This window comes from Parendozoicomonas sp. 2304DJ65-17 (genome assembly GCF_058148445.1).
On sequence record NZ_JBYVJV010000004.1, the window covers coordinates 288,357 to 387,218 of the forward strand.

76 protein-coding genes and 1 tRNA gene (1 of these 77 cut by a window edge) are annotated in these 98,862 nt (G+C 48.3%); 29 read left to right on the plus strand and 48 right to left on the minus strand.

Going from position 1 to position 98,862, the window contains the following annotated elements:
* The 6 genes from ACY2RR_RS13280 to ccmA all read right to left on the minus strand — a co-directional run.
* Positions 1–1,027: the 5' portion of a heme lyase CcmF/NrfE family subunit gene (locus ACY2RR_RS13280; protein ID WP_490108635.1), read on the minus strand. The gene continues 962 nt to the left of window position 1, outside the view; 1,027 of the gene's 1,989 nt are visible here — the first part of the coding sequence; it begins with the start codon at positions 1,025–1,027; its stop codon lies off the left edge, out of view.
* 2 nt (positions 1,028–1,029) lie between these two features.
* Complete coding sequence (gene ccmE / locus ACY2RR_RS13285) at positions 1,030–1,497, minus strand: cytochrome c maturation protein CcmE (protein ID WP_490108636.1); 468 nt, start codon at positions 1,495–1,497, stop codon at positions 1,030–1,032.
* The gene (gene ccmD, locus ACY2RR_RS13290; protein ID WP_490108637.1) at positions 1,497–1,700 is read right to left on the minus strand and encodes a heme exporter protein CcmD; all 204 of its coding nucleotides are present in this window, start codon (positions 1,698–1,700) and stop codon (positions 1,497–1,499) included. The genes ccmE and ccmD overlap by 1 nt, the downstream gene beginning before the upstream one ends.
* Entirely contained in the window at positions 1,701–2,444 is a 744-nt protein-coding gene (locus ACY2RR_RS13295) for a heme ABC transporter permease (RefSeq protein WP_490108638.1), read from the minus strand.
* Between the two features lie 139 nt (positions 2,445–2,583).
* Positions 2,584–3,261: a heme exporter protein CcmB gene (gene ccmB, locus ACY2RR_RS13300; RefSeq protein ID WP_490108639.1), complete on the minus strand. Its 678-nt coding sequence runs from the start codon at positions 3,259–3,261 to the stop codon at positions 2,584–2,586.
* A complete protein-coding gene (gene ccmA / locus ACY2RR_RS13305; RefSeq protein WP_490108640.1) occupies positions 3,258–3,893 on the minus strand; it encodes a cytochrome c biogenesis heme-transporting ATPase CcmA in 636 nt (211 codons plus the stop codon). Before ccmA ends, ccmB begins: the two co-directional genes overlap by 4 nt.
* Positions 3,894–4,052: 159 nt before the next feature.
* Between ccmA and ACY2RR_RS13310 the strand changes: the two genes are divergently transcribed.
* The gene (locus ACY2RR_RS13310; RefSeq protein ID WP_490108641.1) at positions 4,053–5,663 is read left to right on the plus strand and encodes a heparin lyase I family protein; all 1,611 of its coding nucleotides are present in this window, start codon (positions 4,053–4,055) and stop codon (positions 5,661–5,663) included.
* A 14-nt stretch (positions 5,664–5,677) separates the two neighbouring features.
* On the opposite strand, the gene ACY2RR_RS13315 is transcribed toward ACY2RR_RS13310, so the two are convergent.
* The 12 genes from ACY2RR_RS13315 to ACY2RR_RS13370 all read right to left on the minus strand — a co-directional run bounded on the left by ACY2RR_RS13315 (position 5,678) and on the right by ACY2RR_RS13370 (position 23,758).
* Positions 5,678–6,151 (minus strand): rhodanese-like domain-containing protein, encoded by a 474-nt coding sequence (locus ACY2RR_RS13315; protein WP_490108642.1) that lies wholly within the window; start codon positions 6,149–6,151, stop codon positions 5,678–5,680.
* Positions 6,152–6,230: 79 nt separating this feature from the next.
* Entirely contained in the window at positions 6,231–6,968 is a 738-nt protein-coding gene (locus ACY2RR_RS13320; RefSeq protein WP_490108643.1) for an RNA polymerase sigma factor FliA, read from the minus strand.
* Between the two features lie 2 nt (positions 6,969–6,970).
* Entirely contained in the window at positions 6,971–7,783 is an 813-nt protein-coding gene (locus ACY2RR_RS13325) for a P-loop NTPase (RefSeq protein ID WP_490108644.1), read from the minus strand.
* A 418-nt stretch (positions 7,784–8,201) separates the two neighbouring features.
* Positions 8,202–8,648 (minus strand): flagellar biosynthetic protein FliO, encoded by a 447-nt coding sequence (fliO, locus tag ACY2RR_RS13330; RefSeq protein ID WP_490108645.1) that lies wholly within the window; start codon positions 8,646–8,648, stop codon positions 8,202–8,204.
* Positions 8,617–10,074 (minus strand): sigma-54 dependent transcriptional regulator, encoded by a 1,458-nt coding sequence (locus ACY2RR_RS13335; RefSeq protein WP_490108646.1) that lies wholly within the window; start codon positions 10,072–10,074, stop codon positions 8,617–8,619. The genes fliO and ACY2RR_RS13335 overlap by 32 nt, the downstream gene beginning before the upstream one ends.
* A 313-nt stretch (positions 10,075–10,387) precedes the next feature.
* Positions 10,388–10,954, minus strand: a complete 567-nt coding sequence (locus tag ACY2RR_RS13340) for a hypothetical protein (RefSeq protein WP_490108647.1) — start codon at positions 10,952–10,954, stop codon at positions 10,388–10,390.
* A 30-nt stretch (positions 10,955–10,984) separates the two neighbouring features.
* Positions 10,985–12,154 carry a hypothetical protein gene (locus ACY2RR_RS13345; RefSeq protein WP_490108648.1) on the minus strand — a complete coding sequence of 390 codons (1,170 nt, stop codon included), beginning with the start codon at positions 12,152–12,154 and terminating at the stop codon, positions 10,985–10,987.
* 77 nt (positions 12,155–12,231) lie between these two features.
* Positions 12,232–14,391, minus strand: a complete 2,160-nt coding sequence (locus ACY2RR_RS13350; protein WP_490108649.1) for an autotransporter family protein — start codon at positions 14,389–14,391, stop codon at positions 12,232–12,234.
* Positions 14,392–14,559: 168 nt separating this feature from the next.
* Positions 14,560–16,710: an autotransporter family protein gene (locus tag ACY2RR_RS13355; RefSeq protein ID WP_490108650.1), complete on the minus strand. Its 2,151-nt coding sequence runs from the start codon at positions 16,708–16,710 to the stop codon at positions 14,560–14,562.
* A 106-nt stretch (positions 16,711–16,816) separates the two neighbouring features.
* Complete coding sequence (locus ACY2RR_RS13360) at positions 16,817–17,935, minus strand: beta-ketoacyl-ACP synthase III (protein ID WP_490108651.1); 1,119 nt, start codon at positions 17,933–17,935, stop codon at positions 16,817–16,819.
* A 174-nt stretch (positions 17,936–18,109) separates the two neighbouring features.
* A complete protein-coding gene (gene hrpA, locus ACY2RR_RS13365; protein ID WP_490108652.1) occupies positions 18,110–22,033 on the minus strand; it encodes an ATP-dependent RNA helicase HrpA in 3,924 nt (1,307 codons plus the stop codon).
* 24 nt (positions 22,034–22,057) lie between these two features.
* Positions 22,058–23,758: an AMP-binding protein gene (locus ACY2RR_RS13370; RefSeq protein WP_490108653.1), complete on the minus strand. Its 1,701-nt coding sequence runs from the start codon at positions 23,756–23,758 to the stop codon at positions 22,058–22,060.
* 469 nt (positions 23,759–24,227) lie between these two features.
* Here ACY2RR_RS13370 and ACY2RR_RS13375 point away from each other — a divergent pair, with 469 nt between their 5' ends.
* From ACY2RR_RS13375 to mutS, 4 genes are all read left to right on the plus strand, one after another.
* On the plus strand, positions 24,228–25,199 hold the full coding sequence (locus tag ACY2RR_RS13375) for an alpha/beta hydrolase (RefSeq protein ID WP_490108654.1): 972 nt from the start codon (positions 24,228–24,230) through the stop codon (positions 25,197–25,199).
* 25 nt (positions 25,200–25,224) lie between these two features.
* Positions 25,225–25,707: a MaoC family dehydratase gene (locus ACY2RR_RS13380; RefSeq protein WP_490108655.1), complete on the plus strand. Its 483-nt coding sequence runs from the start codon at positions 25,225–25,227 to the stop codon at positions 25,705–25,707.
* A 121-nt stretch (positions 25,708–25,828) separates the two neighbouring features.
* Positions 25,829–26,290: a host attachment protein gene (locus ACY2RR_RS13385; protein ID WP_490108656.1), complete on the plus strand. Its 462-nt coding sequence runs from the start codon at positions 25,829–25,831 to the stop codon at positions 26,288–26,290.
* Positions 26,291–26,431: 141 nt separating this feature from the next.
* Positions 26,432–29,026: a DNA mismatch repair protein MutS gene (mutS, locus tag ACY2RR_RS13390; protein WP_490108657.1), complete on the plus strand. Its 2,595-nt coding sequence runs from the start codon at positions 26,432–26,434 to the stop codon at positions 29,024–29,026.
* Between the two features lie 325 nt (positions 29,027–29,351).
* On the opposite strand, the gene ACY2RR_RS13395 is transcribed toward mutS, so the two are convergent.
* A tRNA-Asn gene (locus tag ACY2RR_RS13395) sits at positions 29,352–29,427 on the minus strand.
* A 116-nt stretch (positions 29,428–29,543) separates the two neighbouring features.
* The gene (locus ACY2RR_RS13400) at positions 29,544–30,725 is read right to left on the minus strand and encodes a pyridoxal phosphate-dependent aminotransferase (RefSeq protein ID WP_490108658.1); all 1,182 of its coding nucleotides are present in this window, start codon (positions 30,723–30,725) and stop codon (positions 29,544–29,546) included.
* An 80-nt stretch (positions 30,726–30,805) separates the two neighbouring features.
* Between ACY2RR_RS13400 and uvrB the strand changes: the two genes are divergently transcribed.
* On the plus strand, positions 30,806–32,830 hold the full coding sequence (gene uvrB, locus ACY2RR_RS13405) for an excinuclease ABC subunit UvrB (protein ID WP_490108659.1): 2,025 nt from the start codon (positions 30,806–30,808) through the stop codon (positions 32,828–32,830).
* A gap of 31 nt (positions 32,831–32,861) precedes the next feature.
* Here uvrB and ACY2RR_RS13410 read toward each other — a convergent pair whose 3' ends face one another.
* From ACY2RR_RS13410 to gyrA, 14 genes are all read right to left on the minus strand, one after another.
* Positions 32,862–33,353 carry a transcription termination/antitermination NusG family protein gene (locus ACY2RR_RS13410; RefSeq protein ID WP_490108660.1) on the minus strand — a complete coding sequence of 164 codons (492 nt, stop codon included), beginning with the start codon at positions 33,351–33,353 and terminating at the stop codon, positions 32,862–32,864.
* Positions 33,354–33,371: 18 nt separating this feature from the next.
* Positions 33,372–34,064 carry an orotidine-5'-phosphate decarboxylase gene (gene pyrF, locus ACY2RR_RS13415; protein WP_490108661.1) on the minus strand — a complete coding sequence of 231 codons (693 nt, stop codon included), beginning with the start codon at positions 34,062–34,064 and terminating at the stop codon, positions 33,372–33,374.
* A gap of 118 nt (positions 34,065–34,182) precedes the next feature.
* A complete protein-coding gene (gene lapB / locus ACY2RR_RS13420; RefSeq protein WP_490108662.1) occupies positions 34,183–35,358 on the minus strand; it encodes a lipopolysaccharide assembly protein LapB in 1,176 nt (391 codons plus the stop codon).
* The gene (locus ACY2RR_RS13425; protein WP_490108663.1) at positions 35,359–35,682 is read right to left on the minus strand and encodes a lipopolysaccharide assembly protein LapA domain-containing protein; all 324 of its coding nucleotides are present in this window, start codon (positions 35,680–35,682) and stop codon (positions 35,359–35,361) included. It lies immediately after the preceding gene.
* A gap of 62 nt (positions 35,683–35,744) precedes the next feature.
* Entirely contained in the window at positions 35,745–36,056 is a 312-nt protein-coding gene (gene ihfB, locus ACY2RR_RS13430) for an integration host factor subunit beta (RefSeq protein WP_490108664.1), read from the minus strand.
* A 308-nt stretch (positions 36,057–36,364) separates the two neighbouring features.
* A complete protein-coding gene (gene rpsA, locus ACY2RR_RS13435) occupies positions 36,365–38,047 on the minus strand; it encodes a 30S ribosomal protein S1 (protein ID WP_490108665.1) in 1,683 nt (560 codons plus the stop codon).
* 298 nt (positions 38,048–38,345) lie between these two features.
* Positions 38,346–39,035: a (d)CMP kinase gene (gene cmk, locus ACY2RR_RS13440; protein ID WP_490108713.1), complete on the minus strand. Its 690-nt coding sequence runs from the start codon at positions 39,033–39,035 to the stop codon at positions 38,346–38,348.
* A gap of 10 nt (positions 39,036–39,045) precedes the next feature.
* Positions 39,046–41,283 carry a bifunctional prephenate dehydrogenase/3-phosphoshikimate 1-carboxyvinyltransferase gene (locus ACY2RR_RS13445; protein ID WP_490108666.1) on the minus strand — a complete coding sequence of 746 codons (2,238 nt, stop codon included), beginning with the start codon at positions 41,281–41,283 and terminating at the stop codon, positions 39,046–39,048.
* A 32-nt stretch (positions 41,284–41,315) separates the two neighbouring features.
* Positions 41,316–42,437, minus strand: a complete 1,122-nt coding sequence (gene hisC, locus ACY2RR_RS13450) for a histidinol-phosphate transaminase (protein ID WP_490108667.1) — start codon at positions 42,435–42,437, stop codon at positions 41,316–41,318.
* A 30-nt stretch (positions 42,438–42,467) separates the two neighbouring features.
* Positions 42,468–43,571 carry a prephenate dehydratase gene (gene pheA / locus ACY2RR_RS13455; RefSeq protein WP_490108668.1) on the minus strand — a complete coding sequence of 368 codons (1,104 nt, stop codon included), beginning with the start codon at positions 43,569–43,571 and terminating at the stop codon, positions 42,468–42,470.
* 74 nt (positions 43,572–43,645) lie between these two features.
* Positions 43,646–44,731, minus strand: a complete 1,086-nt coding sequence (gene serC / locus ACY2RR_RS13460; RefSeq protein ID WP_490108669.1) for a 3-phosphoserine/phosphohydroxythreonine transaminase — start codon at positions 44,729–44,731, stop codon at positions 43,646–43,648.
* Between the two features lie 245 nt (positions 44,732–44,976).
* Complete coding sequence (gene bcp, locus ACY2RR_RS13465; RefSeq protein ID WP_490108670.1) at positions 44,977–45,447, minus strand: thioredoxin-dependent thiol peroxidase; 471 nt, start codon at positions 45,445–45,447, stop codon at positions 44,977–44,979.
* A gap of 92 nt (positions 45,448–45,539) precedes the next feature.
* Positions 45,540–46,148: a hypothetical protein gene (locus ACY2RR_RS13470; RefSeq protein ID WP_490108671.1), complete on the minus strand. Its 609-nt coding sequence runs from the start codon at positions 46,146–46,148 to the stop codon at positions 45,540–45,542.
* Between the two features lie 308 nt (positions 46,149–46,456).
* Entirely contained in the window at positions 46,457–49,084 is a 2,628-nt protein-coding gene (gyrA, locus tag ACY2RR_RS13475) for a DNA gyrase subunit A (RefSeq protein ID WP_490108672.1), read from the minus strand.
* A 291-nt stretch (positions 49,085–49,375) separates the two neighbouring features.
* Here gyrA and ACY2RR_RS13480 point away from each other — a divergent pair, with 291 nt between their 5' ends.
* The 10 genes from ACY2RR_RS13480 to ACY2RR_RS13525 all read left to right on the plus strand — a co-directional run bounded on the left by ACY2RR_RS13480 (position 49,376) and on the right by ACY2RR_RS13525 (position 61,974).
* Positions 49,376–50,734 carry a TRZ/ATZ family hydrolase gene (locus ACY2RR_RS13480; RefSeq protein ID WP_490108673.1) on the plus strand — a complete coding sequence of 453 codons (1,359 nt, stop codon included), beginning with the start codon at positions 49,376–49,378 and terminating at the stop codon, positions 50,732–50,734.
* A 10-nt stretch (positions 50,735–50,744) separates the two neighbouring features.
* Positions 50,745–51,497, plus strand: coding sequence for a bifunctional 2-polyprenyl-6-hydroxyphenol methylase/3-demethylubiquinol 3-O-methyltransferase UbiG (ubiG, locus tag ACY2RR_RS13485; RefSeq protein ID WP_490108674.1), 753 nt, complete (start codon positions 50,745–50,747; stop codon positions 51,495–51,497).
* 99 nt (positions 51,498–51,596) lie between these two features.
* Entirely contained in the window at positions 51,597–52,316 is a 720-nt protein-coding gene (locus tag ACY2RR_RS13490) for an HAD family hydrolase (protein ID WP_490108675.1), read from the plus strand.
* A gap of 98 nt (positions 52,317–52,414) precedes the next feature.
* Entirely contained in the window at positions 52,415–53,155 is a 741-nt protein-coding gene (locus ACY2RR_RS13495; protein ID WP_490108676.1) for a YciK family oxidoreductase, read from the plus strand.
* A 189-nt stretch (positions 53,156–53,344) separates the two neighbouring features.
* Entirely contained in the window at positions 53,345–55,264 is a 1,920-nt protein-coding gene (gene speA / locus ACY2RR_RS13500; protein WP_490108677.1) for a biosynthetic arginine decarboxylase, read from the plus strand.
* Between the two features lie 67 nt (positions 55,265–55,331).
* Positions 55,332–56,528: a saccharopine dehydrogenase family protein gene (locus tag ACY2RR_RS13505; protein ID WP_490108678.1), complete on the plus strand. Its 1,197-nt coding sequence runs from the start codon at positions 55,332–55,334 to the stop codon at positions 56,526–56,528.
* A gap of 60 nt (positions 56,529–56,588) precedes the next feature.
* On the plus strand, positions 56,589–57,155 hold the full coding sequence (locus ACY2RR_RS13510; RefSeq protein WP_490108679.1) for a hypothetical protein: 567 nt from the start codon (positions 56,589–56,591) through the stop codon (positions 57,153–57,155).
* Between the two features lie 5 nt (positions 57,156–57,160).
* Positions 57,161–58,330 carry a carboxynorspermidine decarboxylase gene (nspC, locus tag ACY2RR_RS13515; RefSeq protein WP_490108680.1) on the plus strand — a complete coding sequence of 390 codons (1,170 nt, stop codon included), beginning with the start codon at positions 57,161–57,163 and terminating at the stop codon, positions 58,328–58,330.
* A gap of 112 nt (positions 58,331–58,442) precedes the next feature.
* Positions 58,443–60,083 (plus strand): HAD family acid phosphatase, encoded by a 1,641-nt coding sequence (locus ACY2RR_RS13520; RefSeq protein ID WP_490108681.1) that lies wholly within the window; start codon positions 58,443–58,445, stop codon positions 60,081–60,083.
* A gap of 46 nt (positions 60,084–60,129) precedes the next feature.
* Entirely contained in the window at positions 60,130–61,974 is a 1,845-nt protein-coding gene (locus ACY2RR_RS13525) for a diguanylate cyclase domain-containing protein (RefSeq protein ID WP_490108682.1), read from the plus strand.
* A gap of 8 nt (positions 61,975–61,982) precedes the next feature.
* Here ACY2RR_RS13525 and ACY2RR_RS13530 read toward each other — a convergent pair whose 3' ends face one another.
* Positions 61,983–63,200 (minus strand): cytochrome P450, encoded by a 1,218-nt coding sequence (locus tag ACY2RR_RS13530; RefSeq protein WP_490108683.1) that lies wholly within the window; start codon positions 63,198–63,200, stop codon positions 61,983–61,985.
* A 195-nt stretch (positions 63,201–63,395) separates the two neighbouring features.
* Here ACY2RR_RS13530 and ACY2RR_RS13535 point away from each other — a divergent pair, with 195 nt between their 5' ends.
* Complete coding sequence (locus ACY2RR_RS13535; protein ID WP_490108684.1) at positions 63,396–64,349, plus strand: SdiA-regulated domain-containing protein; 954 nt, start codon at positions 63,396–63,398, stop codon at positions 64,347–64,349.
* A 43-nt stretch (positions 64,350–64,392) separates the two neighbouring features.
* On the opposite strand, the gene ACY2RR_RS13540 is transcribed toward ACY2RR_RS13535, so the two are convergent.
* On the minus strand, positions 64,393–64,950 hold the full coding sequence (locus ACY2RR_RS13540; RefSeq protein ID WP_490108685.1) for a hypothetical protein: 558 nt from the start codon (positions 64,948–64,950) through the stop codon (positions 64,393–64,395).
* A gap of 308 nt (positions 64,951–65,258) precedes the next feature.
* On the opposite strand from ACY2RR_RS13540, the gene ACY2RR_RS13545 reads away from it, so the two are divergent.
* The 7 genes from ACY2RR_RS13545 to ACY2RR_RS13575 all read left to right on the plus strand — a co-directional run bounded on the left by ACY2RR_RS13545 (position 65,259) and on the right by ACY2RR_RS13575 (position 73,038).
* Complete coding sequence (locus ACY2RR_RS13545) at positions 65,259–65,858, plus strand: Yip1 family protein (protein WP_490108686.1); 600 nt, start codon at positions 65,259–65,261, stop codon at positions 65,856–65,858.
* A 113-nt stretch (positions 65,859–65,971) separates the two neighbouring features.
* A complete protein-coding gene (locus ACY2RR_RS13550; protein WP_490108687.1) occupies positions 65,972–67,222 on the plus strand; it encodes a hypothetical protein in 1,251 nt (416 codons plus the stop codon).
* Between the two features lie 52 nt (positions 67,223–67,274).
* Entirely contained in the window at positions 67,275–67,982 is a 708-nt protein-coding gene (locus tag ACY2RR_RS13555) for a condensin complex protein MksE (protein WP_490108688.1), read from the plus strand.
* A complete protein-coding gene (locus ACY2RR_RS13560; protein WP_490108689.1) occupies positions 67,979–70,855 on the plus strand; it encodes a hypothetical protein in 2,877 nt (958 codons plus the stop codon). The genes ACY2RR_RS13555 and ACY2RR_RS13560 overlap by 4 nt, the downstream gene beginning before the upstream one ends.
* Positions 70,856–70,919: 64 nt before the next feature.
* Positions 70,920–71,507 carry a hypothetical protein gene (locus ACY2RR_RS13565; protein WP_490108690.1) on the plus strand — a complete coding sequence of 196 codons (588 nt, stop codon included), beginning with the start codon at positions 70,920–70,922 and terminating at the stop codon, positions 71,505–71,507.
* 76 nt (positions 71,508–71,583) lie between these two features.
* Positions 71,584–72,573 carry a 23S rRNA (adenine(1618)-N(6))-methyltransferase RlmF gene (gene rlmF / locus ACY2RR_RS13570; RefSeq protein WP_490108691.1) on the plus strand — a complete coding sequence of 330 codons (990 nt, stop codon included), beginning with the start codon at positions 71,584–71,586 and terminating at the stop codon, positions 72,571–72,573.
* Between the two features lie 90 nt (positions 72,574–72,663).
* A complete protein-coding gene (locus ACY2RR_RS13575; RefSeq protein WP_490108692.1) occupies positions 72,664–73,038 on the plus strand; it encodes a glutathione S-transferase N-terminal domain-containing protein in 375 nt (124 codons plus the stop codon).
* Positions 73,039–73,054: 16 nt separating this feature from the next.
* On the opposite strand, the gene ACY2RR_RS13580 is transcribed toward ACY2RR_RS13575, so the two are convergent.
* The 3 genes from ACY2RR_RS13580 to ACY2RR_RS13590 form a co-directional block, all read right to left on the minus strand.
* On the minus strand, positions 73,055–75,640 hold the full coding sequence (locus ACY2RR_RS13580) for a WH2 domain-containing protein (protein ID WP_490108693.1): 2,586 nt from the start codon (positions 75,638–75,640) through the stop codon (positions 73,055–73,057).
* A gap of 136 nt (positions 75,641–75,776) precedes the next feature.
* Positions 75,777–79,256 carry a hypothetical protein gene (locus tag ACY2RR_RS13585; protein ID WP_490108694.1) on the minus strand — a complete coding sequence of 1,160 codons (3,480 nt, stop codon included), beginning with the start codon at positions 79,254–79,256 and terminating at the stop codon, positions 75,777–75,779.
* A gap of 194 nt (positions 79,257–79,450) precedes the next feature.
* On the minus strand, positions 79,451–80,458 hold the full coding sequence (locus ACY2RR_RS13590; protein ID WP_490108695.1) for a hypothetical protein: 1,008 nt from the start codon (positions 80,456–80,458) through the stop codon (positions 79,451–79,453).
* A gap of 186 nt (positions 80,459–80,644) precedes the next feature.
* On the opposite strand from ACY2RR_RS13590, the gene ACY2RR_RS13595 reads away from it, so the two are divergent.
* Positions 80,645–80,980 (plus strand): hypothetical protein, encoded by a 336-nt coding sequence (locus tag ACY2RR_RS13595; protein ID WP_490108696.1) that lies wholly within the window; start codon positions 80,645–80,647, stop codon positions 80,978–80,980.
* Between the two features lie 7 nt (positions 80,981–80,987).
* Here ACY2RR_RS13595 and ACY2RR_RS13600 read toward each other — a convergent pair whose 3' ends face one another.
* From ACY2RR_RS13600 to ACY2RR_RS13610, 3 genes are read right to left on the minus strand one after another with little or no spacing between them, the layout of a single operon-like run.
* A complete protein-coding gene (locus ACY2RR_RS13600; protein WP_490108697.1) occupies positions 80,988–81,254 on the minus strand; it encodes a FeoC-like transcriptional regulator in 267 nt (88 codons plus the stop codon).
* Entirely contained in the window at positions 81,244–83,568 is a 2,325-nt protein-coding gene (gene feoB, locus ACY2RR_RS13605; RefSeq protein ID WP_490108698.1) for a Fe(2+) transporter permease subunit FeoB, read from the minus strand. The genes ACY2RR_RS13600 and feoB overlap by 11 nt, the downstream gene beginning before the upstream one ends.
* Positions 83,537–83,803 carry a FeoA family protein gene (locus ACY2RR_RS13610; protein ID WP_490108699.1) on the minus strand — a complete coding sequence of 89 codons (267 nt, stop codon included), beginning with the start codon at positions 83,801–83,803 and terminating at the stop codon, positions 83,537–83,539. Before ACY2RR_RS13610 ends, feoB begins: the two co-directional genes overlap by 32 nt.
* A 394-nt stretch (positions 83,804–84,197) precedes the next feature.
* Between ACY2RR_RS13610 and ACY2RR_RS13615 the strand changes: the two genes are divergently transcribed.
* Complete coding sequence (locus ACY2RR_RS13615) at positions 84,198–84,758, plus strand: hypothetical protein (RefSeq protein ID WP_490108700.1); 561 nt, start codon at positions 84,198–84,200, stop codon at positions 84,756–84,758.
* 79 nt (positions 84,759–84,837) lie between these two features.
* Here ACY2RR_RS13615 and yiaY read toward each other — a convergent pair whose 3' ends face one another.
* Positions 84,838–85,989: an L-threonine dehydrogenase gene (yiaY, locus tag ACY2RR_RS13620; protein ID WP_490108701.1), complete on the minus strand. Its 1,152-nt coding sequence runs from the start codon at positions 85,987–85,989 to the stop codon at positions 84,838–84,840.
* A gap of 202 nt (positions 85,990–86,191) precedes the next feature.
* Between yiaY and ACY2RR_RS13625 the strand changes: the two genes are divergently transcribed.
* The gene (locus tag ACY2RR_RS13625) at positions 86,192–86,905 is read left to right on the plus strand and encodes a tRNA1(Val) (adenine(37)-N6)-methyltransferase (RefSeq protein ID WP_490108702.1); all 714 of its coding nucleotides are present in this window, start codon (positions 86,192–86,194) and stop codon (positions 86,903–86,905) included.
* Here the strand turns inward: ACY2RR_RS13625 and ACY2RR_RS13630 are convergent.
* On the minus strand, positions 86,902–94,509 hold the full coding sequence (locus ACY2RR_RS13630; RefSeq protein ID WP_490108703.1) for a hypothetical protein: 7,608 nt from the start codon (positions 94,507–94,509) through the stop codon (positions 86,902–86,904). The genes ACY2RR_RS13625 and ACY2RR_RS13630 overlap by 4 nt on opposite strands.
* 124 nt (positions 94,510–94,633) lie before the next feature.
* Entirely contained in the window at positions 94,634–95,113 is a 480-nt protein-coding gene (locus tag ACY2RR_RS13635; RefSeq protein ID WP_490108704.1) for a ProQ/FINO family protein, read from the minus strand.
* A gap of 127 nt (positions 95,114–95,240) precedes the next feature.
* On the opposite strand from ACY2RR_RS13635, the gene ACY2RR_RS13640 reads away from it, so the two are divergent.
* Both ACY2RR_RS13640 and ACY2RR_RS13645 read left to right on the plus strand, forming a co-directional pair.
* Positions 95,241–96,170, plus strand: a complete 930-nt coding sequence (locus ACY2RR_RS13640) for a bile acid:sodium symporter family protein (RefSeq protein ID WP_490108705.1) — start codon at positions 95,241–95,243, stop codon at positions 96,168–96,170.
* Positions 96,171–96,225: 55 nt separating this feature from the next.
* The gene (locus ACY2RR_RS13645; protein ID WP_490108706.1) at positions 96,226–96,864 is read left to right on the plus strand and encodes an NAD(P)-dependent oxidoreductase; all 639 of its coding nucleotides are present in this window, start codon (positions 96,226–96,228) and stop codon (positions 96,862–96,864) included.
* Positions 96,865–96,923: 59 nt separating this feature from the next.
* On the opposite strand, the gene ACY2RR_RS13650 is transcribed toward ACY2RR_RS13645, so the two are convergent.
* The 3 genes from ACY2RR_RS13650 to ACY2RR_RS13660 form a co-directional block, all read right to left on the minus strand.
* Positions 96,924–97,751: a flagellar motor protein MotB gene (locus ACY2RR_RS13650; protein WP_490108707.1), complete on the minus strand. Its 828-nt coding sequence runs from the start codon at positions 97,749–97,751 to the stop codon at positions 96,924–96,926.
* The gene (locus tag ACY2RR_RS13655) at positions 97,748–98,602 is read right to left on the minus strand and encodes a motility-associated protein (protein ID WP_490108708.1); all 855 of its coding nucleotides are present in this window, start codon (positions 98,600–98,602) and stop codon (positions 97,748–97,750) included. The genes ACY2RR_RS13650 and ACY2RR_RS13655 overlap by 4 nt, the downstream gene beginning before the upstream one ends.
* Before the next feature lie 39 nt (positions 98,603–98,641).
* Positions 98,642–98,862, minus strand: a 221-nt coding sequence (locus ACY2RR_RS13660; RefSeq protein WP_490108709.1) for a hypothetical protein, incomplete at its 5' end; no start/stop codon positions are given.

A 98,862-nucleotide genomic window follows, 5' to 3' on the forward strand; every position in this document is an offset into this window, starting at 1 on the left:
AGCCACTCTTACTCTTCACCACTGGTGCACGAAGCGCAAACAGTAGTAAGGAACTGCCAACAACAACTATCAGGAATGCCAGAATAAATGCGCCACGAGCAGGATCAGAAGCAAAGGCATGCACCGATGTCAGCACCCCGGAGCGAACCAGGAAAGTTCCCAGCAAACTAAGCGAAAACGCACTGATAGCCAACAGAACCGTCCAGCTCTTGAACAGGCCACGTTTTTCAGAAACCGCCAGAGAGTGAATCAGTGCGGTACCTACAAGCCACGGCATAAAGGATGCGTTTTCAACCGGATCCCAGAACCACCAGCCGCCCCAACCAAGTTCGTAGTAAGCCCACCAGCTACCCAGAGCAATACCCAATGTCAGGAACACCCAGGAAACCACAGTCCATGGCCGGCTCCAGCGCGCCCATGCAGCATCGAGTCGCCCGCCCAGCAATGCTGCAATAGCGAAGGCAAAGGCAACAGCAAAACCTACATAACCCATATACAGCATGGGTGGGTGAACAATCAGGCCAAAGTCCTGCAACAAAGGATTGAGGTCACCACCATCGGGTGGCGCATAAGGCAGGATGCGGGTAAATGGATTAGAGGTCAGCAGTGTAAACAGCTGGAAACCAATACTGACCAGCCCCATAACAGACAACACTCGTGCCAGAACAATCAGAGGAAGCCCGCGAGAAAAAATGGCAACAGCCAGAGTCCAGCCGCAGAGAATCAAAGCCCAAAGCAGCAGTGATCCTTCATGGCCACCCCATACCGCGCTGACCTTATAAACAGTCGGTAACTGACTATTCGAGTTGTTAGCCACATAAGCGACTGAAAAGTCGTCTGCGACAAATGCCTGCACCAACACCAGAAACGCCAGCAGCATAAATACAAACTGCCCGGCTGCCAGAGGGCGAGCCAAAGCCTGCCAGCTACGCTGGCCGGTAAAAGTACCGGCCAACGGCAGAATCCCCAGCAATACCGCCAGACAGAGTGACAGTATCAGGGAGAGTTGCCCAAGTTCAGGAATCATGGCTATTTCTCCGCATCCGGAGCGCTGTCATAAGCCTTTTCCGGCTTATGAACCTTGTCGATAGCATCCTGGACTTCAGGAGGCATATAGTTCTCATCATGCTTGGCGAGAACTTCATCGGCATGGAATTCACCTTTCTCGTCCAGCTTACCTGTAGCGACAATGCCCTGCCCTTCACGGAACAGGTCGGGAAGAATGCCATCAAAATGAACAGTAACTATGCCGCCGCCGTCGGTGATCTGGAAGCTGACTTTCAGGCTGTCATCAGCGCGCTTTACCGAGCCAGGCACAACCAGGCCACCGCCGCGAATTCGGCTGCCTGCTGGTGCTTCACCCTGCTGCATCTGAGCAGGTGAGAAGTAGAGATTAATATTCTCCTGTAATGCAGTCAGAGCCAGGCCAATGGCAATCGCAACCCCACAGGCAATAAAAAGAAGCAGCATCAGACGCTGTTTACGTACCGCTTTCATTAGCGTCCCTCACGTTGTAATTGTTCATGGCGCATCTGCTCTCTGCGAGCATTGCGGCGAATAGCATCCGCTGTTTTACGTCCCTGAAAGATAGGCGTGAACAGATTCCACGCCAGAACACTGAGACCAATCCCGTAAGCTGCCCAGACATAGGGGCCATGGCCTCCCATGGTCAGCAGTTCATTAATACTGTCAAAATACATTCAGGACTTTGCCCCCAGCAAACCACGGACCCAGGACGTTCGCTGCTCACGACTGATAATTTCAGCTCTTATCCTGAGCAGGAAAACGAAAAGACAAAACAGATAGAAGCCTGCAATGGAAATAAGCAGAGGCACCAACATCTCCAGAGCCATGGACGGTCTCTCTGTCATCTTGATAGTTGCGCCCTGATGAAGGGTGTTCCACCAGTCCACAGAAAACTTAATGATGGGAATATTCACCAAACCAACCATAGCCAGAATCGCGCAAGCCCGGGAAGCCGTTTCCTTACTGTCAAACGCTTCACGAAGAGCAACAAGCCCCAGATAAAGGAACAGCAGAATCAGCATAGAGGTTAATCGGGCATCCCATACCCACCAGGTTCCCCAGGTTGGTTTCCCCCAGATAGAACCGGTAATCAAAGCCAGCGCACAGAATGATGCACCTATAGGAGCTAGGCAGCTGACGGCCATATCAGCTAGTTTGATCTTCCAGATGTAACCAATACCGGCAGTGATTGCCAGACCAACATAAACAGTCATAGCCAGAGAGGCTGACGGAACATGCAGGAAAATAATCCGGTAGCTGTTCCCCTGAAGATAGTCGGGAGGGGTAAACAGAAGACCCCAGGTCAAGCCAGTGGCAATACATCCCAGAGCCAGAATCCCTACCCAAGGCAGGCACTTACCGCTGAAATCATAAAACCATTTTGGCGATGACATTCGATGGAAAAAGGTCCACTTCATAGCCAGACAGAGCCACCCCTTTAAGTATTTGTCGCTATTCTAAGGCTTTGGCGCTTTGAGTCCATACCGGTATTTCCAGAAGCGCCACAAACTTTTTGTATTAGTTGATACTGATCAATAAATACTCAACCACTAACAATTACCCACTAATACTTACTCTGAGCGAGGCAGATATAGCCAGTGGAGCAAAGGTAATCCCCAATACCAGCAACACTCCTTGCCACATCAAATGCCCACTCCAGGCCATTTCACTCACTGCAGCATCAATCCCGCCAGTGCCAAGAATCAGCACAGGAATATAGAGAGGAAGAGTAAGCAGGGAAAGTAAGATACCCCCTTTACGCAAGCCGACAGTCAAACCTGCACCAATAGCGCCTATAAGACTTAACAAAGGCGTGCCCAATATAAGCGTGGCAACAATGGCAGGCAGAGCATCAACGGGCAAGCCAAACATAATGGCCAGCACTGGTGAAAGCAGCGTTAGAGGTAAGCCGGTGACCAGCCAGTGACTGGTTACCTTCGCCATGGCGATCATCCACAGTGGCTGCGGCCCCAGCATAAGCTGTTCTAGGGAACCATCTTCAAAATCGGAACGGAACAGGCTGTCCATCGCCAGAAGGTTAGCCAGAAGCGCAGATACCCAGATCACACCACCGCCCATAACCAGAAGAGTGTCTGGATCAGGCCCAACTCCCAGAGGAAACAGCGTAGCGACCAGCATAAAGAAAATCAGGGGATTAATAAGATCCCCCCTGTTGCGAAACGCCAGGTTCAGATCCCGCTTTAAGACAACCATTACACCTTGGGAGACACTCATTGTTTTTCTCCCAGAACCAGTTGGCGGAAGCCGGAATATTCCACATTCATTTCATGGTGAGTAGTCATCATCACTAAACCACCAGCACTGGCATGATCCACCAAGGTTTGCTCAAGCTCGGCTACTCCCAGTTTATCTATGGCAGTAAACGGCTCATCGAGAATCCAGAGTTTCTGCTTAGCCAAAAACAGGCGGGCCAACGCTACACGACGATTCTGGCCAGCAGAAAGCTGATAACAGGGAACATCCTCATAACCACGGAGCTTTACCTTCTCCAAAACTTCCCAGATTTCTTCCCGGGTTAATGTACGGTGCAGTCCCATGGCCCATTGAAGGTTTTCTTCCGGAGTCATGGTGGATTTCACGCCGGGCTGATGCCCCATATAAAGGAGAGAGGATTGAAAGCCAGGCCGATCTTGCTCAACCGGTTGATCACACCAGTTAATCTGCCCGCGAAAATCCAGTGACAGCCCTGCAATAACCCGCATAAGGGTTGTTTTGCCCGCCCCGTTTGGGCCAGAAATTTGAAGAATTTCACCCGCCGACAGCGTGAAATCCAAAGATTCAAAGAGGATGCGTTCATCGCGTTCACATGTCAGCCCGGAGACAGACAGGAAGGGAAGCTGAGACAAACCGATATTCCAGACCAGATAAAAACCAGCGCTACTATATTACGGTTCAAACTAATCTACTACGGTTTCTGCAGTTGTTTTAGGGAAACAGCATCTCTAAGAAAACACCTTTAAAAGCCGATACGCCCGGTAACAGATGACCGACACAGGTAAAGGTCTATGATCCGGACGCTATTGATTTCCTTCAGCGCACTGCTTGCAGTAAATACTCAGGCTGCCGCTATTCCAGCAACCTCGCAAAAGCCAAACTCAGTAGTTTGTCGCGCTGACATCGATAATCCCCGAGGAGAGATTGAGCAGCGCTTATTTATTGGTTCGGAATACGCCGACTCAAGCTGCCGGATCAGTAAGCAGATGGTGCCTGTTAGCGATGGTCAGGCTTCCGGAAAAATGACCGTTACAGAAATCGATACAGGCAATGACCAAGTCAATATCCGCATCGATGGCAGTGGCGAAGAAGGTTGGCTGAGCAGTTGTTTCATTGGCTCAGAGGAGCACAATCAGTTCAAAGGATACTATGACCGGAAACTGCAGTTCATAAGAGACCGAGAGCTGATCTACAAACATTGCGCAGGCAGAGCGCAAACTGGAACGCTGAATAACTACCGTTTTAAAATTCGTCTGGATCAGATCCCCTCCGATGATGAACATCTGATACTTGCCCGATGGAAGGGTACTCCTGACAGCGACCGTCATATGCTGGCTGGCAAATATCGAGGAAGCGTCTGGCTGAAAGAAGGCACAGATTACATTTCTCTTATCCAACAGGGTGCAACTTTTGAGACAACCGGTTTCGACCCGCTGACTCTGGAAATTCGTGATGGTTTCCTTGCCCTCATTGCCCGCTCCGACTCTGGACCCCTGACCCTTGAACAGAGCTGTGACTTTAAAGATCTGCGCAAAACATCCATTGGCGATTCGAGAAAGTGTCAAGGGAAAGGCAAAGTCACTCTGGTTCATAAAGTCAAAGCGGACCAGGTTTTAAAGCGGAATGAGTGGACTTCCATGACCGTAAGAGCCGTATGGTCAAAATATGATGGTATTCGCCCGATTCCCGGCAAAGTTTTCTGGTTCATCAACCGAAAGTCCGTCGTTCTTTGGAAAGGCGACGTGGGCAGAAATGACAACATTGGCCCCTACTTCACTCTGGGCGCTGAGTTAACCAAAGGTAATGACCCGATTGAGATTTCCTACAAAGATATTGGCTTCAGGCATAACCTGATCGGATACAATGTAAACCTGATTAAAAACCCGAACAACTATGGTCGCTACGAGAACACTTGGAAAAGCGATAGCCGCCACAACCGCTCAGGCGGCCCTTATCTTCACAACAGAGTGAAATGGGGGTATGGCGGTGCAGCAACAGGCTTCTTTGCTACGCCTTATTACAACGTATCTCGTTATCAAGAGATTGATATCGGTCGTTTCTTTGAAAGCAACCGGGGAAAAAGCAAATCCGTTCCCCGTATTCTTGTCGGACAACAGTTCAATCGCACCTACTGCGGCAATGACAAATACAGCCTGACTGTGACTTTACTGGACGGAAACCGGCAGGTTATCGACCGTTGGACAACCGGCCCAAAGATCGTCAAAGGTCCTTGTCAGTGGGGTGGAGATCAGAAGTGGATCACAGAAACCCATGTATTTAAGAACTATAAGCGACTTCCCAAATACATCCGCTTCAGCGACAGCGGTAAAGACAGCGAATACTGGGCTGGCTATTACGGAAGCCGGATGCGGGAAGCGACTGTTATCATCGAGCAGAAATAACGAAACACGAACTCTTATCTGGGAGCGGACTGCATAATCGCTGCTTCCAGTGCACTGCTTTTTTGGGCTTTGGCTACCGGAAGATCAGTTGCCAGCCAGGAAAAGTAACCATCCCGATAAAAGTAAACGTTCTCATACCCCCAGGATGCTGCCATATAGGTGGCCAACGCGCCACGCATGGTATGAGGGCCATTACTGTAAATCACTACCGGGTGATCTTTCTTGATAAAGCCGGGGTGCCGAAGCAAGCCAAAGGTTGAACGCAAATCAAAGTGATGCGCTCCCTGGATGTGCCCCCACTGCCACTTCTGCCGGTTACGAACATCTATAAAGGTGGCACCACTGCGAAAGAGCTCCTGAGCCTGAGTCGTGGTAATAGTTTCAGCCCCATTGATTGATTCTGGTGCTTCTTTGGCATTAACAACTCCTGCCAAACCAAGCCACGAAACAAGAACCCCAAACACCGCCCAGGTATTTCTATACGACATTGCAACCTCCCTGTTACATGTCACGACTTTCAGAACATCTTTCCCAGCATCTGAGTTGTAACAACCTGAAAACCGGAAATCATTTCCAGTTTTGCAGGCGTCCACGCAACCGTAATGCAGCCTGACTATGAATCTGGCTGACCCGGGATTCACTCACTCCCAGCAGTTTGCCAATTTCTTTCAGGTTCAGTTCTTTATCGTAGTACAGGGTAAGCACAAGCTGCTCTCTTTCTGGTAAAGACTTGATGGCATTCATCAGAGCATTGCGGAATTTCTCATCGTACAAATCAGCATCTGGCGTACAACCATCACCCGGGCGCTGAAAACGGGACTCTTCGCTGTCGAACATATCTTCAAAGCTGAACAATCGGCAGCCTTTCAGGTCTTTAACCATGTTGAAGTAATCATCGAGAGATACATCCAGTTCTGCAGCCACTTCCGCATCACGGGCATCTCTACCCACACGGGCCTCAACAATTTGTGTGGCCTCACTCACCCGACGGGAGTTTCTGTAAACGGATCGGGGGCCCCAGTCACCACGGCGAATTTCATCCAGCATGGCGCCACGAATACGAATACCGGCGAAGGTTTCAAAACTTGCGCCCTTTTCCGCATCATATTTTCCGGCGGCTTCCAGCAAACCAACCATGCCAGCCTGTACAAGGTCATCAACCTGAACACTGGCGGGCATTCTGGCAGACAAATGTCGTGCAATCCGTTTCACCAGATTGGCATGTTTCTCAACGATTTCGACCTGATAAAGATGTTTACGATTGCTTTCATCATTATCACTGGCATTGTGAACAAGCGCTTCCATGCTTACATGCCCCCTGCATTAACAGTCTGTTCAAGGAAAAAGGTCATACCACCAGCAACCGGGCTGCTGATGCGTCGACGATCCAGTGTTTCCGCCAGCATTTGCAGTGCTCTGGCAGTACGGGATTCCGGGCGGGTTTCCAGAATGGTCTGGAAGTTCTGACAACACTTCGCCACATCTTGATCAAACGGCACCTGTCCACAGTGACGAAGAACAAGGTCCTGTTCAAAATCCAGACGTTGCTGAAGAGTTTCAACGAGAGTGTGACCTTCACGCTGACGGCGGGTCATATTTGTGAGAATGCCGAACTGCTGAATTCCACAATGTCCGCGCAATGCTTTTATATAATCAGCGGTATCTGCCTGTGACAGAGGGTCAGGAGTCATAACCACCAGCAGCTCACCGGCAGCCTGAATCAATTGCAAATCATTCGCGGACAAGCCACCGGCTGTATCGATCAGCAGGTAGTCAACATCACCGGCCAGAACATCAATGGCATTAATCAGCCCAGAAAGACGACCATGACAAAGTGCTGCCATATCAGGCTCACTTCGGCTTCCGGGAATAATCCGAACACCACCAGGGCCTTCAATCAGGGTTTCAGTAATGTCGCACCGGCCAGCCAGCACATCAGCGACAGACTTTTCCGGTTGAACGCCAGCCAGCAGTTCAATATTGGCGAGGCCAAAGTCGGCATCCAGAATAACGACCCTACGCCCCATCCGGGACAGCGCCTCGGCAAGGTTCAGGGTTAGAAAGCTCTTCCCTGAGCCTCCCTTCCCACTGGCAATAGCAATTACTCTTGCGGGTTTCACATCCATAGTCCTTTACGGTCCGCTCTATTGTTGGATCTTTGCGCCATCCTTGGCGCGCATACCCTAGGTATTGCAGCGACCGTGCCAACTTGGACCTTTCTGTTAAAAATTCATCACAAAACCATAACCAACTGTTTTATAAGAAAAATAACAAAGATAAATAAATCCGCTGTCGTACAGCATAGGGAGACTATCTTTCGATTTTCTCTGTTTTTTGACATGTCAAACTGGCGTCGCCAGATTCCTGCCGAACAGAACTTTTCCAACAGTAGAAAAACGTCAGATGCCCGTCATAAAGAGACAAGAAAAAGAGAAATGAAAAATGTTTTTTTCAAGAATACGACAGGGTAAATACAAAATATCCAGTATGGCAATTCAGCCACACTGGATATTGTTCAGGAAAGACTTTCAGAGAGGATCAGGAACGTTTCAGAAGATCACGAAATTTTTGCGCGCTGTCAGGTTTAACCTCTGGATCGGGCAACAGCTTGTCGTAATCTCCCAAGAGAGTAATTCGACCGGAAGAAACACCCAACAACAATTCACGCTCTCCAGCCTGAACCACCACTACTCGATCTCTTCCCCCCAGAGAAAGAACAGCTTTGGTTTTTAAACCCACCTGACCAGTAGCTAATTCTGGCCGCCAGCGCTTAACCCACCAAGCCAAGCCAAACATAAGGCAGATAACAAACACAAAGGTAAACAGCATCTTCAACAGTTCCATCATGCCAAGCTCGGCATCAGGTTCTGGTGAAGCCACCTGTTCAGCTATCTGGGAGGTGGCTTCCGGCTCTCCTCCCAAGGCGAGAGAAGAACCGAAAATCAAAAGACTCTTAAGGAGAAGAGGTATTATCTGCCTGCTCATAGCGGTTCAGACCATACTTGCGCATTTTTTCCACCAGAGTGGTCCGGCGAACCTGAAGTTTATCCGCTGCACGGGCAACAACATTACTGCAGTCATCCAGAGCCTGACGGATCAACTTACGTTCAAGATCTGAAAGAAACTCTTTCAGATTCAGCCCGTTCACCGGCAATACCGCCAGTTCATCCAACCCACCCATACCTGAAGGCTGAATTGTGGTTGGAAACATTTCCGCAACACCCGATTCCTGAGCCGCCTCACTGGACGCTTTGCGGAAACGTCCTGGTAACTCTTCCAACCCAATAACCCCCATGGGGTACATAATGGCCAGACGTTCCACTAAGTTTGCCAGCTCCCGAACATTCCCCGGCCACTCATAACGACAGAGAGACAAGATAGCAGCTGAGCTGAAACGTACAGAACCACGCTGTTCACGTTCCATGCGGTTAATCAGATCATTCAGGATCAGCGGTACATCTTCTGAACGCTGGCGGAGAGATGGAGTTTCGATGGGGAAAACATTCAAACGGTAATACAGGTCTTCACGGAACTTCCCTTCAGCCACCATTTTTTCCAGGTCATTATGAGTGGCAGCAATAATGCGAACATCTGCATCAATAGAAGCCGTTCCACCAACCCGCTCATACTTCTTTTCTTGCAGGACTCTCAGCAGCTTCACCTGCATGGATAATGGCATATCACCAATTTCATCCAGAAACAGCGTACCGCCCTCAGCCAGTTCAAAGCGGCCTTTGCGAGTTGCGATAGCTCCAGTGAAAGCGCCCTTTTCGTGACCAAACAGTTCACTTTCCAGCAAATCGGGAGGAATAGCACCGCAATTCACCGGTACAAATGGTTCATCTTTACGGTTCGAATGCTCGTGAAGATTACAAGCCACCACTTCTTTCCCGGTACCAGACTCGCCAGTGATAAGAACATTCACGTCCTTATCCATAACCTGAGCCATCAAAGCTCGCACCTGACGAATTGCTCTGCTATTGCCTACAAGGTTCCGGAACAGTTGAGCATCATGATGTCCGGCCAGAATCTGGCCCTGACGACAGTGAATTCTATAGACCTGAACCAGATGCAGAGCATCAACAATCTGACTGTAGGTGAGAGGATGCTCCAGCTCACCAACAACCTGGCGGCGCAGGCTTCCCTGCAGGCCAACGCGACTGAATGCTCCATTAATCAGAATGGGCAGTGCAGGACAGTGTCGATTCAACTGTTTAAGAATATCGAGGGTACGGGGAGAACGCCCAACAATCACCGCCAGGCAGTCTTCTGGCGCAATTGTTATGCGGGTTTCCCAACCACCGGCTCCGGAGAGCACGATGTCGTGTCCAAGAAATTCGAGTATTGTACGAAGTTGCTGTCTCTGGTGTTGATCATCCTCAATCACCAGAATACGGCTTGAATCACCCATATTGCCAACCATCCGTGTTTAGCAATCACTCTTTCGGGTCAAACAGCTGCACGAGAAGAGATCGGAGAAGACGAAAACGTCTGTAACAGACGTATTACTTACCAGTTAAGGCATAAGCTTTTGGTTCGTCAAACCCTAGCCGGAGCTTCTCGAAAAAGAAGGCAATTTACTGATTTCAGACAAAAAAAACCGCCGGGGGAATGGCGGTTGAATAAGAGCAGAAACTGTCAAAACAGCTTTTGTGTCATAACTGACCACAAGTCTTAATTTACAGGCTTTGTATTACAGAACCATGACAGGGCTTAAAACGTTATCACTGATAATATCCTTCATCAGTTTCGTCATATCCCCCATCATAATCCTCCAAATATTCCTCACCATCATCTTCTTCTAGCTCATACTCCTCAAGATACTCTTCTTCACCATACTCCGGCTCTTCTTCATTTTCTTCGTATTCATCAGTGAATTCGCTGTAGCTGTCCATATCATCGTCATAAAGATCCTGCTGATACTCTTCATCGATTTCTTCACCGACTTCATCAGCATCGTCAGGTTTCTTTTTTTTATCTTTCCTGCGCGAAGGTGCCCCCTCACCACCTTCGTCTGTGGGATCATTATTTAAATCATCAGGAGTTTCGCCGTAGGGGTCGTAATTGATTTCCTCTTCTTCCTCATCGAAACTCTGAACTTCATCCATATCATCCCAGGTTTGATCGAGATCGACTTCTTCATCATCTACATAACCATCATCCCACTCATCTACATATTCCTGCTCATACTCTTCAGGCTCATTAGCATCGTCTTCCCCCAGTGCCAGGATATAGGGCACAACTATCACCGCCCCAATAAGCACGAGCAGGATGGCGAGTACCTTTTTCATCTCTCAACTCCCTTTGAGAACATCAGTACCTTAGATTTCATCATGGATCGGTTGTTTTTTCTGAACGGAGATGACGAGTTCATTCCCTGTAAGCCGGACAATATCCACACTGAATCTTTCATCTGTGTAAAAAGAGATATTCAGGGTTTCGAGATTCATCTTTTTCACAGCAATTAACTGAATTTCTTTTTTTTCGGGTATACGCACATTTTTCAAATCCAGATAAAAATGAGTATGCCCTTTAAACTCTACCCGCCCCGATGACTGAATTACGGGTACAGAAGCATCTGATATATGATTTTCATTTACCTCTACGTTGAGCTTAACATCTTCACCAAATATCAAATCACCGTTCAACATGTTAATACCTGTTGTCACTAACGCAGTTTCCGCAGAAACATTGACAGCAGAGCGAGGCTGAGATGACGAGAGTTCAACACTGCCACTCCAGTGAATTTCATTACCGGTCGTTCTCTCTTCTGGTGTCCCCATACTGTTGATTGACAGATTTTCCACTCCCCGCAGATTGCCAATAAAACTGGCATTCTCTTCTAGAGCAACAAAGTCCCTGTCCTCATCGTCCATTACCAGAATATCGCCATAAACATTACCTGTATTGGTAAATTCAAAACGACCTTCTGAGCCCACATTAAATGCAACGCGCCCCTCGATAAGCCCTGAATTTTTCCAGCGGAACTTCATAGCAAAACTTTCATAAAAGGGGTCTCGCTTATAAACCCGGATGGCCGTTCCATTATTTGGCTTTGCTGAAATCTGTCCCTCATTTTCCAGAATCACCACTCCCACACCAGAAAGCAGCTGCAAAGCGACAGTGCTTTGCTCCGCTTCTGCTGAAGTAGAAATAATGCCATCCTGCTGATTAACAATACTCCAGGATGACTCCGGCTCTACCGCTAAAGCAGCAATAGCTTCACCAGAATAAATTTTTCCGCTGTTTGAAAATTTGCAGGGAATAGGAAACCAACGCATCCAGCAGTTATTTGTGAGAGGTGACCAAATACTGTATGAACTGTTGGTTAAAATAACCGCTCCATTTTGCCCAGCCCTGCCGGTAATAGATTCAAGATACTCCAATCCTTCAGAATCAACTCGCAGAGGATTATTGGCTTTAGCAAACTGCATGCTGAACATGCAGAAACAGAGGGTTACCCAGAAAGACAAGCGCTGAAGTGAACACATAACTCTCATTCCTTTCTGATTCGATCAAAAGTTAAGAGCGACCGAAGCCGCTCTTGATCAAACGAAAGAGGGGGGGATTAGAAGCTATAGTCGACCCGGGCATACACAGAGTCGGAGTGATAACCACTTCTCCAGTTACGCTCATAACCTGTTGAAAACTCGAACCGGTCATCACGATTCCATGTCACCCCAGCTGTGGCATTCCAAGTTGTTTTTTCTGGGGTTACACCTTCGGCAACAAAGCTGTCTCCACCGACAACAAACCTGGAATTCACTTCTACAGGGTCTGCGCTAAAGTCATGCCACGCCATAACTTTAACTTCCGGAGTAAAGTACCCGTACTTAGTATTGAAAACCCGACTTATACCTGCACCAGCACCCAATTCATTAACTTTGTATTTTTGTTTCTCCGTTCTGAGAGCCGCAGCAGAACCCTTCTCATCGTAGGCATCAACGGTAAAGTGGCTGTAGTGATAACCAAGCATGGGAGACAATTCCCAGTCCCCAATATCCATAGAATGGCGAAGAATAGCCTTAATACCTATCTGCTTTGAATCAAACTCTGACTTGGCTGGGTTCAGATCAGAACCAGTGATATCGAACACCCGCTTTCGTTCGTTTTTGTTGATGCCATAGTTCAGAAGCACATCCAGAGAAAGTGCATCTGCTAACTGCCAGCGCCCGTACAGAGTTGCCAAATAGCTATCAATACTGGTTTCGTCTTCAACATCATTCTTATTGATATCGCTCGTGGCATAAGACGCGGCGAAACCAATGGTGCCCAGATCCATAACATCAACATCAAGACCCATAGTGAAGCCATTCAAACGACTGTGATATCCGCGGATCGTGCTGCTGTGATGCCTGCGATCATCTTGATGAGCCTCATTATGTAACGCTTGCATCCAAAATGAATGAGGCTTTATATCATCACCGGTATTAACGCCCACCTTGCTGTCCATCCGGCTCACCATAGCCTTATTGGAAACGGTGACAACATTCAGCCCAGCCTCAACAGAGGAGCGGTTCAAAGCAGGAAGAAGCTCGGCAGCCAAACGTGCAGCAGCTTCGGGAGTGTATTGGCGGAAAAAGTTATCGCGAAGCTTTTCACCTTGTTCTCTGGTCGCTCCAGTACCCTGTGAGGCAGTACCAGCTGCGTCAAAGCCACTTCCGTAAGCCCGCCTCTCACTGCCATTGGCTCCCCCTGTTCCGGCAACATCTTCAGGCTCTCTATCCGGGATCAACTCTACTGTGGCAACAAGCTGATTGCCGGATGTAGAGGTTTTTGTCACGGTGTAAAGATCCATGACTTCGAGTGTTGCATTAGTCCCACCAATGCCAGCGGTATCCTGGAGAAGGGTGTAACTGACCGAACCAGTATGTGATGTGTCTGGGATCACAACAATCGTTCCCCCTACACCAATTTGGCTATCTGATGTCAGAATGGAGCTTCCAGGAGTTGCAGAGTTCAGTTCCAACAATAGCTGTGTACCAGGCTGGAAAGTTGTGTTCGCACCGTTAACAGTTAACCCCGAGGTTTGCAGTGCCGCACTATCGGAGACAATAAAATATTTATCGCTTCCCGAACCTGACAAATTCACCACGCCATTCACTTCCACTGTGGAGCCAAATTCATTTGACACGTCAACCTGCTCAGCACCGTTTACTATCCCTGAAAAACTGCCGTTAGAAAAAGACAGCGTATCAGTATCACTATCAACACTGATGTCGATATTACCAGTGATTGATCCAGATGATTCCAGTGTAAACACTGTATTAGCCTGATGATTAATCACCTTAGCTAAACCAGATGAAGAAAGATCTCCTGAGTTTACAATGGTGAAATTGCCTGCATTGGGATCACTAGTAATAGTGTCACCGGCAGAGTTTCGAATTGAACCTCCATTCACCAATTTGTACCAGGCACCCTCCTGAACTTGCACAGCATAAGTTGCGCCACCGGCCTGAATAATACCCTTGTTAGTATAAACACAGGTCTGTTCAGCCGAGTTACAGGCCCCCGAGCCGAATACGAATCCGGGATCAACCTTATTGAGTTTGACCGTAGCATCGCCATTTTCTGCTGAGAGATTTTCTCGGTTTACAACCCCAGACTTTATAATAATCACAGGCTGAGTAGGGCTTAATTCCACCCCCCCATCACCTTGCACAGTATGAAAAGGTGCTGACGCAATAGCTAATGCCAGTGCCGATTTAAGGAAATTTTTTGTAGCCATATTGCAGAGTCCTTTCTGTCAAATAGTCGTTACATTTAATCTAGTCACACTAAGCCAACACGCCAGTTATCTGTTTTAAAAAGCTGTTCTAACATTCAAAACCCGACAACGGATGAATAGTTATAAAGTATCAAAAACAGCTAACGCTCTTTACCTCAACTCTTACCTTTAAAACTTATAATCTACCCGTGCATACACGGAATCAGAGTGAAAGCCACTTCTCCAGTTGCGCTCATAACCAGCCGACAGTTCGAATCGTTCATCACGATTCCATGTAACTGCGGCGGTGGCGTTCCAGGTTGTTTTTTCGGGAGCTACACCTTTAGCGACAAAGTTATCCCCTCCGATCACAAACCGTGAATCAACCTCTACAGGATCTGCGCTAAAGTCATGCCAGCCCATCACTTTCATTTCAGGGATAAATTGGCCGTAACGGCTATCAAATGTTCGACTAACACCTACACCAGCGCCTAATTCGTTAACTTTGTATTTTTGCTTCTCTGTTTTCAAAGCTGCAGCAGAGCCCTTTTCGGTATAAGCATCAATGGTGAAATGGGTATAGTGATAACCGGCCATAGGAGTCACCTCCCACTTGCCCGCCATCATTCTTCGGCTGAGAATAGCCTTGATACCATACTGGGTTGAATCGAATTCAGAGGTGGCAGGATTTAGGTTACTACCAGCAACATCAAACACCCGCCTGCGGTCATTTTTATTAACGCCGTAGTTCACCATCACATCAAGATCTGTGTATTCATCCAAACCCCAGCGCCCATAAAGTGTGGTCAGATAAGTTTCAACGTCGGTTTCATCTTCAACATCATTTTTATTGATATCGCCCTTACCGTAGGAAAGAGCAATACCTGCCAAGAAGTCAGGGCTTAAATCGGTATCAAGGCCCATAGTGAAACCATTAACCCGGCTCCTATAGCCTCGCACCGTACTTCCAGACTTTTTACGGTCGTCCTGCTTGCTTTCATTATGCAGAGCCTGCATCCAGAAAGAGCTGTCCCGGAGGCCATCTCCCGTATTCACCCCTTTGGTTTTGTTATCCATCTGCTCAGTGACTTGACCATGAACTTGAGTTGTCATGTTCAAAGCATGATCCTTAGCAGAACCGGTAACATTGGGCAGTAACTCATTAGCTAAACGCGTAGCTCCTTCTGCTGTTGTTTTACTGTTAAAGTTATCAAGCAGCTTTTCAGCTTTCTCCTGCGCTGAACCTCCGGACTGTATAGCATCGATAGCAGCACCACGTCCCTTTTCATAGGCATCGCCTTCACTCTGGCTGCCACCATTCTCTGTGATGATATCGCTGGGATCTTTACTATTCCGGGCGACCGTAACCCGGACTTCACTACCAGAGTCTGCCCTGGCAATGGTGTAGAGAGGGTTCACAGCTAACTCAACATCATTCGACGGCAAAGTAGAAGGCACGCTTAGCAGGCGGTAAGTTTCAGAGCCGCTGGTATGGGAGGCAGCTGGATACACAACGAGCTTACCATCATCAATATCAACCGAAGTGGTTGAACTGGCATCAATAGCCACGGCAGAACTGCCAGAGCTGACCTTGTTATTATCTTCAAGATCAAAAGTGAGCTTTGACCCAGATGACATAATAAAGTCACCTCCACTCACTGTGAGGCCTGATGTTTCAAGCTCTCCCCCGGTATACACCTTGAGGTAGCGAGTGCCCGTTCCATAGAGTGTGAAATTACCGCTTACATTTGTCTGCCCGCTGGTAAACTGAACCTGTTCAACGCCTGTAATTGTTCCTGAATAGCTGCCACCCGTGAATGTCACCGAATCATTATCGGAATCTGCAGCGACGGAAATATCACCTTCTATGATTCCAGACGAAACCAGACTAAACAGCTTTGAAGCCAGGTAATTAACAGCGACATTACCTTTGATCGAACCTGCATCGTTCACAGTCAGATCAAAATCTCCAGCCGTGTTGCTGGAGTATATGACTGTTCCACCGGGATTACTGATAGCACTGTTATTGGTAACACTGAACCAGGCACCCGATTTTAATTCGACTGCATAAGTTGAATCTCCGGCAGAAACCGCAGCATTATTCTCAAATACACAGGTGTGAGATTGCTGATTACACCGGCTGGCAGACAGAATATTAGTTTTCTTCTCAAGGCTGATAGCCGCGCTATCACCACTGGCACCGATTCTGGCCTCACTGTTCACCATACCGGTTTTATTGATAACCAGTGGCGCAGCATGAATAGAAGAAGATAACAAACCTGCCGCAGAGGAGACGGCAATCGCAATTGCAGTTTTTGAGAAGTGGGTTGAGCGAGGCATGTTGCGGAATCCTTTCCGTCAGCAAACAGTTACATTTAATCTAGTAACATTCGTGCAACATGCCAGTGGTCATTTTTTACACAACAAAATAAAAGACAGTTTGTGATCAACGTTTCTCCAGAATCACACTGCCAATGGAATAACCTGCGCCGAAGGAGCACAGTACGCCTTTGCTTCCTGAAGCCATATCCTGGCTGTATTTATGAAACGCAATCACGGAACCAGCAGAACTGGTGTTGGCATATTCATCCAAGGTAACTGGTGCCTCTTCCGGCAAAGCCTCACGACCAAGTACGCGCTTAGAAATCAGCTGATTCATGGCCAGATTTGCCTGGTGCAGCCACATTCTGCCGATATCAGACACAGGAATATCCATATCAGCCAGATGCTCGGTAATCTGCTTGGCTACCTGGGGGCAAACTTCCTTAAACACTTTACGGCCATTCTGAACAAAGAGCTTATCTGGCTGACCAATACCTTCCTCCGCTGCCCGGTTTAAAAAGCCTGCGTTGTTACGGATATTGTTAGAGAAGCTTGTCCAAAGCCGGGTTCCCAGCACATTCCAGCCACCTTCTTTTGCCACATCGCTGCTTTCGAGAATGACTGCTGTACAGGCATCACCAAAGATAAAGTGACTGTCACGATCCCGGAAATTCAGGTGGCCGGTGCAGATTTCCGGATTAACCATCAGTACCCTGTGAGCACTGCCAGAACGGATCATATCGCGGCCTACCTGCAGGCCAAACGTGGCTGATGAACACGCCACATTCACATCGAAAGCGAAACCTCCAGCCCCAAGAAAATGCTGAACTTCAACAGCCACCGCTGGGTAAGCCCTCTGCATATTGGAGCAGGCAACAATCACTCCATCCAGATCTTCTGCAGCAATACCAGCCTGCTCTAGTGCTTGCCGGGCAGCACCGAGTGCCATTTCACACTGAATAGAAGGCTCATCATTACTGCGCTCAGGAAGCCGGGGTACCATCCGTTCCGGATCAAGAATGCCTTCTTTATCCATCACATAGCGGCTGCGAATGCCTGAGGCTTTTTCAATAAATGCACTGCTGCTTTCTTGCAAGGGCTGGCACTCCCCTGCGGCAATAGCGTCACGATTACGATCATTTTCAGCTTGCACCCAGGTATTAAAACAAGCCACTAGCTCATCGTTGTTGATGGATGCAGAAGGTGTATAAAGTCCGGTGCCGGTCAGAACAACATCTGTCACATGAAACCCCTTGAACGCTCTTTCTTATCTGGGTTTGTATCTGGTATGAAAAAGATGCCAGATTTTATTATTTGGCTGATGGTATAGCAGCAGGCAGACCAATAAAACCTAAGATCTGCCGCTGTAACATTAAGGCAACAAAGTTGGTATAAGCAGCCAACTCTTTACCCTTTTCTAGGGAACGGAAACCTCTTCCCAGAGTTTACGCAGGCGTTTGTCAGAAACCGGCATCCGTGTTTTCAAACTCTGGGCAAACAGTGATACCCGGTACTCCTCCAGCATCCAGCGATACTCCCAAAGAGTGGCATCAACAATTTTCTGCTTGGCAAGAGCCTCTCGCCGAGCGCTCCAGGCTTCCTGCAAATGCTGAAGCTCATCGGTCTGCACCCGATCCCGGTTAAAATTAGCACCAAGCTTATCCAGCCGCTGTTCAACCGCAGAAAGATAGCGGGGAAACTGTTCCAGCCAATCCATAGGAGTCTGGCGCAAAAAACCTTTGAAAATAAGATTACCCAACTGAGCCTGAATATCGGACATCGACAAAGCCACCTGAAAAGATAACTTACCTTTCAAACGTTTCTGAATAGCGTTATTACGAGTAAAAATATCCAGCAGCAGTTTATCCAGCTTCTCGGCAAACGGCACCAGATCGGCCTTATGTTGCGCAATAAGAGTTCGGAAGCCATTTTCATTTCTGGGCCACTGGCTTTCATCATTGAGGAAAACATAGCGAATCACGAACAATTCGATATCTTCCAGCAATACGGTCTTCGGCACGGAGTTAACCGCCAGAACCGTTATCCGGTTCAGATTCTTCATCTGTTTGAGCATAAAGCGCACCTGCTCAGCAAGAGAAAGACGTATTAACCGCGCCATACCCCAGACCATTTCTTCTCTGGCCATCTCCGGGCTATCAAACAAACGCAGGGACACAGAATCCTTCTCATCCACCAGCGCAGGGAATGAACGGAACAACAACCCTCCCCGAGTCTGGCGCACCTCTTCCGGCAATTCTCCCAGAGTCCAACTGGTAATACCGGTTTGCTCCATGCCTTTGTCGGTCATATCCCGCAGGCTGGATTGTGCCTTGTCAGCAAATTTCTCCCGCAGTTTGGAGAAGTCACGCCCCTGCCCCAGCAGCCTACCGTCATCATCCAGCACCCGGATATTCATCAGGAAGTGGTCATCAAGGGTCTCCGGCTTCCAGGCATCTTCCGGAATGCGCACGCCACTCATACGAAATAGCTTTACGCCCAGCAACTCAGTCAGGGATTCATCACAGGCATTTAACCCTTCCATCGCCGCCTTGCTGTAATCGGGAACCGGCACAAAGTTCTTACGAATCTGTTTAGGTAACGAGCGGATCAGTGCCACAACCTTTTCTTCCAGCATGCCGGGTACCAGCCATTCCAGACGCTGTTTAGGGAGCTGCTGTAAAAGAGAAACTGGCACAGAAACACTCACACCATCATCTTCATCTCCTGGAGAGAAGTGATAAGTCAGTGGTAACTCCATGCCTTCATGTTTCAGGCGATCCGGATACTGGTTCGCCGTCACATGAGCAGCATCATGCTGCATCAAATACTCTTTGGTCAGGAACAGAACCTTTGGTTCTTCTTTTTCTGCTTTTTTACGCCAGGATTCAAATCCAGCGCCATTCACCACATCAGACGGAATACGGTCATTATAAAAAGCAAACAAAGTTTCCGGATCCGCCAGAATATCCTGACGCCGAGACTTGGCCTCCAACTCCTCAACTTCAGAAATCTGCTGCTGATTATGGGCAAAGAACGGTGCTTTAGATGTGTAGTGTCCGGCGACCAAGCCTTCCCGGATCAATAACTCCCGGGACACAACCGGATCAATGGTGCCGTAATGCACTTTCCGGCGGGAATAAATTACCAACCCGTAAAGTGTTGCCTGCTCGTAGGCAACCGCACGAGCCTGCTTCTTTTCCCAGTGAGGCTCAAACCAGTTGCGTTTAATAAGATGACCAGCTAGCGGCTCAATCCAGGAAGGTTCCACTTTCGCCACGGTGCGGGCGTAAAGCTTGGAGGTTTCCACCAGCTCTGCGGTCATCACCCATTTGGGTTTACGTTTAAATAAACCAGAACCAGGGAACACCCAGAACTTGCGGTTGCGAGCTCCGAGATAATCTGCCTCTTCGGTTTTATTACCCAGATGGCTGAGCAAACCTGCTAAAAGTGCTTTGTGAACATCCGCATAAGTGGCAGGTTCATTGTTATGGAGAAGCTTCAGGTCTTTGCACACCAGAGCCAGCTGGCGATGCATATCCTTCCATTCCCGCATCCGCATAAAGCTGAGGAAATGCTTTTTGCACAGTTTGCGTAATTGATTGGAAGAAAGCTCCTGTCGCTGCTCTTCATACCAGCGCCACAAGTTTACATAGGTAAGAAAATCAGAGTCATCATCGTAAAATTCCCGGTGAGCATGATCAGAAGCCTGTTTCTTTTCAGCCGGACGTTCTCTTGGATCCTGAACAGCCAATGCACTGGCAATGATCAATAACTCATCAACTGCATTGGTATCATGTGCTGCCAGAATCATTCGACCAATACGCGGGTCGATTGGCAAGCGAGACAGTTGATTACCAACACGGGCCAGGCGGCCGTTCTTATCAACAGCTCCCAACTCCTGCAGCAATTTATAACCATCATTGATGGCGCTGTTATCTGGCCGATCCACAAACGGGAACTTGGTAACATCACCCAGTCCAAGCTTGAGCATCTGCAGAATTACTGCGGCCAGATTAGTTCTCAAAATTTCGGCATCAGTAAACTCTGGCCGACTCAGGAAATCCGCCTCATCGTAAAGGCGAATACAGATACCTTCTGCGACACGACCACAACGGCCTTTCCGCTGATTGGCCGAAGCCTGCGAAACAGCTTCCACCGGCAACCGCTGCACTTTGCTGCGAACACTGTAACGGCTGATGCGCGCCGTACCCGGATCAATTACATAATGAATACCCGGAACTGTCAGAGATGTTTCCGCCACGTTGGTGGAGAGAATAACTCTACGACCAGGGTGCGACTGAAAAATACGGTTCTGCTCAGCGTTAGTCAGCCGGGCATAAAGGGGAAGGATTTCAGTATCCCGGAGCTTTTTATCTCGCAGAAACTTTGCGGTTTCGCGAATATCTCGTTCACCGGGCAGGAAAACCAGCACATCACCCAGACGATGACCTATACCACCGCGTTCAAAGTCTTCGATCTCTTCCAGAGCCTGGTAAATACCCTGCATCTGGCGTTCATCACCATCTTTTGTTTCCACTTCCAATTCAGCAAGTGGGCGATACAGGGTTTCGACAGGAAACGTACGACCGGAAACTTCTATAACGGGAGCGCCAACACCTTTTTCATTAGCAAAGTGCCTGGAGAAACGCTCAACATCGATAGTGGCGGAGGTAATAATAACTTTCAGATCCGGGCGTTTTGGCAACAGCAGCTTTAAATAGCCCAGAAGGAAATCGATGTTGAGGCTGCGCTCATGAGCCTCATCGATGATCAGAGTGTCATAGCCATTCAGGAAACGATCATTCTGAATTTCAGCTAGCAGAATACCATCAGTCATCAGCTTAACGCGGGTTTGCTCACTGACCTGATCAGTAAAGCGCACCTGGTAACCAACCAGCCCACCAAACTCTGCTTCCAGTTCTTCGGCAATACGGCTGCCCACGGAGCGAGCTGCCAGTCGACGAGGCTGGGTATGCCCTATCAGACCATGTACGCCCAACCCTAATTCAAGGCAGATCTTTGGAAGCTGAGTGGTTTTACCCGATCCGGTTTCACCGGCAACAATAACAACCTGATTGTCAGCAATCAGTCGCGCAATCTCTTCTTTTTTCTGAACAACAGGAAGGGAGTCGTCCCAGTTCAGTTTCACTGACTGCTCACGACGTGCACGACTCTGCTGGCAGGAACGTTCCAACCGCTGATAAAAGCGGCCTTTTTCCTTACCAGACAGTCGTTTCCAACTTCGCCACTGACGTTTCAGCCAGTAGCGATCACGAATCAGACTGTCTTCAATCTCTGCAGCAACAGCTGCCCTGTCTTTGCGGTTATCCCGATCTGTCATGCTTTACTGTTGCTAATCTCTTAATTACTCAGCAGTGGCTGGTTCTTTTGCAGTCTTGGCAAGCTCTTCATCACGCAGAGCCCGACGCAGGATTTTACCCACATTAGTGACGGGCAGCTCACTGCGGAACTCCACCAGCTTAGGCACTTTGTAGCCGGTTACATACTGGCGGAAATGATTACGTACGTCATCAGACGTTAATGCCAAGTTTTTGGTTACCACAAAGACTTTGATCTTCTCACCTGTTTTTTCACAGGGCACACCAATAGCCGCGCAAAGTTCTACATCCGGATGGCGGGCCAGCACATCTTCCAGCTCATTAGGGTAAACGTTGAACCCTGAAACGCTGATCATATCCTTTTTACGGTCAACAATACGCAGGTAGCCATCTTCATCAATAGTGGCAATATCACCGGTACTGAGCCAACCATCTTCGCTCAGGGTTGTGGCAGTTTCTTCCGGACGCTGCCAGTAGCCTTTCATTACCTGGGGACCACGAATGCAGAGCTCACCGGTTTCTCCAATACCCTGCTCTTCGCCATTGTCATTAACAAGCTTCACTTCGGTAGACGGCAGTGGCATACCAATACTACCAAGACGATTGCCAGACAGAGGGTTCAGAGTCACCACGGGAGAAGCTTCGGTCATGCCATAACCTTCGTTAATGGCGCAATCGGTCATTTTTTCCCAGCGTTTGGCAGTATCCATCTGCAGAGCCATTCCACCAGACAGCGTAATTTTCAGGCGGGAGAAATCCAGACGCTGAAAGTCCTGGTTTTTCATCAGGCCGTTAAACAAAGTATTCAGGCCCACCATCATGGTGAAAGGATACTTCTGCAGATCCTTAACAAAGGATTTCAGATCCCTTGGGTTAGTAATCAGCAGACTGTGCATACCGGTCACCAGACCAACCATGCAATGCACGGTAAAGGAGTAGATATGGTAAAGCGGCAGTGGTGCCACAATCAGCTCGCCACCAAGTACGATATCTTTCTTCACCATCCCCAGAATCTGCATCATATTGGCAATAATATTGGCATGGCTTAACTCTGCCCCCTTAGCGACACCAGTGGTTCCGCCCGTGTACTGAAGCACAGCGGTATCGGACGCATTGGCGTGATGACGTTTCAGGGAAAGGCCGGCTCCTTTGGCCAAAGTTTCATTAAAAGGTACAGCAGCAGGAAGATTAAAAGCCGGAACCATTTTGCGCACATGGCGAACAACATTGTTCACAACAAAACGCTTTAGCGGCGGCAACATATCCCCGATTTCAGTCACAATAACGTGCTTGATACCCGTTTTTGGAACCACGACTTCAGCAAGGTGCGCCATATTCGCCAGTACAACAAGAGCTTTGGCACCGGAATCCTTAAATTGGTGTTCCATTTCCCGCTCAGTATAAAGCGGGTTGGTATTCACAATAATCAGCCCTGCTTTCAATGCACCGAAAACAACAACCGGAAACTGCATCAGGTTGGGCAGCTGAACGGCGATACGATCCCCGGGAACAAGGTCTGTTTCATGCTGAAGCCAGGCAGCAAAACGGTCACTTAAAGCGTCCAGGTCGCCATAGGTTATGGTTTTACCAAGATTGGAAAAAGCAGGTTTGTGTTGAAATTTCTCACAGGCCAGATCAAGAACATCCAGAATCGAAGAATACGACACCTCACCAATATTTGGGGCGATCCCTTCAGGGTACTTCTCGGCCCAAAAATTCCCACTCATGTTCTGACTCCTGATATAACGGATGCACCCTGCCCGGCAAGCACCAGGGCAAAATTTCCGCAAATACTGAAAACGGTTAGCAACTCTCCCTGATCCGACTCTCCGGCCAAGGCAGACAACCTCTAAATCAACCTCGTGCCCATCAGTCTGTCTTGCTCAGGCCATATTTATTGATGAAACAGGTCGAATATAGCGAGAACATCAGGCCTTTGTAGGGCATATACAGATGAAAAATGGGAAAGTTATTTCAGAAACTGCTGAAAATAGCGGTGTAGATTAACAGTTTTTACGTGTTTCAATCCAGTAACCCATTGATATATAGAGAAAAGAAAAATCACAAAACGGTTACCTGAGCGGCATTTGCAGTTTACCGGCTTGATCTGTCACCATAGCGAAAGAACAGCCTTAAATAACAACAAAAACATAAAGGTGTATTTATCAATACACACTTGAAATTCAGGGGAAAGTCATGGTTTTCAGTAAATTTCATCTGGACTCCTGCGATCATCACCGCATACCAGCCTATCGCTGGTCTGTGGAACACCCCAGAGGTGCTGTTCTTATCCTTCATGGCATGGCTGAACACGGACAACGATATGCCCGCTTTGCTGAAGTGTTGAATAGTGCCGGTTACACTGTGATGGCCATTGACCATCGAGGGCACGGCCCTGACACCCCGGAGTTCGAGCTAGGCACATTTGCCCATGAGCGTGGCTGGGAAAAGGTCGTGGAAGATGTTGATTACGCCTGGGATCATCTGCACAGTTTTTGCCCTGGCGTGCCACTTTTTATTTTTGGCCACAGCATGGGGAGCTTTATTACCCAGGCCTGGCTGATGCAGAAACCACACCACCTGACTGGTGCGCTTCTGTCTGGTTCGAACTTTGCCCCACGGTTATTACTGAAGCTTGGGCGCCTGGTCACATTACTTGAGAGTTACCGCATTGGCTCAACGGGCTGCAGCAAGCTGGTTGACACACTCACGTTCGGCTCGTATAACAACGCGTTTAAACCTGTTCGCACTTTATTCGATTGGCTTTCCCGGGATCCGGCAGAGGTCGATGTTTATATAGCCGACAAACTGTGTGGCTTTCAGTGCACCAATGGTTTATGGCTGGATCTTTTTCATGGGCTGCTATCCATTTCATCTGTTTCCGCCCTGAAAAAAATCGATTCCCGGCTACCTTTATATATTACTGGTGGGGATCGGGATCCCGTCGGCCAGGCTGGCAAAGGTCTGCGAAAGCTGGCTGACAGTCTTTCCAGCGCGGGCATCACAGATATCACATGCGATATCTGGCCAGATGGCCGCCATGAAATGCTGAATGAAACCAATCGAGATGAAGTAACAGCCAAATTACTTTCCTGGCTGGAACGTCATACCCCTGACAAAAACAAACTGCAGATGGAGCCCGAGGTCACACAAAACACCGGAGGTTAAGTCTCAGTTTTATGAGGACATCTGCGTGACAACCCTGGCAAACGCGCCTTACAACAAACTCAACATTGGTGACACCGCAATTTACCAGCGCACACTCACCGAGCGGGATTTGATTTTGTTCGCCACTGTATCCGGCGACCACAACCCCATTCACGTGGATAAAGAGTTCGCGTCAACCACTCAATTTGGCGAACGTATTGCACATGGCATGTGGACTGGCTCTTTAATTTCCGCAGCTCTGGCAATGGTTATGCCTGGCCCTGGTGGTGTTTACCGCGGTCAGGAGCTGAAGTTTTTGCGCCCGGTAAAAGTTGGTGATGAGCTGACTGTGCAGTTAGAAGTTCTGGAAAAAAATGAACGAACCAAAATGGCAACTATTGCTACTAACGTCGTAAATCAGGATGGGCAGATGGTTGTAAAAGGTAAAGCCACAGTGATGCCCGCTCAGGAAGAGGTGATTCTTGAAGAAGCCACCCTGCCAGACGTCACCATAGACGGTCTCAACTAAGTCATTTCTATATAGAAGCCTCATGCATACGACGGGATCTGCCTGTCGTGTGCATTTTTCCTTTCCGCACATCCCCGTAAATAGACTAATTTTATTCCGCTACTCTACGGAGGATAAACTTATGCACCCCATCTGGGTTCTTGTGGCTGATAATAGTCAGGCCTGCATGTATAACTTCCAACCCCGCCGGCATTACTTACAACTGCTTGATTACATCCAACACGAAGAAGGGCGCTGGCATAACGGGGATTTTGTTACTGATAGAACTGGACATGCGACCAAAACACGAAGTCCCAGCTCTATGGCAAACCAAGGTCTTGGAACGTCGGACCGCTCCCCTAAACACCAGGAAAACTCTCGCTTCACTCGCACAATCGCCAAGGCCATAAACCACGCCCATGACCAGCACAGCTTTCAGGCGTTACAGGTTTGTGCACCACCAGGATTTATGGGAGAGCTGTTGCCGAAACTGAAAAAGGACATTCCCCTGACTCACAAGGTCACAAAAAACCTGGTCACGGAGAATGACGAACGCATTATGCAGCATCTCAGCCCTCAGACCATGCTCTCCAACCACCTCTAACAGATCTGGCCGGGCCACCTGACCCGGCCCTAGAAAAAATCAAACGACAGAATTCATTTTTTAAACGCTCAATAAGTCCACACATGGTAAGATGGTCGGATTTCCCGCATTTTCAGAATCAGCTCAAACGACAGATTGCAGATGGCAAAAGAGAAACAATCTACCCATACCCCAATGATGCAACAATATTTGCGCATCAAGCAGGAGCACCGCAACCAACTGGTGTTCTACCGCATGGGGGATTTTTACGAGCTGTTCTATGACGATGCTCGCAAAGCAGCCGAGCTGCTGGATATCACCCTCACCGCCCGTGGACACTCCGCCGGTGAACCCATTCCCATGGCAGGTATTCCCTACCATGCCGCTGAGGGATACCTGGCCCGACTGGTGAAACTGGGTGAATCAGTCGCCATCGCAGAGCAGATTGGAGACCCAGCTACCAGTAAAGGTCCCGTTGAACGGAAAGTCACCCGGGTTATCACCCCAGGAACCGTCAGCGATGAAGCCCTGCTGGAAGAGCGGAGTGATAACTGGCTGATGGCGATTCACCGCCAGAAAGAAGAGTACGGAATGGCTTGGCTGGATATCACCAGCGGTCGCTTCCGGGTCATGGAAGTAAAAACGGAAGAAGCCGTTCTCAGTGAAGTTCAGCGCCTCTCTCCCCGAGAGCTTCTGCTGAGTGAAGATCGTGCGTTCCCAGATCAAATTGCTAAACGCAAAGGTACAAACCGTCAGCCACCTTGGTGCTTTGATCGTGACAGTGCCCACGACTTATTGACCCGCCAGTTCGCCACTAAAGATCTGGCCGGTTTTGGTTGTGAACAAATGAGCGTGGCCATTGAAGCAGCTGGTTGCCTGCTGCAATACGTTCGAGACACTCAACGCACAGAACTACCACATTTGCGCTCAATTGCTGTAGAACGCCGGGAAGAAACCGTTGTTCTCGACGCCGCTAGTCGCAGCAACCTGGAACTGGATATCAACCTTAACGGTGGCAAAGACAATACTTTGCTTTCTGTCATGGATAGCACCGCGACTGCTATGGGCAGTCGCCTGATGGCTCGGTGGTTGAATCGGCCACTTTGCAACCGTAAGAAGCTAGACCTTCGCCAGAATGCGATCGCCAGCCTACTGGAACATTACACATACGAATCTCTTGCTCCGGTTCTTCGCGGCATTGGCGATATTGAGCGCATTTTGGGTCGTGTTGCCCTTCGCTCTGCCCGACCACGGGATCTGGCTCGCCTGCGCGACGCGCTCTCCTGCCTGCCAGAGGTTCAAACCCATCTGACTTCTGTTGCCAGCGATCTTCTTGGTACGCTGTCCGAACGTATTAGTGTTTTCCCGGAAGAAGTTGATCTGCTGCAACGGGGTATTATTGAGAACCCTCCGGTTGTTATTCGTGATGGTGGCGTGATTGCTACAGGTTATGACGAAGAGCTGGACGAACTGCGGGCCCTCAGCGAAAACGCCGGTGGTTACCTGCTCGATCTGGAAAAGCGGGAAAAAGAACGCTCTGGCCTGAGCACCCTGAAAGTTGGTTTTAACCGCGTTCATGGGTATTACATTGAAGTTAGCCGCCGCGAATCTGATGATGCGCCGGTTGATTACATTCGCCGCCAGACCCTGAAAAACACTGAGCGCTTTATTACCCCTGAACTGAAAGAGTTTGAAGATAAAGCGTTGTCCAGCAAGAGCCGCGCTTTAGCCCGGGAAAAAGCCCTCTATGAAGAACTGCTGGAAAAACTCAATGAAAACCTTGGCTTGCTGCAGGACTCCGCCGCAGCCATTGCAGAACTGGATGTTCTTACCAGCCTAACAGAGCGCAGCCAAACCCTGAATCTGTGCCGCCCAGAACTGACCGAAGAGCCAGGCCTTCACATTGACGAAGGTCGCCATCCAGTTGTTGAGCAGGTTCTGGAAGAACCTTTTGTTGCCAATAGTCTGGAGTTGAACAACGATCACCGCATGTTGGTAATTACCGGCCCCAACATGGGCGGTAAGTCGACCTATATGCGTCAGGCGGCACTCATTGTTCTACTGGCTCATATTGGCAGCTATGTGCCAGCAGCCAGTGCAAAAATTGGTTTGGTAGATCGCATCTTTACCCGTATCGGTTCATCGGATGATCTGGCCGGTGGCCGCTCAACCTTTATGGTTGAAATGACTGAAACCGCCAGCATTCTCCACAATGCCACAGAGCGCAGCCTGGTACTGATGGATGAAGTTGGTCGCGGCACCAGCACCTTTGACGGGTTGTCACTGGCCTGGGCCTGTGCCCGTCATCTGGCTGATCAAGTCAAAGCCTTCACCCTATTTGCCACCCATTACTTTGAGCTAACCCAACTCCCGGAAGAAACATCGGGTGTTGCTAACGTTCATCTCAATGCCACCGAGCATGGGGATAGCATCGTATTCCTGCACGCCATTCAGGAAGGTCCGGCCAGCCAGAGTTATGGTTTGCAGGTTGCACAACTGGCGGGAGTTCCCCGAAGTGTTATTCAGCTTGCCAAAGGCCGACTGGAACAACTGGAAGCCGGTGATCTGGAAACAGCACCAGCTCCTGCTTCGGCACCTGCAACCCGCAAAAAGGTTGATATGATCAGCCCTCAAGTGGACCTATTCGCAGCCACTACCCACCCTGTAGTTGAAGAGTTAAACGACCTGAATCCGGATAACCTGACCCCTCGCGAAGCACTGAATCTGCTTTATCAACTGAAGGAGATGGCCGACTAAACCAAGCCTCATTTAATAAAAGTTATGACTATGCCTCCGCCTCTATGCGGAGGTTTTTTTAGGCTGAATATCCATTCAATGACCAATTGCCTATACAAGTCTCAACAATCAGAAGCAATCTTCCCGAATGGCTAACCCCAAAAGAACTCTGAGATTTAAAGCAACCAATAGGGTAATTAATTATTAATAAGGCTTCGTATTGCGCAGAAACACAAACATCCCAAATGGATCGGAAATTTTTTAAGAGTGTGTTTATTGATCGATTGAAATAAAGAAAGGAAAGCGAATGGCTTTTAAGAGATAAAAAATCTTAACGATAAGAAAGTGGCTCCCCGAACTGGACTCGAACCAGTGACCCAATGATTAACAGTCATTTGCTCTACCAACTGAGCTATCGGGGATCTGTCTTGCGATTTCGAAGCGAAGTCTACTGACTGCTTTCGCCTTGGTCAACAGCCATAGAGTAAAAAAATTATAAAGGACACCCAACATATGCAGGTGTCCATCTATAAATCCCTTACTGACCTAAAAAAGCCGCCAAACGATCAATCGCCTTATCAAGGTTTTCCATACTGGTCGCAAAAGACAGTCGCATATGCCCGGGAGCCCCAAATGCAGAGCCAGGAACAAGAGCCACACCAGCTTCCAGCAAAGCCTCTGCATATTCAACATCTGTCTTATAGCCACCGGCAGCCATTGCTTCACTGAAATCAGGGAAACTATAGAACGTGCCGTCCGCCGGAAGCGCTTCAACACCGGGTAGCTGGTTCAGGCGATTCAAGACATGATCATGACGCTGCTTGAACGCAACAACCATTTCCTTAACACATTCCTGCGGGCCGGAAAGTGCAGCTTCAGCAGCAGCCTGCGCAATAGAGCATGGATTCGAGGTACTCTGAGATTGAATCTTTTTCATATTCTTAATGAGCCACTCGGGACCGCCCACATAACCAATTCGCCAGCCGGTCATGGAGTAAGCCTTGGAGACCCCATTCATAACGATGGCACGCTCATAAAGCTCTGGGCACACATTAACAATATTTACAAAAGCCTCATCACCCCAGCGAATATGCTCATACATATCATCTGTAGCAACCAACACATCCGGGTACTCAAGCAGCACATCAGCCAGCTCTTTCAGTTCTTGTTCTGAGTAGGCCATACCCGTTGGGTTAGAAGGACTGTTCAAAACCACAAGCCGTGTTTTTTCAGTCATTGCCGCGCGTAATTGAGAAGCGGTAATTTTAAAATTGTTATCCGCTCCTGCTTCAACAATAACAGGAACACCCTCAGCAATACGCACCATATCTGGGTAAGACACCCAGTAAGGCGCAGGAATAATCACTTCATCACCGGCATTAAGGAGCGCCAGCGCCATATTAAAAAAGCTGTGCTTCCCCCCAGCTGACACAAGAATCTGTGAAGGCTGATAAGTCAAACCATTATCACGCTGAAACTTTTCGATAATAGCTTTTTTAAGGGAAGGTGTTCCGTCAACCGCTGTGTATTTTGTCTGACCATTATTGATGGCCTTAATTGCGGCTTCTTTAATATGATCGGGAGTATCGAAGTCGGGTTCACCCGCCCCGAGGCCGATAATATCTTTCCCCGACGCCCGCAGTTCTGCGGCACGTGTCGTTACTGCCAGTGTCGGCGAAGGCTTTACAGCCTGAACCCGACGGGAAAGTCGTTGATCCACACCTCTCTCCTCTTTATTTCACACTCTACCCCATGCAAACTGGAGTTATCATAACCCACCATGTCGACAGCAGGAACCCGATGATCCAGAGTTCAACTCCTCTGAAGGTTGTTTCTCCCTTCAAACCTGCCGGAGATCAGCCAAATGCCATCCAACAACTGGTAAAAGGTGCGAAAAGTGGCTTGGCCTGCCAAACACTACTAGGCGTAACAGGCTCAGGTAAAACCTTTACCTCTGCCCATGTTATTGCTGAGCTGCAGCGCCCAACCATGATCATGGCACCAAACAAAACACTGGCCGCCCAGCTTTACGGCGAATTCAAGGAATTCTTCCCCAACAATGCGGTTGAGTATTTTGTTTCTTATTACGATTACTATCAGCCAGAAGCTTATGTTCCCGCCTCAGATACTTTTATTGAAAAAGACGCATCAATTAATGAACACATTGAGCAGATGCGCCTTTCCGCCACTAAAGCTCTTCTGGAACGTAAAGACGCGATAATTGTTGCAACCGTGTCAGCTATCTATGGCCTTGGCGACCCAGAGTCTTATTTGAAGATGATGATGCATCTCTCCAGAGGAGATCGCATTGATCATCGCGGCATACTTCGTCGCCTGGCAGAACTTCAATACACTCGCAACGATGTTGAACTGCAGAGAGCCACCTACCGAGTTCGGGGAGATGTTATCGATGTATTTCCTGCCGAATCGGAAAAAGAGGCCGTAAGGCTCGAGCTGTTCGATGACGAACTGGAAAACATAAGCTGGTTTGACCCACTGACCGGTGAAGTTCTTCGCAAAGCTCCACGGGTCACTATCTATCCAAAATCCCACTACGTCACCCCAAGACAAACCATTCTTGATGCAATCGATTCGATAAAGGTTGAACTGGAAGAGCGCCTCAAGTTTTTACGAGACAACGACAAACTTGTTGAAGCTCAGCGCCTCGAACAGCGCACCCGTTTTGATATTGAGATGATGCTGGAGCTTGGTTACTGCACAGGTATCGAAAACTATTCCCGATATCTCTCTGGGCGAGGCCCGGGTGAACCACCACCAACCCTGTTTGACTATTTGCCCGATGACGCATTACTGCTAATTGACGAATCTCATGTCACCACCCCGCAGATTGGTGCAATGTACAAGGGCGACAGATCAAGAAAAGAGACACTGGTTAACTTTGGTTTTCGTCTGCCCTCCGCTCTCGACAACCGCCCAATGATGTTCGAAGAGTGGGAAAGTAAACGACCACAAACCATCTTCATATCGGCGACACCAGGCAACTATGAAAAAGACAACCAGGATCAGGTTGTAGAGCAAGTTGTTCGGCCCACGGGGCTTGTAGACCCAGAGATTGAGGTGCGCCCGGCAACTACACAGGTTGATGATCTGCTCGGTGAAATCCAAGAGCGGACCAGCCACGGAGATCGTGTTCTGGTTACCACTCTGACCAAACGCATGGCTGAAGACCTTACCGAATATCTGGGCGAGAACGGTGTAAGGGTTCGCTATCTTCACTCTGATATCGACACTGTTGAACGCGTAGAAATTATTCGTGATTTACGACTGGGAGCCTTTGATGTTCTCGTCGGCATTAACCTTCTGCGGGAAGGTTTGGACATGCCTGAAGTTTCACTAGTCGCCATTCTCGATGCGGATAAAGAAGGCTTTCTGCGAAGCGACCGCTCACTGATTCAGACTATTGGTCGTGCCGCCCGAAATCTGAACGGCAAGGCTATTCTGTATGCCGACAGAGTGACCGGCTCCATGCAGCGCGCAATCGATGAAACCGAGCGACGACGCGCCAAGCAAATGGAGTTCAATAAGATTCATAACATAACCCCCAAAGGGGTCAGCAAAAACATTACCGACATTCTGGAAGGTGCAGTTCCCGGAGGACGGGGAAGACAGAGACAAAAAGTGGCAGAGAAAAAAGCAGACTATAAAGTCAGCAAGCAACAACTCCACTCACCACAGGATATCGCCAAACTTATCAAAGACCTGGAAGAGAAAATGCATACCCATGCACGCAACCTCGAATTTGAAGAGGCTGCACAGACACGGGACGAAATTCTTAAACTGAGAGAAGAACTGAAGGCTTTATAGCCTTCAGTTTATGAGTCAAGACATCAAATGATCAGGCGGTAATATCTGCCAGATTGGCATGAATTCTTCGTTCGCTATTGAGAATATTGATCAAAATAATGCACCGATCTTCACCTCGTTTGGCCAGGTAAACACCGGGAAGATTTTTGTAAGCTCCCTCAGTAAAAATAACCGGCTGACCAACTTGAAAAAGCTCATCCACACTACCGACTTTTTCATTATCCCGAAGACCTTCTACAAACTCATCCGATACACGGGCATGCATTTGACCAAACCGGATAAAACCCGAAACCCCCCGAGTCGAGCGAACCCGATCCCAGCGCTGCCCACCCACACGACTCTCATCAAGCAGAAAGATATACCCCGGAAACAGGGGTTCTCTCTTACAGGCTTCACGACGCCCCAGCTGCTTACGCTTACGCAGCATATGAGGACAAAAAGCCGCAAAACCCTGGTTTGCGAGATTCTCAACCGCCCGCTCTTCCTGGCGTGGACGGGTTTTTACCACAAACCACTCATCCATAAGTTACCACCTACTGCTTTACTGCAGAGTTGTTATTATATCTTCTAATTTTGCAACCGGATTCTCCGATTGCGTGACTGGGCGCCCAATCACAAGGTAGTCACTACCATTACTCATCGCTTGCGCTGGAGTCACAATACGTCGCTGGTCACCCTGAGCATCGCCAGCAAGCCGAATACCCGGTGTAACCAAAGCAAAATCCTTACCAAACTCCCGCTTAAGCAAAGAAGCTTCCTGAGCAGAGCAAACAACGCCATCCATGCCACTGCGTTGAGAGAGCGCAGCAAGACTGAGAACCTGCTTTTCAGGTTCGGGAAGGCCAAGTTCAACCATATCTTCAGGTGCCATACTGGTAAGAACAGTAACTGCAATCAAAAGCGGCTGATGACTCGACTTATCCACAATATTGCGACAAGCCTCCATCATCCGGCTCCCGCCTGAAGCATGCACGTTCACCATCCACACTCCTAGGCTTGCGGCAGCCTGCACCGCTTTACTGGTGGTGTTGGGAATATCATGAAACTTGAGATCCAGGAAGACCTCAAACCCTTTTTTCTGCAACCCCTCAACAACAGAAGGCCCAGCGGATGTAAACAATTCCTTACCAACCTTAACCTTGCAAAGTGCGGGATCAAGCTGGTCAGCCATATCCAGAGCCTGTTCTGCATTTGGATAATCAAGCGCAATAATAAGCGGGCTTGAGCAGGCCATGCCGAGCATTCCTTTTATTCATTTAAAAAAAACAGCCCCATCAGGGGCCATTGAGTATAAAGAATGCACCAGCAAAAACCATCTCTACAACGTATCTTCAATAAAGTTTAATGGCTATCTACTCACCCTCAAGCCCCATGATTGGCTTAATAGTGCCCCACTCATGACACTTCGGGCAGCTCCAGTGTAATTCTTTACCTTCAAAGCCGCACTGCTCACAACGATATACAGGCTTGGAACTTTCCAAACGTCCCGTCAACCCTCTCAGCATCGCCAGGTTTTGCTTGGCACGACCTTCCGTCATCTGCAAATGCAGATCTATCAACGCATTCAAGCCTTTCAGTGATGGGCGTTTAACAATCTGCTCCGCAACAAAACGACCTGCCTCCTTATCTCCCTGCTGTAGAGCAACAAGCCGGGCTGAAGCCATAATGACTGCTGACGACGGGGCATCACGAAGGCAGCGCCCCAGATAGGAGGTCAACCCCCGAACAGAGCGGACATGGGAATAAGACTCTTCAAGATGAGGAATACTTTCTGAGATATATCTTTTATCTTGCTCAGCAATCTTTTCCAAGGCTCGAATAGCATCACGAAAATTTCCAGCAGCCATTTCCAGACGCCCTAGTAGAAGCGAAACCCGAACATTGGAACGGTGACCATGCCCCGCCAGCTTTAAATACTTTCTGGCAGATAAAACATCAGAGTGGTCAATAGCAGCTTCCGCAAGCTCACAGTAATAGTGGGAAAGACGGAAGGCATAATCATCAGAGCTCTGCCCTTTTAATCGCCCAACCAAAACGACACACTTCTTCCAATCCCTTTCCGTTTCATAAACAAACAGGAGGGCATTAAAACTTTCATGCCACCCCCTCCAACTCTGCCGAACAATATCCTCCAACAAAGCTTCAGCCCGGTCAAAAAGCCCTGCGGTTACATAATCCTTGGCTAGCTCAAGTTGCACATCCAGCATCTGTTCACGAGTCAGGCTCGGACGAGCAAGAAGATCCTGATGGGCTTGAATAGCTTTATCCAATTCTCCGCGCTGACGAAACAGACGACCAAGAACAACAAAAGTCTCAACAGTATCGCCATTTACTTCCAAAGCTCGGATAAAACTTTCTATAGCTTCATCAGTCTGCTCATTCAAAAGGTAATTAAGACCTACGAAATACTCACTACTGAGAGTGTCAGCACTTTCAGCCAAATTCCGGCGGCGTTTCTCATATCGACCGAGCAGAAACCCCACACCGAGAGACACGAGAATTAAAATCAGCAGCGCCACGTCAGCCATTTAGGAAGACAACCCCCGTAACGCGCTTACCCTCAGCTTTTGTATTTCAGCATCCCTGCGTTTCAGTTTTCGCCGCAAGCTTTGGTTCGCCAGAGTGAGTCGAAATACAGAGAAAAGACAGAATCCCACCCCTAAAATACAACCAAGAAAAAACGCCACAAAAAGGATCGCAGACAGGGAAAGAGGAGGGGCAGACCAACTCCAGAATCCAACAACAAGACTCTGCTTGTTAGCCAGCATCAAACCAGCAAAAACAACAACAAAAAAACCAGCGGCCAGCAAGTAGCCAAGAGCACGCAAAAACTTTTGAAGCCTGATCAACATGAAAAATCAGCCAGAGGTGAGAAGGCCAGTGTTAACAACCAGCCAGACAACAGAATAAAAGATTAACGACTGCGAAGCCGCATTTCTACCAACAAAGAATCGTTTACTCTTTCCCGAAGTTCTTTGCCTGGCTTAAAGTGGGGAACATATTTACCGGAAAGGTCTACGGCATCTCCAGTTTTAGGGTTTCGGCCGATGCGCGGCGCACGAAAATGCAGAGAAAAGCTGCCAAACCCGCGAATTTCAACGCGCTGACCGGAAGCCAGTGCGCCGGACAATTCATCAATAATCGACTTTACCGCCAGCTCAACATCTTTTATCGCCAGCTGACTTTGTCTTTCCGTCATCCGTTCGATCAATTCTGATCGGGTCATCGCTTATCCCCCCTTCCGCCTAAGCAGAAACAGCGTCCCTTGTTTGGATATCTCCCCATCCGCTATACCTGACCACACCAGACAGCAACATCATGATGCGCTTGGCTTTTTTCTACTTACAGGTGCTTTCCAAGTACAGCAGCCCCAAATTAGCTAATCCTGAAACAGGAATCAAGCCATACGCAGTTAACACCCTAAAACGATCAACAAACAAAAAAAACCGCAAACACATAACCATTCGGTTTTGCCTTTGCGGTTTTTTAGAAGTCACTGCCTGTCGAAACAGGCAGTGACCGAAAAGCAATATTTTACTTGCTTTCCATCTGCGCCTTGATCAGGTCGCCGATAGTGGTAGGACCACCAGCTTCAACGTCCTGCTTCTTACTACGCAGTTCTTTCATAGCAACCTTTTCGTCAGCTTCGTCTTTCGCTTTGATAGACAGGCTGATTACGCGGTTCTTACGATCAACGCTAACAATCTTAGCTTCCAGCTCTTCACCAGCCTTCAGCAGAGTAGTTGCGTCTTCAACGCGGTCACGGCTGATTTCGGAAGCCTTCAGAGTACCCTCAACTTCGTCAGCCAGAGTCACAGTAGCAGCCTTAGCGGTTACTTCCTTGATCACGCCCTTAACGATGGCGCCTTTCTGATTAGCGTCAACGTAGTTGGCGAAAGGATCGTTTTGCAGCTGCTTGATGCCTAGGGAGATACGCTCACGCTCTGCGTCGATGGACAGGATGACAGCTTCGACTTCCTCGCCCTTCTTGTAGTTACGTACAGCCTCTTCGCCAGTTTCGTTCCAGCTAATGTCGGACAGGTGAACCAGACCGTCGATGCCGCCTGGCAGACCGATGAAGATACCGAAGTCAGTGATGGACTTAATGGTACCCTTCAGAACGTCGCTCTTGCTGCTCAGAGTCGCGAACTCTTCCCATGGGTTTTGCTTGCACTGCTTAACACCCAGCGAGATACGACGACGCTCTTCGTCGATGTCCAGAACCATAACCTCAACTTCATCACCCTGGTTAACAACCTTGGATGGGTGAATGTTCTTGTTGGTCCAGTCCATTTCGGAAACGTGTACCAGACCTTCAACACCTTCTTCCAGCTCAACGAAGCAGCCGTAGTCAGTCAGGTTGGTTACGTGACCAGTTACCTTGGAACCTTCTGGGAAGCGTGCCTTGATAGCAACCCATGGATCTTCACCCAGTTGCTTCAGACCCAGAGATACGCGGTTACGCTCACGATCGAACTTCAGAACCTTAACGTTGATTTCGTCACCAACGTTAACGATTTCGCTTGGATGCTTGATACGCTTCCAGGCCATATCGGTGATGTGCAGCAGGCCGTCAACACCGCCCAGATCTACGAACGCGCCGTAGTCGGTCAGGTTCTTAACGATACCCTTAACTTCCAGACCTTCCTGCAGGGATTCCAGCAGCTGCTCACGCTCAGCGGAGTTCTCAGCTTCCAGAACTGCACGACGGGAAACAACAACGTTGTTACGCTTCTGGTCCAGCTTGATTACCTTGAAGTCCAGCTCTTTGCCTTCCAGGTGCGCAGTGTCGCGAACCGGACGAACGTCAACCAGAGAACCAGGCAGGAATGCACGGATAGTGTTAACGTCAACGGTGAAGCCACCCTTAACCTTACCACTGATAACACCCTTAACGATTTCTTCGGATGCGAAGGCAGCTTCCAGACCTTTCCAGGACTCAGCGCGCTTAGCCTTCTCACGGGACAGACGGGTTTCACCGAAACCGTCTTCAACCGCATCCAGAGCAACCTGTACAGTGTCGCCAATCTGAACGGAGATTTCGCCGTTTTCATCACGGAACTGATCTACAGGGATAACACCCTCAGATTTCAGACCCGCGTGAACGATAACCCAGTCACCATCGATATCAACCACGATACCATCGATGATGGAACCTGGCTTCATTTCAATTTCTTTCAGACTCTCTTCAAAGAGTTCGGCAAAGCTGTCAGTCATTATAAATCCTGTAAATACAACAGAAGAGCATCCTTTTCTCTCTCATATAAAGAGAGGTGTTGGATGGTAATGCTGTAATTTGCTCCACGCCACCAGCCTGCGTGGTCAAATAATATTATGGTCAGCAGCCCAGCGCTGGCCTTCGTTACAACAGAAAAAACAGAAATTCTGTGTAACAAGGCTACTGATCCACCTTCACAGCCCTAAAGGGCTGCAACCTGTTACCCTCTCTCCGTGAGTAGATCGCCACAAGCGGAAAGAAGCAAAATTCTTTATGGGGTGAAATGCATTCAGCGTGTCAAATAACACCACGCTCACGCATAACATCCAGCACTCGCCCCAGCACTTCCTGAATGGTTAGTTTAGTGCTGTCCAGCACGATTGCATCATCAGCTGGCTTTAATGGGGCTACGGCGCGATTCATATCCCGCTCATCACGGGCATGGATATCGGCCAAAAGGCGGTCAAGGCTAACATCCACCCCTTGTTGTTGCAACTGCAGATAGCGGCGCTTTGCCCGCTCTTCAGCACCAGCGGTCAGGTAGATTTTCACGGGAGCATCCGGAAAAACCACAGTTCCCATATCTCTGCCATCAGCAATCAGGCCCGGAGATTCGGCAAAAGCCTGCTGGCGAGACATCAGCGCATCACGCACCGCCGGCAGCGCAGCAATCTTTGAAGCACTGATACCGACTTCTTCATTACGGATGGCGGACTCAACATGCTCACCTTCCAGAACAATGCCAGATTCACCACCTTCGTTATCGCCAGCAAGGAACTGCACATCAAGATGGGCAGCCAGAACTTCCAGCGAGGCCTCATCATCCAGTTCCACACCATGATTAATAGCAGCCAGCGCTGTCAGACGATAAAGAGCTCCACTGTCCAGCAGATGCCAGCCCAGCTCCCGAGCCAGCAAACCCGCTATAGTTCCCTTACCGGAACCACCCGGACCATCAATAGTGACAACCGGGGTATTATTCTCAATCACAATCTTTCTAGCTTTCCGTTTCGACCAAATTCAACCCAACAGAGTGGGCCAGATCAACAAAGTTAGGGAAGGATGTCGCCACATTGGCGCAATCCAGAATTCGTATATCATCGCGGGCCCGCAAAGAAGCAACCGCAAAGGCCATAGCGATACGGTGATCACCGTGACTGTGAACAGTGCCACCGGCAAATACACCCTGATCGGTGCACCCAGGAACTTTCATACCGTCAGGCAGAGCAACCGCTTTAACCCCAAGGGCGTTCAATCCATCAGCCATAGACTGAATTCGATCACTCTCTTTCACCCGAAGCTCCTCTGCACCTTTCAGCACGGTATCGCCTTCGGCACAAGATGCCGCCACAAACAGTACGGGAAACTCATCAATAGCCAGCGGCACCAGCTCTTCAGGAATTTCGATACCTTTCAGCTGCGCCGAGCGCACCCGGATATCAGCTACAGGCTCTCCGCCGACTTCCCGCTGGTTTTCCAGGGAAATATCCGCTCCCATCAACCGGAGAATATCAATAATACCGGTACGGGTTGGGTTAATACCCACATGACTCAGCAGCAACTCGGCATCTTTAGCAATCGATGCCGCTACCAGGAAAAACGCCGCTGAAGAGATATCAGCAGGAACTTCAATTACCTCAGCACTGGTCAGATGCCCGCCACCCTGCACAGATACCCGACCACTTTCACTGGAAATCTGACAACCCAGACCATTCAACATGCGCTCGGTATGATCTCGGGTAACACCCGGTTCCTGAACGGAAGTTTCACCGTCAGCATAGAGGCCTGCTAAAAGCAGGCAGGATTTTACCTGAGCGGAAGCCATAGGCATATCGTAATCTATGCCGGACAACTGATGCCCACCACGAATAACCAGCGGTGGCCTACCACCTTCCGTGGTTTCAATTTCGGCACCCATCTCACGAAGAGGATTAACCACACGATTCATCGGACGCCGGGACAGGGATTCATCACCAGTCAAAGTGACATCAAACTTCTGTGCAGCCATCAAACCCGCCATCAGACGCATGGCTGTACCGGCATTACCCAGATACAGTGGGCCGGGAGGAGCCTGCAAACCATGAAGACCAACACCATAAATAGTCACACGACCATCATTTGGCCCTTCAATCACAACCCCCATATCCCGGAAGGCCTGAAGGGTTGCCAGCGCATCCTCTCCTTCCAGAAAACCGGTCACCTCGGTTTTCCCATCAGCCAGGGCGCCCAGCATAATGGATCTGTGGGAAATGGATTTATCGCCCGGCACACGCAAGGTGCCGGTCGCCGTTCCGCCCGGACGGGCAACATAGGTAGTAGAAGACTGACTGCTCATAGATTTCAGATAAGACTGGCTTTCCAGCATGCGAGTAAAATGTTCCCGGGCCGATTTGGCACGGGTAATAATACCCGTCATCGCCCGGCTGTCACCCTGCTCAACTGCAGCGTACATCTGCTGCAAACCCTGTGAAAATTCATCAAGAGCCTCAAGCAAGGCATCACGATTTGCAACAAAAACGTCATGCCACATAGTAGGATCACTCGCTGCTATACGAGTGAAATCCCGAAATCCACCAGCAGCATAACGGAAGATATCCTGGCTATCCCGATCTCCGGCTAAAGTATCCACCAGAGAAAAGGCCAGAAGATGAGGAAGATGACTGGTTCTGGCCAGAACCTGATCGTGGTGCTCTACACCCATTTCCAACACCAAAGCTCCAACACTTTCCCAGAGGCTTCGCACCAGGCGGCTAGCGCCCACTGCATTTTCAGGCAAAGGTGTCACTATCACTTTATGAGCTTCATAAAGATCAGCCTTGGCCGCAGTGATTCCACTTTTTTCCGACCCTGCTATTGGATGCCCCGGAACAAAGCCGACTAACGCATCACCAAAACACTCTCTGGCCGCCGCAACAACATCGCGCTTACAGCTGCCAACATCAGTCACAACCCTTCCGGCCAAATCAAAAGTGGCTACTGTTCGCACCATTTCAGCCATAGCCAGAACAGGTACAGCCAGAACAATAATATCAGCTGCAGCAACCCCTGCTTCCAGAGAGTCAGCCGAGCCATCGGTTATACCTTTTTCTCTCGCGAGAATCAGCGACTGAGGATCTCTATCCCAGGCAATAACTTCCCGACAAACATTTCTGTTTTTGAGCGCTGCCGCAAGAGAGCCACCGATCAGCCCCAGCCCAACAACCAAAACACGACACTCTTTTAAATCAGGAAACATCGAGACACCTGACGACATTGCAGACAACGAACTCATTGAGAAACCACTTCTGCCAACGCTTCAGGAAGCGCATCGAGGAAAGACTGATTCTCTTCCTTCGTGCCAATAGAAACCCTCAGGTGCTGAGGCAGACCATAACCAGTAACCGGGCGCACAATAACTCCACGCTTGAGCAAAGCGTCATAGACCGCCTCACCACTTTGCCCCGTATCGAAGGTCAGGAAATTCCCCAGGGAAGGAATATAATCCAGCCCCAGTTTTTCCAACCCACTCTGAATAAGCGCCATGCCTTCGCTGTTTAACTGTCGACTCTGGGCAACATAGTCATCGTCGCTCAAAGCCGCGACAGCGGCGGCCAATGCGAGACTATTTACGTTAAACGGGTGACGCACACGGTTCAGCACATCAGCAATAGCTGGACTGGATACACTGTAACCAACGCGCAAACCGGCAAGACCATAAATCTTGGAAAAAGTACGGGTGATAATCAGATTGGGATACCGATCAAGCCACTGCAAACCATCAGGATAAGATGGCTCTTCTATATATTCACAGTAAGCCTCATCAAGCACGACAAGAACATGCTCAGGCACTTTCTTTAAGAAATTGGCAATTTCATCACGGGACAACCAGGTTCCGGTTGGATTATTGGGGTTAGCGATAAATACGACACGAGTCTTTTCTGTTATAGCTTCAGCCATAGCATCAAGGTCGTGCCCATAATCAACAGCCGGAACCTTGACCGGCACACCGCTCGCAGCCAGCGTTGAAATCGGGTAAACCGCAAAAGCGTGCTCAGAAAAAATAACTTCATCACCCGGAGCTGCCCAGGAGCGGACTATTAAATCCAGCACATCATTGGAGCCATTACCCAAAGTAATGGACTCGACATTAACGTTCAGCTTTGCAGACAAGGCACGCTTGAGTTCAAAACCACTGCCGTCGGGATAACGGGTAAGTTCTGCCATCCCATTATTGATAGCGTCAAGAACCGCCCTCGATGGCCCCAGAGGATTTTCGTTACTGGCCAGTTTTATAATGCCAGCTTCATCCAGCCCCAACTCTCTGGCCAGCTCAGAAACCGGTTTGCCCGGCTGGTAAGGCTGCAGGGTTTGCACACCTTTCACAGCACTTTTTAAAAAATCACAACTCACCCTATTCCCCTCAAAACCTTTGGGCAAAAACTACAACACACCCTTGGGGTAGGACCCCAGAATCTTCAACTCCGCCGCCAAGCCTTCGACTTCCCGCAAAACATACTGCACCTTGGGATCATCTTTGTGGCCGGTGAAATCAACAAAGAACACATAGTTCCAGTTACCACTACGCGCAGGGCGGGTCTCGATACGGGTTAAATCAATATCGTAACAATGAAAAGGCGCCAGAAGGCGGTGCAAACTACCAGGCTTGTTACGCATAGAAACGACAACAGACGTTTTATCCGCACCACTCACTGGCACCTGCTCATTACCAATAATCAGGAAACGAGTAGAGTTATCTGGCTCGTCTTCAATCTTCTCCGCCATCACTTCAAGGTCGTACAACTCTGCCGCCATATCTCCGGCAATCGCCGCCGCATTCCACTCACCACGAACTCGACGGGCCGCTTCAGCATTACTGCTAACCGCAACCTTCTCAACCATAGGCAAATGAGCATCCAGCCACTTACGACACTGGGCCAGCGACTGAGCATGGGAATAGACTCGGGTAATTTTATCTTTACGGGTATTTTCACCACAGAGAAGGTGATGGTGAATACGCAGCACAACTTCACCACAAATCTGCAAAGAGGAATTCACAAAGGTATCAAGGGTGTGATTCACCACCCCTTCCGAAGAGTTTTCCACCGGCACAACGCCGTAGTTGACAGCGCCAGCCTCAACTTCACGAAACACTTCATCAATAGCACTCATTGGCACACTGACCGCAGAATGGCCAAAATGCTTCAAAGCCGCCTGCTGGGTAAATGTACCTTCAGGGCCTAAATAAGCAACCCGCACTGGCTGCTCCAGCGCCAGACAGGCCGACATAATCTCCCGGAATAGGCGAGCCATCTCCTCATCATCCAGAGGGCCGCTATTTTTGCTCATAATAGAGCGCAGCACCTGAGCCTCACGCTCTGGGCGATAAAACACTGCTTCACCACTCGCTGCCTGCTTCACTTCGGCAACTTTCTGGGCAACACTGGCTCGCTCACTGATCAACTGCATTATGGATGTATCCAGCTGATCAATCCGCTGACGCAATCCGTCCAGAGGGTTTTCCTGATCCTTATCCTGTGTACTCATGGTAAGCGACACCTTTTACTGACCGCCCATTATTTCCAGCGGCTGACTGTTAACACCTTAATTTCAGACAATAATTACTTGGAATGTTTCTTCTCAAAGTCCGCCATATACTCCAACAACGCATCAACGGACTCTTCCCGCACTGCATTGTAAATACTGGCTCGCATACCACCGACAATCCGATGCCCTTTCAGGTTGAGCAGTTGGTTATTTGCTGCTTGTGCGAGAAACTCAGCATTCAGACCATCATCCGCAAGACGGAAAGGTACATTCATAATGGAACGGTAACGAGGATCGATCGGATTGCTGTAGAACGAGCTGTCATCTATAGCCTGATAAAGTTTAGCGGCCTTACGAAGGTTCACCTTCTCAATAGCTTCCAGGCCCCCCTTACCCTTCAGCCACTTAAACACCAGGCCTGCCAGATAAACACCAAAGGTTGGCGGCGTATTCAGCATGGAATCATTATCAGCGACATTCTGGTAGTTCATCAGTGTTGGGCAGGCATCCATCGCCTTACCCAGCAGGTCATCGCGTACGATCACAATAGTTAAACCTGCAGGTCCGATATTCTTCTGCGCTCCGGCGTAAATCACGCCATAACGACTAACATCCAACGGGCGAGACAAAATATTGGAAGACATATCCGCAACCAGCGGCACATCGCCCACATCCGGAATAAAGTCATATTCCAAGCCACCAATCGTTTCATTAGGGGTGTAATGCACATAAGCGGCATCAGGATCGAGTTGCCAGCTGCCCCGATCAGGTACAGTCATAAAGCCGCTGTTTTCACTGCTAGCCGCAACATTTACATCACCAAACCGGCGACCTTCTTTAATTGCCTTCGTCGACCAGTGGCCAGTATTGATATAGTCCGCTTTGCCAGAAGCCCCCATCAGATTAAATGGCACCATGGCAAACTGGAGGGTTGCCCCACCCTGCATAAACAGCACACGATAATTATCAGGGATTGCCAGCAGATCTCTCAGATCCTGCTCTGCGGTTTCAGCAACCGCCATAAACTCGGGAGTACGGTGGCTGGTTTCCATAACCGACAGCCCGTGCCCCTGCCAATCCAGCATCTCATCCCGGGCTTGCTCAAGAACCTCCTGAGGCAGAGCCGCAGGTCCAGCACAAAAATTATGCACTCTCGCCATTTTCTTCAGACCATTACCATTCTGGTTTCATTCGAAGAGACAAACCAACATCAGCCCTATCTATTGACTGAACACTGACACCCACCTCTTAGCATTTCGCATTGTATAGAAAACACCGAAATGACGATACGCCCCACCACCATGAAAACAGACAAACAACGCCTATTTAGCAACATAACCAGCAATATTTACGCGAAATAAAAAAAAGGCGAAACAAATCGCCTTTCATTCAGCATTAAAAATACTTATTCGCCCTTTAGATAGGCCAATACAACCTCATGGTGGTTTTTGGTCTTGAACTTATTGAATACATGCTCAACAGAGCCTTGCTCATCAACCAGAAAGCTTATCCGGTGAATACCATCAAACACGCGCCCCATAAATTTCTTCTCACCCCAGACGCCAAACTGATCAGCAACGGCATGATCCTCATCAGACAACAAAGTAATATTCAGCGCTTTCTTTTCTTCAAAGCTTTTCAGCTTTTTAACGGGATCAGGGCTAATACCCAGAACCTGAACACCAAGACCATCCAGCTCAGGACGACTTTCCGTCAAACTACACGCCTGAGTAATACAACCGGGGGTTAACGCTTTTGGATAGAAATAGACAAGAACCTTGCTACCAGAAAAATCTGAAAGCTTAACGGTTTCACCATCCTGATTTTGCAAAGAGAACGCGGGGGCCTTATCGCCAGCCTGAAGTGTTTTTATCATTTCTACTCCTGGATCTTCTGGCTCACCCCAAGGCGGGCAAGCCTGCACGAAGCAGAATTATATGATGCTTTACCTGAAGAAAGGCAGGAAATTTAGCCGCGAGTCGCCCTCAAACTATTCATACGCAGTTCAATGTCGAGCATACTGAACGCATCAGCCATAAAGATCGGCATCTGCATACCCAACACAATAAACGCAGCCTTGAGGAAGTATTTATAACCATTGAACACCAGTTGCTTGCGAACAGTATTGCCCAGAGTGTGCTCCCAGTTATGAATCCTCTCGATCCAACCTTTTCGCTGCCCAGGTGTCATATTCCGCACCCACTTGCACACCAAGCTGCCGATCCACCGCAAAGGATTCCAGGACCAGGCCTCCTGAACCTCAACTGAGTTTCCAACAGACGCCTCAGACAATCGACTCGCCATAGAAAGATGAAGGCTAACACTACTCTGAAAGTCATCGTATTCCTGAAGCATCGATTCACCATCAGCAAAACCACCCAAACTCTGCACAACCAGATCACGGGGAGACTTACACCCGGCAGCATCAAGACTTTTGGTCACTTGCTCATAACGAGGCACTTCCAGCTCAGGCTTCAGAGTGATAAACCCTGCCGGAGCAGACTCAGACTCTTTCAAACTTTCTCCTGGCTTGATGATATCCACATCCCGTTCACTGAAAGAAACATTCGTCAACATGTGAACAGGCAACGCCTCATCAGGGGCAATATAGGCAGATCCCGCTCAGTCGAAATATTTGATCGCAAGCTGCCACCATTATCTGACTGCTTACACCAGGAGAGACCCCAGTTCATAACTGATACAGCAGACACCGGTAACGACATAACAAGCCCCCAAAACAATCCGTAGAGCCTAAAGCCTGCCTTTCAACACCAATAAGAACACTAACACTCCAGCAAGAATACCTAACAAGGCGCTCAAAATTTAGCCATAAAAAAGCGGGCCACCCTTCGATGACCCGCCCTATCAGTTTCTAATACTGCTATTTAAGAGTCCTGATCACTCTCTTCTGAGCTATCAACACCTTGCTGAGGTTCTGCGGAGGCCTCAGGCGCCACATCAACACCATCTTCAACCTGCTCTTCCTCCAACTCCTCAACTCGCTCAAGGGCTACAAGCTGCTCACCTTCGGAAACCCGGATCAGACGTACACCCTGCGTGTTACGGCCAACCATGGAAACTTCGGCCGCACGAGTACGAACCAAGGTTCCCTGATCAGAGATCAGGATAATGTCATCCTCTTCGCTCACCTGCACCGCACCAATCACCGAACCATTACGCTCAGTCACCTTGATGGATACAACGCCCTGAGTCGCACGCCCTTTAGTTGGGTACTCCTCAAGACTGGTGCGCTTACCAAAGCCGTTGGCAGTTGCTGTCAGGACAGGACCATCACCCTCAGGAACAATCAGGGACACAACCTCCTGACCTTCCTGCAGCCTGATCCCGCGAACACCAGTAGAAACACGGCCCATTGGACGTACAAGATCTTCAGTAAAGCGAACAACCTTACCGGCATCACTGAACAACATGATTTCACGACCTGCCTCACACAGAGACACGCCAATCAGCTCATCACCTTCCACCAAATTAATAGCCCGGATACCGGACGACAGCGGACGGGAATAAGCCTGCAGAGCAGTCTTCTTAACTGTTCCGCGAGCGGTGGCAAAGACAACAAACTTGTCTTCACTGTATTCAGACACCGGCAACATAGCCGTAATACGCTCACCTTCATCCAAAGGCAGAATATTAATAATCGGGCGACCACGGGCTGTACGGGAGGCTACCGGAATCTCATAAACCTTGCGCCAGTAAACCTTACCTTTACTGGAGAACAGCAACAGCTGGGTGTGGGTATTCGCCACCAGCATATGTTCTACGCAATCTTCTTCTTTCAGCGAGCCGGAACTCTTACCTTTACCGCCTCGTTTCTGGGCCTGATACTCACTCAGAGGTACGGTCTTGGCATAACCTGTACGGGACAGGGTTACCACCATATCTTCTTCGGTGATCAGGTCTTCAACAGTCAGGTCACGGCGGGACGTTGTGATTTCTGTACGACGCTCGTCGCCATACTCTTCAACAACAGCTTCCAGCTCTTCGCGGATAACTTCCATCAGACGAATAGGATCAGAAAGGATCAGTACCAGTTCGGCGATTTTATCCAGCAGTTCACGGTATTCGGTCAGCAGTTTTTCATGCTCAAGACCGGTCAGGCGATGCAGGCGCATTTCCAGAATTGCCTGAGCCTGCTGTGGCGACAGACGATACTTGTCTCCATCAATACCGTAAGCAGAAGGCAGATCATCAGGGCGACAGGAATCGCTGCCTGCCTTTTCCAGCATGTTCAGAACCAGACCAGCATCCCAGGCCTGAGCCATCAGCGCTTCTTTCGCCTCTGCAGAAGTCTGGGACCTCTTGATAGTTTCAATAACCGGATCAATATTGGAAAGGGCAACAGCCAGACCTTCCAGAGTATGACCACGCTCACGGGCCTTACGCAGTTCGTAAACCGTACGACGGGTTACAACTTCACGACGGTGACGAACAAACGCTTCCAGCATCTGTTTGAGATCAAGGGTCTGAGGACGACCATTAACCAGCGCTACCATGTTGATACCGAACACGGTTTCCAGCTGGGTCTGGGCATAAAGGTTGTTCAGAACAACTTCACCCACCTCACCACGGCGCAGCTCAATAACAACCCGCAAACCGTCCTTGTCGGACTCATCACGAATTTCGCTTATGCCTTCAATCTTTTTCTCTTTAACCAGCTCGGCAATCTTTTCAATCAACCGGGCCTTGTTCACCTGATAAGGCAGCTCGTGAATAATAATGATTTCACGATTTTTCTTCGGATCAGGGACCACTTCCGCGCGGGAACGAATCCAGATACGGCCACGACCAGTACGGTAGGCCTGCAGAATACCCGCTTTACCATTAATGATGGCGGAAGTCGGGAAGTCCGGACCAGGAATAAATTCCATCAAGTCGTCAACGCCAGCATCCGGATTATCCAGAAGATGCAGACAGCCGCTTACGACTTCAGTCAGGTTATGGGGTGGAATATTGGTGGCCATACCCACCGCAATACCAGCGCCACCATTCACCAGCAGATTGGGAACGCGGGTTGGTAAAACCTCAGGAATCTGTTCAGTGCCATCGTAGTTAGGCACGTAGTCCACAGTTTCCTTATCAAGGTCAGCCAGTAGTTCATGGCTGAGCTTGTCCATGCGAATTTCTGTGTAACGCATGGCCGCAGCAGAGTCGCCATCAATAGAACCGAAGTTCCCCTGACCGTCTACCAGTGGATAGCGCAGGGAGAAATCCTGAGCCATACGAACGATAGTGTCGTACACCGCAGAGTCGCCGTGAGGGTGATATTTACCGATAACATCACCAACAACACGGGCAGACTTCTTGTAAGGCTTGTTCCAGTCGTTGGAAAGCTCGTTCATGGCGAACAGCACGCGCCGGTGAACCGGTTTGAGACCATCACGCACATCCGGCAATGCCCGGCCTACGATAACGCTCATCGCGTAGTCAAGATATGACTGCTTGAGTTCGTCTTCGATATTGACCGGTAGAATTTGGTTTGCTGTATCTACCATAAGTGCCTAAAAATCCTTGAAAAGCCTATCGTCACCCGGAGCGTCCCGCGCTCACAGGTTTACCACGGTATTAAACGCTAAAGCTGAAAATGCGCCCTGCGTTTTGTCTGCTACTGCGACATCCGACTGCAAAGCGGTAAATCATACCACAATCAGGGGGTACCTACTCAATCTATCTGCTTGCTATTCAATCACTTCCGTTAATAAATCGATACCTTTCCGGCTTCACACCTGCTCGCAGCGCGCCTGATTCAGGTATACTCGGTAAAAGTCAGAATGTGGATATGGTAAATGACCACCTCAGCTGTAGAGAACGAACATGAAAACCGGCATGCAGACACCCTGATTCATGCACGCTGGATTATCACCGTGGATGGCTCAAAAGCCATTCTGGAAGATCACTCTCTGGCCATAATTAACGGGCAGATTGCCGCGATCTTGCCAACATCTGAAGCCAAAACCCAGTGGTCTGCAGATAATATCCAGACACTTAGCGACCATGCACTGATTCCCGGTTTTATCAATACCCACGGCCATGCAGCCATGAGCCTGTTCCGGGGAATGGCCGATGACCTCCCGGTACTGGATTGGCTGACAGATCATATCTGGCCAGCAGAAGGCAAATTCGTTAACGAAGACTTTGTTCATGACGGAACCCGTCTGGCCATGGCGGAGATGATTCGCGGCGGCACCACAACTTTCAGCGATAACTATTTTTATCCCGATGCCGCTGGCCATGCAGCACTGGAAGGCGGCATGCGCTGCCAGCTGGTTTTCCCGGTACTGGATTTCCCTACCAACTGGGCGAAAGACGCTGCTAACTATATATACAAAGGCCTTGAAGTTGTTGACCTGTTCCGCAACCAGGACAGCATTCTAGTCGGTTTTGGCCCCCATGCGCCTTACTCTGTCAGTGATGGTCCTTTAAAAGAGATTATTACCCTGTCAGAGCAGCTGGATGTTAATGTACAGATGCACATCCATGAGAGCGCCCAGGAAGTCAGCGATGCCATTGAAAAAACCGGCATGCGCCCTCTTCGTCGACTGGCCGATCTTGGGTTTCTGTCTCCCCGTCTCCAGTGCACCCACATGACCCAACTGAACGAAGCAGAAATTCAGCTGATCGCCCAGAACGGCTGCAGTATTCTTCACTGCCCGGAATCCAACCTCAAACTCGCCAGCGGTTTCAGCCCCATTGCACGACTGCAACAGGCAGGTGTTAATGTAGCTATTGGTACCGATGGCTGTGCCAGCAACAATGATCTGGATATGCTCGGCGAAACCCGCACGGCATCCCTGATCGCCAAAGCCGTAGGACAGGATGCCACTGCCCTCAGTGCCTGGGGAGCACTGGAAGCAGCAACCATTAATGGTGCCCGAGCCATGGGCATCGAAAACCAGACCGGCAGCCTTGAAGTTGGCAAGCAGGCCGATATCGCAGCTATCGCTATGAATGAGCTGGAAAACCTGCCTGTATATAACCCGGTTTCTCAACTGATTTACACCGCCAGTCGCAACCAGTTCACCCACGTTTGGGTCAACGGTAAAGCGCTGATGGAAGATCGCCATCTCACCACGCTTGATGAAGCCTGGCTGAAACAGCGTGCCAACGAGTGGCAGAAACGTATATCCGCAAGCCGTCAGGGATAAGCAGAAAGACATGACTGAAGGACACAAAAATAATTCTGGCCACCAGAGCAATGTTGACCATCAGGAAATAGCCAAGTTTGAGGCTCTGGCCAGCCGCTGGTGGGACCAGAACAGCGAATTCCGCCCGCTGCACCAGATCAATCCGCTCAGGTTGGATTACATTGACCAGCGTGTAAATCTTGCAGGGAAAACTGTTCTGGATGTGGGTTGTGGCGGCGGCATTCTCAGTGAATCCATGGCTCGCCGAGGAGCCAAGGTTACCGGCATTGATATGGGAGAAGCGCCACTTTCTGTCGCCCGACTTCACGGACTGGAAAGTGGCGTCGAAGTGAATTATCAACAGGTTACTGCCGAGCAGTTAGCAGAAGACCAACCCGCCAGCTTCGATGTTGTCACCTGTCTGGAAATGCTGGAGCACGTTCCTGATCCATCAAAGGTTATTGCCGCCTGCGCCAAGCTGGTCAAACCGGGGGGCCATGTTTTCTTCTCCACTATTAACCGCAACCCTAAAGCCTGGCTGTTTGCCATTGCTGGTGCGGAATACATTTTGAACCTGCTGCCAAAAGGCACCCATGAGTTCAAAAAGTTTATCCGCCCCCATGAGTTAACCGGCTGGTGTCGTAGAGCCGAACTGGAAGTGCATCACTCTACCGGCCTGCTTTACAACCCTTTAACCAAGCGTTACTGGTTACAAGAAAGGGATTTGGATGTGAATTATATGATTCATACCACTCTTCCTGCGGATACTGACACCGATGCTTGAAGCCGGTAGGCGATTCCTATAAAACAACAAATGAGTGGCTTCCGATAACAACATCCGAAAGCCACTCACTAAAAACATACTTAAGCCAAGACCACAGGAATGACGACAATGGAAGGCAGCCTGACGAGTGAAATCCAGGCGGTATTATTTGATCTGGACGGCACACTTCTCGACACTTCGGAGGATTTCGTCCACACCCTCAACACCATGCTGTGCGAGGACAACTATCAACCATTGCCTGCCGAATTGATTCGGGCCAATGTCTCCAACGGTTCCCGTGGTCTTATCACTCTCGGTTACGGATTACAGTCCGATGAACCCGGCTTTGATACCCTGCGCAACCGCCTGCTGGTGAATTACGAAACCCACACTGCGAACCCTCAGCGAGAAAAACCAGCCGTTCTTTTTGAAGGCATTGAACCGTTGCTCGCAGCCATTGAAGCTCGTGGACTTCCCTGGGGCATTGTCACCAACAAACCCAGACCCTTAACACTTCCATTGCTAGATCAGCTTGGCCTAAGTGAACGGTGCAGCGTGCTAGTTTGTCCGGACGATGTGAAAAAGAGTAAGCCCGACCCGGAATCCTTGTGGCAGGCTTCCGACACTCTGAGCTGTGACCCGTCTACCTGTGTCTATGTTGGTGATCATGAACGAGACATACAAGCAGGTCACTCTGCTGGCATGGTGACAGTCACGGCACTGTACGGTTTTATTGCCCCAGAAGATGATCCAGATACATGGCAGGCCGACTATAATACCGAGTCCCCTCAGGGTCTTCTGGAATGGCTGGATGAATGCGATTGGAATCTGCCCGGGTAACCCGACAAACACGATCGTTTAACGTTTATAAAACACCTGCCGCCTTATCATAACTATTTATAAAGGCGGCTCCTTGCAGTCAATTAAGGAAACTGACCATGTTTGACTATCAGGCACCAGAAAACCTTCTGGAAAACCGGGTAATTCTGGTCACAGGCGCTGGCGATGGAATTGGTCGCACTGCGGCTCTCACCTACGCGAAGCACGGAGCAACAGTTATCCTGCTTGGGCGAACCACCGAGAAACTTGAAAAAGTCTACGACGAAATTGAACAGGCCGGTTACCCACAACCAGCCATCGTTCCTTTGAACCTTGAAACTGCAACCTTTCATGATTACCAGGAAGTCGCCAGCACTATTGCTGAAGAGTTTGGCTGTCTGGATGGCCTGCTCCACAACGCCAGTCTGCTGGGTCGCCTTGGGCCACTGTTCCAATATGACCCTGATACCTGGCAGCGAGTTATGCAGGTGAATGTGAATGCAGAATTTCTCCTTACCCGAGAATTGATTCCCCTGCTGCGAGAAGCTCCTGAAGCCTCGGTGATTTTCACCAGCTCCAGCGTTGGCAGCAAAGGTCGAGCTCACTGGGGAGCCTACAGTGTTTCCAAGTTTGCTACTGAAGGGCTAATGCAGGTTCTGGCCGATGAGGAAGATGGAATCAGCAAGGTGCGCTCTAATGCCATCAACCCTGGTGCTACCCGCACAGCCATGAGAGCCAGCGCCTATCCGGCAGAAGACCCTGAAATACTCAAAACTCCCGAAGACATTATGCCACTGTATCTGTATTTGATGGGCAGCGACAGTAGAGAAATCAACGGCCAAACCCTTAAAGCTCAATAATATCGCCCTCAATAAAAACTGATCCCTTCATAATCCCCTGCTATAAATAGTGGGGGATTTTTTTGGTATTTTCTTTCTTGCCTCTCAGGTTATTTTTCAAGCAGAATTGCGCTCCGGTTTGGGCGTAACGACAATAAAAAGTCCACCAATAAAGACAACAGGCAGCCACTGCCAATTGAGGGCGATTATTTGGAAAAGAGATCCTCTCCCGAGCATCAAAGTACCCTCTGGGATATAAGCAAAGCCGAAGAGCTTTATGGCATTCACCGTTGGAGCAACGATTATTTCGGCCTCAACAGTCGTGGTGAAGTCACAGCGAAAACCTTGAACACTGAAGTCCCCCTTCTGAACATTATCGAAGAAATGGCTGAACGGGATCTGCAGATGCCGGTGCTTCTCAGAATCGAGAACATTCTGGATGCGCAGCTTTTTCGATTGAATGAAGCGTTTCGTAAAGCAATCTGCGAGGTTGGTTACAACAATCGCTATCGCGGCGTTTACCCAATCAAGGTCAACCAGCAAGCTCAGGTTGTAGAAGAAGTTGCCGCTTTCGGAGCCCGTTTTAATCATGGTTTTGAAGTGGGCAGCAAACCAGAAATGATTGCCGTACTGGCCACCTTGCGTGAACCCGGCAGTCTGATTATCTGCAACGGCTACAAAGATGCCGAGTTTGTTGAGCTTGGCCTTAATGCCATCAAACTGGGCTTCGACTGTTTCTTTGTGGTCGAAACTCCTGCCGAGCTTCCCATCATCATAGAGCGAAGCCGTGCTCTTGGTGTGGAACCCATGATTGGTGTGCGCGCCAAAATGACCAGTCAGGTTAGCGGCCATTGGAATTCTACCAGCGGTGATCGCAGTGTTTTCGGTCTGACCAGCACCCAGTTGATCGCAGCTGTCGACCTGTTGAAGAAAGAAAATATGTTGCACTGCCTGCAACTTCTTCACTGCCACCTTGGTTCACAAATTCCCAATATCCGTGATATTCGCAGCGGTATTGTTGAAGCCTGCAGATACTACACAGATCTGGTGAAAGAAGGTGCTGCCCTGACTCATATTGACCTGGGTGGCGGCCTGGCTGTGGATTACACCGGCGCTAAAAACAATGATGGGCAGAGTCGCAATTACAGTTTGGAAGAGTATTGCGAAGATATAGTCGACACCCTGAAAACCACTCTTGATCAATACGACATAGCTCACCCTACAATTGTGACCGAATCTGGCCGTGCTACCGTCGCCTATGGCTCAGTACTACTGTTCAATATTCTTGATGTCACCTCATTTGAACCTGACAAGGCTCTTTGTGCCTCTGATCATGAACACCCTCAACTGGAAAAGATGCGGGAAATCTTTGAATACCTGACACCAGAACGTGCTCAGGAATGTTTCAACGATGCCCACTTCCACCGGCAGGAAATCAGAGAGCTTTTTAAACAGGGGCAGCTTGATCTGCGGAACCGCTCTATTGCCGAAAACCTGTTTCTGGAAATTCTGCAACGCATCGCAGCCATGCTGGATGAGATGCAACGAATTCCGGCAGATCTTGAAGGGTTAAAAGTCTCACTTTCTGACATCTATTACGGGAACTTCAGCCTATTCCAGTCTTTGCCAGATATCTGGGCGATTGATCAGTTGTTCCCAATTATTCCTGTACACCGACTCAACGAAGAACCCGACCGACAGGCCGTACTTGCAGATATCACCTGCGACTGTGATGGCAAGATTGATCGGTTTATCGATCCCTGGGAAGGCTCAGCAGAAACCCTTCCTCTGCACTCTCTGAAAGAGAGTGAAGAGTATTACCTTGGCGTCTTTCTTGTAGGAGCCTATCAAGAAACTCTTGGCGATCTTCATAATCTGTTTGGAGACACCAATGTCGTTAGCGTTCGGCTGAACAATGATGGCAGCTACGATTTCGTGAAAGAGATCCACGGCGACACTATTGCTGATGTGTTGAGCTATGTGGAATACCAGCCGAAAGAAATGCAGCTTCAATTCCGCAACACTGCAGAACAAGCCGTTAAGGAAGGCCGCATTACTGCAAGGGAGCGGCAGGACATGATGAAAACCTTCAATGCCAGCATGCAAGGCTATACCTACTATGAAAAATAACCCTTTAGGAGAAGCGTCCTTCGGGGAAAACAACTTCGTTTAAAAATAACAGAGTGAGAATGAAATCATGGCAAAAGTGTTAATTATCGGTGCAGGCGGTGTCGGCCAGGTGGTCGCCCATAAATGCGCACAGTTGCCGGAAGTCTTTACTGAGATTGTTCTGGCCAGCCGTACAGAATCCAAGTGCAAGGCTATTGCGGAACAGCTGAGTCGCCCCATAGAAACGGCACAGGTTGATGCGGACAATGTTCCGGAACTGGTCGAACTGATCAATCAGATAAAACCATTTCTGGTTATCAACGTAGCCCTGCCTTACCAGGACTTAACCATTATGGATGCCTGCCTGGAAACAGGTGTTCACTATATGGATACCGCCAACTACGAGCCCCTGGATACTGCCAGGTTCGAATACAAATGGCAGTGGGCTTATCAGGAGAAGTTTGAAAAAGCTGGCCTGATGGCACTTCTGGGTTCCGGTTTTGATCCCGGTGCCACTAATATGTTTACCGCTTATGCTGCTAAACATTACTTCGATGAAATTCATACTCTGAATATTATTGATGTGAATGGTGGTGATCACGGCTATCCCTTCGCCACCAACTTCAACCCGGAAATCAATATTCGGGAAGTGACTGCCGAGTGTCGCCACTGGGAAAACGGTGAGTTTGTTGAAACACCGGCTATGTCACTTAAGCAGAGTTTCACCTGCCCGGACGGTGTTGGTGAATACAATATTTACCGGATGTACCATGAAGAGCTGGAATCACTGACCAAGCACTACCCGAGTATCAAGAAAGCCCAGTTCTGGATGAGCTTTGGTGACAATTACCTGAAGCACCTGGAAGTTCTGGGCAATGTGGGCATGACTGGCATTGAACCAGTAAACTTTAACGGCACTGAAATTGTTCCTATTCAGTTCCTGAAACACCTGCTGCCTGACCCTTCGACTCTTGGCTCTCGCACCAAGGGCAGAACCTGCATTGGTTGTGTGGTTCAGGGCGTGAAAGGTGGTGAACAGAAGTCTGTGTACGTGTACCAGGTCAAAGATCATCAGGATTGTTATCAGGAAGTTCAGTCCCAGGCCATCTCTTACACCACCGGCGTTCCGGCTATGATTGGTGCCAAGATGATGATCGAAGGCAAGTGGATGAAACCAGGAGTCTGGAATATGGAACAGCTGGACCCTGATCCATTCATGGAAGATATGAATAAATACGGACTGCCATGGAAAGTAATGGAAAATCCAGATTTTAATTTGATATAAAAGACCTGCCTCTCGAGATTGGCTTGGGAGGCGTTTTTCTATTCATTCGATTGACTAGCCGTGACCAAATTAAAATTTATATCGTCTCTCACTTTCTCTTTTTCTCTGTGCGCACTGGCTGCCAGCCTCGTCTATGTTGCTTATGAAATCAACGCTGTGAGAGTCTCGCTACCCACTATTCTCAGCCAGGTTGAAAAAACCGAAGAGCAACTGGATATCCAGTCCTGGTTAAAACTCAGCGAAAACCTGTCAGAACAAATTCCCTCTATTAACGCTGAACTGGCTCAAACAAGAAACACAATCAATGCAGTAAATGCACAGATTCCAGCTGTTCTAAAAGAAATCACAGCGATTCGCAGCGAGACTCTACCGCTACTTATCAAGGAATCCAATGCCTTACGTACTGAGACGGTGCCCTCTGTCCTGCAGGAAGTTTCTGCTGTGCGTCAAATGACACCAGAGACATTGAGCCATGTGCAGAAGCTGATATCAGATGCTGAACATGCCGCAGGAACAATTTCCCAGCAGGCTGTGGAAGGTGGATTAAAAGGTATAGTGGATGCTCCTGCCGATATTATCGAACATGCAGGTGATGACACTGTTGATGACATAAAAAAAGAACTCTAACTGATATGGTTAAAGCACATACGTTTCATCAATTTGATCCAGCAAGAGTGCCCTCCCCCTGCTTTGTTATGGACGAGGTGGCCATTGAAAACAACCTGAAAATCCTGGCTCGCGTTCAGCAGGAGTCTGGAGCCAAAGTCCTGCTGGCTCTAAAAGCCTTTTCCATGTTCAGCCTGGCTCCTTTGATTAGCCGCTACCTGTCGGGCACGTGTGCCAGCGGACTCTATGAAGCAAAGCTCGGTCGAGAAGAATTCGGCCAAGAAGTCCACACGTTTTCAGCGGCATACACTGAACGAGACCTGCCAGAAATTCTCAACATTTCCGACCACGTTGTTTTTAATTCGTTTAGCCAGTGGAATCGTTTTCAACCACTTATCCAGCAGGCAAAAGCTCAACATCCAACACTCGAATTTGGCTTGCGTATAAATCCTCTTCATTCTGAAGGAGCCACGCCAATTTATGACCCCTGCGCCCCCGGCTCCCGGCTTGGTATTATTCCCAGTGAATTCGAAGGTCAGGATTTAAAGGGGATTTCCGGGCTGCATTTCCATACTCTCTGCGAGCAGGAATTTGAACCTCTGGACAGAACTCTTTCCTCCGTAGAAGAACAGTTTGGCGATATTCTCCGCACTATGAAATGGGTGAACTTTGGTGGCGGCCACCATATCACAGCTCCGGGTTATGATGTTGACGCTCTGATCCATCGCATCAGAGCTTTCCAGAATAAATATCAGGTACAGGTTTACCTAGAACCCGGTGAAGCTATTGCGATTCATTCCGGTGTATTAGTCAGTGAGGTTCTGGATATCACTCATAACACTATGGATCTGGCGATTCTGGATACCTCAGCCACCTGCCATATGCCAGACACACTGGAAATGCCTTATCGGGCAGACATCTTTCAGGCAGGTTTACCGAACGAAAAATCACATACTTATCGACTTGGTGGACAAACCTGTCTGGCAGGAGATGTGATGGGGGATTACAGCTTTGATCAACTACTCACCGTTGGTCAACGGCTGATGTTTGATGATATGGCCCATTACACCATGGTGAAAACCAGTACATTTAATGGCATTGGTTTACCAGCTTTAGCTATCTGGAATTCTGAAACCAATGATTTAAGAGTTATCAAAGAGTTTGGGTACAGTGATTTTAAAGACAGACTCTCCTGAGTTCTGTCTTTAACACAGCCGTTTACAATTCTCAGCGCCGCTTTCCTACTTGTTAGCACCTTAGTCAGAAATACCAGCTAATCTCTCGTCTCCTGTTCTATGGGAGGCGAATATGATCCAACCAGCCCGCAAAATTTTTGTACTTCTCTATTTGCTCTTTTCCGCTCAGCTTTATGCGTTTGAATGGAAAGACCTCTATGAACAAACCACTCTGGCTATGCTCTGGCAACAGCGATCTGAAGAGAGTAAGGCTTTGTCCTGGCAAACATTTAATATGGCTGCGGATGTGGTTGACCGACAGCTGGAACAAGCCAAAGCCTCAGGAAAAAAACCGGCTCTGGTGACTGATATTGATGACACCATTATCCAGTCATCCGCTTACTTTGCAGGTTTTATTGGCACCAATGAAAAGCTTACCAAAGAACGTGATTACCTCTGGTGGCAGTCTCAACCTCCCGGACTGACTCCCGGAGCAAAATATTTCTTATCCAATGCGTCCGGTAAAGGAGTTGAAATTCTTTACCTCACCGCACGTTACCCTGATCCAGTTATCGCCAGCAGTACTCTGGACATGCTCGCTAAGGCTGACCTTCCCTATTCCGATCCCAAACATTTGCAAATCAGTGCAGGATTCCAGAAGAGTGACCTGATCCGGCAATGGGGTGAGCAGGATAACAGGCAGATCATTCTCACTATTGGCGATAAGATTGCAGATCTTGGGCTTGAGCTTCCCGTTAAATCAGACACTCAAAAACAGTGGCTGAAAGATAACCCCACAACACCAGGACAGCGCAGTCTTCTACAAACAAATGCGGCTTATGGCACCTGGGAATGTGTTACCCATGGCTACTGTCCTCACTCACCCGATGAAGAACAGGCTTTACGGCAGGATAAAGCAAAAAAACTGGTGGGTGACTTTCAGGAATCTCCCTTAGGTTTTTTAGCTTCTGACAAACTCTATCGCGGACAAGAAATGGGGCACTTGCTGGAGTGGACAACCGAGTCTGCAGAATACCCATTTATTACACGGCAGATTTATAACCAGGCCAGCCAGTACTGGAAACAACCTCTGCCGGAACAAGGCGCTGCCGTTATTATTGATATTGATGGAACCATTGTTCAAAACATTCAATTCCCAGCCCATGTTTTTCTGAATAACCATACAGAAAACTCCCTCGAACTCTTTAACCACTGGGCCGGTTTGCAACAGCCACAGGTTTTAGTAGCAGGTGCCAAGGAATATCTTCATGCGGTGAAAGAGGCTGGAGGAGAAATCTTTTACGTTACCAACAGACCAAGCCAGTCCGAAAAAGGCGTTGATATGAGAGCACCTTTGCTGGCGTCTCTGGAAGCAACTGGCATCCCTATGCCTGACAACGAACACCTGCTGATGTTCGGGGACTTCAGCGACATGAGAGACTCAAGCAAGCGTATGCGGTTTACGGCTATTCGCACAGGTCAGGTTACTGGTAAGCCGGTTAATGTTGTCCAGATGATTGGTGACCGTATTGAAGACATCGAAATTTACGCGGCTGATCTTGCCATTGATGCTGAAGGCAAACCCGAAGGCACCCTGCAGGAACTGGGGCGCAGTCGCTTTCTTCTCCCCTTTCCTCTCTACACTCCCGGATGGTTGCGACGCCTTTATAAGCAATGGCATGGAGATAGCTGGCAGGACCTTTCAGCTGAAAAACTTTCTGCCAGCCGTAAAGACCATATTGAAACGTGGACGCCCTCCTTATTGAACAAATAAGCACTACTCTTATCGAATAAAGAAATTTACAGCCAAGGATGGCTCAATGGATCTCGACTCTCTATGGATGCTGGTTTGCATTTTGGCGCTTGTAATAATGCAAATAGGTTTCTGTTGTCTTGAAGCCGGTTATGTACGCGCCAAAAACAACATCAATGTTGTGATAAAGAATTCCATTGATCTGGCCATATCGCTACTTGTTTTCAGCATTCTGGGTTATGGAATTATGTATGGCGATTCCATCTCTGGCCTGATTGGAGCCCCTGGTGATTGGCTCACCACATCTCTATCAAGGAATATTGAATCCGATACTGTTTTACTAATTCTTTTCATCGGACTTTTCTGCGCAACCGGAACCACTATTCTTTCTGGAGCTGCCGCCGAACGTATTACATTCAGCGGTTACCTTATCAGTTCTCTATTTGTTGCCAGTCTGATTTTCCCAATTGTTGGTCATTGGATTTGGGGAGGCGGATGGCTGCAACAATTAGGGTTTGTTGATTTTGCCGGTGCAACCGTTGTTCATTCACTGGGCGGATGGGTTGCACTTGCGGCAGTGATTACACTTGGTCCCAGAGCTGGGCGCTTCCAACAAAAGACCGACATCCATCCACTTACTGGCAAACAAGAGACCAGTTTGTTTCGTCCGGACAACATACCAATGATTGCCATTGGCACCCTGATGCTCTGGTTTTCCTGGTTGGGATTTAATGGAGGCAGTGAGCTGGGTCTTACAAAAAATACACCGATGATTCTGCTTAACACTTTGCTTTGTGGCTCAGCAGCAATTGTGTCATCGGCACTACTGAACTATGCCCAGAAAAATAAAGCTGATGTTCTCCTGATGCTCAACAGTGGCCTCGGAGGGCTGGTAACCAGCACTGCGGCCAGCAACATCATGGCGCCCTGGCAGGCTATTATGATGGGAATACTATCTGCTTTTGCAGTTGTTTACTCAATCAAAGCTCTTGAGCTCTTCGAAATTGATGACACTGTTGGAGCCATACCCGTTCATCTGAGTTGTGGAATTCTTGGTACTGTGACAGCTCCGTTCTTCACAGAACTCACTATTAACGAATGGCAATCGCTTTTCTTGATTCAGATCGTGGGTATTGTGTGTGTTGGGTTATTTTGTTTCGTTGGATCATGGCTCTTTTTCAACCTGGTGAATAGAGTCGCTCCACTCAGGGTTAGTTTGGAAGCTGAACATACCGGGTTAAATGTAGCGGAACATGATGCACGAACACCTATGCTCGATGTATTAGTGCAAATGAGCATGCATGCTGTTAAGAGTGATTTTTCACAGCCAATCCCTGTCGCAAACACTTCCGAAGCTGGTCATATCGCCACCTTTTATAATTCATTGCTTTCCAAGCTGGATAAAAGTGAAAGTGATAATCTGCGTAAACAAAAGAAAATACATGCCCAAAGCAAACTTGATCCAACAACGACCGCACTTAACCGCCATGAATGGATCACCACTTTGTTAAGTGGTCTCTATGAACATAGTCAGGGAAATATCTGCAGCATAGCTGCAGTTGATATTAATAACTTCCACACACTGATGGAAGAACAGGGCGAAACAGCTTCGGACGCTCTTTTAGAATTCGTAAGCTACAACCTGAAAAGAATTTGCGATTCAAGTGCAGATATCGGGAGATTGGAAAAAAACCGCTTCGCAATAGTTTTACCAGACACAAACCTGCTACAGGGCGAAGCAATTTTGGAGCACATTACCCGAGACCTTAACTCTGCACCATTCATATTCAGTGATCGCCATATTCCCTTCCAGCTACGCTATGCCGTACTCAAACCCAGAGATAACGAAACTCCAGATCAACTACTACACAGACTCAACAAAAGTATCAGTGACAACCAAGAAGGGTCATAAACACTTCATCAGCAAGCCAGCGGCAAAGCATGAAACCCTTTAAAAACAAGAGTGTCGCTTTTCATATAAGGCTCAGGATGTTCTGCAAACCGTAGTTCTGGCATATGTTGAACCAGTGCAGTAAGAGCCGTTTTCATTTCCAACCGAGCCAGATTCGCCCCTAAACAGGCATGCACTCCCTGCCCAAAAGAAACATGGCGAACCTTTGGCCGTGTAATATCAAATACATCCGGATCATCATTAATAACAGGATCATGATTCGCAGCCGCAAGCCCCAAGGCGACAAAATCCCCTTTCCGAATAGTGCCGCCAGGAACATCAATATCATTTGTGGCGCGACGAAATGTAAAGGGAACTGAAGAGTCATAACGAAGGATTTCTTCAACAGCCTGCCCAACAAGTTCAGGCTGTTCTTTCAACAACTGCCACTGATCAGGGTGCTTTAACAACTGATAAACCCCGTTAGCAAGCAGATCAATTGTTGTTATATGCCCGGCATTCACAATCAAGCTGGCCATACGGGTCATTTCATCCATTTCTGCTTCTCCGCTGACAACATAAGCAGCCAGTTCACTGAGCAGATCATCTCCCGGATGTTCGCATCGCTGCTTCAACAACTCGATCAGGTAACTACGGGTTTGGTTGGATGCAGCAACACTGTCCATAGCCATGGACATCGAAAGTTCACTCAAATTGAATCCGAAATACTTCATAGAGCGCCAGGTGCACTCCCGGTATTTCGGGCGTAAAGCTTCAGGTACATCAAACAGTTTGAAAATAACTTCCGTTGGATAGAGTTCACTCACTTCATGAACAAGATCAAACTCACCCTTCTCTTTGCAGGGAACCAGAAGCTTTAGAAATATATCTTTTATATCCGTAGTCCAACTCTCAACCCTCTCCCGCCCCATTAGCGGATTTGCCATCTTACGTAATCGGGTGTGCTCTGGCGGATCCATCATCAACATTGAGCGCCCCAACGCATCCATCGCAGCCCTGACTTTGCTTCTTTCAACACCTTCAAACCGGCGAGAACTCATCCCTTCACGGTTGGAACTTATATCCGGGTGGCGTAGCAGGCCGGATACTAAATCGAACCCACTGACAATCCAGAACTCATGATTGGCGTCATAATAAATCGGCCCCAGCTTATGGAGCTGCTTATACAAGGCAACCGGCCGTCCCATATATTCAGCAGTTAACAAACTTTCAGAGAGTGAGAGCATTTCAAAGATCCCCGTTTTTGCGTCAACAGCTTAGTTCATTGAAATTATTATGATCTGGCTCAGTTAAAGCCGGCTTCAGCTGCTTTAGCCTGATTGTCATTCCGCAGTAAGAAACTCTTCAGGGTTTATTCATCTTTTATTCACATAGCCCGTTGCACACTTACGCCTATCTTCCCTCTACAGTGTCTTTTCATAATGAATTCAGTTTTGAGCTCCTTACGCAAAAAAGTCTTTTCCAAATCTGGCTTGGCTGTTGTCTCACTGGGTCTGGCTGTAGGTTTATCCCACGTCCTTGATCTGGATGACGCCATCTACAGAACTTACCTTGGGTTGACGACCTCTGAAAAGACAAAGAATGCTTCTGTCTGGCTCAATGATTATGAGATGGACAGCGATATTCATGCTATTAGTGGGGTCAATGACAACTTGTCTGGCCTGACCTGGAACGACGACACCAAAACATTGTTTTCCGTGATCAATGGCCCTGCACAAATCATTGAGCTTGATCGGGACGGGAATCTGTTAAGAACGATAGAAATGGAAGGATTTGAAGATCTTGAGGCCATCACCTGGGCTGGAGGTAATCGTTATCTGGTAGCCGATGAGCGTCGTCAAAGCATAGTTCAGATTCAAGTCACTGAAGACACCAGCAAAATCGTATACGAAGAGAATCCAAAAGTTGGTGTTGGCATCAAATCCGGAAAGAACAAAGGCTTTGAGGGATTAGCCTGGGATACATCCGAAGACAGCGTATGGGTGGTTAAAGAGCGTGACCCAATGACGCTATACAGTGTAAAGGGGTTCTCTGAAGATGGCTTAAATCATTCTGTAGAGATCGATCATCACGATGAAATGAATGATGCGGTTACATCAGAAAGCAGCGACCTTTCCGGGCTTCACTACGACAGTCGCTCAGGCAATATGCTGGTTCTCAGCGATGAGTCCCGACAATTGATTGAAGTGAATATGGATGGAAGGGTCGTCAGCACTCTTGGGCTTGGTATTATTCCAAGACTTGATCAGTTTGTTCCGCAGGCCGAAGGTGTCACCATGGACGATAATGGCGATGTCTACATTGCCAGTGAACCAAACCTTATTTACCGTTTTACCAGAAAAGAAAGCGATCAGGTCACAGTAGCTGGGCTGTGACCTGAGTTCCGGCAGTCCTTTCCGGTAGTTTGGGGAGCAGCTATCAGGCTGCTTCTCTGGATTTATGAAGCTGGAGATGCCAACCACCTTCAAAGGGGGACTCCAGAGATGAACACTCCCCAATGTGGCGACCTTCCCTGTGAAGCGCAGCCATAAATCTTGTGACTTCCACTTCCTGTTCTGGGGTTAGATCCACCAGCAACAAGCCCTTACCATGCTCCAGCAGGTCATGGTAAGGCGACAGTCGCCAGTTATCATGATTAATGCCTACTAAGCCACCAACCCAGGTGAAAAAGCCAAGGGTTACAAAAGTCACGAATCCGGTGATCACCCCACCTAACTCATGGGTTCCAAACCAGTTCCAGGACAGCAGACCAAAGAAAACAGCGGCGATAATACCAAAAAGAAAACCTCGCAACCCTGTGTGAATTAGGTCTGTCTCTTCCAACTCACCAACACTGTTCAAGTAACGCTTCTCAACGGATATCCGATCTTTGTGGGCGACATGTAATGATTCATGGGCGACACCTATATCTTCAAGATCACAGCAAGCCCTTTGTAAATCATCCAGAGAATCAAACATGTAGTGGTGTTGCTTCATACTGCTACTCCTGTAAAGCACTCCAACCCACAGCCTGTGAACTTAGGAGTGGTAATACCCTTTGCACGTTATGAATACTTAAACACTAGATGAATCTCTTGATACTCATTTCTGACTTAAATACTTCTTTCGAATAACTACCCGATTTATATAAAGCAAAAGCATGAGAAGGGTTTGCAATACAGCCTAGTCTTTACTGGTTAAGTTCGTGTTGCGTTTAGCGGCTTACAGCCCGGTGCAAGCGCATACTCAGAACAATGGATCCACAGTCTAAAGTCAAAGAAACACAATCCAATTGAGGTACGGTTATGCTCCATCATATCTGGGGGATGATGTCCCACCCTCACGAAGAATGGGACAGGATTAATGGTGAAATCAGAGATCATGGCCACGACTATCTCTGGCATCTCATCGTTCTTGCTGCCATACCAGGTGCTGCTTCATATATTGGTGCAACAGAAGTCGGCTGGTCCCTTACCGGGTTAGATCCAGTCAAGCTGACTGCAGCCAGCGCCATGTTTATGAGCTTTGTGTCGTACTTTGCCATTATCGGCGCCATCATTGTTATGGGGATCTTTGCCCACTGGATGGCGCAAACCTTTGGCAGTAGTCCCTCTTACCAACGCTGTATAATTTTCGCTGCCTATGTGGCGACACCTCTTTACCTTTGCGGCCTTCTGGCACTCTATCCCTCTCTGCCACTCACTTTGTTCGGAATAATTGCTGGCATCGGTTATGCGACTTATCTTCTGTTTATAGGTATGCCCCATGTTATGGGAATCCCCTTTGAACGTGGGTTTATGTTTGCTTCAGCATTGGTTTGTGCTGGCTTGGTGTTACTGGTGTGCATGAAGGTGGGTTCAGCAATATTCTGGCAATTTGGCGGCGGCCCGGTTTTTCTCAGTTAACGGCAAGCCCTGTTAATAACTGAATCTCTACTGTAGCCGGTAGAACAATTCCTCTCTTTATAGGCTTAGGCAAGTCTGCTAGCTTAGGCCTTTTACAAGACAGCGGATAAACAGTGGAGTACGTCAAAAAATTTCTCCGCAATCTTCAACAGCATATTGATCTTATTGATGCCCTGCACCGCAACTTTGGCTCTCTGAGTTTTTCATCCAGAGAGTTTATGGATGTGGCTCACAGTTGCATGAAAGACAAACCAGAAGAGCATACCGATCCAGATCTGAGTGAACTGTTCACCAAGCTTTGTCAGCTGGAAATTCTTATTCCTGTGGCCCGGTCAGAGAATCAGTTTGATTTGAATCCGACCATTCTGGATATTGTTGAGTTAATTACCGATCAACAACAACTGGGGCTCTCTGTTTCACTGAAAGCCAAGATTGATGACCTGCTCAGATTAACCAAACAGCTGGGACAGGCTCTTTCAGCGAAAGATAATTACCTGGTAGTTCGTTACACCAGCCAGCTTGATCGTCGCTTCCGGGATGTTCACCGTGAGCTGAAGAATAATGAGCAGGCAATTCTGCGAATTATTGAGGATGCTAAAAACTCCTCCCGCAGTATTCCACTGAAAGCCCGTTATGCCCAGGCTCTGGAAGCCTGGACCCAATATGTTCAGCCCACCGCTGATATGTTAGATGTGCAAGGCGAGTACGAGCAGACCCTCAAGGCTATCGAGCACAGTTTGCTGGATTATATGGAGCAGGCTCGCCATAACATTGGTTTTTCAGAAAGCACCCGTCTGGCCCGGTTGAATTTACGCTTGTTGGATTTGCGTTCAGGACTTCGTTACAGCATTGATCGCTGCTCACGCCTGCTGGAGCCTATCTATCGAAGATTCCAACGCAACTCTGCATTAACCCGCGGAGCGGCTATAGCGATTGCGGAAATGCGTCGTAAGAAATTCCGTTATGCCATCAGCCCTGCCAAGGTACCCCTGACCGGCCGTACAAGGCCAAACCTGACCGACAGCAACAGTTCCCTTGTCGCTTATCTCAGTGAGCTGACAGCGCTGGAGTCCCGGCAGTTTGATATTCCTGAAGTCATAGAACAGGAAGGCGAGGAACCGATTACCTTTGCCATGGTCAGCCATGCTATTAAAAAGGCTCTTCCGGTCAATGATTGCATGGCATGGTTAATAGAAAACTATCCGACGTTGGACACACGCCAGTTACTGGAGTTTTTGGTTCGATTAACCAATGAAACCGAAAACCTGCACAGTCATATCGTTGCAGGCAGCTCCAGTCGTTACGAAACCCGTGATCACTTTCTGACAATGGAAAGACGGACACTGACGCTCGAATCCAGTTAAGCGATAGCAGAACAATTTGAATTCAACTTTGAACGATACAAGTATATTTACCATGAATGACAGCCCGGAAACTCTCCAGCAAGAGGCAGAAGCAACAGAGTGGCAAGACTCACAACCTGAAAGTATTGCTGGTTCTGTAGCTCCGCAACTGCTTCTGGATGAAACTCTGGGCACACATCTGCCACACGGTCGGCAAATTTATACCCGCCTGCGTGAAGGCACACATCTATCAGCGGATAGCCCTGACCAGTTTGCTCTGTACAAAGAGCTGGAACGTCACCGCAACAGCTACACCCACCTGTTTGCACTGCTGGGCTATGAATTGATTTATCATCCCGACGGCTTTTTCTACTTTGTTTACCCAGACAGTGTGACCGGCCAATCTCTAAACACCAGCCGAAAAGTCGCCCTCCTGATTTATACTCTGATCGATTTTCTGCAGGACAATAATTACGATCCTGCCGCCACCATTACTGGCGAAACTATTGAACTGCGCTTAATTGATGACACCCGCCGCCACTATTCCGATTTGTATGAACAAGCTGATCTAGGCAGCAGAAATGCAGTTATCACTCTGCTGGAATGGATGGCACGTCGTGGCCTGTGCCATATCACATCAGAAGAACATGTTCGTTTTCTGAAACCTATCAGCCGTTTTCTTGAAGCTGCAGAACAGGTTGCTGAAAACAGCGCAGAACTTGAGAAAGAAGAAGTCAGCGATTCCGAAACTGCTGATCAGGCCATGGAGGGCGAAGAATGAGCGAATCCACCAGCCCTCTGAATAATCGTTATGGGATGACCCGCCTATACCTGATTCAGTCTGGTACTTACGCCTGGGGTGAGCTGCCACTGGATCGCTCCGTATCCTTCTTCGGTTCCAATAACCGAGGAAAATCCACGGCCATTAACGCCCTGCAGTTTATCTTCCTGCCCAATATGATGGGCAGTAAGTTTGAAAAATACGCCAAAGACGTTACCCGGAAATTCTATTTCCCGTACGACAACAGCTACATCATTACCCAGATAACCACACCACACGGACCATGGGTGCTGGGTATTGCCGGTAAAGGTTCCGCCAGCGGTCATCGTTACCAGCACTTTATTTACCGCGGTGAATTTAAGCGCGAACATTTCTTTAACGATCGAACACCACTGAAATTTGCCGATGTTCGTCAGCGTATCGCTCTTGTTAGCGAAAAAGTCACCCTGCTCAGCCCGCAGGATGTAGAAGTTCTGATCAGTGGTGGACAAGGTGCTATCAGCAGCAAAACCCGAGCCGTACTTGATCTTGTTCCGGTTGGTGGTATCCGCCGGTATCAGGTCTTTAAAAACCTGTTTGTCAGCTTGATCACCCAGTCTGAAATCAATGCTGGCATGATCAAACAGTCACTGTTGGATGTGTTCTCGCCGCAGCTGTCTGCCAACGACATGACTCAGGGCGCGATTAACTTCCACCAGAAAAAAGAGGAAGTGTTCGCCGAGTATGAACGTCTGAAGCGAGAGTTTGATGCCTTGGGTGCGTCTGCTCCAGAAGTTGATGCCATGCGTCAGGCAGGGCTGAAACGGGAAAAAGCAGCGGGAATTGTTTTCGCCCTGCAGGATGATATCGAAAGCGATTACCAGGACTGGTTTGAAAATATTGAGCAACGCATTGAAAAGCTGGCTCATACTCTTGCCTCTGCGCAACAAACTGCAGATAGCCTGAAAGAAAAAGAAGCCAGCGCCCGCCATCAGAAAGATCTGAAAAACCGCGAAGAAGCTCGCTTGGTTGAGCGAATTAATCGTCACGAGAAAAGCGCCAGAGCCTTTACCGAACTGGGCGATATGTACGACATCAACAGCGTACGTGCAGATATCGAACAACTCAGAACCCGAGAAGAAAAGCTTGGCGGCCAGCTCGGTGTCGCCAACCTTGGTGGTAACGAAGATTCTTTACGCCGGGAAATGAAACAGCAAGAGCAACGCATAGACAAGCTGGAAGCGGCTATGTCTGCGGATGAAACTCTTGCCGCACTGCTGGGGCGTCACTTCTCTGAAGAAGCCGTTGTTCAGCTTGGCAAACTGATGAACGAAGGTTTGTTAATGCTGCCGGTGACCGATGACCATCCGGTGCTGGATCTCGATAATGAACAACATCTGGTTGAGGAAGCACAGCAACTACTTGCCCGGATACAAGACGATATTTTCCAGAGCGATGGTTATCGTATTCACCTGAATGAACTTCCGGCTCCCCGCGGGTTGGTGCAGAACAAACAGGATCTGCAAAAGCAGCTTGAGGAAGAAGAGCTTCGCCTGAATGAACTCGACCAGCGTCTAAGCGCCCTGCTGGATCATCAGGAAATACGTGAAGAATTGAAACAGGTTCGCAGCACAATTACCCGCCGGGAACGTGAAGTGTCTGACTGGACTGCCTGGCAGGACAGTATTCCCGAATATGAAAGCTGGGTTGAACAGCGTGCAACACTGGTGGAAGAAATCCACCAGCATGATGCAGATGTCACCGAATTACGGGAGCAGCTGGAACAACTCAGCCGTGATAACGAGCAACAAAGAGAAGAGTTCACCAAACTCAGTGCCAGCCGCAGAAAGGTCTGCGACCAATGGGAACAACTGAAAGCACCGGAGGATAACTGGCCGGATATTATTCGCCCTTCAGAGAACTTTACTGAACGTGATCTGGAAGAGCGCATCGAGCTGTATCGTGAGCAATGGCAGATCACCCACGATGCTACCTTACGCATGCAAACCCTTTACTCAAATATTCGTTTGAAGGGTTATCGTGCTGCGGAATCCGAGGCGACGGCAGAAGCTGCATGGCGCAAAGTACTGGAAGACTGGGAAGCCCGCCCGGAAGTTGAACAGATGCTGGTGAAATATCGCAAAACCGCAATACTCCAACTCTCCAGTGTACTGAATGACTTCCTGCAGGATTACCTGCGCCTGGAGCAACAGGTTAATAAATTTAACCGCAGTATCTCTCGACGCAAGGTTTCCAACCTGAAACACTTCCGCATTCTGCTGCAGCCAGTGCAGGAACTCTATGATGCTATTCGTTATATAGTCGACACCGGTCAACTGCTTGAAGAAGATCAGCCAGGCTTGAGCTTCGACAATCCGGTGATTAACGAAGAAAAAGCCATGGATTCCACGCGCATTATTGCCAGCCGCATCAGTGAATCCCTGAGTCTTTCCGATATTTTCACTGTCTCCTTTGAGATTGAAGATACCACCGGCGAGTTAAAGCGTTACGAGAAGATTGATGATGCGGGTTCTACCGGCACCCGAAGCACGCTGAAACTGATGACACTGATGTATCTAATCCGTCATATGATGGATTCTAAATATGCTCTCAATCAGCGTTTGCTGTTCACTATTGATGAAATTGCCAGTGTTGACTCCGCTAACGCCCGCCAATTGCTGGAAAGCGCGGAGGTTCTGGGCTTTACTCCGCTACTGACTTCCGTTTATGCGGTCGATCTGGCTCGTTATGGTATTGATGTGGTGAAAGCTCACACAGGCATCAAGCGTCAGCAGGCTCTGGTGGTCAATCAGGAAAACTGGATTACTTTGGAGCCTAAAATGATGAAAGCAGAAGCAGCATCATCAGTGGACAACGCTGAAGCTTCAATCTGACTGAATCGAACTCTGCTCAAGGATGAGCAGAGTTAACACAGAAAAACTACATGCGAAGAACTCTATGCCCAAAGGCTCAGATTACAAATATTACTTGCTGAATACTTGGAAAACCTGCCACTGGTACCATTTGGGTAATCCAGAAGACAAAATCGAACTCAACCAGCTTTGCCAGTTTTCGGGCCCTATATCACTGACTTTTCATCCGGAAGATGATCTGGCCTGTGACCAGCCTTTGGCCCTGATAGAAAACATTGAACCGTTACACTACCCCGAGCAAATGCTTGGGCGGGAAAACTTTGGTTGCCTGCTGTATTACAAAGGTCAGCTGGCAGATTCCCTGTTGCGCTGGCTGACATTCCGCCAGAGAGCTCCGGAAATATGGTTATTCCCGGACTATGACTATGTGGGCTTATGTAACTATCTGAGACTGAAAGAACACCTACCTCAGGCTCGAATGTTTATACCTGATGATTTTGAAACTCGCCTGACAAGTCGGCAAGGCAGTACCCAGCGAGCGGCTGACCAATACCCTTACGTTAACCTAGAAAAACTTCATCAGAGTAATGATAGGGATACCCAGCGAGTTCTTCGAGCCATAGAACAAACCGGAAAAACTCTGGATCAGGAAGCCCTGCTGATTCCCAAATAAATCAGGAGTCGCGCATTAGCGCCTCCTTCACCCAGAAGGTAGAATACAGCCTTTCTGATTTTATGAACTTTCTGTTTTGACCCGTCCAAATCCCAAAGCTTCTTCAAAACCCCAAAAAACCAAACTTCATCCCAGAAACCCACATCAGGGGCGGTATGATCTTAATGCTTTGTGCACAGCACTTCCTGAGCTGGATGCCTTTATTCATCAGAACCCTGCAGGGGAAAAAACAGTCGATTTCAGTTCTGAACAAGCCGTGCTCTGCCTGAATAAAGCTCTGCTGGCTCATTATTATCAGGTGCCTAACTGGCAAATCCCCAAAGGCTATTTGTGCCCCCCCATTCCCGGTCGTGCAGATTATATTCATTATCTGGCAGACCTTCTGGCAGTTGCTAACAATGGAACACCTCCTCAAGGACAGAAGATTCGGGCTTTGGATATCGGTACAGGTGCCAACTGTATTTACCCCATTATTGGCAGCCGGAGTTACGGCTGGCAGTTTATGGCCTCCGATATTGATCCTGTTTCCGTGAAAACAGCCAGTCTCATTGCTCAGGGTAATCCCGGCCTGAGTAAACAGATCAAAGTGGTTCATCAGAAAAACAGCAAACTTATCTTTCAGGGCATTATCAAACCATCCAACCATTTTGATATCACTCTCTGCAATCCACCATTCCATGCCTCACTTGCTGAAGCTCAAGCTGGCAGTCTGAGAAAATGGAACAACCTGAAAGTCAAAAATCAAAACGCTCAGACAGATCTCAAGAACAAGAGAAATTTCGGCGGGCAAAAAGCTGAACTCTGGTGTGAAGGTGGAGAAATCCGTTTTCTGAAACAGACGATTAAAGAAAGTGCTGACTTCTCCCAACAGGTTTGCTGGTTTACCAGTCTGGTTTCCAAAAAAGATAATCTCTACCCGCTGAGAAAAGCTCTTCAAAAACTGGGAGCGAAACAGATTGAAGTTATAAAAATGAGTCAGGGACAGAAAATCAGCCATTTGCTGGCCTGGAGCTTTCTGAGCAAACAGGAACAGCAACAGTGGAGCCAGATTTACTGGCAAAGTTAATTCGGAAAACCGAGCCAAAACCAACAACTATCCGTACAATACCCCTGCATGTAACCAGCAGAAAATATGAAATTTTTCAGGGGTGTATTGATGATTCTGAAGATTGTAAGAAATGCACTGGGCTATACCATTGCCGGTATCGATGTACTGACTCGCCCGCGCAAGATGAAACGCCCAGAGCAGGAACAAAAGCAGGTGGACAGTGAAACAGCCCAAATGGCTCTTTATCAGTTCTTTGGCTGCCCATTCTGCATCAAAACCCGCAGAGCCATTCACCGCCTCAACCTGAATATTGAGTATCGTGACGCGAACAGTGATAACCCTTTCCGAAAGGAGTTAGAGGAACAAGGTGGAAAGGTTCAGGTTCCCTGCCTGAAAATTACAAACGACGATGGCAGCAGTACTTGGATGTATGAATCAGGGGCAATTATTGAGCACCTGGAAAAACAGTTCGGGGCTGCTTAACAGCGGCTCCTAAGCATCACTCTTCAGTAGGAAACAGTTGTTCGCTGATCCAGTCATCGATGGTATCCTCGAGAACCCGACTCGCTTCCCCCTGCTTGTAGTGAATATCACCAATCAGTTGGTTCAAAGCCTTTTGGGAAAATACTCCAATATCAACAGCCAGATCGGAGCCTTCCAAGGCTGATTGCAAATCTTCCCGGAGCTGCGGGTGATCTTCCGGATTCAATTCACCACCAGAGTCATAGAAAAACTCCTCGAAGATCGCCCCTAGCTTATCCGTCAGCTCTTTTTGGGGTTCGACTCCCATTGTCTTCACTCTATTCTTTAAGGCCTGCACTGCAGCATCTCCACCTTCAGCGACTTCTTTCTTCTTATCGTCTGGAGAACTAACGTGCCTAAGCTTCTTTCCTTTGCGAATAGCAGCCAGAAGATTCTGCCGGCCATCTGAAGGTTCTTGTTCCTTTGGCTCAACCGTTTGAGTTACGCCAGTTTTCTCTTCCGTAGAAGTATCACTGCCGCTTATAGCCTTCGAGCTTTCTTTTCCACCACTTTCCTCTTTTTTAACCGGCTTACCTTGCCTCTTCCGGATTGCCGCCAGAAGATCCTGTCGAGAATCTGTTGAGAGCTGTTCCTGCACTTTAGGGGCAACAGGGCTACTTGTGGTTACTGTCTGGGAAGGCGATGAAACCAAAGGAGATATTGGCGGAAGCGGTGGGGGTTCAGGAGCATCTGGTGGTGACTGTACAGCTGTTGGCTGCGTAATAACTCCTGAGTCATCAGGATCTTCATCCCATTCATCATCACCCCAACCATTATTCTCTGCAATCCCTTCATCCAGCCATTCTGTAAGTGCTGCAACCGCATCGTCCACACTTTTATCTGCTTCTAACCATTTCGCTAATGTCTTCCCGGCTTCCACCACATCAGACTCTTCATAACCATTTTCATCAATAAGCCAGTTGTAAACTTCTATACCAACAGTCAGGGCCTTGTCACTGGTCACTGATTTGTTATCAACAATTGCATCCCGGTACGCAATTGTTGCTGTTCGGGCCTCTTCCTCTGAGGCACCTTTATCAACCAGAGTCACGAACAGGTGCATGGCTACACCGGTATCATTCTTAGAAAGATGGGGATTTAATTCATTATCAAGAAGATCTCCAATAAGCTTGGTTGAATCCTGCGATTCCCCAGTAGTTGTTACCCCTTCAGGAGCAGAGGTTGAAACAGTGTTGTCTTTACTCACTACAGGCTCTTGCTGAGATACAGTTTCCTGCACAATCTCTGGTACCTTTTGAGAAACAGATTTAGAAACTGTTTCAGGAACTATTTCAGGAGCAAGGGGAGCAACTTTGGTTTCTGGCTGAATGATATCAGGCTGGGAAGGAGCTTTCTGTTCCTCCGTTTTATTTTGAACAGGAGTATCAACAGGCTTCTGCGGTTGAACACTCTCTTGGACCGTTTTTTCTACCACTGTCTGCAATTTCTTTTTTGCTGCACTGGGTCTCTGGGGAATAACTTCGCTCTGTACAGGAATAAACGACTGTTTCCGTGGACGGTAAATAGATGATGTGGTTGCGTGAGAAGCTGGCCTGATAGCGCGCTGCTCTACGGCTTTGCTCCTGGCCGCATCTTTTGCTTTTACAAGGCTTTTCTGGGTGTTTTCTGTTTGCGCAGTGGTTCGCTCTCTTATGCCCTTATCAGGTGGGGGCGTTGAAGATTTTACGTGTGCTTTTTTGGCAGCAACCATTGGTTTAAAGCGTTGTGGAATTCCCGGCTTTTTCTCTGGGGTTTCTGCCCAGGTCGCCAAGCGTTCAAAGTCCGGATCAACACTTTCTGCAAGGCCCTGAACATCCGTAGTTGTCCACACTTCCTTCTGCATTGTTCGGAAAGCAGCAGCCTGAGCATCACGACTTATGGCCTGCTTATCTTCACGGGCAAGGTTTTTATTCAGCTTGGGGTACGCTTTAAGCACATCCGCTATTAAAGTATCTGCCTGTTGTTGCATATCCTTGTGAACTTCATCAAGTGCCTGACGCCCTTCTGTTGCTAACTTAGGAGCATATTTACTCAAATGTTCTGCCGCCAGGGACTTGGATAATACCTGAGTAAACATAACCGCAAGAGATTTGGGGTCGAGTCTTATAAATCCCTTTTCAAAAGCTTTTGCTGAACCCGCCGCTTTACTTGAACCAAGTACCAGAACGTTCAGCTGCTGCATCACGTTTTTAGCAGTAGCATCGGCATCAATTCGCCCTTTCCCATCCTTAACGGGTCCTGGAACACTGAACTGCTTGGGATGGCTTTGCTGAACCTCCGGTTGAGGTGTTTTGGGAGAAGAAAAAGATTCACTTCGTTTAAGACCAGCTGTACCCGTTGGCCGCTGTTCTGAAAAAGAGACTGATCGCTCAATGACTTTCTTGTTCGGTTTAGAGAACGGGGAGGTAATCGCTTTAAGAATATATTTAAAAGGATTCTTTGATTTGGAAACCTTTTTGCCTTTGTGGCTGCCAACAACATCAAGGGGAGCAGACTCCACAGCCTTGCCGTGGAACCCAGCATGCTGCCCTCCCCTGATAGGTCCTAGCTCTGACCCGCTCATAAGACTGCCCTAGAAAAACCATCCTGTTAATTCTAATTCAGGTCACTGCTTATATAAGGTAAGCGAGAATTTCCATCATTATTTTGACAACTTGTTTTCTTACGATATGAGTAAAAAAAACAACGTCAATTTTTAATCAGACAAATGTTTCTACACCCTCAGATTTCATTGGTGTGAAGTTCCTTGTTTGATCATAAGTTTTCATCAGCCACCGTCTCTCATCATTATCTAAGGTCGGCACTTCTGTTAAACAAGAAACAAGTCTCTCTCGCTTTTCCTCTGCCAAATCACTTAAGCCTCTGAGCGTTGCACCAGAGCTATGCTGATAAGCAGACAGTTCGCTATTAACATCAGAAACATAACTCACAATCTGTTGTCTACGTATTTCTGAGTTACCAGCCTGATACAACGACAAAGTCAGGGGATCAAACTTTGATGACGCATGGAAGGAAGCCCCTGCATCGGATGCCGTTTTCGGTGTGGGAACGTCAACAAGCGGGCTTAACGGTCTGGGCATTTCTCTATGCATAACGATAACAGGAACAGGTTTTGTAACCACTCTCGCTGGGAGATCCCTTTCAGAACGATACTGTGTTTGCGTCTCTAATGAGTGCAACGGTTGTTCACTAACACGGCGTTCTTTAGAAGCTTCACTCCCAGATGTCCCTATTTTGTGATGAGCTAAAGAAGGTAAAGAACCGCCACCGGCATCCCTTTTCAACCTTCTTCGTCTCGTACCCGTTACAAGAGGGGTCTCTGGTGACGTTGGCTTGACCGCATAGTAGGCTCTTGCGTACTCCAGTACTTTTTCAATATCACTATCACCAATTTGTTTCAGTCGACAGAATCCAGCAAGCTCTTGTTCCCACATTGGATTCACCGGGCTCATCTGATCCATTGTTCTTAGTTGAGCCATAATAGACGTCATCTTTTTTGACACTGTGATTTGTAATGCATCGGCCAGCTTTTCACGAACAGACTTAGGCACACGAATATCTATTAGAAGCTTTTTTCTTTCCCTGATTCGCATGGACCGATGAAAGTCTCTTACTATTTTCTTCTTCTCAAGCTTCTGCTCATCAGGATGAACAGGCAACTCCTCTTCTTCAAGCTCATCACCTGACGGAATAATATGAACACGGAGTAGGTCATCACTGGATTTATGGCGAACTACCCGTCTTGGTGGTTCAGCCTCAACAAGATGGGTTTTGGATTGCGATACATTAGTCGACACACGCTGACCATCTCCTATGCGAATAAGCCGCGCATGAGATTCACCGGAACCTAAATCCACTCCCTTGCCATCAATTCTGTGCTCACACAAATGCCGGGGCAGTTTTCGGGTTATGCCGATACCTGGATATTTCACGGAATAACAGTTTACAAGCCCTCTTTTAACAGCCTCTGTCCTCTTCTCTTCTGCAGAGCTTTCCGGATCACTAAAGTAACTCATTTCAGCCAAGCCCTTCAGCATTGTCTGTTCTTCAGGAGCACCGACAACCTCAAATACAATACTCGGATCTGCAATAATAGCTGCAGCCATATTGTTAACTTGAGTGTTTCGTGCATTATCACACTTGGCAGATGCAGGGCGATCCTTTAGAGCTTCCCAGGTCAATGCTCCCCGATCTCTTGCCTGAGCAATATATTTTTCTTTATTTTCTTCCAGATGTTCTACCTGTGACTTCGTCAGGTGTCTTTTCACATCAATATCAATGCCAACCTTAGAAATAGTCACTTCATCATCCTTGCAAACAGCCAGCACTCGCAACGTTACATAAGAATCTGCTTTGTAAGAGGTTTTATCCATACTGTTTGATATAAAGCGGTCTGCAAACTGGTGACAACGCAACTCTATTTGCCCTTCACCCCAGTCAATAATTTCAATCCCGCCTTTAAGCTTCTGATCGCGGTTTAACCTGTCACTGCTTTTAAAGCCATTAATCGTGACATCACAATCAGGAAACAGTCTCTGTATGCAATATAGCGTGACTTCGTTAATTGCTCCCTGAGTACCACACCCAGTCACAAGCCTTAATACCGACTCGGGATACTCCATAACCTGGCTCAAAACTGCCATCAATTGTTGCGCCGAGGCATGAGTATCTGAATATTCCTTTTTCACCCCAGTCAAAATTTCAGCCTTTAGAGTGTCTGCTTCAGCTTTTGGAAGTTTCTTCTTTTTCTGATCTTTGATGCGTTCCTGCTCTTCAACCAGAAACTTCTGTTCAACCATTGCATCGATAGCTTGCTGATATGTTCTTTTAAAATCTTCTGTAGAAAAAACCGGTATCAGCGGCAGTTTAAGCCCCCCACAATGTTTCACAACACAATCAAATCGCCCTGCGTCATTAAGGGTGGACTCCTCATCGTTATGCATTTCACTCATAACCAGCTGTTGTGTTTCCCGGTCTAGCTCACCCCAGTTTTCAACACTGGATGCTGCAAATTCCTTAACACCATGAAGACGGATAAAAAGTAACTTAGCCAATTGCCTGCGATTTTCTTCAGGAATTGTTTTTGGCTTTCCATCCAGCGTAAAGTTGACGTCCACAGGAATAAAATATTCACCAGGCTCTTTAGCCCATGGGCATTGTGGCACTTCAAAGTCAGGCACTCTGTCAGAACTGGGGGCAGTGATATCTCCCAATTCAATACCACCATTAGCAGAAGTCAGGCGACCAAGCATGGCATTCAGTTCTGCCATATTGGCGTTCATCTCTTCTTCTGTAAGCGCCAAAGTATCTGAACATCTGTCTGCAACAGCACCATCATCCCAGCACTGGGGGGGCACGGAAGGAAGACAACGGAAAGTGGGGTACATCTTTTCAACCGCATCAGTAATTATTGCTTTTTTGGTTCTCAGCTTACTCTTGTCTTTCTTTTTCACTTCATTAGAAGTCGATAACTCAAGCAACTCTTTCAGTTTTTTCTCAACATCACTGAGTTCACGCCTTTGCTGTAGCTTCTTTAGCTTTCTCCTGAAACGGCTTTCTTTTCTATCAAGAGTTTTCAGGATGCGGTCTCGTAACTCGGCCATATCCGGGTCAACCAGAAACAGTATTAACAACCCTTTTTGCGCCGAATAATTTTTACTTGAGTAAGAGCTCAATTCCTTAATGAGTTGGTCAAGCTCCAGCCTGTCAACATCAAGTTCATCCGCTATAGATAAGGAAGAAGACGTGCGTGAAGATGCTGTACTGGTTCCTGTCTGTGGTGTATCTGGCGACAGAAGACCACTACCGTATAGTGTTTTACTGCCATAGGGAGAAGAAAGTGTATGCGTATGAAAACCGGTAGCGCTGTCATCACCACTCCCCCCCCTAACATGCAAAGAGCTCTGACCTGTATGTGAATAACTCCGTACATAATCCGGACGAGTTGTGTGCCCCTGGGATTGATAATCGGATAATGTGCGCTTGTGGGCTCCAGCTCCAGTTGGTGAATTTGCAGGGATGTAAACATCTGGCCCTAAAATAGGCTTGGTTTTCCGATGTTGGAATTGAGGTGGAGGGCTTGTTTTGTCTTTATCTTCCTGTAAATGGTCATAGTCACTACTATAACCACTCGCCTCTGCTGTCCCTTGCAAACTTGTTTTATCAACACGATATGCCATCTCTTGTCCCTCTCATCCATATAGTTTCTCGAAGAAGGACAATAGACAGCTCTCATAGGAAGTAGCTCAATGAGAACCTTTGATTGTTTAAGGTACTAACGGGGTTGTTAAAGTCTCTGGAATGAAATTGAATTGTGAAAAGAAAGAGGTTGTTAGCCAGACTCTCATGACTGTTAGTATTCGTTACCAGAGAACTACTTACTGACCGTATTGTTTGGCGTGGCTGTTGTCGTATCGACCTTCTCGAAAGTCACCGCACACTTATACAGAGACTCCGTTGCCCAGTATTTGAACAAAGGCATATTCACGCCCGCATGACAGTAGCTTTTTACCTTTCGAAACGTTGATTGCTCTGAAATCAGTTTTTCCAGTGCGTTAACTTCTTTCTCACTGCGTACAAAAAAAACAGCATAACGATCTGTTGCATCCAAGCTGCTTTCTATAAGAACCCGCCACTTTCCTGAAAAAGTATTATCTCCAGAAGAAAACTGTGGGTGGACCGCCAGCATCAGATCATATCTCTGAGCTAAAGATAGCGGCCCGTCTGGAGAGATATCCATGGTAATTTGAAACCAGTCTTTATAACCACCATCTTCTAAATAGCTAGGATATAAAACGAATTGGGCAGCCGCTTCCCAGATAAAGTTATGCCCGTATGTTGTTGTGCTCTCAACATCTTCCAGAACGTTCTGGAGCCTTTCAAACTCATAGAAATAGTTATCAGCTGGTACCAGGACGGAAGAAATCTCTTCTCTATCCTGCGGCAATACATTTTCCATGAGGGCCTGAAAAGAATCCTGTGCATAGGAGCTTATACGAACTGTTGTCTCATAGGCTTTTATTGCACCTCTGTTAACAGTTGCTGCCGGTAGCTGATGCTTAAGAACTTGCTCCATGGCCTTTTCAGCATGACCAGTATGCTGAATAGCATTCTTGTATTCTTCCAGGATATAAGTCGTCTTTTGGGATAGAGCATCCTGATCAAATGAGAGAATCGCTATATTCACAAGCGCAGCGCAATACGAGTAGGCTTGGGAGGATGAATCATAGTCAGCACATAATGTATTGGAATTATCATCATCCAGCGCGTCGCGAAGACTCTGAAAATCTTCGAGAATTCCAGCATAAACCGGCAGTGCGAGTGCAAACCAGACAAAGACCGAAAGGAGAAGGGTTTTCGTTCGAATTGGGCTGATACTCATAATGACATCCCTGCTTATAACCAATATCTGTAACATTGGTTTGACAGAGCCATTCTATGGAAAGTTCCATAAGCTCACAGAGCGTTACAGACCCTCACAGCAGCCTTCTGGCCTCTTTTTCTTTTTCTCCTAGACTGATTCTCCTCCATTACAAAGCATATCGCTCGTGGGAGATCAGTTACCCCCATGAAATCTGTAACATTAAGAATCACAATCACACTAACCCTTCTTGGTGTAACTCCTTTTAGCCTTGCCCTGCCTTCTGGGGAGCGCCCTCCCATGTCTTTTATTCCGGCAGACCTTCACGTGCCTAAAGAAGCCAGGGGATACACATTTACCCGGGCCATTGCTCCAGACGAAGTCATTGTCAGTATTAAGCCTGTGCCTGAGGGGCTGGAGAACGCGAGTCTGGAAGAAACACCAACTAAGAAGAAGAAAACAAAAAAGCCGTCGAACCTGAAAAGATTACGACAGCTTTATTTTCTCCCTCTTCTGCATTCAATCAGCGGAGGGAGTCGCTGAGATAGCGTTACCGGGAACAGGGGGTTCCCAGAGAGATCAGAGCCGGAGCAGCCTCCGGCTTGACCCATTGGTACCACACTCCGTCGTTAGCCCGGTCACACCCGCCACAGCCTTGAGTGCAGGGAGATTCCACTCTCACAATCTGCCCTTTTCTCAGCCAGTGGGTAAGCATGCCAGACATAACACCTTCCTCAGTATCGAAATGGTTGGCCAGCTCATAAAGGCTGACCATCCCATCTTTCGATGTCAGGAAGCGACGGATATCACTTAGCACCAACAGCACCTGCCATATTCAGCTGGGCTTCCCGTTTGCCTGCCTTTCGCAGAACCGCCAGAACACCCACAAAGATCAGACCGAACACTGCCAGCCAGCTCGCAGAGGAACCCGGATGCTGACTGAAAGTCACAATCTGGTAGTAAGATGACGCCACAGTGTAGCCTGCATAAGTAGACCAGGCACCTACCAGCCACATCCAGCCTCGTCCGGCTTCACGGTTCACCGCACCCATGGCCGCCACACAAGGGGCATAGAGCAGAACCATCAGCAGGTAAGCAAAGGCAGAAGCTTCACTGCCAAACTGGGTACGCATGGTTTCGTAGGTTCCTACGCTTACGCCCTGCTCTTCAGCGGCTTCTTCCACATTGTCGGTAGTGCCAACATTCAGGCCCAGAGGGTCAGCCAGTGCACCGGCAATACCTGCCAGGTTTTCAGGAATAGTTACCAGGGCTTCATTTACGCCAGCCATCAGGTCGAACTCGTGCTCGCCTTCACCATCCTCAGACATGTTGCTGTACAGGGAATCCAGTGTACCTACCACAGCTTCCTTGGCGAACAGTCCGGTAAACAGGCCTACAGCCGCTGGCCAGTTGTCCTGTTCCATACCCATTGGGGCAAAGACTGGAGTAATTGTCTGACCGATATGGCTGAGTACGGAGCGCTCGGTGTTTTCGTTACCGAAAGAACCATCAGTACCCAGGGAGTTCAGAACACCCAGAACCGCAACCACCATAACAATAGTTTTACCAGCGCGAACAATAAAGGACTTCAGGCGATCCCAGGTACGCAGCAGAATGCCTTTCAGGGTTGGCAAGTGGTAGCGTGGCAGCTCCATTACAAAAGGAGTCGCCTCACCTGGCAGCAGGGTATGCTTCATAATCAGGCCAGTGATGACGGCTACGGCAATACCTGTCAGGTACAGAGCAAATACCACGTTCTGGCCACTATCCGGGAAGAACACCACCGCAAACAGTGCGTATACAGGCAAACGGGCACCACAGGACATAAACGGATTCATCAGAATCGTCAGTTTGCGGTCACGCTCCTGTTCCAGGGTACGGGTTGCCATAATTGCCGGTACGTTACAGCCAAAGCCAACCAGTACCGGAACAAACGCCTTACCGGGCAGACCCAGTGCACGCATGGCACGGTCCATAACAAAGGCTGCACGAGCCATGTAACCGGAATCTTCCAGGAGAGACAGCGCCAGATACAGAGCCGCAATAACCGGAATAAAGGTAGAAACTGTCTGGATACCACCACCGATACCATCAGACAAAATGGTGGTAAGGAACTCAGGAGATCCCACACTCTCCAGCAGATGGCGCATACCATCCACAAAAATGGTACCCACCAGAATATCGAAGAAATCGATAAATGCGCTGCCCACATGAATAGAGAACAGGAACATCAGGTACATAATGCCAAAGAAAATTGGCAGACCAAAAGCGCGACTCAGGACAACAGAGTCAATCTTCTCGGTCAGGGATTTACTGATACTCTGGCTACGGGAAACCGTATCGCTGGTCAGGGTATCAATAAACTGGTAACGGGCATCGGCAAAGAGAATATCAACCTCTTCATCACCAGCAGCCTGCAGCTCATTACGGGTACCAACCACCTCAGCCATAGCTTCGGCTGGCATCACGCTTTCGAGGCTCTGATCACCTTCCAGCAGGCGGCCTGCAAGCCAGCGCTTGCACACATTCAGCTCGGCAGCTTTCACACCAACAACTGGTTTTAGCTGCTCAAGAGCATTCTCAATGGCATCGGTGTAACGAACTTTTGCTCGTTCGTCACGCTTACCGGCCAGATAGGTTTCTATCGCGTTCTTAAGTGGGTCAACACCATTATTGCGACTGGCAATAACGGGAATGACATCACAACCCAGACGCTCGGCCAGCGCCTCGACATCAATCTTTACGCCCTTTTCCTCGGCCACATCCATCATGTTCAGAACCACCAGCATAGGGCGATTCATTTCCAGCAGCTGGGTGGTCAGGTAAAGGTTACGTTCAATGTTGCCGGCATCAATAATGTTGATATAGAGATCCGCTTCATCGGCCAGCACATAATCACGGGCCAGCTTTTCATCAATAGCGGTATTACCAATACCAACATCAAGGGAGTAAGTGCCGGGAAGGTCAACCAGTTCAATATCACGACCAGCGAAAGCGTAAGAACCGGTCTTCTTTTCAACGGTTACCCCAGGCCAGTTACCAACCTGCTGCTTGGCACCGGTCAGGCTGTTAAAGAGAGTTGTTTTACCGCAGTTCGGGTTACCGAGTACAGCTACAGTCGCCTGCACCATTGCATGCCTCCTTCTCGATTAGAACGCACTGGGCTTCATCCCGGCGCAGACTTAGACTAAAACCACGAACCTCAAGCTCAACCGGATCACCCATCGGGGCTCTGCGGACAACTTTCAACCCCGTTCCAGGGGTTAACCCCATAGCCAGCAGTTGACGGCGATAGCCACCGCCACCGGCATAACCCGATACCCTGCCGGCATCGCCGACATCCAGATCACCCAGTGTTAATGACATTAAGAACTCCTTACTTCTGGCAACATGGGGCGGCCTTGTGACCACCAGAGCAGGTTCATACAACAAGATTTGCTGTTTATTCGTCGAGCTGCATAATCTGCCAGCTTAGAATATAGAGGCAATGAGAAGCGTTCGCATCAACAATGACCGGTGAATTTTTACGTGAACCCGCATTTCATGTTATGAATTGTTATTGCGAATCATACTCAATACCACCCACCCCTCTTTTGACCTGCATCAACCTTTAGACTTTGGTCTTATCCCCACTGCTGGTGCGACCATGGTTGCATGGCGAACAGCCCTCCCAACCCATAGACTTCAAGGCATACAGTTAAACACGGAGAGTGCAGCTATGAGCGTGATAGGGAACAGAATTAACGACGGTCTTAATTTCATGATGAACGCAGCCCTGGATACTGCAGAGGTAGTCAGCGGCGGCTGGAAACAATTGAAGAATGCATGCAGCCACCTGAAAGAGCTGGCTTGCAACACCGCTATCTACAGGGCAATTAAGAGCCGTGTTTGCAGAACACATACCCCCAATGTTCTCTATATGGGCGGTAGCGCTCCCTTCGGAGAGCGGGCAGTGATTCTGGAAGCTAAAAAAGAACTTACAGAGCTGGACAAAATGGCTGAAACTTTTGGCACAGCGTTAGCCGCAGCAAACAGTAAACTGAGGGAAGCCAATAAGGGCAACACCCAGAAGACCCACAACCTGCGAGCTCTTGAAAGAAGACTTCAGACGGCAAAGGATGAAGCATCAAGACTCAACGAAGAAAAAGAAGCTATCAGGAAGGAGCTGAATAGCGCAGGTGCAAAAAACTCTGACCTGACGGCCGAGGTTGATAAATTAAAAGTTGAGCTGAAAGATCTCAGAGAGAAACAGCAAGGTGTCCTCAATTTAGTTGGTGGACTTTCCAATCAAATCACTACGGCTGTAACAACCAAAGTGTAAAGTTAAAGCCGAACACCATGAAAAAAAACCAGCATTTATGCTGGTTTTTTTTCATCTGATTTTTATAACCAGTCAGTGTTTACATAGCAGCACTGTAGATAGCGATAATCTCTTCCAGATTCGCCTGCTTAGGGTTAGTCAGACCACAAGCATCTTTCAGGGCATTGGTAGCCAGAACTTCGAAGTCTTCTTCCTTCACGCCCAGCTCAGTCAGGCCGGCGGGAATGCCGATATCGGCAGACAGACGCTTGATAGCAGCCAGTGCTTTTTCAGCGGCTTCAACATCGGTCAGACCTTCAACGTTTTCACCCATAGCAACAGCTACGTCGGCCAGTTTCTCAGGCCGAACACGGGCATTGTAAGCCTGTACGTGAGGCAACAGAACCGCGTTGCAAACACCGTGAGGCAGATCGTAGAAACCACCCAGCTGGTGAGCCATAGCGTGAACGTAACCCAGGCTGGCGTTGTTGAATGCCATACCGGCCAGCAGCTGTGCGTAAGCCATCTGCTCACGGGCTTCCATATCCGCACCGTTACCAACAGCACGACGCAGGAAGCGGGCAATCAGTTCGATAGCTTTCAGAGCGCTGCAATCGGTCACAGGAGTGGCGATGGTAGAAACGTAAGCTTCAACAGCGTGAGTCAGAGCGTCCATACCAGTAGCAGCAGTCAGGGATGCAGGCATGCCCTTCATCAGCTCAGGATCGTTAACAGACATCACTGGAGTGGTGTTCTTATCAACAATCGCCATCTTCACATGACGCTCTTCGTCAGTGATGATGCAGAAACGGGTAATTTCAGAAGCAGTACCCGCAGTGGTGTTAATAGCAACCAGCGGCAATTGCGGCTTGGCAGATACGTTTACACCTTCATAATCCTTGATTGCACCACCATTGGTGGCAACCAGGGCAATACCTTTCGCGCAGTCGTGTGGAGAGCCGCCGCCCAGGGAGATAACGAAGTCGCAGCCGTTCTCTTCTAGCAGCTTCAGACCTTCAGCAACGTTACCGCAGGTTGGGTTTGGCTGAGTGCCATCAAAAACAACACTGGTAATACCTTTGGCACCTAGTTGCTCAGTCACATCAGCAACCAGACCAATTTTGTTCAGGACTTCGTCAGTTACAACCAGTGCTTTTGTTAAACCGAGGCTGACGATATCATTCATCGCGCCTTCGAGGCAGCCTTCACCCATGTGGTTTACAGGGGGCATAAAGAATGAAAATGCGGCCATGACAGCTCCTTGTTTGACAGAAAGGTGTTACCCAAACCGGTGCTACAACGCTCAACGCTGTGACACTGAAATCGTATTGAGTACTACCTTACGCCCCATAAAGTGCCCATTTATTGATCTGCGACAGGTATTTAGAACCCGAACAAAAATTGGTCCTATCCAATTTTCATTTTTGTTAATTTAACGCAATTTTTTAATACCTATGGCCAGAAACCAACATTTCCACTTCAAACAATTTTCTGTTTATCAGCAAAACTGTGCCATGAAGGTCTCTACCGATGCATGTTTGTTTGGCGCTGTAGTTGATCTTGATGAAAGTCAAAAGATACTCGATATCGGAACAGGTACAGGCTTGCTGGCACTAATGGCAGCACAACGCTCAGATGCACAGATCGATGCTGTTGAACTTGATCGAGATACCGCAGAGCAGGCTCAAAACAATGTGGAACAAAGCCCCTGGAAAGATCGCATAGCTATCTTTCCACAATCTATTCAGTGTTTTGCGCGGGAGAACCTGCAAAAACGCTATGATCGAATTATCTGCAACCCGCCATTTTTTACCGCCCATACAGCCTCAGGCTGCTCATTAAGGCATCAGGCCCGGCACAATGATTCTTTAAGTTTTGAAGAACTGGCCGCCAGCACCAAAACTCTTTTACATGCTGATGGTTTATTTCACGTTCTATTGCCAACGTCTGAACAGGAGCGCTTTATTAGTGCCTGTTGGAAAGCTGGTTTGTTTCTTTCCAACAACCTGTCAGTTCGCCCAACGTTAAATAAGGAAGTTTCCCGCCAGATTCTTAGTTTTAGTCATCAAGGAAAAGTAACCACTAAGAATGAAATATGTATCCATGGAAGCGAAGGATACACTGAGGAGTTTATAAGGCTATTGAAGCCCTTTTACTTGAAACTCTAAACAACAGGTTTACCACCCAACGTTGTCTGCCTATCCCAGTACATGCCTTTGGGTGGTACCAAGTGTACAAAATGTTTCGAAGTGTCTTCTGCCAGAATCATAGATGGTTGCACATGAACATCCTTTATAACCTTACTGAATTCAAGTTCAGCTCTATCCTGAGTATATTTCTTAAGCTCCCGAATTGAGGCATCAAACTGTGACGATATCCTAACCACCCCAGGGATATCTGATAAACCTTTCAGTTTTTCCATAGTGGCTATACAACGATTTCGCACGGCTTCAAGCCCTTCTGCCCCGCCGTTTTCTTCCATGTATCCAGGGCTCTGGTATAAAGCCAATTCTAAAAGGTCGACAAATAACTCATAAGAAGAAACAGAGAGAGGATCGGATTCAAAGGATCCAACCTGAGCGACTACTTTTCTGATTTCAGGTAGTTTGGCCGCAAATTCCACAGGTGATTCCAACGATAGCCTGTAGTCTTCATTAACCAGTTTCTCCAGCACATTGTACGTGTGTTCTTTCTTCTGCCGAGAAGCTTCCCTTACTCTCAAACGCTCTTGCTGAACGAACTCAAGGAGATATGGGATAACCCGGTCATGCAATGCCTGAAAGCGATTCTGCAAAGCCAGCACAGACCCTGCCTGCAATATGGTACTTTCTATATATTGAATCGCCTCTGTTGCATCCTTATAAAGCTCTGCGCTGCACCCTTCAGCTTCAATCAATTCAACCATCTGTTCGAAGCGATACAGGTGATTCCATAATCGCTGCTGGTTACATGCAACTAGTAATCTTTTGCCTGCAGGTGAATCCATAGCTTCCTGGAATACAACATGCTCATACGCAGCATCCAGAACATCAATGATTGCATCTCTAGATCTCAAGGATAAACGTCCAAAATCCCCACCTAATGCGCATCCAAGAGCATAATAAAAATTGCAAACCTGAACCGGATTCCTTCGATGATGGTAATAGCGCATGCACTTGTAATACACCTGCATACTCAACAAGGAGTATTTAAACCGACTCACCACAGGATCAGCCCCCACTCCTGCCAGTAACCCCTCACATACATCTGGGCTGAATCGTTCCATGGGAACCGCCAGCGCCCGCTCCAATCGATACAAGGGAGTCTTAGTTTGTTGTAAATGAAGCCCGAGAGATACAGGCCTTTTCTGTTCAACCTTTTTACTCTCATGGGTTTCTACACTTGCTGCCACTATCTCTTGAGCACTTGAAATCGCATTCGCAACAATTTGTTTTGCAACAGTGTTTAGCTCTTCATCGCCGTTACCTGTAGTGACCCCTTCAACCGAACTGGAGGTTGAAACCATCGAATCAACATGACTAACCGGTTCTTCTAAATTAGAGCTTATCGAATGACTTGCAGAAAGACTTTCTGGATCATTTTGCTCTTCAAGTTTCTCCGAACCCTCTTCACTACCGATCAGCTTCACACGCAGATCACTGGCTTCTTCCTGACTCAGGCCACAGCTGCACCAAAGCTCAATAGTTTGTTCTACCAGTCTCTTCTTCTGAGATTTCAATTCACCCTGTTCATGAACAGCTTTCATGTTTTCAATCCACGACCGGCACAAGTCGGCTACAACAACCGGAAGCCTTTCGACTAAAATTGCGCCGCATGCATTGACGTGAATTTTCTCCAAAAGAGTTGCCGTTTTGTGTCTGCCTGGCGATTTTGCAGAGGACCATAGCAGCAACTCAACAGTCTGCCTGCTTACCTCGAAAGCGTCGTATGGCATTGCAAACGGCTGTAGAGCCGCTTTACCTCTTAGTGCCTGTCGCCACTTCAACAGTTGGGGCTGTGCTTTACCCCGGAGGGTGTGTTCAGCAGCAGCGCTCTCTATCTCATCAATAACTACGCGCTGTAACTCTTTCTGTTCTTCCATAGCCAAATGTTTTTTCCATTCGACATGGGTCATAGATGCACGGGCAATCTTTTTCAGATCCTCTTCTGAAAACAACGCTTTTTGTTCAGCAGGTATATTTCTTAATTTTTTCTTCTTCTCTTCATTGAGTTCGCGGTTGCCCGTTTTATCCAGCAAACAACGAATAGCCACAACATCTTCATATTGCTGAAGCTGAGAGCGCAGTTCCTCTACCCCTTCAGCCTTTTGCTCATCCAGTACATCTAAACGAGCTCGTACAAGCGACAGTTCTTGCTTAAGCTGCTTATTCAACACTCTGACTTGTTTAAATTGATTGAGGTAGTGCTGAACATTTCCATTCACCTCAGCGTAAACCTGTTCCAGGGAGCGTTGCCTATCACTCTCCAGCAGACACTGACGATACAGCTCCCACCAGCGTCCGGTCTGAGCGCTTTTACCCCTTATTGCGCCAAGAGTCTGCAATGCCTGCTCAAGATCAAAACCCCTCACGGCATCACACAAATTAATAGCAACCTCCGGCAATCCTTGGGAAATAGCCTGCCTAAGCAAGGTACTGCGAAGCTCATCATCTCTTAGGATATGAGCACACTGACAGCAAATCTCAGCCGCCACCTGGGAAGCCTCTTCAGAACGATCAAGCTTAAGAAGGGTACACAGTTCTGGCAGTGTGACTGCCTGGGGAGCTGACTTCATGACCTTATGACAACCCGCCAGCAGATGCTTATACAACCGCTGCACGCTTTTATCTGACTTATAAAGTGCGAGTCCCCTGAGAAGCTGCAAAAGCTCAGCCTGCCGCCACTGCAAAGGGAGTTTAATGCTGCCAAAATCCATGCTCTGGCAAAGATCAAGAACCCAATCTACTCTCGGAGGGACTTCAGCCATTTCCCTATGCAACATCAGCAAAAGACCTTCACTTACTTTTTTCTTGTAAGCCCTTTTTAACCAGCCCAGCGTCTGCTCCCTGTGGCCAGCTTTACGATTGAATTCCATTGCCTTGCAACACACCGAGAGCAATTCTGCGCCGGGAATCAGGCGGTTGGTGTAACGTCGACTTAACTCCCGCAAAATATCTTCATGACTAGTACCTGGTGCAAGTTCATCCAAGCTTTCCACCAGTTCAGCCAGAGGCAGCGTTTCAATTGTGCTTTTTACTTCCACTTCAGAAGGAGGTAATACAACAGTAGCCTCACTCTTTTCCGAACTCTGAGAGAGAGATGAAGCAGAAGACGAAGCCAACCCTTTCGTTTCAACAGTAGCCGCCAAAGAAGGTGGTTCAGCGCTCTTTTGAGTCGCGCTATCTTTGCCGCCTTTGCCTTTTTTCCTCCTTCTCTTACTTTTCTTACCAGTAGCCGGGGAACTTTGCGGAGTATCCTGTGGTGATGCCTCTTCCGATATTTTCTCTGGTGAAAGGTTTTCTTCAATACTCTCTTCAGGAGGATTATCCACCAGGGTCAGAAACTCCAACAGCTTCGAGTAATCCTTTCCACTTTCTCTGGCAGCTCTTTCAATAACCTCTACCACAGTATTTCGGTGGGGATGTACCACCAATAGATGGGCATGACCTTTTTCCAGGTATAGATGAAGAGAGTCAACAAGTTTTGCTAGAGAGATTTTTTCCTGAAGTTTGGGAAAACGATGAACAGCTTCAATAAGGTAAAAAATAACCTGTGGATCTGTGCTATCTGCATAGCTACACATCCTTTCCAACATATCCTCAAAGACTGGAGCACCAAGTGTTTCGAGAACTTCAATATCCTGTACTAAACGTGCCTGTGGGCAGTGATCGAGCCAGTCCTGTGTGAGGTCTACCATTGCGCCACGAAATTCTTTCGGCCCATTGACCGACAGCTGTCGCAAAGTGCACATCGCCGGCAAATAATTCAATCTGAAAGCTTGTGTTAACTGCTGGCAAGCCAGTTTGTAATCCCCACATTTGAAATACAGCAGCCCAGACATATACAAACCTTCGGGGTCTGGAGCCTGCACCTGCATTTTTTTGACATACTTCGTACCTGCAGAGTTAAAACACGCTCTCGCCTTTTCTTCACAACCTTCCCGCAAAGCCAGAATTCCCTTACATGTCCAGGCACAGGCAAAATTTCCCGCGGAGGCATAATTCAAAGCACCCATCAGTTCAAAGCCATCTATATCCGCTGAACAGTCTCCATAAACGATTAATTGTGCATAGAGCAATTGGGCTGCAGCCGAATCATTGCCGGGGAGAGTTTTGACAAGCTTTAACAGTTGAAAAATGACATTCTTAGGAGCACCTGCAGCCAGGCGCCCGATGAATTCCGCAAGAATTCTACTCCCCTGCTCTAGATTCGTTAGCTGCTTTACGGTCCGCACGTAGGCAGGATCATTTTTAAACGCCACCTTTACGGCATGTAAAAACGGCAGATGATCTTCATCCTGACGGCTTTCGATATCTCCAATAGCCTGCTGAAAACTAGTTTCCCTTTCCGTGGTTACCAGCCAAAACAAATCTGTGTCACTTGTCAGACAAGCACGAATCCCCTCTGGTTTGGGAAGCAATGGCGGCAAACACTTAAGGGCATGCATCAGCTGGCGTGGGTTTGTTAAAATCCAACTGCAACGGGTAGCCACAAAATGTTGCATCATCGGAATAGCAATGCCTGGAGCACGGGTCGCAAGAGCAATGTTCTTAGTGCGCTCAAGATCATAACTGGCCGACTTTAAATGATCTTCATCATTCAGGCCGACATATACCATTCTGGTGAGGTTTCCACAGATTTCTGCATAGCCGTCACAGCAACCCAGTCTTGCCATTTCGCCAGCCACTCCCTGAAGGCGCCGACACTCACCCGGATCAAAGTTATCCCCACCCATCGGTGCCATAACTTCGGAAATGGTTTGCCATCTGCTATCAACCATCCATTGTCGACAGGCCTCATCATCAGGCTCCGTAACAACTCTGGGACCTACAAGAGGTGTGGAAACAGCACCATAGACATAAACCAAACGATCTTTTCCTCTGTAACCATGAGCCAGAGCAAGACCAAAATATTCTGCAGCTTCTCCATTGGCACCCAGGTTATGAGCCGCGACCCCTAACAGATAGAAATAGGTTTTCACCCGTTCCCGACAAGCATCTTTTTGTCTATCACCTGTCTCCGGACGGGGGCTGTACCCCCAGTCATGAAATACTGCTGGCAGTAATGGTCTTAAGGTAAATAAGATTTTTTCGCTGACAGAGTCTTCCGACTCAGTCGTTACCTTCAATTTATCCGTAAGCGCCAATAGCTGTTCATCTACACGTGCCGAAGCATCAACAGCCAGCGGGTTTTCTTTATTCTTCTTCGACAGCGCCCTGACCTGTTCTTCCATGACATCAAACTGCTGAATCATGGCAACGGTAGGATTGTCCTGAGGACTAACCCCCAGCTCCAAACCGCCCACAGCCCCTACAATTACACATTCATTTCTGGCTTTGACAATAACAGTCAGTGCAGCCTGGTATTCCTTCTGTTGGGCTAACTCTTCGATATAGACTGCATAGAGTTTTAGTGAACCGGAGAGTAAGGCTGCCAACCTCTTGCACTGCAATCTGTGATCATCATCTTCAACATCAAAATGCTTCTGCAAAACACCGACAACATTATCCACACCAGCATCCAGGCGAAGCAGGAAGCACTCCTGATCTTCCAGCTCACACAGTTTTTCAAGTAACTGTTCCTGTTGACTCTCCGAAAGCTCAGTAAAATAACCTTCACAGGCAAGATCCAAAGCACGATAGCTGCTTCTGGGTGTATCGAAAGCACAGCCCGGCAGTTCAACTTGTATATCCTGAGTAATACTACACAGAAGTTTGGCCTCACTGGTTAGCAGTGATTGATATTTGGCCGTTTTCTTTTTACCGGTTGCTTTTGCCTGAACCTGTTGGCGCCATCTCTGAATAGCATCACGGTAACAACCTGGAATGGGATCATCGGGAAACGGGCATTGCTCCCGACCATAGATCAACTTCACCAGAACCTGGTAAACAAAGAAATCTTCCGGATCGTGATACCCTTTATGCTTGAGCGCTTTGCCTGCCGCTTCCATAGCTTCATGCAGTTGCCCCATTTGTACGTGATAAAACGTTTTCGCCCGAAAATTGGAAGACAGCGGCTTATTATCCTGAGAAAAATGATCAGCCAGATGATAGCGATACCCCGCCAGAGCATGCCCGGCTGCATTATTTTTATCATCAGCCCATAACTGTGCCAAAAGAGTAAATGCTGCACATCCGCCTCTGTTACAGCTGAGAAGAGCCATCGTTCGGGCATCAACTTCGGAATAACCAAAACCCTCACAGCCGTAAGCAGCCGCGCGCCAGAACAAGGGTTCTGCATCGCCGTACTCTTCCAGTTCCTGCAGTCCTTTCAGTTGCTGGCCAGCGCACCCCAGTTCAAAGGCTTTCATAAGAATGGCCTGTAAAGAGTTTTCTCTTTTGCTGGCTTTTTCAAAGTAGGCTTTCAGAAGCTTGTCATATGGCCACTCAAAGTCAGGGCCAATGAGCTTTCTCTCTGCACATGAAAGAGAATGCTTTACTCCCTTTACAGTTCTCCACAACACAGCCTGTTGCAGCAGGTCTCTAGCAGTACAGGGATCAGAATGATAATGTCGCCAGAAGTCAGAGTGACGGAAACCACCCAGAAGTTGAGCCTGACAGACACAAGCTACGGGGCATTCCTGCATCACTCCCTGAGAGACCAACAGCGCTGCTTTATTGAGATCTTTATCAAACTTCAGCGCTCCATCAATATAGCTGTCGGCCAAATGGCTCAGCAGGCAGCACTCTCCGTGCTCTGCCGCCTCCAATACTTTTCGTTCGTACTCTTTGCGATGTTCAGCAGAGAGATAAGGCGTTTTTGAAGTAATTTGATACCTTTGCCCATCAACAGTTTGTTCTCTCACGATGGTTTTTTGTTGGACAACCTGTTCCCGCCACCACTCAGCCTCAAGTGCCAATAAAGTCCCAAGCCATTTTTTTGCCTCAGGAATCCCTCCATTCAGAGCATCCTTCATATCAACTGCAGCCTGCACCACATTTGTATTTGCATTCATAAGTGCAAGCCAGAAAGAGGCGTTCGCCTCCCCCAAAGAGGTAGCAGATTCCAGCTCTTCTTTTGCAGCATCACGATCGGAATGCAACATGCCCATACCAGAGCAAAACTGCTTTATTGCTGCCAGCCGCCCTCCTCTGATTCCCTTCATTTTGGAAGGAACAGCCTCCCCCAACCGGGCATACCACCCGCAGACCTTGAGAAAATCTTCCTCTGAACAGCCTCGGGAAAGAAGGAATGCCCTCGAAGTATCCAGAAATCCTGAAACCTGTCTTACAGCACCTTCAGCTGTTTCTTCCGAAGATGGCGAAAGAGCAATAACTTCCAGAACCGACTCAAAATAAGTTTCCAGCTGGTTCACAAATTCATCTTCTGCGAGATAACTGCCTGCACTGGCGCTGGAATCTGGGCTAGTACTGCTCGATGAGCGATAAGCAGGGTTTGGTGCAACACTGACTAGCGAGCGTTTGAGCACTGGGGATCCACGAACAGGGCTGTCATCCCTGCCAACACTTGGCGGCCGGGGATCATGCTCTCCATCTGATTGAGGAGGTTGATACGGTGCAAATTGCTGCTGTGCACCAGCTTGAGATGAAGGTGTCCGAACCTGCCGTTCCATGTCTGACCGATTTCCCAGAGTTTTCAACAGGTATTATCAGACAGCTATTCGTCATGCTTTGTGTATGGCGACTAACCATAATGGCAGGAAGACTGGCAGCCCTGAACAGGCTGCCGGAGAGAAATCAGTTAGCCGTTTCGACTTTTTCCTGCTCAGTCACTACCCGCAGCTGACCAACAAAGGCTCTGGGGGGATTCTTCTTGCAGAAACGGTCATAGAGCATCATATCGGCATTCACAGCCTCTTCCAGCCGTACTTTGCCATGGGGCTTGCCGTCAAGACCAATGCGCGCCCGGCCATCCCGGGTGCTTTCCAGGTACTGATCAAGGCGCGTATAGCAACGTAAGCCAATTTTAATCAGAGGTTGTGGAACCTGGCCAGTCGCGGCTATATCCTTATCAATGCCGACCTTGAGAGGGCGGGGAGAAGACACACGGAAAACCGCAGGCCAGAGCAGGCGTAACACTCTCAGTGCTTCATGGCCCATAACATCCTTGCTGTTTCTGCTGTTCAGGTCAGCCAGAAGACTATTCACCTCATCAGAGGTTGTTTTCACCTCAGGTGACTGGCCATCCTTGCTTTCTGGTTGGGTTGCTGACTGCATATATACGGAAAACCTGTTGTAAATAAAAACCTCCCCTGCAGGGAGAGGAGTAAAATACTCCACTCTGGGCAATATACACCAGTACTAACTGATAACGAGATAAAAAATGTCTAGGATTTCTGCCTTCATGCCAATACTGGCGCTGCTTGGCGGCATTGCCGGCTATTTGTTTGCTCCTGAGATTAGCCAGGGAAAATCGCTTATCGTTCCTTTACTGTCCCTTATCATGCTTCTGATGGGGCTTACCCTGAAGCCTTCCGATTTCATCCGGGAATTCCGTAGCCCTCTACCACTGGTAATTGGCATATCTCTGCAGTTTCTGGTGATGCCTTTACTGGCTTATGGGATCAGTAATTGGTGGGGACTTTCTGCAGCCCTTATGACCGGCATGATTCTGGTAGGTACAGCGCCCGGAGGCACTGCCTCCAATGTTTTAACTTACTTGGCCGGGGGAAATATTGCCCTGTCTATCAGCATGACCCTGACTTCAACGCTGCTGGCCATTTTCCTGATGCCCTGGTTGACAGGGTTTTATCTTCAGGATGTGATTGAGGTTGACCGGCTGGCTATGTTGTTCAGCATTGCCCAGATTGTTCTTTTACCCGTTGCCCTGGGAGTAACTGCAAATACCCTTTGGCATGATTCAGTGAAACGAATCCATACCTATCTTCCCACTCTTTCAACTCTTGCTATTGTTTTCACCATTACAATCGTGGTGGCGCTGAATGAGAGCAGTCTAAAAAACCTGGGGCTTTCTGTTTTATCTGCAGTTTTGATTCACAACAGCCTGGGATTAATGTGCGGCTATGGGTTTTCAAAGCTGGCTGGCTTAAACAACACCCAGTGCAAAACCATTGCTATTGAAGTGGGAACCCAGAATTCCGGCCTTTCCGTAGCTCTAGCCATTAAACATTTCACCGCACTGGCTGCCCTGCCCGGCGCGATATTCAGTGTAACCCAGAATATGATTGGAGCTGTGCTAGCGGGGTACTGGCAAAGCCGAAATAGCAAGAAAGCTTTCAGCCATGATATAGATAACTCGTCTGCGACTAAGTAAGCAGTTATGAGCCTGAATTCAGGTCAAACATTTTCTCTGGCAGTAATTTATAGCAATGAAAATAGTTATTCTGGGAGCCTCTGGCTTTGTTGGAAAAATATTAACCCAAAAAGCAGTCGACAGAGGTTTACAGGTAAAGGCGCTCGTTAGAACCCCTGAAAAACTGGGAGTTATCAGCACAAATATTGAAATTATTACAGGCGATTATTTCGACAAAATACCTCTTCGAAAAGCCATTTCTGGTTGTGATACGGTTCTTTCTACAATTGGCGCACCTCCCGGTAGAAAAAGCCCATACAAACCTGAAGACTATGGAAATGCATTAAAGAACGTCGTGCAGATCATGACTGACGAAGGTGTAGAAAGGTTTATAAACCTGGCCAGCGCCGGGACAAGTTACGCAGGAGAACCTATTTCCTTCAACAGAAAACTTGTCAGAGCGCTGGTACCTCTCGTTGCTCCGGTTGTTATTCCTTCAAAAGAAAAAGAGCTGGCAGTGCTGATGGGGTCAAACCTGAAGTGGACCAGCATCAGGCCACCGCTAATCAAGAGAAATGCAAAAGGCCAATTAACCGCAGATGATTCCAGAACTGCCGGCTTCCAGGTTGATGCAGAACAACTCGCCGATTTCATGCTGGATAATATTGAGTCAGAAACCTGGGTGAAAAAAGCACCTTTCGTTGGCACTAATTGACCGTACACAATACTCATCAGGTGAGACGCCATTGTTACGCCTCACCTTCAGCTGTTCATTTAGATTTGGTTTTTACGAGCCAGATGGCGAGCACCATCCATAACAGTGAAGATATTGTTATCCGCTTCAGGCGTACGATTATTCGCTTTGTTTGCCTTATCGATCAGTACCAGTTCAACCCTGCGATTTATAGCGCTGCGAGGATGTTTTTGATCAAGAGGCTGGCTGTCTGCCATACCCGAAACCTGCACAATATTCTTTTTGGGCATGCCAACAAAATCCATCAATTCACGGACACTGTTGGCTCGCGCATAAGACAAGGACCAGTTGTTTTCGAATGATCCACGGCCGGTATAAGGCGTTGAATCCGTATGCCCAATAATAGCCAGCTCCCCACCAGACTTAACCAGCTTAGGCGCCAGCTCCAGCAGCAAATCTTCAAAAAACGGTGTTAACTGGTATTCACTGCGCAGGAACATAGGCTGGTCTTCTGTTTCTACCAGCTCAATTAGCAATCCGCCGGGGATCTTTTTAACATTCACATTATCATGACTATCACTCAGCTGCATCAGCTGAAGCTCGTAAGGATCACCGCCGCGAATTTCATTAGTGATTGGATCAGGACGATCAACAATGGTCTTTCCGCTGCTGTTTTCCAGCCTCACCACCAGACCATCCGTGATTTGTTCAATTACGTAGCGGGAATTGATTGTGTCAAAGATCCCCGGATCACTGAAGTAAAGTGACAGATCTTCACGTTGCTCTTGATCAGCAATAGCAACAATCCAGAGCACCATAAACAGTGTCATCATAGACATGCAGAAATCAGCGAAGGCACCTTTCCAGCCAGCAGCTTCCTCAGGTTGCTGTTTGGATTTACGACTCATGCCGTCGCCCTCTGCAGCTTCCTCTCAAGCTCAACAAAGCTAGGTTGTAAACCAGAGAAAAGAACTCGGCGACCAGCATCGGCGGAAACAATCGGGTGACGTCCGCCACAGTTGGCAACCAGCGCGGCTTTCACACATTCAAACAGCATCACCTCGTCTTTAATAGCATGGGAGACAAGGTTGATCATCGGCATCAAAACGCCATAGCAGGAGAACATACCCAACATGGTGCCCACCATGGAACCGGCAACAGCCATACCCAGAACAGTGATAGGGCCATCCATTGAACTCATAGCGATGATTACACCCAGTACCGAGGCCACGATACCAAAACCAGGGGCGGCATCTGCCGCACGTTTTAACGCATTAACACTCTGCATCTGTTCTGCTTCAAAAGCATCCAGCTCTGAATCCAGCAGTGCTTCAAGCTCTTTCGCAGAGATTTGTCCAAGGTTGGTCATCCGCAGGTTATCGCAGATGTATGTGACTAGGCGGGGGCTATCCAGAAAACCGGAACGCTTAAACAAATCGCTGTTGGCAGGAGTTTCAATATGCTCCTCCAGAGCCTGACGCCCTTTTCTACGGATCACCTGAAACAGGTCGTGAAGAAGTACCAGTAACTGTTCGTAATCTTCTCTACCCCGACGTTTGCCCAGCAGAGCTTTGCCAAGATAAGAACGAGTCAGGACAAGTACGTCTGGTGGTGTTGATCCAAAGAAGGAGCCAAGGGAGCCGCCAATAACAATCAGGATATAGGCAGGTTGCCAAAGCGTGGCTAAAACACCATTACCCAGGTAAAAGCCACCTACCACACTTAAAAAGGAACCTAAAAAACCTATTAACTTCAACATCTCATAGCCTCAAGCCTGAATGCAGCACCTCCTGCATTGCTATCCAGTAATCGGACGGAACCAGGCAGAATTAACATCCCTGTATTGGCTATTACGATAATTCGGAGCAGTACAGTGTTTACCGGCACGGATCAGAATTTCAGGCATAAAAAAAGCCGATGCATAAGCATCGGCTTTTTTTATATATGGCATCCCGTAGGGGACTCGAACCCCTGTTACTGCCGTGAAAGGGCAGTGTCCTAGGCCACTAGACGAACGGG

Coding starts and splice junctions, on each gene's coding strand:
- ccmE (WP_490108636.1), bottom strand. CDS start 1,497: ATGAAAGCGGTACGTAAACAGCGTCTGATGCTGCTTCTTTTTATTGCC.
- ccmD (WP_490108637.1), bottom strand. CDS start 1,700: ATGTATTTTGACAGTATTAATGAACTGCTGACCATGGGAGGCCATGGC.
- ACY2RR_RS13295 (WP_490108638.1), bottom strand. CDS start 2,444: ATGAAGTGGACCTTTTTCCATCGAATGTCATCGCCAAAATGGTTTTAT.
- ccmB (WP_490108639.1), bottom strand. CDS start 3,261: ATGAGTGTCTCCCAAGGTGTAATGGTTGTCTTAAAGCGGGATCTGAAC.
- ACY2RR_RS13310 (WP_490108641.1), top strand. CDS start 4,053: ATGATCCGGACGCTATTGATTTCCTTCAGCGCACTGCTTGCAGTAAAT.
- ACY2RR_RS13315 (WP_490108642.1), bottom strand. CDS start 6,151: ATGTCGTATAGAAATACCTGGGCGGTGTTTGGGGTTCTTGTTTCGTGG.
- ACY2RR_RS13320 (WP_490108643.1), bottom strand. CDS start 6,968: ATGGAAGCGCTTGTTCACAATGCCAGTGATAATGATGAAAGCAATCGT.
- fliO (WP_490108645.1), bottom strand. CDS start 8,648: ATGAGCAGGCAGATAATACCTCTTCTCCTTAAGAGTCTTTTGATTTTC.
- ACY2RR_RS13335 (WP_490108646.1), bottom strand. CDS start 10,074: ATGGGTGATTCAAGCCGTATTCTGGTGATTGAGGATGATCAACACCAG.
- ACY2RR_RS13340 (WP_490108647.1), bottom strand. CDS start 10,954: ATGAAAAAGGTACTCGCCATCCTGCTCGTGCTTATTGGGGCGGTGATA.
- ACY2RR_RS13345 (WP_490108648.1), bottom strand. CDS start 12,154: ATGTGTTCACTTCAGCGCTTGTCTTTCTGGGTAACCCTCTGTTTCTGC.
- ACY2RR_RS13350 (WP_490108649.1), bottom strand. CDS start 14,391: ATGGCTACAAAAAATTTCCTTAAATCGGCACTGGCATTAGCTATTGCG.
- ACY2RR_RS13355 (WP_490108650.1), bottom strand. CDS start 16,710: ATGCCTCGCTCAACCCACTTCTCAAAAACTGCAATTGCGATTGCCGTC.
- hrpA (WP_490108652.1), bottom strand. CDS start 22,033: ATGACAGATCGGGATAACCGCAAAGACAGGGCAGCTGTTGCTGCAGAG.
- ACY2RR_RS13370 (WP_490108653.1), bottom strand. CDS start 23,758: ATGAGTGGGAATTTTTGGGCCGAGAAGTACCCTGAAGGGATCGCCCCA.
- ACY2RR_RS13375 (WP_490108654.1), top strand. CDS start 24,228: ATGGTTTTCAGTAAATTTCATCTGGACTCCTGCGATCATCACCGCATA.
- ACY2RR_RS13385 (WP_490108656.1), top strand. CDS start 25,829: ATGCACCCCATCTGGGTTCTTGTGGCTGATAATAGTCAGGCCTGCATG.
- mutS (WP_490108657.1), top strand. CDS start 26,432: ATGGCAAAAGAGAAACAATCTACCCATACCCCAATGATGCAACAATAT.
- uvrB (WP_490108659.1), top strand. CDS start 30,806: ATGATCCAGAGTTCAACTCCTCTGAAGGTTGTTTCTCCCTTCAAACCT.
- ACY2RR_RS13410 (WP_490108660.1), bottom strand. CDS start 33,353: ATGGATGAGTGGTTTGTGGTAAAAACCCGTCCACGCCAGGAAGAGCGG.
- pyrF (WP_490108661.1), bottom strand. CDS start 34,064: ATGGCCTGCTCAAGCCCGCTTATTATTGCGCTTGATTATCCAAATGCA.
- lapB (WP_490108662.1), bottom strand. CDS start 35,358: ATGGCTGACGTGGCGCTGCTGATTTTAATTCTCGTGTCTCTCGGTGTG.
- ACY2RR_RS13425 (WP_490108663.1), bottom strand. CDS start 35,682: ATGTTGATCAGGCTTCAAAAGTTTTTGCGTGCTCTTGGCTACTTGCTG.
- ihfB (WP_490108664.1), bottom strand. CDS start 36,056: ATGACCCGATCAGAATTGATCGAACGGATGACGGAAAGACAAAGTCAG.
- rpsA (WP_490108665.1), bottom strand. CDS start 38,047: ATGACTGACAGCTTTGCCGAACTCTTTGAAGAGAGTCTGAAAGAAATT.
- ACY2RR_RS13445 (WP_490108666.1), bottom strand. CDS start 41,283: ATGTTTCCTGATTTAAAAGAGTGTCGTGTTTTGGTTGTTGGGCTGGGG.
- pheA (WP_490108668.1), bottom strand. CDS start 43,571: ATGAGTACACAGGATAAGGATCAGGAAAACCCTCTGGACGGATTGCGT.
- serC (WP_490108669.1), bottom strand. CDS start 44,731: ATGGCGAGAGTGCATAATTTTTGTGCTGGACCTGCGGCTCTGCCTCAG.
- bcp (WP_490108670.1), bottom strand. CDS start 45,447: ATGATAAAAACACTTCAGGCTGGCGATAAGGCCCCCGCGTTCTCTTTG.
- ACY2RR_RS13470 (WP_490108671.1), bottom strand. CDS start 46,148: ATGTTGACGAATGTTTCTTTCAGTGAACGGGATGTGGATATCATCAAG.
- gyrA (WP_490108672.1), bottom strand. CDS start 49,084: ATGGTAGATACAGCAAACCAAATTCTACCGGTCAATATCGAAGACGAA.
- ACY2RR_RS13480 (WP_490108673.1), top strand. CDS start 49,376: ATGACCACCTCAGCTGTAGAGAACGAACATGAAAACCGGCATGCAGAC.
- ubiG (WP_490108674.1), top strand. CDS start 50,745: ATGACTGAAGGACACAAAAATAATTCTGGCCACCAGAGCAATGTTGAC.
- ACY2RR_RS13490 (WP_490108675.1), top strand. CDS start 51,597: ATGACGACAATGGAAGGCAGCCTGACGAGTGAAATCCAGGCGGTATTA.
- ACY2RR_RS13495 (WP_490108676.1), top strand. CDS start 52,415: ATGTTTGACTATCAGGCACCAGAAAACCTTCTGGAAAACCGGGTAATT.
- ACY2RR_RS13505 (WP_490108678.1), top strand. CDS start 55,332: ATGGCAAAAGTGTTAATTATCGGTGCAGGCGGTGTCGGCCAGGTGGTC.
- nspC (WP_490108680.1), top strand. CDS start 57,161: ATGGTTAAAGCACATACGTTTCATCAATTTGATCCAGCAAGAGTGCCC.
- ACY2RR_RS13520 (WP_490108681.1), top strand. CDS start 58,443: ATGATCCAACCAGCCCGCAAAATTTTTGTACTTCTCTATTTGCTCTTT.
- ACY2RR_RS13525 (WP_490108682.1), top strand. CDS start 60,130: ATGGATCTCGACTCTCTATGGATGCTGGTTTGCATTTTGGCGCTTGTA.
- ACY2RR_RS13530 (WP_490108683.1), bottom strand. CDS start 63,200: ATGCTCTCACTCTCTGAAAGTTTGTTAACTGCTGAATATATGGGACGG.
- ACY2RR_RS13535 (WP_490108684.1), top strand. CDS start 63,396: ATGAATTCAGTTTTGAGCTCCTTACGCAAAAAAGTCTTTTCCAAATCT.
- ACY2RR_RS13540 (WP_490108685.1), bottom strand. CDS start 64,950: ATGAAGCAACACCACTACATGTTTGATTCTCTGGATGATTTACAAAGG.
- ACY2RR_RS13545 (WP_490108686.1), top strand. CDS start 65,259: ATGCTCCATCATATCTGGGGGATGATGTCCCACCCTCACGAAGAATGG.
- ACY2RR_RS13555 (WP_490108688.1), top strand. CDS start 67,275: ATGAATGACAGCCCGGAAACTCTCCAGCAAGAGGCAGAAGCAACAGAG.
- ACY2RR_RS13560 (WP_490108689.1), top strand. CDS start 67,979: ATGAGCGAATCCACCAGCCCTCTGAATAATCGTTATGGGATGACCCGC.
- ACY2RR_RS13565 (WP_490108690.1), top strand. CDS start 70,920: ATGCCCAAAGGCTCAGATTACAAATATTACTTGCTGAATACTTGGAAA.
- ACY2RR_RS13575 (WP_490108692.1), top strand. CDS start 72,664: ATGATTCTGAAGATTGTAAGAAATGCACTGGGCTATACCATTGCCGGT.
- ACY2RR_RS13580 (WP_490108693.1), bottom strand. CDS start 75,640: ATGAGCGGGTCAGAGCTAGGACCTATCAGGGGAGGGCAGCATGCTGGG.
- ACY2RR_RS13585 (WP_490108694.1), bottom strand. CDS start 79,256: ATGGCATATCGTGTTGATAAAACAAGTTTGCAAGGGACAGCAGAGGCG.
- ACY2RR_RS13590 (WP_490108695.1), bottom strand. CDS start 80,458: ATGAGTATCAGCCCAATTCGAACGAAAACCCTTCTCCTTTCGGTCTTT.
- ACY2RR_RS13595 (WP_490108696.1), top strand. CDS start 80,645: ATGAAATCTGTAACATTAAGAATCACAATCACACTAACCCTTCTTGGT.
- feoB (WP_490108698.1), bottom strand. CDS start 83,568: ATGGTGCAGGCGACTGTAGCTGTACTCGGTAACCCGAACTGCGGTAAA.
- ACY2RR_RS13610 (WP_490108699.1), bottom strand. CDS start 83,803: ATGTCATTAACACTGGGTGATCTGGATGTCGGCGATGCCGGCAGGGTA.
- ACY2RR_RS13615 (WP_490108700.1), top strand. CDS start 84,198: ATGATGAACGCAGCCCTGGATACTGCAGAGGTAGTCAGCGGCGGCTGG.
- yiaY (WP_490108701.1), bottom strand. CDS start 85,989: ATGGCCGCATTTTCATTCTTTATGCCCCCTGTAAACCACATGGGTGAA.
- ACY2RR_RS13625 (WP_490108702.1), top strand. CDS start 86,192: ATGGCCAGAAACCAACATTTCCACTTCAAACAATTTTCTGTTTATCAG.
- ACY2RR_RS13630 (WP_490108703.1), bottom strand. CDS start 94,509: ATGGAACGGCAGGTTCGGACACCTTCATCTCAAGCTGGTGCACAGCAG.
- ACY2RR_RS13635 (WP_490108704.1), bottom strand. CDS start 95,113: ATGCAGTCAGCAACCCAACCAGAAAGCAAGGATGGCCAGTCACCTGAG.
- ACY2RR_RS13640 (WP_490108705.1), top strand. CDS start 95,241: ATGCCAATACTGGCGCTGCTTGGCGGCATTGCCGGCTATTTGTTTGCT.
- ACY2RR_RS13645 (WP_490108706.1), top strand. CDS start 96,226: ATGAAAATAGTTATTCTGGGAGCCTCTGGCTTTGTTGGAAAAATATTA.
- ACY2RR_RS13650 (WP_490108707.1), bottom strand. CDS start 97,751: ATGAGTCGTAAATCCAAACAGCAACCTGAGGAAGCTGCTGGCTGGAAA.
- ACY2RR_RS13655 (WP_490108708.1), bottom strand. CDS start 98,602: ATGTTGAAGTTAATAGGTTTTTTAGGTTCCTTTTTAAGTGTGGTAGGT.